80 protein-coding genes and 1 rRNA gene are annotated in these 92,187 nt (G+C 42.1%); 23 read left to right on the top strand and 58 right to left on the bottom strand.

Features of this window, described 5'->3' with window-relative positions; genetic code table 11:
* Window positions 1-22 precede the first annotated feature (22 nt).
* Entirely contained in the window at window positions 23-541 is a 519-nt protein-coding gene (locus tag B9Y89_RS18245; RefSeq protein ID WP_176222287.1) for a metal-dependent hydrolase, read from the bottom strand.
* Between the two features lie 297 nt (window positions 542-838).
* Between B9Y89_RS18245 and B9Y89_RS18250 the strand changes: the two genes are divergently transcribed.
* Window positions 839-2,029: a DUF819 family protein gene (locus B9Y89_RS18250; RefSeq protein ID WP_085524601.1), complete on the top strand. Its 1,191-nt coding sequence runs from the start codon at window positions 839-841 to the stop codon at window positions 2,027-2,029.
* A gap of 66 nt (window positions 2,030-2,095) precedes the next feature.
* Here the strand turns inward: B9Y89_RS18250 and B9Y89_RS18255 are convergent, their stop codons facing one another.
* The 15 genes from B9Y89_RS18255 to B9Y89_RS18320 all read right to left on the bottom strand — a co-directional run bounded on the left by B9Y89_RS18255 (window position 2,096) and on the right by B9Y89_RS18320 (window position 17,386).
* The gene (locus B9Y89_RS18255; protein ID WP_085524602.1) at window positions 2,096-3,304 is read right to left on the bottom strand and encodes a metal-dependent hydrolase family protein; all 1,209 of its coding nucleotides are present in this window, start codon (window positions 3,302-3,304) and stop codon (window positions 2,096-2,098) included.
* Window positions 3,305-3,331: 27 nt separating this feature from the next.
* Window positions 3,332-4,534 (bottom strand): hypothetical protein, encoded by a 1,203-nt coding sequence (locus B9Y89_RS18260; protein ID WP_085524603.1) that lies wholly within the window; start codon window positions 4,532-4,534, stop codon window positions 3,332-3,334.
* Between the two features lie 301 nt (window positions 4,535-4,835).
* Window positions 4,836-5,942, bottom strand: a complete 1,107-nt coding sequence (locus tag B9Y89_RS18265) for a Gfo/Idh/MocA family protein (protein WP_085524604.1) — start codon at window positions 5,940-5,942, stop codon at window positions 4,836-4,838.
* 55 nt (window positions 5,943-5,997) lie between these two features.
* On the bottom strand, window positions 5,998-6,816 hold the full coding sequence (locus B9Y89_RS18270; RefSeq protein ID WP_085524605.1) for a carbohydrate ABC transporter permease: 819 nt from the start codon (window positions 6,814-6,816) through the stop codon (window positions 5,998-6,000).
* Window positions 6,813-7,754, bottom strand: a complete 942-nt coding sequence (locus B9Y89_RS18275) for a carbohydrate ABC transporter permease (protein ID WP_085524606.1) — start codon at window positions 7,752-7,754, stop codon at window positions 6,813-6,815. Before B9Y89_RS18275 ends, B9Y89_RS18270 begins: the two co-directional genes overlap by 4 nt.
* A gap of 48 nt (window positions 7,755-7,802) precedes the next feature.
* Window positions 7,803-9,092 (bottom strand): extracellular solute-binding protein, encoded by a 1,290-nt coding sequence (locus tag B9Y89_RS18280; protein ID WP_085524607.1) that lies wholly within the window; start codon window positions 9,090-9,092, stop codon window positions 7,803-7,805.
* Window positions 9,093-9,106: 14 nt separating this feature from the next.
* Window positions 9,107-9,868, bottom strand: a complete 762-nt coding sequence (locus tag B9Y89_RS18285; protein ID WP_085524608.1) for a sugar phosphate isomerase/epimerase family protein — start codon at window positions 9,866-9,868, stop codon at window positions 9,107-9,109.
* A 66-nt stretch (window positions 9,869-9,934) separates the two neighbouring features.
* Window positions 9,935-10,936: a LacI family DNA-binding transcriptional regulator gene (locus B9Y89_RS18290; protein WP_085524609.1), complete on the bottom strand. Its 1,002-nt coding sequence runs from the start codon at window positions 10,934-10,936 to the stop codon at window positions 9,935-9,937.
* A gap of 164 nt (window positions 10,937-11,100) precedes the next feature.
* Window positions 11,101-11,268: a hypothetical protein gene (locus B9Y89_RS19190; RefSeq protein WP_176222288.1), complete on the bottom strand. Its 168-nt coding sequence runs from the start codon at window positions 11,266-11,268 to the stop codon at window positions 11,101-11,103.
* Between the two features lie 3 nt (window positions 11,269-11,271).
* Window positions 11,272-12,465 carry a Ger(x)C family spore germination protein gene (locus B9Y89_RS18295; protein WP_085524610.1) on the bottom strand — a complete coding sequence of 398 codons (1,194 nt, stop codon included), beginning with the start codon at window positions 12,463-12,465 and terminating at the stop codon, window positions 11,272-11,274.
* 30 nt (window positions 12,466-12,495) lie between these two features.
* Window positions 12,496-14,112, bottom strand: a complete 1,617-nt coding sequence (locus B9Y89_RS18300) for a spore germination protein (protein ID WP_085524611.1) — start codon at window positions 14,110-14,112, stop codon at window positions 12,496-12,498.
* 7 nt (window positions 14,113-14,119) lie between these two features.
* The gene (locus B9Y89_RS18305; RefSeq protein ID WP_085524612.1) at window positions 14,120-15,229 is read right to left on the bottom strand and encodes a GerAB/ArcD/ProY family transporter; all 1,110 of its coding nucleotides are present in this window, start codon (window positions 15,227-15,229) and stop codon (window positions 14,120-14,122) included.
* 166 nt (window positions 15,230-15,395) lie between these two features.
* Window positions 15,396-16,022, bottom strand: coding sequence for a bifunctional 4-hydroxy-2-oxoglutarate aldolase/2-dehydro-3-deoxy-phosphogluconate aldolase (locus B9Y89_RS18310; RefSeq protein WP_085524613.1), 627 nt, complete (start codon window positions 16,020-16,022; stop codon window positions 15,396-15,398).
* 18 nt (window positions 16,023-16,040) lie between these two features.
* Window positions 16,041-16,994 (bottom strand): sugar kinase, encoded by a 954-nt coding sequence (locus B9Y89_RS18315; protein WP_085524614.1) that lies wholly within the window; start codon window positions 16,992-16,994, stop codon window positions 16,041-16,043.
* A gap of 233 nt (window positions 16,995-17,227) precedes the next feature.
* Window positions 17,228-17,386: a YfhE family protein gene (locus B9Y89_RS18320; protein WP_085524615.1), complete on the bottom strand. Its 159-nt coding sequence runs from the start codon at window positions 17,384-17,386 to the stop codon at window positions 17,228-17,230.
* Between the two features lie 344 nt (window positions 17,387-17,730).
* Here B9Y89_RS18320 and B9Y89_RS18325 point away from each other — a divergent pair, with 344 nt between their 5' ends.
* The 3 genes from B9Y89_RS18325 to B9Y89_RS18335 all read left to right on the top strand — a co-directional run bounded on the left by B9Y89_RS18325 (window position 17,731) and on the right by B9Y89_RS18335 (window position 20,481).
* On the top strand, window positions 17,731-18,945 hold the full coding sequence (locus B9Y89_RS18325; RefSeq protein ID WP_085524616.1) for a DUF819 family protein: 1,215 nt from the start codon (window positions 17,731-17,733) through the stop codon (window positions 18,943-18,945).
* A 64-nt stretch (window positions 18,946-19,009) separates the two neighbouring features.
* A complete protein-coding gene (locus tag B9Y89_RS18330) occupies window positions 19,010-19,477 on the top strand; it encodes a divergent PAP2 family protein (protein ID WP_139822836.1) in 468 nt (155 codons plus the stop codon).
* Window positions 19,478-19,569: 92 nt separating this feature from the next.
* A complete protein-coding gene (locus B9Y89_RS18335; protein ID WP_085524618.1) occupies window positions 19,570-20,481 on the top strand; it encodes a 5'-3' exonuclease in 912 nt (303 codons plus the stop codon).
* Window positions 20,482-20,519: 38 nt separating this feature from the next.
* On the opposite strand, the gene B9Y89_RS18340 is transcribed toward B9Y89_RS18335, so the two are convergent.
* Window positions 20,520-21,692 (bottom strand): pyridoxal phosphate-dependent aminotransferase, encoded by a 1,173-nt coding sequence (locus tag B9Y89_RS18340; protein WP_085524619.1) that lies wholly within the window; start codon window positions 21,690-21,692, stop codon window positions 20,520-20,522.
* A gap of 150 nt (window positions 21,693-21,842) precedes the next feature.
* On the opposite strand from B9Y89_RS18340, the gene B9Y89_RS18345 reads away from it, so the two are divergent.
* From B9Y89_RS18345 to B9Y89_RS18365, 5 genes are all read left to right on the top strand, one after another.
* The gene (locus B9Y89_RS18345) at window positions 21,843-22,775 is read left to right on the top strand and encodes a nucleoside hydrolase (protein WP_085524620.1); all 933 of its coding nucleotides are present in this window, start codon (window positions 21,843-21,845) and stop codon (window positions 22,773-22,775) included.
* A gap of 104 nt (window positions 22,776-22,879) precedes the next feature.
* A complete protein-coding gene (locus tag B9Y89_RS18350) occupies window positions 22,880-23,341 on the top strand; it encodes a DUF441 domain-containing protein (RefSeq protein ID WP_085524621.1) in 462 nt (153 codons plus the stop codon).
* A gap of 98 nt (window positions 23,342-23,439) precedes the next feature.
* Window positions 23,440-25,059, top strand: a complete 1,620-nt coding sequence (locus B9Y89_RS18355) for an ABC-F family ATP-binding cassette domain-containing protein (protein ID WP_085524622.1) — start codon at window positions 23,440-23,442, stop codon at window positions 25,057-25,059.
* 168 nt (window positions 25,060-25,227) lie between these two features.
* Window positions 25,228-25,443 (top strand): hypothetical protein, encoded by a 216-nt coding sequence (locus tag B9Y89_RS18360; RefSeq protein WP_085524623.1) that lies wholly within the window; start codon window positions 25,228-25,230, stop codon window positions 25,441-25,443.
* The gene (locus tag B9Y89_RS18365) at window positions 25,424-25,741 is read left to right on the top strand and encodes a YbjQ family protein (protein WP_085524624.1); all 318 of its coding nucleotides are present in this window, start codon (window positions 25,424-25,426) and stop codon (window positions 25,739-25,741) included. The genes B9Y89_RS18360 and B9Y89_RS18365 overlap by 20 nt, the downstream gene beginning before the upstream one ends.
* Before the next feature lie 90 nt (window positions 25,742-25,831).
* Here B9Y89_RS18365 and B9Y89_RS18370 read toward each other — a convergent pair whose 3' ends face one another.
* Window positions 25,832-27,097 carry a cytosine deaminase gene (locus B9Y89_RS18370; RefSeq protein ID WP_085524625.1) on the bottom strand — a complete coding sequence of 422 codons (1,266 nt, stop codon included), beginning with the start codon at window positions 27,095-27,097 and terminating at the stop codon, window positions 25,832-25,834.
* On the bottom strand, window positions 27,094-28,371 hold the full coding sequence (gene codB, locus B9Y89_RS18375) for a cytosine permease (RefSeq protein ID WP_085524626.1): 1,278 nt from the start codon (window positions 28,369-28,371) through the stop codon (window positions 27,094-27,096). The genes B9Y89_RS18370 and codB overlap by 4 nt, the downstream gene beginning before the upstream one ends.
* 330 nt (window positions 28,372-28,701) lie before the next feature.
* Between codB and B9Y89_RS18380 the strand changes: the two genes are divergently transcribed.
* The gene (locus B9Y89_RS18380) at window positions 28,702-29,046 is read left to right on the top strand and encodes a hypothetical protein (protein ID WP_085524627.1); all 345 of its coding nucleotides are present in this window, start codon (window positions 28,702-28,704) and stop codon (window positions 29,044-29,046) included.
* A 47-nt stretch (window positions 29,047-29,093) separates the two neighbouring features.
* Here B9Y89_RS18380 and B9Y89_RS18385 read toward each other — a convergent pair whose 3' ends face one another.
* The 14 genes from B9Y89_RS18385 to B9Y89_RS18450 all read right to left on the bottom strand — a co-directional run bounded on the left by B9Y89_RS18385 (window position 29,094) and on the right by B9Y89_RS18450 (window position 44,766).
* Window positions 29,094-29,765 carry a TerC family protein gene (locus B9Y89_RS18385; RefSeq protein WP_085524628.1) on the bottom strand — a complete coding sequence of 224 codons (672 nt, stop codon included), beginning with the start codon at window positions 29,763-29,765 and terminating at the stop codon, window positions 29,094-29,096.
* A 151-nt stretch (window positions 29,766-29,916) separates the two neighbouring features.
* Complete coding sequence (locus B9Y89_RS18390) at window positions 29,917-32,100, bottom strand: DNA topoisomerase III (protein WP_085524629.1); 2,184 nt, start codon at window positions 32,098-32,100, stop codon at window positions 29,917-29,919.
* 62 nt (window positions 32,101-32,162) lie between these two features.
* Window positions 32,163-33,176: an LLM class flavin-dependent oxidoreductase gene (locus tag B9Y89_RS18395; protein WP_085524630.1), complete on the bottom strand. Its 1,014-nt coding sequence runs from the start codon at window positions 33,174-33,176 to the stop codon at window positions 32,163-32,165.
* Between the two features lie 4 nt (window positions 33,177-33,180).
* A complete protein-coding gene (locus tag B9Y89_RS18400; RefSeq protein ID WP_085524631.1) occupies window positions 33,181-33,744 on the bottom strand; it encodes an NUDIX hydrolase in 564 nt (187 codons plus the stop codon).
* A gap of 131 nt (window positions 33,745-33,875) precedes the next feature.
* Entirely contained in the window at window positions 33,876-34,238 is a 363-nt protein-coding gene (locus tag B9Y89_RS18405) for a DUF2512 family protein (protein ID WP_085524632.1), read from the bottom strand.
* A 77-nt stretch (window positions 34,239-34,315) separates the two neighbouring features.
* Window positions 34,316-34,948, bottom strand: a complete 633-nt coding sequence (gene trhA / locus B9Y89_RS18410) for a PAQR family membrane homeostasis protein TrhA (RefSeq protein ID WP_085524633.1) — start codon at window positions 34,946-34,948, stop codon at window positions 34,316-34,318.
* Between the two features lie 219 nt (window positions 34,949-35,167).
* Window positions 35,168-35,845 carry an amino acid ABC transporter permease gene (locus tag B9Y89_RS18415; protein ID WP_085524634.1) on the bottom strand — a complete coding sequence of 226 codons (678 nt, stop codon included), beginning with the start codon at window positions 35,843-35,845 and terminating at the stop codon, window positions 35,168-35,170.
* 18 nt (window positions 35,846-35,863) lie between these two features.
* Window positions 35,864-36,742, bottom strand: coding sequence for a transporter substrate-binding domain-containing protein (locus B9Y89_RS18420; RefSeq protein ID WP_085524635.1), 879 nt, complete (start codon window positions 36,740-36,742; stop codon window positions 35,864-35,866).
* A gap of 176 nt (window positions 36,743-36,918) precedes the next feature.
* On the bottom strand, window positions 36,919-38,457 hold the full coding sequence (locus B9Y89_RS18425; RefSeq protein WP_085524636.1) for a BCCT family transporter: 1,539 nt from the start codon (window positions 38,455-38,457) through the stop codon (window positions 36,919-36,921).
* 287 nt (window positions 38,458-38,744) lie between these two features.
* Window positions 38,745-40,331 carry a BCCT family transporter gene (locus B9Y89_RS18430; protein ID WP_085524637.1) on the bottom strand — a complete coding sequence of 529 codons (1,587 nt, stop codon included), beginning with the start codon at window positions 40,329-40,331 and terminating at the stop codon, window positions 38,745-38,747.
* A 606-nt stretch (window positions 40,332-40,937) separates the two neighbouring features.
* Window positions 40,938-41,549: an NAD(P)H:quinone oxidoreductase gene (wrbA, locus tag B9Y89_RS18435; RefSeq protein ID WP_085524638.1), complete on the bottom strand. Its 612-nt coding sequence runs from the start codon at window positions 41,547-41,549 to the stop codon at window positions 40,938-40,940.
* Window positions 41,550-41,682: 133 nt separating this feature from the next.
* A complete protein-coding gene (locus tag B9Y89_RS18440) occupies window positions 41,683-42,285 on the bottom strand; it encodes an alpha/beta hydrolase (protein ID WP_085524639.1) in 603 nt (200 codons plus the stop codon).
* Window positions 42,282-43,232, bottom strand: a complete 951-nt coding sequence (locus tag B9Y89_RS18445; RefSeq protein WP_085524640.1) for a ring-cleaving dioxygenase — start codon at window positions 43,230-43,232, stop codon at window positions 42,282-42,284. The genes B9Y89_RS18440 and B9Y89_RS18445 overlap by 4 nt, the downstream gene beginning before the upstream one ends.
* 193 nt (window positions 43,233-43,425) lie before the next feature.
* Window positions 43,426-44,766: a TrkH family potassium uptake protein gene (locus B9Y89_RS18450; RefSeq protein WP_085524641.1), complete on the bottom strand. Its 1,341-nt coding sequence runs from the start codon at window positions 44,764-44,766 to the stop codon at window positions 43,426-43,428.
* Window positions 44,767-45,090: 324 nt separating this feature from the next.
* On the opposite strand from B9Y89_RS18450, the gene B9Y89_RS18455 reads away from it, so the two are divergent.
* Window positions 45,091-45,891: a GNAT family N-acetyltransferase gene (locus B9Y89_RS18455; protein WP_085524642.1), complete on the top strand. Its 801-nt coding sequence runs from the start codon at window positions 45,091-45,093 to the stop codon at window positions 45,889-45,891.
* A gap of 66 nt (window positions 45,892-45,957) precedes the next feature.
* On the opposite strand, the gene B9Y89_RS18460 is transcribed toward B9Y89_RS18455, so the two are convergent.
* From B9Y89_RS18460 to B9Y89_RS18475, 4 genes are all read right to left on the bottom strand, one after another.
* A complete protein-coding gene (locus B9Y89_RS18460; RefSeq protein ID WP_139822837.1) occupies window positions 45,958-47,400 on the bottom strand; it encodes an APC family permease in 1,443 nt (480 codons plus the stop codon).
* A 366-nt stretch (window positions 47,401-47,766) separates the two neighbouring features.
* Complete coding sequence (galT, locus tag B9Y89_RS18465) at window positions 47,767-49,284, bottom strand: UDP-glucose--hexose-1-phosphate uridylyltransferase (protein WP_441351510.1); 1,518 nt, start codon at window positions 49,282-49,284, stop codon at window positions 47,767-47,769.
* Window positions 49,285-49,309: 25 nt separating this feature from the next.
* Entirely contained in the window at window positions 49,310-50,299 is a 990-nt protein-coding gene (gene galE, locus B9Y89_RS18470) for a UDP-glucose 4-epimerase GalE (RefSeq protein ID WP_085524644.1), read from the bottom strand.
* Between the two features lie 12 nt (window positions 50,300-50,311).
* The gene (locus B9Y89_RS18475; protein WP_085524645.1) at window positions 50,312-51,481 is read right to left on the bottom strand and encodes a galactokinase; all 1,170 of its coding nucleotides are present in this window, start codon (window positions 51,479-51,481) and stop codon (window positions 50,312-50,314) included.
* Between the two features lie 186 nt (window positions 51,482-51,667).
* On the opposite strand from B9Y89_RS18475, the gene B9Y89_RS18480 reads away from it, so the two are divergent.
* Window positions 51,668-52,897 carry an ROK family transcriptional regulator gene (locus B9Y89_RS18480; RefSeq protein ID WP_085524646.1) on the top strand — a complete coding sequence of 410 codons (1,230 nt, stop codon included), beginning with the start codon at window positions 51,668-51,670 and terminating at the stop codon, window positions 52,895-52,897.
* A 169-nt stretch (window positions 52,898-53,066) separates the two neighbouring features.
* Here B9Y89_RS18480 and B9Y89_RS18485 read toward each other — a convergent pair whose 3' ends face one another.
* Window positions 53,067-53,246: a hypothetical protein gene (locus B9Y89_RS18485; protein ID WP_085524647.1), complete on the bottom strand. Its 180-nt coding sequence runs from the start codon at window positions 53,244-53,246 to the stop codon at window positions 53,067-53,069.
* A 375-nt stretch (window positions 53,247-53,621) separates the two neighbouring features.
* On the opposite strand from B9Y89_RS18485, the gene B9Y89_RS18490 reads away from it, so the two are divergent.
* Window positions 53,622-55,817 (top strand): choice-of-anchor J domain-containing protein, encoded by a 2,196-nt coding sequence (locus tag B9Y89_RS18490; RefSeq protein WP_176222290.1) that lies wholly within the window; start codon window positions 53,622-53,624, stop codon window positions 55,815-55,817.
* A 64-nt stretch (window positions 55,818-55,881) separates the two neighbouring features.
* On the opposite strand, the gene B9Y89_RS18495 is transcribed toward B9Y89_RS18490, so the two are convergent.
* The gene (locus B9Y89_RS18495) at window positions 55,882-56,316 is read right to left on the bottom strand and encodes a cell wall hydrolase (protein ID WP_085524649.1); all 435 of its coding nucleotides are present in this window, start codon (window positions 56,314-56,316) and stop codon (window positions 55,882-55,884) included.
* Between the two features lie 131 nt (window positions 56,317-56,447).
* On the opposite strand from B9Y89_RS18495, the gene B9Y89_RS18500 reads away from it, so the two are divergent.
* Window positions 56,448-56,648 (top strand): YfhD family protein, encoded by a 201-nt coding sequence (locus B9Y89_RS18500; protein ID WP_085524650.1) that lies wholly within the window; start codon window positions 56,448-56,450, stop codon window positions 56,646-56,648.
* A gap of 70 nt (window positions 56,649-56,718) precedes the next feature.
* Here B9Y89_RS18500 and B9Y89_RS18505 read toward each other — a convergent pair whose 3' ends face one another.
* Both B9Y89_RS18505 and recQ read right to left on the bottom strand, forming a co-directional pair.
* The gene (locus B9Y89_RS18505) at window positions 56,719-57,225 is read right to left on the bottom strand and encodes a hypothetical protein (protein ID WP_085524651.1); all 507 of its coding nucleotides are present in this window, start codon (window positions 57,223-57,225) and stop codon (window positions 56,719-56,721) included.
* Between the two features lie 299 nt (window positions 57,226-57,524).
* Window positions 57,525-59,669 (bottom strand): DNA helicase RecQ, encoded by a 2,145-nt coding sequence (gene recQ, locus B9Y89_RS18510; RefSeq protein WP_085524807.1) that lies wholly within the window; start codon window positions 59,667-59,669, stop codon window positions 57,525-57,527.
* A gap of 151 nt (window positions 59,670-59,820) precedes the next feature.
* Between recQ and B9Y89_RS18515 the strand changes: the two genes are divergently transcribed.
* Genes B9Y89_RS18515 through B9Y89_RS18525 form a run of 3 tightly spaced genes read left to right on the top strand, consistent with a single transcriptional unit; the run spans window position 59,821 to window position 64,703 of the window.
* A complete protein-coding gene (locus B9Y89_RS18515) occupies window positions 59,821-60,723 on the top strand; it encodes an AAA family ATPase (protein WP_085524652.1) in 903 nt (300 codons plus the stop codon).
* A 26-nt stretch (window positions 60,724-60,749) separates the two neighbouring features.
* A complete protein-coding gene (locus B9Y89_RS18520) occupies window positions 60,750-62,639 on the top strand; it encodes a vWA domain-containing protein (protein ID WP_176222291.1) in 1,890 nt (629 codons plus the stop codon).
* Window positions 62,640-62,690: 51 nt separating this feature from the next.
* Entirely contained in the window at window positions 62,691-64,703 is a 2,013-nt protein-coding gene (locus B9Y89_RS18525) for a penicillin-binding transpeptidase domain-containing protein (RefSeq protein ID WP_085524654.1), read from the top strand.
* A 26-nt stretch (window positions 64,704-64,729) separates the two neighbouring features.
* Here the strand turns inward: B9Y89_RS18525 and B9Y89_RS18530 are convergent, their stop codons facing one another.
* Window positions 64,730-65,053, bottom strand: coding sequence for a hypothetical protein (locus B9Y89_RS18530; RefSeq protein ID WP_085524655.1), 324 nt, complete (start codon window positions 65,051-65,053; stop codon window positions 64,730-64,732).
* 177 nt (window positions 65,054-65,230) lie between these two features.
* On the opposite strand from B9Y89_RS18530, the gene B9Y89_RS18535 reads away from it, so the two are divergent.
* Both B9Y89_RS18535 and shc read left to right on the top strand, forming a co-directional pair.
* On the top strand, window positions 65,231-66,175 hold the full coding sequence (locus tag B9Y89_RS18535) for a nucleoside hydrolase (protein WP_369596748.1): 945 nt from the start codon (window positions 65,231-65,233) through the stop codon (window positions 66,173-66,175).
* A 199-nt stretch (window positions 66,176-66,374) separates the two neighbouring features.
* Window positions 66,375-68,297, top strand: coding sequence for a squalene--hopene cyclase (shc, locus tag B9Y89_RS18540; RefSeq protein ID WP_176222292.1), 1,923 nt, complete (start codon window positions 66,375-66,377; stop codon window positions 68,295-68,297).
* Window positions 68,298-68,391: 94 nt separating this feature from the next.
* Here shc and B9Y89_RS18545 read toward each other — a convergent pair whose 3' ends face one another.
* Window positions 68,392-68,895: a hypothetical protein gene (locus B9Y89_RS18545; RefSeq protein WP_085524658.1), complete on the bottom strand. Its 504-nt coding sequence runs from the start codon at window positions 68,893-68,895 to the stop codon at window positions 68,392-68,394.
* 229 nt (window positions 68,896-69,124) lie between these two features.
* On the opposite strand from B9Y89_RS18545, the gene fumC reads away from it, so the two are divergent.
* Window positions 69,125-70,501, top strand: a complete 1,377-nt coding sequence (fumC, locus tag B9Y89_RS18550) for a class II fumarate hydratase (protein WP_085524659.1) — start codon at window positions 69,125-69,127, stop codon at window positions 70,499-70,501.
* A 242-nt stretch (window positions 70,502-70,743) separates the two neighbouring features.
* Here the strand turns inward: fumC and B9Y89_RS18555 are convergent, their stop codons facing one another.
* The 7 genes from B9Y89_RS18555 to B9Y89_RS18585 all read right to left on the bottom strand — a co-directional run bounded on the left by B9Y89_RS18555 (window position 70,744) and on the right by B9Y89_RS18585 (window position 83,806).
* Window positions 70,744-71,325, bottom strand: a complete 582-nt coding sequence (locus B9Y89_RS18555) for a YqaA family protein (protein ID WP_085524660.1) — start codon at window positions 71,323-71,325, stop codon at window positions 70,744-70,746.
* 184 nt (window positions 71,326-71,509) lie between these two features.
* A complete protein-coding gene (locus B9Y89_RS18560) occupies window positions 71,510-72,379 on the bottom strand; it encodes a cation diffusion facilitator family transporter (RefSeq protein ID WP_085524661.1) in 870 nt (289 codons plus the stop codon).
* Between the two features lie 201 nt (window positions 72,380-72,580).
* A complete protein-coding gene (locus B9Y89_RS18565; RefSeq protein WP_085524662.1) occupies window positions 72,581-75,913 on the bottom strand; it encodes an efflux RND transporter permease subunit in 3,333 nt (1,110 codons plus the stop codon).
* 94 nt (window positions 75,914-76,007) lie between these two features.
* A complete protein-coding gene (gene coaA, locus B9Y89_RS18570) occupies window positions 76,008-76,955 on the bottom strand; it encodes a type I pantothenate kinase (protein WP_085524663.1) in 948 nt (315 codons plus the stop codon).
* 279 nt (window positions 76,956-77,234) lie between these two features.
* Window positions 77,235-81,305: a 5'-nucleotidase C-terminal domain-containing protein gene (locus B9Y89_RS18575; RefSeq protein WP_085524664.1), complete on the bottom strand. Its 4,071-nt coding sequence runs from the start codon at window positions 81,303-81,305 to the stop codon at window positions 77,235-77,237.
* A 224-nt stretch (window positions 81,306-81,529) separates the two neighbouring features.
* A complete protein-coding gene (locus B9Y89_RS18580; protein WP_085524665.1) occupies window positions 81,530-82,174 on the bottom strand; it encodes a response regulator in 645 nt (214 codons plus the stop codon).
* A 6-nt stretch (window positions 82,175-82,180) separates the two neighbouring features.
* The gene (locus B9Y89_RS18585; RefSeq protein ID WP_085524666.1) at window positions 82,181-83,806 is read right to left on the bottom strand and encodes a GAF domain-containing sensor histidine kinase; all 1,626 of its coding nucleotides are present in this window, start codon (window positions 83,804-83,806) and stop codon (window positions 82,181-82,183) included.
* A 288-nt stretch (window positions 83,807-84,094) separates the two neighbouring features.
* On the opposite strand from B9Y89_RS18585, the gene B9Y89_RS18590 reads away from it, so the two are divergent.
* On the top strand, window positions 84,095-85,111 hold the full coding sequence (locus tag B9Y89_RS18590; RefSeq protein ID WP_085524667.1) for a S66 family peptidase: 1,017 nt from the start codon (window positions 84,095-84,097) through the stop codon (window positions 85,109-85,111).
* Between the two features lie 26 nt (window positions 85,112-85,137).
* On the opposite strand, the gene B9Y89_RS18595 is transcribed toward B9Y89_RS18590, so the two are convergent.
* The 4 genes from B9Y89_RS18595 to B9Y89_RS18610 form a co-directional block, all read right to left on the bottom strand.
* Entirely contained in the window at window positions 85,138-85,677 is a 540-nt protein-coding gene (locus B9Y89_RS18595; RefSeq protein WP_085524668.1) for a cysteine hydrolase family protein, read from the bottom strand.
* 556 nt (window positions 85,678-86,233) lie between these two features.
* Entirely contained in the window at window positions 86,234-86,434 is a 201-nt protein-coding gene (locus B9Y89_RS18600) for a hypothetical protein (RefSeq protein ID WP_085524669.1), read from the bottom strand.
* Window positions 86,435-86,490: 56 nt separating this feature from the next.
* Window positions 86,491-86,964, bottom strand: a complete 474-nt coding sequence (locus B9Y89_RS18605; protein WP_085524670.1) for a VOC family protein — start codon at window positions 86,962-86,964, stop codon at window positions 86,491-86,493.
* A 213-nt stretch (window positions 86,965-87,177) separates the two neighbouring features.
* A complete protein-coding gene (locus tag B9Y89_RS18610) occupies window positions 87,178-87,555 on the bottom strand; it encodes a VOC family protein (protein ID WP_085524671.1) in 378 nt (125 codons plus the stop codon).
* A gap of 93 nt (window positions 87,556-87,648) precedes the next feature.
* Here B9Y89_RS18610 and B9Y89_RS18615 point away from each other — a divergent pair, with 93 nt between their 5' ends.
* On the top strand, window positions 87,649-87,966 hold the full coding sequence (locus B9Y89_RS18615; protein ID WP_085524672.1) for a YmaF family protein: 318 nt from the start codon (window positions 87,649-87,651) through the stop codon (window positions 87,964-87,966).
* A 269-nt stretch (window positions 87,967-88,235) separates the two neighbouring features.
* Here B9Y89_RS18615 and panF read toward each other — a convergent pair whose 3' ends face one another.
* Genes panF through B9Y89_RS18630 form a run of 3 tightly spaced genes read right to left on the bottom strand, consistent with a single transcriptional unit; the run spans window position 88,236 to window position 90,581 of the window.
* The gene (gene panF, locus B9Y89_RS18620) at window positions 88,236-89,702 is read right to left on the bottom strand and encodes a sodium/pantothenate symporter (protein WP_085524673.1); all 1,467 of its coding nucleotides are present in this window, start codon (window positions 89,700-89,702) and stop codon (window positions 88,236-88,238) included.
* Complete coding sequence (locus B9Y89_RS18625; protein ID WP_085524674.1) at window positions 89,699-89,989, bottom strand: YhdT family protein; 291 nt, start codon at window positions 89,987-89,989, stop codon at window positions 89,699-89,701. Before B9Y89_RS18625 ends, panF begins: the two co-directional genes overlap by 4 nt.
* 16 nt (window positions 89,990-90,005) lie before the next feature.
* Entirely contained in the window at window positions 90,006-90,581 is a 576-nt protein-coding gene (locus B9Y89_RS18630) for a histidine phosphatase family protein (protein WP_085524675.1), read from the bottom strand.
* A gap of 213 nt (window positions 90,582-90,794) precedes the next feature.
* Between B9Y89_RS18630 and B9Y89_RS18635 the strand changes: the two genes are divergently transcribed.
* Entirely contained in the window at window positions 90,795-91,640 is an 846-nt protein-coding gene (locus tag B9Y89_RS18635) for a DUF2785 domain-containing protein (protein ID WP_085524676.1), read from the top strand.
* 427 nt (window positions 91,641-92,067) lie between these two features.
* Here B9Y89_RS18635 and rrf read toward each other — a convergent pair.
* A 5S ribosomal RNA gene (rrf, locus tag B9Y89_RS18640) occupies window positions 92,068-92,183 on the bottom strand.
* Window positions 92,184-92,187 lie beyond the last annotated feature (4 nt).

The following is a 92,187-nucleotide window of genomic DNA, read 5'->3' on the forward strand; positions in this document are numbered from 1 at the left end:
TCCTTTCAACAATATCCTTCATCTAAATCAAATTCACAAACGATAAAATAAAAAAAATATTAATAATGAATATGACCGTCGTTACTTGATGTTCCTTTATCGATCCTGTTTTAAAAGTGACAAGAAATCGAAATCGCTTCTTTGTTAATGGAAATAATAGCGGAACACCGCTTTTTGTCAGGAAGTCACCGGCAATATGTGAGCCCATACCAATAAGAAGACCTTTTATGTAAAAGAATTGAATATCTGTGTGGTCGACGGTCCATCTCCCAATCCAATACATGAGAATCATAAATAAAATCGAATGGGTGAAACGTCTGTGACCAAAAATAGTACTTAATGGAATCGAAATGATTTTAAGTCGTCTTCCAAGATAACTATTAGGTTGATCCAAATCAGGTATCGCTGAACCGATCAGGACCAATAGAAAATACAAGCTGGTTGCTATTAAATGATGAGGCACCCAGTGGGTCAGCTGTAATAGTGTAATAGAAATGAGTCCCCATAGAAGACCGAAGTTTTGATGACTGACTGCACGCACAATGGACGAACTCCTTCTTTTTGAATTGTTTCTTTGAAGATGATATCAAGATTAGACCAGTGCTTAAAACATGTCAATCATCTTCACTGCACAGGCTTGAACCCTTCCCATCAGAATCGATATCCAAGGATTCGAAATCGACATTTCCCGGGGAATGCTGCTGGCAAGAAACGACATGCATTTTTTGCCTCTATCAATATGGAGACAATTGTGTTATATTTGTGACTTGTCGACAATGTTCGATTAATTTTTTCACAATTTCATGAATTTCTACATCAAGAAGGAGTGTCACAAAAGATGAATCAGCCATTAATCACGGAGCCTATGGCAATATTTGCTTACTTAAGTGCCATTGTCGCCATCGTGTTTATGTTATCAACCGTTAAAAAGAAAGGCTTTCAAAAGCTATTTCGTTATGCTCCGCCATTAATTTGGATGTATTTCTTGCCCATGATCTCAACCACTGTTGGCATTTTACCGCAAAGTTCGGACTTGTATAGCTTTATGAGCACTTATATGTTACCAGCGGGTTTATTATTATTAATGCTAAGCGCGAACGTGCCTGCCACTTTAAAACTTGGCAGTAAGGCCCTTTTCGTATTTTTAGCCGGGACGGTCGGCGTCATCATCGGCGGTCCAATTGCGTTCGCCCTTTTCCACTCGCTGTTGCCTGAAGATGCATGGCGAGGTGTCGGTGCACTTGCCGGCAGTTGGATCGGCGGGACAGCCAATATGGGCGCTATGATTGAAGCCTTCAGTACACCTGATGATATTATGAGTCCAATTATCATCACGGACACACTTGTGGGTATCAGTTGGATGGGTGTGATGATTGCACTATCCAATTTCCAAGACAAATTCAATCGTTGGAACAAGGCAGATAACTCGGTGATTAAGCAGGTTAATGAAGATATCGCCTCTGATGTTGAAAAAAATCAGAAGCCACTGCAATTACCACAGTTATTTGGCATCATTGGTGTCGGTTTTGCCGGATCTTATCTCATCCGGTTGCTTGCCCAAATGGACTGGATTCCAAAAAGTGAGGTGATGAATGCCTCTACTTGGACATTCATCATTATTACCCTCGTCGGAATTCTATTATCATTTACTAAAGTCCGTCAGCTTGAATACTATGGCGCAAGCAAAATTGGCTATATGGGGATTTACCTTTTCTTAACCGCCATTGGGGCCCAAGCCAACCTGGCTTCTATTATAGATGCACCCGCATTTATCCTCATGGGGATTGTCTGGCTCGCCATTCACATTATTTGTCTTTTTACAGCGGCCCGTTTGCTTCGTGCACCATTATTCTTTGTTGCCGTCGGATCGCAAGGCAATATCGGCGGGACAAGTTCCGCCCCCATCGTGGCATCCGTTTTTCAATCGTCTCTCGCACCCGTCGGTCTGTTGATGGGTATTGTAGGTAATATCATCGGCACTTACGGGGCCCTACTATGCGGTAAACTTGCACAAATGTTTATTATGTAGTCAATTAGAAAACGACCTGATCTAAGTCAGGTCGTTTTTCATATTTACGTTCTTATTTATTGATCCTCACGTAGTTCTTGAGGGACTACTTTCCTTTTGATTAAATAGACATTGTCCTTCTTTATAAACAGCAACCACATTCCTCAGTGAAGCCATATCTTCAAGCGGATTCCCTTCTACTATTAGGAGATCGCACGCCTTACCTACCTCGAGAGATCCCGTTTGCGCATCAATCTTCATCGCCTGTGCCGCTGTCAATGTTGCTGAACGTAAAACATCACCAGGTGACATACCGTTGTCCACCATTAATTCAAGTTCTTTTACAAACTTACCATGGAAATTGAAAGGTGTCCCGGCATCCGTTCCAGCAGCGATTTTCACACCGGCCTGATAAGCTTTATAAAAACTTTCTTGATGACGCGCCATAACTCTTTTTGACTTCTCAACCGCATACTCAGGTATGCCTGCATCTAACCCATGTTCTACAATGTTGTAAGGGGCGACAAGCGTTGGGACGAGGTAAGTCCCATATTCAAGCATCATCTCAATCGCTTCATCGTCTAGATAAATCCCATGCTCAACCGTTGTAATTCCTGCGCGGATGGTATTCTTGATCCCATCAATCCCTTGGGCATGAGCTGCGGTTATTTTACCTGCATGCGTCGCTTCAACGCTTGCAGCCCGTAATTCATCTTCTCCGAGCTGTGGAGAGTTCGGATCAACGCCCGGCGTCATCACACCTCCGGTTGCCATTAATTTGAGCAAATCTGCCCCTGACTTTAATTGCTTACGAGCTGCTTTACGGACCTCATCGACACCATCGGCCTCAATCGCCATTGAATGAGCGTGGCCACCGGTCATGACAATCGGCTCTCCTGATGCGGCAATTCGAGGCCCATCAACCAGTCCCTTTGCAATCGCGTTACGAAGGGCGATGTCTACATTATATTTTGAACCAACATTCCGTACAGTCACGACACCACTTTCCAATTGTTTTGTCGCGTTTCTCATCGCCTTGTAAGCATCATCCGCTTCAAGGTTTTCAACCCGCTCCCGAAATGGATCAGGATTGCCATCCATTGACAAGTGAACATGCGAGTCTATCAAGCCAGGAACGCCAGTTAACCCCTCACCGCTGATGACATGATCAGTATCTTGATGATTAACGTGTTCACCAACATCAAGAATGCCCGTCTCATCAAATAATAGGGAGGTTTGGGTTAACGATTGATTCATTTGGTCAAATAATGCGATATTTTCGATTTTTGTTTTCATATAAGGACTCCTAATATTCTAATCATTTTATATAAAACTCATAATAATACCAGCAACAAGAACAGACGCTATTGTGACGGTTGTAAAACCACCTATTAACATGGGCGGTAAAATGTCATCAAACACTTGTTTCTGCTCGGTTTCATCATTACTTACCGTCCGACTGACCTCTTCAGAAAGTAGATAATCGGCCGGAAATCCAAATAAAGCGGTTAATGCAACCGGAATGAATTTCAACGCAGGCAATCGGAACAATTTTGCCGCCAACATGCCGCCCAAAATAATCCCTATTGACCCAACTACCAGGATTAAAAGAATCGTAGGTAAATCATTCCATAATTCTTGTGGTGACACATCACCTAATGAAGCGATAATATAAAGGATTAAAATCGACATGCTAATGCCAAATGAATTGGCTTTCTGCATGATGGCTGATTCATACACACCAAACCATGTTCCGATTAATCCTGCAATCAAGGCCCAAATCGAGTAGTGGATACCTGTTAGGTTCCCCAAATACACCGCAATGGCACCACCAATGGACAATAAAAATAAATATGTTGCGGGCGTCGCGTATTTTTTCGGGATAAGACCTTGTCTCTCGTCCTCTTGGTGTGGTGTTTTCTCTGTTTCCGACTCATCATTGCCTAAATTCGACTCACTAGCAGCAGCCACTTCTGGATCCCTTTTACGTATACGTTGGATGAATTGGACCGCATATCTCTGTAAGAATTGGGAAGCTAAAGGTAAGCCTACGATCTTTTGCATGGCAAGCACCATTGCGGGAATGACAATTAATGACTCCATCCCTTGTGCCTTCAGTGTATCTGAAGTAATCACGAATGCGATAATGCCGCCCGTTAACGGACCAATGCCTGATGCTGCGATTGAAAATCCATAGATCGGTGTCACAATGGCTAGAACTAAAATAACAGCAAAAATAATGCCTATCAATGCTGTGACAACAGCTTTCCATTGAGACTTGATTGATTTGATGGGAATGAGTGTCCCCATATGTGTAATTAGTAAAGCAACTAATAATGGCGCAATGGTCGTCATTGTCGAATCTTTAATAATCGTATCGGGAAGAATGCCTGTCCACGTTAATAACAAAAATAATAAAGCCACAACAAACAAACTCGGAATCCGGGCCCGTGAAATATTTGCGAGAAAATCTCCCAATGCAAGTAAACCTAATAGCACCATCGCGCTCACAACAGCTGTCAGCATTTAAATCCTCCTCTTGATGTTAAGAAATCATTGGCTAGACTTTTATAACCATGACACTTCTTGATGGTTAATTGAATCAAAGTCCTTTGAATCTATTAACCTCCTCTACTTTATTAAATTAACGTTGCAACGCTTTTATGATTTTAAAAAGTGAATGATTATCATTGTATGTATTTTTCAGTCAATTGTCAATAGAATGTCCATTAAAAAGAATAGAATGATTTTGACACGCCTTTATACATAAATTCAAGCCCTGCAAACAGCATAACCACACCATTCGCAGGGCTTGCACGTGTTCAAACTAGTCATCTAATGTCCCTTGTCTAAGACCCAAAGGAAGGGGGATAGGCCGGTCACAGATATTCTGAACAAAGTAGTGTTGATCTTGCGTTGATGCTTCGTGAAAACCATGCATAATCTCAAGCACATGCAAAGCTTGTGCACCATTAGCCCGGTGCTTGCGGCCACTCGCCAAGGCATATGCCATATCCGCGACTCCGAGCCCCCTGCTATTCTCACTATAGCTATGGGTGAGCGGTATCTCCCGCCATTCATGATTAGATTGACCATTACGTAAATAGACTGGTCCCCCAAATGTATTCGGATCAGGAACAATCAGACTCCCTTCTGTCCCATGAACTTCAATTTTAGGCGTTTGTGTCGCCATCACATCAAAACTCGTAATGATCGTACCCACCGCACCATTTTGAAAATCTAGTAGACCAGCAACATGGGTCGGCGTATTTACCTTGATTTTAGATCCATATTTTTCTTGACTGGTAATCGTTCTTTCAGGAAATGATATTTGCGTCGAACCCGTGACACGGCGAACAGGTCCTATTAAATTGATAAGAGCAGTTAAGTAATAAGGTCCCATATCAAACATCGGACCGGCACCGGCTTGGTAGAAAAATTCAGGATTCGGATGCCAACCTTCCGGACCCCGATTCATCATAAACGCTGTTGCTGCAACCGGCCGGCCAATCCAGCCATCATCGATAAGCTTACGACACGTTTGAATACCGCCACCTAAGAACGTATCCGGGGCATTGCCGACAAGCAGCCCCTTTTCTTCGGCTTTTTTTACAATTGTTTCTCCATCGGCTATTGTCGTCGCCAAAGGTTTCTCCGTGTACACATGTTTTCCGGCATTCAAGGCCTTTAGAGAGATCTCAGTATGAATTTGCGGCGGGGTTAAATTTAAGATGATATCTACTTCAAGATCTGACAGTAATTCATCAACGGAACAGGACTTCGCGATATTATAAACGTCAGCTTGTGATTCGGCTTTACTTATATCAACATCCGCACAGCCAACGACATTAATAATGTCAAATTTAGGTAACGTTTTGAAGTAAATACCACTAATGTTGCCACAACCTATGATCCCTACATTGACTGTCTTCATAACATATCGCCTTCTTTCTCACTAAAATCTAATGAAAGTTCATCTCAGGAACTAATTATTTAACCGCTCCACTTGAGAGTCCCTTAACTACTTTTTCTTGTGAAAATAGGTAAACGAGAATCATTGGCAGGCTCGCTAAAGTTAAAGCTGCCATAATACCTGGTACATTAATCGAAAACTCACTGTAGAAATTTTGTAACCCCAATGGCAATGTCTTATTCTCCGGACTTGTCGTCAGCACCAAGGCAAAAATAAACTCATTCCACAGATGAACAAAGTTATAAATTAAAACCGTCATCAGGGCTGGTGTTAACATTGGCAAAATAATCCTCCGAAAAATCCCAAAATGAGAACAGCCATCTATTTTAGCGGATTCCTCTAAGGCCTTAGGAATCTCCCGCATAAATTGAGTGAGAATAAAGACTGATATTGGCAAACTGAATGCAATATATGGACCTATCAAGGCCCAAAGTGAATCGTAAATACCGATATCTTGACTAAAATTAAATAGAGGAATTAGCGTTGTATGAATGGGCAGCATCATGCCAGAAATAATCAACAAAAACAAAGGTTGATTGAGACGAAATGACATGCGGCTTAAAGGGTAACTAGCTAGCGACCCCACTAGCATAACGAGTAATACCGCACCGAGGCAGACAATCATGCTATTAAAAAAATACCTAGTGATCCCCATGTCAAAAACAGACAGGTATGAACTATAATCAATTTGTGAAAAAAGAGTAAAAGGCTCTTTAAAGAAATGACTTTGAGTTTTTAATGACGTTGAAATCATATATATAAATGGAAAACCGGTAAACACCAACAATATGAGGGCTAATAAATAGAGCGGCGCCTTTTTTATCTTCCTGATCATGTGGAAAAGACTCCTTTCTGTTTCCGTTTATAATCAATAAACTGAATCAGAACTGTCACGATAAACGCAATGATAAACATCACAAAGGCGATCGTACTGCCATACCCCATATTAAAGTTGATAAAAGCTTGCTTATACATATACGTCCCCATTAACTCGGTTGCATGGTTCGGGCCCCCACCGGTCATAATGTAAATCATGTCAAATTGCTTTAAAGATCCAACAATAGCTAAGATCGATGATGACACAATCGTAGGTAGTAATAATGGGAAAGTAATATGCAAAAACTTCTGGATGACATTGGCTCCATCTATTTTGGCAGCTTCATATAGCTCCTCAGATATGCCAACCAGCCCAGCTTTAAAAAGAATCATATAGAAAGGCGCAAATTGCCAGACAATCACAAGCAAAACTGCGATCAACGCCGTGTTTTGACTGCCTAACCATGAGACATTATCAAACCCTAGCAGGTTAATCAATTTGTTGATTGTCCCATTAATAGGATCATACATATAGACCCATAACAAACCGATCGCTACCGTCGACATTAAAAATGGGAGAAAATAGACACTATTAAATAACCGCAACCCTTTAATAGGGGCAAATAATAGAAGTGCCATAATCAGTCCTAACGGCATTTGAACAAAAACCGAAGCGAAGACAACCCAAAAGTTATTAACAAGAGATTCCCAAAAAATCGTGTCAGAAAAAAGCGTGATATAGTTGTCTAACCCAATAAATATCTTGCCCCCGGCTTTCTTCCATTCAAAAAAACTATAATAAAGGGTTTCAAGGATCGGATAGACTACATAGATAATATAGACAATTAAGGCAGGGGCCATAAATAATGCAATCGTCCCCATATCTTTCAGCTTTCTTTGACGCTTCGGTTTGGTTGAGGTCTGAATATCCGGTTGTGCACCAATCTGCCTTTCCATATATATCACCTCATTATTCGAATAAGAAAGGGGGGATCCCCCCCTATTTTATTCAAGAATGTCTTGTGCTTTTGCTTCCATCTTGTCTGCCGCTTCTTTCGGCGTTATTTCCAAACCAAAAATCGCCTGTGTTGTGTCCTTATGCACTTCAGCTAATTCCGGTGGCAATGTTTGGTCATAAGGCATTTGAATATGATTCGCCTCATTAGCTATTTTATAGAACTTTTTGACAAACGGGTCTTCTGGCTCGACGCCTTTTACCGGAGTTAAGCTTCCTGTCTTTTTGACGTATGCCTGTGCCGTCTGGGAACTTGTTAGTTCCTTAATTAACTTAACCGCAGCATCGGGATATTGCGTATCTGCACTGACTGACCACACAGGAGAAGTCGCTCCGCCCACATTGGATGGATCACCTTTTCCCTTAGCAACTGTCGGGAATTTAAATACGCCTAACTTCTTTTCAAACTGTGGAGCTTCATCTCTTACGTTATTTAAAAATGCAATCGTTATATCTTGCATCGCGGCTTGCCCTGTATACATTAATTGTCGTGAACGTCCAGCATCATAAGGGACACCATTAAATCCTTCATTAAATGCATCCATTTTGACAAGCTCTTGAATATACTTTCCTGCTTGAACATAAGCCTGATTGTCAAACCCTTTACCCTCTCTATTTAAAGCGCTTTCAAATAACTGATAGCCAGCAATACGATCAGCAAAATTCATGAGATAATAGGCTCCGGGCCACTTTGTTTTGTTAGCCAAGGCCATTGGAATAATATCATTTTCTCTAAGTGTTTTAACGATATCAACCCACTCTTCATAGGTCTTTGGCGGCGTCAAATCATATTTATTGAAAATATCCTTGTTATAAAATACAAGGTCAAGACTTAATCCCAACGGCACCCCATACTGTTTTTCATCGAATGCCGCATTTTTTAGAGCAAATTCTAAGTAACGTGTTTTATCAATTTGATCTGTAACATCTAGGACTTGACCCTGTTCGACAAAATGTTTAAGCCAGCCACCGCCCCAGGAGTCAAAAATATCCGGCGGACTGCCCCCTGACATCGCTACAGAAAGTTTTTGTTTATAGGAATCATTCGCCGTATGCACAGCATTAACTTTAAACTCGGGATTGTCTTTCTCAAATCGGTCAATGGCATCTAGGATGACTTGCTCTTCTGCGCCCGTTTCAATATACCAGAAATCCAAAACTTTTTTGTCACCATGACTTGCACCACCGTTGTCACTCGATGATGTCTTATCAGATCCACCACTACACGCCGTGATCAAGAGCAAAGAACAAATAGCGAGAAACGTCGCTAGTTTTTTCATATACATCCCCCATTTTAAATTGAAAGATTAAAGGCTCTTCTGAGGTAGTTAAGGCTGGTCTCAATACTTTTAATAGGTGAACCTTTGCATTGGTCTTGCTCAACAATCCATCCATTGACATTGAGCCTTTCCCCATAGTCAATAATGGACTCCAACTCAATGCCACCCGTTCCTAACTCTGCAAAAAAACGTTCGCCATCTGTTGTCATATCCTTCAAATGGATTAAAATATTCCTGTTTCGGCAGCGCGTCATCCAATCTTGCGGATTCTGCCCAGCATACTTTAACCAATACACATCCAATTCAATCCCCACCCAATCGGGATTGGTTCCATTGAGAATGAGATCTAACCCTGTTTGATCTTCAAAACGGGTCAATTCAAAATCATGATGGTGATAATAAAAGGTTAAACCTTCCTTCTGACATTTGAATCCCACACGATTGAACAAATCTGCCAGTTGCTGATATCCTTCTTTATTTCGTCTTTCAAGCGGGATCACCGGGCATACCACGCCTTGATTTCCAAGTTCCTTTTGATAAGCCATCACTTCATCTAAATGATGCTCAAGTTGTTCTAACGGGATATGACTCGCGATGGGGACCAGATCAAGGCGATCCAGTTCAGTCCGCAACGCTGCCGCTGACAATCCTCCGTATCCGGCAAATTCCACACTCTTATAGCCTAATGATGCCACCTTTTCCAATGTCCCAATAAAATCTTTTGAACTTTCTTCACGTAATGTGTACATTTGTAAAGCTACGGGTTTTTGCATCATGACTGTCCTCCATTATTCAAACAATTTTGCTCAACCTATCCCATTTCACCTCCCTGATGTAATCGATTACATTTTTGTCCCAGAAGATTCGCGTACAACTAACTTTGTGGGTAATATCACCTTTTGATCCATGATGGTTGTGCCGTTCATACGCTCCAATAATAAGGTCATGGCTTTCTTTCCCATATCAAACATCGGTTGGGCAATAGTTGTTAACCCTGGCTCCATCACAGAGGAAAATTTAATATCATCGAAACCGACGATAGATAGATCATTAGGGATGTGCACCCCCCTGTTATGAGCTGCCTTAATTGCACCCATCGCCATCTCATCATTAGCTGCAAAAACAGCTGTCGGCGGATGGTTCAATGTGAGTAATTGATTCATGATTTGATAACCAGAATCAATGGTGAAATCCCCTTCTTGAATCCATTCATCCTTCACAGGGAGAGCATGACTTTCCAAGGCCTGCACGTAGCCCTTCAGTCTGTCCTGACTCATAGGAAGATCCATAGGACCGGAAATGTGACTTATGCTATCATGGCCAAGTTGAATGAGGTGTTGGGTTGCCTTCCCGCCACTCATCTCGTTATCAACCATCACCGTCGGGCATGGCGGTGGGTCCAAATAATCGGAAACAGAAACCACGGCATCACTTTGCGATGTCTTATCAAAATTCACTTCACGTGGCTGTACAGTTAAAAAGATGACGCCATCCACTTGTTGTTGCCTTAAATAATCAATATAATCGTAATTCGCCTTACTGAAACTTTTATTAGGCTGTTTCAAAATAACTTGGTAGCCCTGTTGATTTGCAACCCATTCAATGCCTGACAAAATCTCTGAAAAAACATTGTTTGAAATTCTTGGAATCACAACAAGAAGCGATTTTGTTTCCGTTTTCCGAAAATTCCTCGCCAATATATTGGGTTTGTAATTTAATGCTTCAATGGCTTGTAGGACTTTATATTTGGTATGATCTTTAACAGATTCTGGTGATTGCAAGACTCGTGAGACCGTTGCTGTTGAAACACCTGATTTTTTAGCGACGTCACTCATTGTTGTCATATAAATGAATACCTTTCTCCAAATGTAATCGATTACATTTTGTTTTATTAAAGTATAGATCTTAAAAATAATTCAGTCAAGAGTAAAAATTAAAATAATTTTGTCAGAGTAGCAATGATTGTTTACTTACATTTAAAAAGGGCTGCGTATCAGCCCTTAAATGGTTAAATAGAGATGTGGAGGATCACTAAAATACTTAATGTCCAGCCGATCAACATGACAGCCGAATAAACCACCCATTCCTTTTTTTTCTCCCCTTTAATTGATCTTGCCATATCCCAAGCTGACAATAAGGCTAGGAAAAGCATAACTATAGACATCTGCACCACCATTTTCTATTTACCTCCCGATAATGACTCGCTTGTTAAGCCCGTTCGTTCAAGAACGACATTCGGGACAATCTTAACTTCCAATTTTGGGAAGACTTGATCCCATCTTTCTTTATAGTCATTCCGCCATTTCCCCGGATATTTTCGATAAACCGCCCGTCCAAATCCAAATATGTCGGACTTAAACTGTTGCTGTGCTTTATCCAACGCGAGATCCATCCTATTCTGAATTTGTTTTTCTAACATCATCGTTAATGATCGGATAGCTTTAGGTTGTTTAAGATTGAGTTTTGAATCATTCTCATACAAAGCGGTCTCAGCGTAGACTTGGACAACAATTTTTAGATGATCTTGATTTAATTTAGGCTGAATTTCCGTCTTTGCCCTTACAATGTTTGTACTAACTTTGCCGCCTCCCTTTTTTTGGGGGACTTTCAATGTAATCACACCATCTTTCACCTTATCGTGAAACCAGAGAACCCCTCGGGTTTCGATGTCATCCATCCATCCAACCAGTTGATCTCTATAAAAGACGCCTGACCCAGATATCGACATATACTTTTCACTACTGGATTGAGACCCCCCAGCAGAAAAACTGGACTCATCTTGTACTTCTAAAGGCTTGATCTTAAATTGCGGAGCAACCGGCTCGATGCCTGTTCCAAGCAACATATTCGTGAAGTCTCTTAGGTTGACCTCGACAAGAATCTCACGCTTCGTCAATTCCCGCATTTCTTCAGAAGGAACCCGTTCCAATTTAGTTTGTATCTCTAATAAATCAGCAGCTTTGCCCTTCGCTACCATAATATAATCATTCAATCGCGATTCAGGATATCTCGTGAAGAAATCAAGGACTTTGGAAACGCCCTCTTGTGCCAACTTCTCTCCTATAAGAATAATCCTGCTGTGGGAAAAAAACACTTTCCGCGGGAGTTTTTCTTGCAGTTTTCGATAAGCAGCCATCACAGTCGCCCCTTTTTCCGAAGCCGTGAAAGTCGTGGGGCCTTGGCCTCCTCCTTTTCCAGTGGGAACCAGTTGATTCGGAATAGCAACTTCCAAAGTTAAACGAATGTTACCATTTTCCATTTCATCTAAACCAACAGCCGTCACAATGGCAATATCATTGACTTCCACCCGGCTCCAACAACCCGTGAGTCCCAACATCATGATGCTGATTAGCAAGATTCTAGCAAGCTTCATGCATTATCTTTCCCTTCTGCAAAACAACGTCTAATGCTTACGTTTTGAATGATGATGAGGGCGAAGAAACTTTTTCATTCTTTGGGGGGCTCTTTTGGCTGTTTCCTGAGGACGCTTAATCATGGCCCACCAAGGTACACGAATGAAAACATCCTTAAGATCACTAACATGCAAAGGTGCAATCGGTGCTGAATAAGGGACACCAAAGGAACGTAGTCGGGCCATATGTATAAGAATTAAGAACCCTCCCAGTAAGAGACCATACATACCAAGGATAGAAGTGAGTATCATCATGCCGAAGCGAACAACTCGAATGCCGCCTGAAAGGCTATAACTCGGTATCATAAAAGAAGCAATACCGGTAATCGCCACGACGATGACGAGTGGAGCGGAAACGAGCCCCGCTTGCACAGCAGACTCGCCGATGACCAATGCCCCAGCAATACTGACCGCCTGGCCAACCGGTTTTGGCAACCGCACCCCAGCCTCACGTAAGGCTTCGAATGATATTTCCATCAAAAACACCTCTACGATGGCTGGAAAGGGCACATTTTCCCTTGATGCTGCGACGCTGAACAGTAAATTAGTCGGCATCAACTCTTGATGAAACGTCGTTACAGCAATATAAATAGATGGAAAAAAGATAGCAATGAGCAAGAATAAATAGCGTAACAACCGAATCGCCGAACTGATCATATAACGACCGTAATAATCCTCGGATGCCGTCATCATTTCGTAAAAAGTAATTGGTAGAATGAGCACAAACGGGGTATTATCAATAAGAATGCCCACTTTCCCTTCTAATAAATGACCTACCAAGCGGTCCGGTCGTTCAGTATTTAACATTTGCGGAAAGATGGAGTACGGATTGTCTTCCAGCAGCTCTTCAATATAACCACTTTCCTCGATTGCATCAATATCGATTCGGTTTAAACGTTGCTGCACTTCCTCAATTAAATCTGGATCAACAATACCATCAATATAAGTTATTGCTATGTCCGTTTGCGATAACCGTCCAATCTTAGTCGGTTTCACCTTTAACCGATGGGTCTTGAGTCTGCGACGAACAAGGCTAATATTCGTTTGAATATTTTCGATAAACCCCTCTTTAGGACCGCGAACCACCGCCTCTGTAGTTGGTTCCTCAATGGCACGTTGTTCCCGTGATGTTGCACTAATGAATAGCGCTTGTGGCACACCATCAATTAATATGACAGCGCCGCCAGACAAAATATGATCAGCGACATCTTGTAGCTTCCGCCCGGTGCTTATCTTACCGACTGAAAACACTTGATTCAGAACAAATGCATCCATATCGTGCGTTGAAAACATCGTTCCGCTTTCGGTATTGTCTTGATACGCTAACAGCGGTTTCATGATCGCAGAATCTAGGGTCTTTTGATCAACAAATCCGCTAAAATAGATCAATTGCCCGTCTTGCTGATTGCCAATTTGAAAGCTTCGATACACAAGATCAGATGATTGCTGGAACATCGTTTTTAAATAGTGGATGTCGTGATCAAGTGTTCCACTCACCATCCCTGTTTCCGTCTGTTCTAATGGTTGCTCGGTGGGTTCTTGCTTTTCATTCTTTTCTCGGTTTTCCAGGAGGTCCTTTAATTTCCTTGTTCTTCTGATATTAACCACCCTCTTTTCATTGTGACTCGGTGCTTGATTGTTTTTTCTTACGAATGAATGAGATGACTAATAATAATATCGGAATCCCGGCCTGTAAGAAAACATGGGTATAGAATGGTATCACTTTTAATCCAATATTGAGATGCTCGGTAATATTGGAGGCAATCACCACAGATAAAGGGGCAATAATGACAGCAAGCGGGAGCAAAATTGCTTTATATGTTTTTAGTTGGAAACATTGAGCCATTCCAATAGCTGCCCCATATGTCCATGCCCCAACTTTGAAAAATACGCCTGCTACCATAATTAAGATCACAATTGTATCAACACGCTCAAGAAAGTCTGCGATTGAAATCATCCGTGCTGCCGCAAAGAAAGGGAAAATTTCTCTTCCGTATATTTTTGGTCCAAGAACAGAAATCGTGATAAGCGTATTAAGTGCTAGCAATCCCCCTCCAAAGAAGACAATAGCCAAGCCAACCTTATTGATTTTCCTTTTATCAGCAAGGGCCGGGAAAAACATCAAAATTAAGACCAATTCTCCAAACGGAAAGGCCACAATTTGTGGAAATGCGGCTTGCCAAATCGGTTGAAGACCTTCCCCTAACACAGGGGTTATTCTCTGAAAATCCATTAATTGTGAACCAAATAGTAAAACCCACGTGATCACTAATGAGAATATAAAGACAGGTAATATCATTTCCCCCATACGTCCAAAGACTTCAATCCCGCCGCGAAGGCAATAAATAATGATAATCATAAAACCAGCAATGACAACGATCAATGGCGTTCCATTCAAAATTGTTGTCACAATTAGTTCACCTAAATCTCTGCAATTTCTGGCAGCAGAATAGATGAAGTACAAAATATAAATCACAATGAGCGGATAACCGAGGACCCTACCACAAATTTTTCGTATGATCTGAACAAGAGTATCACCAGGATGATACTCAGCTAATTTTGTATAAACCTTCATTAGAACTAAGCCATATACCATCGCGACTAAAATGGCTAACCAGGCATCCTGACCCGCTTTAGTTCCTACCCCAAACACAACGGTCGTTCCAATTTCAAAAGAAATCATCACGACAAAAAGTTGACGGGCACTCAGTTTTGTCTGTTTCATTGAGCCAAACGTCCTTTTACATTCACTTGAACATCCAAATAGATTTCTTATAGCTTTTTTCGTTATCTCACTTTTATTCATCCTATTATAAAGAAACTGGACGATTTTAAATTCAAAAAAAAGATAGTCCTTTTACAGACTATCTCGTGAAAACTTTATTTGATTTTTAATTAATAGCCTTAACAAATTGCTTGGCTTTGTCTGTTAACTGAGCAAGCGTTGATTCATTGATGGGTTGTTTCGTATTGACAAGGGCGCTGCCCAATCCAGCAGCAACCGCACCGTTATCAAAGTAGGTTTTGATATTGTCTAAATGAACCCCGCCGGTTGGCATCAATGGAATCTGTGGCAGCGGACCTTGGATATCCTTAATATAGCCCGGTCCCATAATGTTGGCTGGAAAGACTTTAATTAAATCTGCTCCGTGTTCATAAGCCGTCAAAATTTCCGTTGGTGTCATCGCACCAGGGATACTAACAACGCCATACCGCTTCGTCACCCGAATCGTCTCTGTATTAACGGTGGGTGCAAATACAAATTGAGCTCCTGCCATAATCGTTGCTCGAGCTGTTTCCGGGTCAAGCACCGTTCCGGCACCCACAACCACCTCATTACCTAATTCAGAAGATACCCGTTCAATAAGTGACAATACATTAGGTGTTTCCGCTGTAATCTCAAGCACCTTCACACCACCTGCACTTAAGGCCTTGGCGATCGATAGAACGTCTTCTTCTTTGGCTCCGCGAATCACAGCAACTAATTGATGTTGCTTAATAAGTTCTAATGTATTCATAATACCTGCCACCATCCTTTATCGTTTAACATCATCTTGAGTCGAACCGTTAATAAACGTTAACAGCCTATCCTTTTCAGGCAGTCCTTCAACATCACCGCTCACCATTGTGACAATAGCGCCGACGGCATTCGCTCGTTGAACTGCTTTTTCTAAGTCCAATCCGTCAAGCAACCCAGATATAAATCCGGCTGCGAAACCATCGCCCGCACCTACTGGATCAACGACTTGATCAACAGGAAAGCCTTGTACAAACCCTTGTTTTTCTTCTGCAGCATAGTAAGCACCTTGTTTTCCTAGTTTAATAACGGTCGTTTTAGCACCATGGTCATTAAAGCGCTGAGCCATGGTCTCTGGATCACTGACATCAAATAAAAACTTGCCTTCATCAATCCCAGGTAAAACAATATCAGCCTTGGCAGCTAGTTCAAGCAATACACGTTTGGCCTCGCTCTCTGACCATAGTTTCCGCCGTAAATTGGGATCAAAAACAATCGGAACGTCATTTTGTTTGGCAAGGTCCATCGCTTTAATAACGGTTTCATAACAATTTTTACTAAGTGCAGGCGTAATACCTGTGATATGTAAGTATTTGGATTGAGCAATATAAGATTCATTAAGATGAATTTGCTCCATCCGGCTGGCTGCTGAATCTTTTCGATAATATTTCACATTAAATTCATTAGCTGTCAACCGTTCTTTAAAATAAAGACCTGTTGAGGCCTCCGTGTCGAACGTAACTTGGCTCGTGTCAACGCCTTCACCGCGGATGAAAGCGAGCACTTTTTTTCCTAATTCATCGTCACCGAGCCGGCTCATCCACCCGGCATTATGACCAAGTCTCGCAAGACCAATAGCAACATTAGACTCAGCGCCGCCAACCTTTGCTGAAAACTGGTTGGCATAACGCATCATTCCGCCAGTATTCGGCGTGAATAAAACCATCGTTTCCCCTAAAGTTATAACGTCCATGTTCGGTTGTCCCTCCTTAATTTTATTGTACCAAAAACCGTCTATGAGCATAAGAGAGCATTATTATTTAATTATAGATACCCCTTACTGGGACAAGTGCGTTCCTAAATTCTTTGTTTGCGGGACAGAATCTTTACAATACGGGACAGCCGCGGGACAAAGCGCCCCCAATGGAACAATACTCTCTTGAGATAAATAAAAGGCTGTCCATCACTGGACAGCCTCATCCTTCTTTAGTTATCTTCCCTTTTCGCGGCTTTGACTTCAGCCCGGCGGTACCCACCGGCAATGTCAGCGGCTTTAAAATCTTGATTGTAATGAACTTCTTTGGCATCTGATACCTGTTGATTTTTGCGACTTATAGGTTGGTATTGTGTTTGTTTACCTGGCATTTGAATCACCCTTTAAATGACTTTTTGCTTCTAATAAGGCTTTTCCCGCGCACAGATTCCCTTAAACATGACTCATAGAAGAATATTTACTAAATTGAATTAATAGCTGATAATAGTAAACATCACTGCTATAAAAAAAAGAATCCTTACCTGCGTCGCGACGTAGTCAAAATGATTATTAAGGGAGCCCTTCCCCGCTTCGCTAAGGACTACCTTATCATTTTAGCAGGGAAGGAAACGTCGGCTAAAAACCGTAACGTCCTGTTACGAACGCCGACGCTAGCACATCCTGTGCGTCGCGACGTAGTCAAAATGATTATTAAGGGAGAGGGAGTGTAGAAAAATTGGATGGAACGTTAATTAATTCCGATGACACCTGGTTACTTTGGGCTTTTTTGGCTGGATGGGCAGCGGCAAGTATCTATCTTGAACAAAAGTACAAGTGGGCCGCTAAAATGACAGGCGCCATCATTGCTTTGCTTGGAGCCTTGATTCTCGCTAATTTGAAGGTAATTCCGACATCAGCACCGGCCTATGATGCTGTGTGGACTTACGTCATCCCACTTGCCATTCCCCTGTTGTTATTCCAAGCGAATTTGAAAAAGATATGGAATGACAGTGGTAAATTATTGATCACCTTCCTGATTAGTGCTTGCGGAACTGTTATTGGTGCTTACATCGCTTTCTTTGCTTTACAAGATGCTATTCCTCATTTAGATAAAATAGGTTCCATGGAAACAGGCTCCTACATAGGCGGTGGCGTCAATTTTGCTGCTTTAGCCGGAAAGCTCCAAGCGCCAGGAGAATTAGCGTCTTCAGCCATCGTTGCTGATAATTTATTAATGGCACTCTATTTCTTTGTACTGATTATCATGCCAACCCTAACCTTCTTTCGTAAAAAATATCGGACACCTTATATTGATGAACAGAGCAGTAATGATAAAGGTGATAAGGAAGCGGCCTCCTATTGGAGACGTAACGATATTAGTTTAAAAGATATCGCAATGGCTAGTGGAAGCGCCTTTTTCCTTGTTGCTGTGTCATTCAAAATCGCTGAACTGTTTGATCATTGGATCCCTTCCGGAAACGATGTCGGGTTTTTCTTTAACGTGTTGAATGGGTTATTTGGCGATAACTATCTTATGCTGACGACTATCACCGTTCTTGCCGTCACCTTCTTCAACTCATTTTTCGAACGCATTCATGGTGCGCAAGAAATTGGCACTTATTTAATCTACATTTTCTTTGTCGTGATTGGCGTCCCTGCCTCGCTGCCCTTGCTTATTAACAATGCACCGCTATTACTTGTTTTTGTAGCCATTATTGTTTGTTTTAATATGCTGGTGACCTTTGGCGTCGGGCGTTTCTTCCATTTTAGCCTTGAAGAAATGATTCTTGCGAGCAATGCCAGCGTTGGTGGACCGACAACTGCAGCAGCTTTCGCTATTGCGAAGGGTTGGACTCAACTCATTGTGCCTATCATGCTTGTAGGGACACTTGGTTATATTATTGGTAATTATATCGGCAGTATCATGTATTACGTCTTCCAGTCTATGTAACGGACCCATGTCGAGTGGGTTGCCTAGTATAGCCGTCCTAATTATATGAATCATAACTTATGAGGTGAATGATATGAATCGTGGCATCATAACAGCGCTTTCTGCCATTGGCATTGCTCAGGGACTGAAAGTTTTCACAGAAAAGCAAAAGACAGGGAATTGGGATTGGCGGTCCGTTCAACAATCGGGTGGCATGCCGAGTTCCCATTCGGCTGGGGTGTCTTCTCTGGCAGCCTACGTGGCATCCCGACGCGGCCCAGCATCCATTGAAACCGCAATATCCGTGATCTTTGGGGTCATTGTCATGTACGACGCTCAAGGGATTCGCCGTCATACCGGCGAAATTGCCAAGCTCGTCAATGACCTTGATGCTGATATTGAACGATTATCGGGGTATGCAGGCTCATCGTTAAATCATGTGAAACGAGAACAGGAATTAAATGAACTATTGGGACATCAACCGATTGAAGTGACGGTGGGGGCTATGCTAGGCACAGGTATCGGCTGGTTGAGCAGTAAATGGAATGAATGACTAAGAATGATTGGTAATCTTCCTTCCTCTTGTGATCATGCTCCGCAGGCCTTATACTATTTACAGTGCTAACAGAAAGCGGAGAGGATCACATGGCCCAACAAACTTTACTATTAGTCGACGGTTTTAACCTATTAAGCCGCGGCTATTTTGCCACATCCTATGGCAAAACCGAAGATCAATTATATCGCAACAGCCAAGGTTTATATACCGGTGGTTTACGCGTCTTTTTACAAAAATTGTTCGCGCTCATCAATCAATATGAAACCACCCATGTGGCCATCGCTTGGGATGTGAAACGAGAAGAAACCGATCGAAGACAGAATTATGCATTCTACAAAGCCACCCGGGGTGAACTGCCTGAACCGTTGATCGAGCAGTATCATAGTTGTAAAACAACGCTCGAACGAATGGGAATTAAACAAATCTTTGTCCCGCAATTTGAAGCTGATGACGTGATCGGGGCTTTGGCAAAAAAATGGTCTCTTGAAACGAATGGACCGTGCTACATCTATAGTAATGACCGTGATTTATTTCAATTACTCGATGAACGGACATCGCAAATTATTGTCAGTCAGAAAAAAGAACGCTGCTACACCCTTCAGCATTTTCACAATGATTATGCGATTGAACCGTATCAGTGGGTAGATGTGAAGGCTCTGTTAGGTGACAAGAGTGATAACTTACCGGGTTGCCCTGGCGTTGGGGAGAAGTCTGCGTTACCTTTAATCCAGCAATACGGTTCTTTGGAATCGATCTATGAATCCATTGGTGAATTAGATCCCAAGTTTAATCGTTATAAAAATAAATTAATCGACGGGCGTGAATCCGCAACGATAAGTAAAGATCTTGCACAAATCATTTGTGACATTCCTGACCTTGACAGGTTATCTATCAACCAATTGCAATGGATGATGGCTGAGAACGTGGTTGCCGCGGAACTCGATTCACTTGAAATAAGAATCAATTATCGCATTCCCCATTTCCACTCAACGCTCACATGACAATGGATGTCTCAATCAACATGAGACATCCATTATTTTTAGAAAATATCCAACTGTTTAATTCGCTGAACGGCTTCGAGAAGCCGTTCTTCACTATCCAAGAGTCCGACCCTAACATAACCTTCACCCTGTTCTCCGAAACCCACACCAGGTGCAACGACAACATGGGCTTGTTCAAGTAACACATCAGCAAATGCTTCAGAGGAATAACCATTAGGCACAGGGAGCCAGGCAAAAAATGAGCCTTGAGGAGCCCGGACCTCCCATCCGATATCTCTTAAGCCATTGATAAACGCATCCCGTCGGTCTTGGTAAATTGCAATCAGATCTTGGACACACTGCTGCGGACCTAACAGCGCTTCCTGAGCGGCCTCCTGAACAGCCCCAAACAAACTGACATTAAAATGATCTTGAATCAATTCTAGAGACTCTATCACACTAGCATTGCCAACGGCAAATCCGACACGCCATCCGGCCATGTTATACGTCTTTGACAGGGTATACATCTCGACTCCAATATTTTTGGCCCCGTCTGTTTGCAAAAAACTTACAGGCTTTTCGCCATCATAAGCCAGTGCACCGTAAGCAAAATCATGAACCACACAAATATCATGTTTCTCGGCAATATCGACAGTCTTACGGAAAAAATCCGCTGTAGCGGTTGCGGCGGTTGGATTATTCGGATAGTTTAAAAACATTAACTGACTATTATTCAGCACCTCGGTTGGAAGCTCTGTATAATCAGGTAAAAATCCGTTCGCTTCTTTAAGTGGCATCATCGCCATCTCTGCCCCCGCCAATGCAAGGCCTGACCAATAATCCGGATAGCCTGGATCAGGCACGAGTGCGGTATCCCCTTCATTCAATAAACACTGACTGATTTCCACAAGACCTGCTTTGGCCCCGAATAGAATCGCAACCTCTGTTTCCGGATCAATGTCAACGTCATATTCTCGTTTATAAAATTGGGCGACCGCCTCTTTAAAAAAACGATAACCTTGAAACGGGGAATATCTATGATATTTCGGTTTGGCTACCGCTTGTTGCATCGCATCAACAATATGCGGCGGTGTCGGTAAATCCGGACTCCCCTGTCCTAGGTTAATTACATTATGTCCCTCAGCGCTGAGAGCGGCTGCCTTTTTAGTCAATTTAGCAAAAAACTGTTCTGGCAGACGATTTAACGCATCCGATCTGGCAAATGATTTCACGACTAACACACCCATTTCAGTATTTTCAGAATAACAATCTTTAACTATTAATCTTAGAGGGGATCTTTTACATTGTAAAGACCCTAGCACAAGAACAAAACTTGAAACGTAACATAAGTAAATAGTAAACGCCTAAAGGATGGATGAGGCATGAGCAAAAAAGTTCTGTTTTTTGGTGATCCCGGCATTGATGACGCAATAGCCCTTATTTACGCTCATTTTAACGATGACATTGATATTGTCGGCATTGTTGCTGAATATGGCAATGTATCAAAGGAAAAAGCTACGGAGAACATCCGCTATCTTTTACAACGTGTCGGACGCACAGATATTAAAATATTCGGTGGTGCTGAGCGACCGCTAACTGGAGAGACACCCTATTTTTATCCTGAAGTTCACGGTGTCGAAGGCTTAGGATATGTATCACCACCGGGACCTCCAGAAGCATTTGAAAATTTCTTCAATGTTGTTGATCTCATTAAACAATACCAAGATGAGATCATCATTGTCAGTACCGGCCGGCCAACCTCACTCGCTACACTATTTATCCTTTATAAAAACTTGATGACCCATATCAAATCTTTTTATATTATGGGCGGGGCGTTCTTCTTCCCAGGTAATGTCACCCCTGTCTCCGAAGCCAATTTTCATGGGGATCCAGTTGCCGCTGATATCGTCTTAAGATATGCCCAAAATGTATATCTCTATCCACTTAATGTTACCCACTATGCTGTTGTCACCCCAGAAATGGTCAATATCATTAACGATGCGGGCAAATCAGATCTCATAAAACCGATGATGGATTACTATTATTACAACTTTTATCAGGAAAAGTATCCAGCATTACAAGGCGCCCCTGTCCACGACTTACTGACCTTAATGGCCGTTCTCGGTAAAGATATGTTTCAATATAGTGAGTCGAAAGTCGTTGTTGATCAGTCAGAAGGGGCGACACGCGGTCAAAGTATCGGCAATTTTCGGCCTGAGGATCTATTAAAAGAATATGATTATCCTGTGCACCGCATTGCTTTTCGTTTTGACTATACTCAGTTTTATCGTGAATTGATGACAACACTGACTTAATCTACGAGGAGGCCTCAACCATTATGATTGATTTTTTGCGTCAACTTGGTCAAAATAACCATTATGGTCAAATGTATCTCGCTCTAATGGAAGGATGAATACCCTTGTTTAACGGACCTATACTTTTTTTACTCCTGCTATTAATCATTGGTTTTATCGCGAAAAATCAATCTCTGATGATTGCGGTCGGTTTTTTGTTAGTGATAAAAATCATTGGATTGGACGATAAAATTTTCCCCTACTTTCAGTCGAAGGGCATCAAATGGGGCGTGACTATTATCACCATTGCTGTTCTGGTCCCTATAGCCACGGGGGAAATTGGTTTTAAACAGATGGGAGACGCCTTAAGGTCCTATTCAGCATGGATTGCGCTTGGTTCAGGTGTCATTGTTTCGCTCATTGCCCGTAACGGGTTGACGCTGCTGGCTGATGACCCGCACATAACAACGGCACTTGTTATGGGAACAGTCTTAGCGGTTGCCTTGCTTAACGGTGTCCCCGTCGGCCCCTTGATTGGCGCCGGCATCGCTTATTTGGCAATACGACTCGTTCAGTTGATGGCCTAAAACAATTGAAGTGTTCCATTGACTTCATATCCTAAATCTCTTAAGCTTGCTATGGTACTTATATTCGTCCGAAAAATCAACTGGAGGATTTTCAATATATGCTTAATGTTAGTAACGTCAGTTTACAATACGGTGATCGCAAACTCTTTGAAGATGTCAATATCAAATTTACGCCCGGTAATTGTTACGGTCTCATCGGTGCCAATGGCTCAGGAAAATCAACATTCCTGAAAATTCTCTCTGGAGAGATCGAGCCGCAAACGGGTGAGGTCCATCTTGATCCAAGCGAACGCCTCGCTGTTTTAAAACAAAACCACTTTGAATATGACGAATATAATGTGATACAAACCGTGATTATGGGACATGATCGGCTCTATCAGATTATGCAGGAAAAAGACGCGCTTTATATGAAAGGTGATTTCACTGAAGAAGACGGCATGAAAGTCGCTGAACTTGAAGGTGAATTCGCTGAATTAAATGGTTGGGAAGCGGAATCCGATGCTGCCGTGCTGCTCAAAGGCCTCGGCATTGATGAAGATCTGCAAAACAGGCAAATGGCGGAATTGACCGGTGATCAGAAAGTAAAAGTGCTTTTAGCACAAGCTTTATTCGGTAATCCTGATATCTTATTGCTTGATGAACCGACGAACCACTTGGATATTAATGCGATTCAATGGTTAGAAGAATTCCTGATTAATTTTGAGAATACCGTGATTGTTGTTTCGCACGACCGCCATTTCCTTAACAAAGTGTGTACGCAGATCGCTGATTTGGATTACGGAAAAATTGAAATTTATGTAGGTAACTATGACTTCTGGTATGAGTCAAGCCAATTAGCTAATAAAATGGCGAAGGAAAGAAACGATAAAAAAGAACAGAAAGTCAAAGAACTGAAAGAGTTTATCGCCCGATTCAGCGCGAATGCATCAAAATCCAAACAAGCAACATCGCGGAAAAAACAACTTGAGAAAATCACGTTAGATGACATTAAACCATCATCTCGTCGCTTCCCTTATGTCGCGTTCAAACCGGATCGCGAAATCGGAAACGATGTCTTACAGGTTGAGGGGCTAACAAAAACTATAGATGGTGAAAAAGTCCTTAATAATATCAGTTTTACGATGAACAAGGATGATAAAATTGCGCTCGTTGGCCAAAATGAAATTGCCAAAACGACACTTCTCCAAATTTTAATGGGAGAAATCGAACCCGATGCCGGAACGTTTAAATGGGGCGTGACGACATCACAGTCCTATTTTCCAAAAGATAACTCAGCTTACTTTGATCATAGCGACTTAAATTTAGTCGATTGGCTGCGGCAATATTCACCCGAGGATCAAACTGAAACCTTTATTAGAGGCTTCCTCGGTCGGATGTTATTCTCCGGTGAGGAAGCACTCAAAAAAGCCAATGTCCTCTCCGGTGGTGAAAAAGTGCGTTGCATGTTATCAAAAATGATGCTAACAAACGCGAATGTTCTTTTGCTTGATGAACCGACCAACCACCTGGATCTAGAGTCCATTACAGCGCTGAACAACGGCTTAATTAGTTTCAAGGGATCGATTATTTTCGCTTCCCATGACCATCAATTCGTGCAAACCTTAGCCAATCGAATCATCGAGATCACTCCTAACGGGATCATTGATAAAGAAATGAGCTACGATGAATACTTGGAAGATGAAACCGTTCAAAAGCAGGTTGCCGAATTGAATCAATAATATGAATCATACCGGGTCCCTTTCATACATGGGGGGCTCGCTTTTTATATTGTGCTAAATACATGAAATAAACCTGATTCAACACGAATGACCAAAAAGAGCTGAAACTTTTTGATAACGTCGTCGTATAAAGAATAGAATGATGAAAAGACATCAGGAGGGCAATATATGATCACAACCGGCATCATCATGATTGCCATGAGCTCAGTGTTAGGATTTTTAGTGATTCCAGCGTTGACATTGTCGGTAATCATGACCGTTATCATGTTTATATTTTCTATTTCAGCCGGCATCATTGGATCTATATTGGTCTTTGCCGGTGTCTTACGCGATCGTCTAAAAGAAAAGGAGGAGGATGATCAAAATGATTATAGTCAATACTGAAACCGTCCCTGGAGAGAACATTGAAGAAGCTTTAGGTGTTGTGAGAGGGAATGTAGTGCAAGCCAAGAACGTTGGCAAGGATATCGTGGCTGGTTTCCGTCAATTAGTGGGCGGTGAGATTAGAGAGTATAGTGACCTTATGTCAGATGCACGAAAAAAAGCGACTCATATTATGGTGCAAGAAGCGGAAAAAATGAATGCTGATGCCGTTGTGAACGTTCGATTTGTTACGTCTCAGGTGATGTCAGGTGCATCGGAATTAATGGTCTACGGCACCGCCGTAACACTGTCAAAATAAGTTATCAAAGCTAATAAAATGATGACATTGTTTTTATCATTTTCCCTTTATAAAAAGACCGTTGGCACTGGGCCAGCGGTCTTTTTATGCTTATCTTTGAAACGATACGGATTCTTTGCTATGACCAATAGATATGGCTGTGTGCTGCGGTTGCGTTTGCGCCATCACGGCTCCATTTCGAATCGAATAAAGCACCGATGCCTGACGGCGAACGGCCTCATACTCATCATTAGCGTTTAGAATGATAACGTTGGCTGGTTTGCCTTCTTGGATGCCATACTCATCCTCAATATGCATCGTCTTTGCACTATTGATTGTGATAAGATCAACGGCATCTTTGATTTGTTCATACCCCATCAGCTGACAGACGTGAATACCCATATGAAGCACTTGTAGCATATTTCCGGTTCCCAGCGGATACCAAGGGTCAAAGATATCATCATGACCAAAGCAGACGTTCAGCCCTTCATCAAGCATCTCTTTTACGCGCGTGATGCCGCGTCGTTTTGGATAGTCATCAAAGCGGCCTTGCAAGTGAATGTTGACCAATGGATTAGCAACTAAATTGATCCCCGAGAGCTTCAATAACCGGAAAAGCTTCGACGTGTAAGCCCCATTATAAGAATGCATCGCTGTTGTATGGCTGGCTGTCACCCGATCACCCATACCTAGACGATAGGCTTCAGCAGCGACAACCTCAATAAATCGGGATTGTTCGTCATCAATCTCATCACAATGAATATCGATCAGACGATCATATTTTGCAGCCAGTTCAAATACTTTTTTCATCGATTCAACCCCGTACTCCCGCGTGAATTCAAAGTGGGGAATGCCGCCAACAGCGTCTGCACCTAGGCGCAGGGCCTCTTCCAATAATTCAGCACCCTTGGGATAAGAGAGAATCCCTTCTTGTGGAAATGCAACGATCTGCACATTAATATAAGGTGCCATATCCCGTTTTACTTCCAACAACGCTTTTAATGCCGTTAACTCGGGATCCGTAACATCAACATGTGTGCGAACGTGTTGGATGCCTTGGGCTATTTGCCATTTCAAGGCTTGAATGGCCCGTTTTTTCACATCTTCATTTGTTAATGACTGTTTTCTTTCTGACCAACGCTGAATGCCTTCAAATAACGTACCACTCTGATTCCACTCCGGTTCACCTGCCGTTAACGTCGTATCAAGATGAATGTGCGGCTCAACAAATGGTGGCAAAACAAGGTTCCCTCCAGCTTCTAAAATCTCATCATGGGAGGTGGTTAGATTTTGCCCAATTGTTTCAATAATACCGTTATTAATAACAAGATCCCAAAGACCCTTTCGGCCCCGTAGTGTAGCGTTCTTAATGATCATAAGTCCGTTGCCTCTCCTTTTTCTGTTACCTGCGTCGTTGCGCGAGTCAGCGTATGACTCAATAGCGTAATAATAGTATGTGGAACCGCCGCGCCAAGAATCGCATTGATCGGCGGCAGGCCTGGAGCCCACTGTGCCAATCCAAATCCACTTATCCAAGCGACCATCGCCGGCCAATGAAACGTTCTAAATGTCATCTTATGAAGCATAGGGTAATGGCCCCGCCTGACAATAAAATAGTCTGCAAGAATAATAGCGCCAATCGGTGGTAAAGCTGATCCAAGAAACGTTAACCAGTCAACAAAATGATTGTATAACCACATCGCGAGTAGCGTGCCAATAACGCCATTAAAAATAACCATTTTCTTCTTCGTGATTTTCGTGATGTTGGAAAACCCGAGACTTGAGGCATATAACGCATTATCATTGGTCGTCCATATATTCAAGCCTAGCACAAGAACAGCTGGAATAATCAACCCTTGTGTGAACATCACTTCAGAAATATCTGACTGACCCGTCGCCATTGCCCCAACGGCTCCAAAAATGAACATTAATGAATTGCCGATAAAAAAAGCAATGAGTGTGGTGATAACCCCTGTCCACTTGGATTTCGCAAACCGGGCAAAGTCTGGTGTTAACGTGCCGCCGCTTGCAAATGAGCCGATACAGATCGTTAAGGCAACCGCGATTGATAGGGTTTCATCTGGTTGATAAGCCATAAGCCCATCCATACCACCGACACGATCCCCTGCCTTCAAGACGGAATAACTCCCAAGAATCGTGATGGCCGGAACAGCTATGAAGCTAACAATGGTAAGAGCTTTCATGCCATAATAGGCGGTTGCCGTCATAAGCAATCCTACTAATAGTATCAAAAATGTGGTATTCATGCCCGTCGCTTGATGCACCGGAAAAGCAAACATGGCGCAACCGACACCAAACCAACCAACTTGGGTCGCCCCCAGCATAAATGAGGCAAGATAGGACCCTTTTTCTCCAAACGCATAACGTGCCAATAAATGCGTTGATAGGCCGGTGGCTGCGGCAATATAACTTAAAAATCCTGTATACGCGCCAAGAATAAGATTACCTGCCAAAACAATCCATATAAATTGTATGAATGTTAATCCAGCACCCAGGTCACCTCCGGACCACATACTCGCAGAAAAAAACGTAAATCCAAGCATAACAACGAACATCTTCCAAAAGCCATGACGATTTTGCGTCGGAACCGCCTGAAACGTATAGTCTTGATCAACATATGATTGCTTCATATAGTCAATCCCTCCAGTTTACAAATAGTTTATTTGAAACTGGCACCCAAAAAAAACTTCTTGTCACACTTACTGACAAGAAGTTTGAGCAAGAACGTCTGTGCGAAAAACCAATATCGCATTAAGCATTCTTTCCGTCCGACCTTGTCAGCCTCACTGGACTGCATTTAAAGGTGCCATGTATTCAACTGTTATTATAGTGCATTATATCAAGGCAAATGTCAATGCTGCTTTTCTATTTGTAAAAATTTTACTTTATTCCATTCATCCTTCCGCTACATATTTCTATGGGTTATAATAAAGTTATAAAAGTCGAAAGGAGGTCTAACCATGGTGAATCATGACGATGTTACACTAGGCGACGTTCTCCACGCAGTCCAACAAACCCATGCTCAAGTAACAGCGTTAGACAAAACAGTCAAAAGTCTGGATCAAAAAGTTGAAAGTTTGGACCAAAGAGTTGAGCACTTGGACCAAAGGGTTGGGCACTTGGAAAACAAATTTGAGAACCTAGACAACAAATTTGAATCATTCAAGACGGAAACTAAAGAACGTTTTGACAAAATCGAACCCATGATTGATGACACCCACACTAATATCGAAGTCCTCGTTAAAGAAAATTGGCAGAATAAAACATCCATCCTTAAAATTAAAAAGAAGATTGGCATGGAATAACGAATGCATCGAACCAATCTTCTTAATCCTCTTTTTTATTCAATTCATTAACCGCGATCCTGCACCCGATTGGAGCGGTTCAAGATTTTTCCGAGAACAACTACCAAAATAGCAAAGACAATCGGTAAGATCACATGAAGATGCAGATGTAGACCTTCAATAAAGCCTCCGACAGCTTTATCCTTCAACATCATTTCTCCGGCAGTATAGCCTAATAATGCCGCCCCTATAATAACAATAATCGGAAATTTGTCCATTAACGTCATTAAGAGCTGACTACACCAAATAATTAAAGGAATGCTAACTGCCAGTCCAATGATAATCAACACAATATTGCCGTTAGCTGCACCGGCGACAGCGACAACATTATCCAAGCTCATAATCAAATCAGCCACAATGATCGTTCGAATCGCTCCAAACAAATTCGAGCTGCCCTCAATATCTTCATTATCATCACCTTTAAGTAAATCAACGGCGATATAAAGGAGCAGCAAACCTCCAACAAAATTTAAAAGCGGAATTTGCAGCAAATAAACAGCCACAAAAGTTAAAACAATCCGCAAAGCAATGGCACCAAAACTACCATAGAATACGGCTTTTTTCTGATACTTTTCATCAAGATTGCGGCATGCTAAAGCAATAACCACAGCGTTATCACCGCTTAAAATAATATTGATCAGAATAATTTCCAATAACCCTATAATGATACCACTGTCCATATCTGTCGTTCCCCTCTTTTTCCTGTAAAACACAAAATCCGATTTATATTGTAATCGTTTTCTAGGATTAAGTAAAACAATTAAAAGTCTTAATTGTGATTCATTCTGGAACCATAAAGGAAGCTAGGGTAACCCCCAGCTTCCTCATCCATCACTCTTTATTGTCTAAATTTAGCTTTGCTAGTTGGTCAGCTAGTGCCGTATTCACCGGCTCGTCATCTTGTTTTTTAAGATAATTTTTCACATCATGCTTGGAGGCTTTTGTCTTCTCTTTCTTCTTCCGCTCATTAAACGTTGATAATTTTTCGCGGTGACCGCATTGGCACACGAACATTTGCCCTTCTCCATGCCCATGAAGTTCGAGTTTCTTTTTACAATTAGGGCAGCGCGCATTCGTGATTTTCATTTTATTTTGCCGGTAGCCGCATTCACGGTCTTGGCAGACGAGCATTTTTCCTTTTTTATTGTTGACTTCAAGCATGAATTTTCCGCATTCCGGACAGCGTGTGCCTGTTTTATTTTGATGCTTAAAGGTCTTGTCACTGTCTTTGATTTCATTAACCGCATCTTTTGTATAACCTTTAATTTCATCCATAAATGTGTTCTGATTAAGCGATCCGTTGGCAATCGATTCTAACTTCTGCTCCCATTCGGCGGTTAATACGGGTGATTTTAAGTCCTCCGGAACAAGCTCCAGCAGTTGCTTTCCTTTCGATGTGATCGAAATCCCAGTGCCTTTTTCCTCGATCAAAAAACTATTATACAGTTTATCGATGATATCCGCTCTAGTTGCCACTGTACCAAGTCCACCGGTTTGTCCTATCGTTTTCTTAAGATCTTTGTTGTCACTTTCCATATACTTAATGGGATTTTCCATGGCTTGGAGGAGCGTCCCTTCATTAAAGGGCTTCGGTGGCTTGGTTTCACCAGCTGTCTTCGTAACCGCTTGAACATTCAAGCTTTCACCCTTTTTGATGTCAGGTAAATGTTGATCCTCTGAGGATTCACCGGACTCATCATCAAGGTTTTGATCATAGACTTCTTTCCAACCGGAAGTGATCACCCGTTTACCTTTAGCCGTAAAGGTTTCGTCACCAATTTTGGCGACAATCGTTGTCTGCTCGTATTCATGCGGCGGATACAAAATAGCCAAGAAGCGCTTCACGATCAGATCATAGATTTTTTGTTCTTTGTCACTCAAGTCACTCAATAATGCCGGTTGTTCCGTCGGTATAATCGCATGGTGATCCGACACTTTTTTGTCATCCACAAACGCTTTTGTTGGTTTGATCGGACGCTTCAAGGCCTTGGCAGCCGCTTTCCGGTACGGCCCGATATTACAGGCCCCAATTCGATCCTTAAGGGTTCCGACCATATCCGATGAAAGATGCCGTGAATCCGTACGTGGGTATGTGACGAGTTTGTGCTGCTCATACAACCGCTGCATGGTTGATAACGTGTCTTTCGCGGACATGCCGAAAAACTTGTGCGCATCACGCTGCAAATTGGTTAAGTCATAGAGCTGCGGGGCGTAGCTTTTTTTGGCATTTTTATTGACGTCGGTCACGGTGGCCTGTTGATTTTGAACAGCTTTTATGATCCTATCACATTTGCTCTCATCAAAAATCCGGGTATTATTTTTGGCATCTTGCCAAGTGAGTTGGATTCGATCCGTCTTAGCCGTGATACCGTAATAAGGTTTCGGCGTAAACTGTTTAATTTCCTCTTCACGTTTAGCAATCATCCGTAAAGTCGGCGTTTGCACCCGTCCACAAGATAATGATGCATTATATTTTGTTGTTAATGCCCGGGACGCATTTAGGCCGACATACCAGTCCGCTTCAGCCCGGGCGACCGCAGCCCGGTAAAGGTTGTCATACGCTTTCCCGCTTTTAATATGTTTGAACCCGTCTTTAATCGCCTTATCCGTGACCGATGAGATCCACAGTCGTTTGATCGGCTTCTTAACACGCGCTTTTTCAATGATCCACCTGGCAACGAGCTCACCTTCACGCCCCGCATCAGTGGCAATCACAATGTCACTCACATCTTTCCGATGCATTTGTGCTTTGACCGTACTGAATTGTTTGCCGCTTTTCTTAATGACGACGAGTTTGAGCTGGGAAGGCAGCATCGGCAAATCATCAAGCCGCCATGTTTTATACTGATCATCGTATACCTCAGGATCAGCCAAGGTGACTAAATGGCCTAAAGCCCAAGTGACGATATAGTTATCCCCTTCTAAAAAACCGTTGCCTTTTTTCTTGCAGTTTAAGACACGTGCAATATCGCGGCCAACGGAAGGCTTTTCTGCTAATACTAACGATTTTCCCATAAAAAAATCCTTTCAAGTTCACTATACTATCATTCATTATAACATCCTTTGGTTCATGGATACTATAATGAAGGCTGTTCTAGCTGAAATGCTTGGGCAAGACATTGATAGGAATACCTTTTCGATGCAGGATCATGGATATTAGTGATGATCATGAATTCATCGGTTTGGTATGTTTCTTGCAATGTGAGAATGTTCGCTTTAACTTGGTCAGGCGTTCCAACAATCATCCGTCTCCGATTCTTTTCAATACGAATGCGATCTTGCTCTGTGTAGGGATAGCTTTGAGCTTGTTCAACTGTGGGAATCCCCTTCTTCTCACCTTTTTCAATTTGCAGTAACCACAGATCCTGACTGGTCGCCAAACGCTCAGCTTCTGCCTCTGTATCCGCACAGACGACGAATACGCATACACAGGTTTGTGGTTCTTTTAAAAAATCAGAAGCCTGAAATGACGCACGATAATTGGCCAACGCTTCTTCCCCCTGATCGGGATTGATGAAATGACCGAACGTTAATCCTAACCCGAGGTCTGCAGCTGTTTGGGCACTGCCAAGCCCGACACCAAGCAGCCATGGATACGGCCCGTTTTCACTGACCGGCGTTGCCGTCACGCCATAATAAGGATGATCATCAGGCAGGTTATCTTTTAAAAAATAAGTGACATCTTGAACTTGTCCGGGAAAATCATTGAGACTTTTTCGAACACCGTCGGTTAGCGCCCTCCGTGTTTTCAAGTTACCGCCTGGAGAGCGCCCCATCCCCAAATCAATGCGGCCAGGATGAAGGTTGCTTAACACTCGAAAATTTTCAACCACTTTATAAGGACTATACTGCGGCAAAAGCACACCACCTGACCCCACTAACATTGAATGGGTATGAGCGGCAATTTGTCCGATTAAAATTTCCGGTGAAGAACCCGCAAGACCTTCAATATTGTGGTGTTCAGCCACCCAGTATCGGGTATACCCCAATCGCTCAGTGAGTTGAGCTAAGTCTACGGTCTGTTGTAAAGCATCTTGTGGCGAGGAACCCTCGGGTACAGCTGATTGATCGAGGACACTTAATTTGATCATGATGCTATCTCCTTAAATTGAGTTTGTTTGTCTCCAAATAATATGTGGCCATAAAAAAGGCTTTCACTGTAAAAAGTTGTGTGATTGCTCCAGCATGGATCATGTTCTCGACTTCATCGAAATTAAAAAGGTTAATGTCTATTTCCTCAGTATCATCCAAGAATTGCTCAGACGTTGTCATTGCTCCTGTAATGAGATAAGTGGTCACAGTATTATCTTGGATCGCCGGATTGACCTTGGATTCACTGAGTAGAATAGGTTCTGAAGACGAAGTCATTCCCGTTTCCTCTTTAACTTCTCTGACAATCGCTTGTTGTTGCGATTCACCTCGCTCAGCTTTTCCGGCTGGAATCTCAAGAAAAAAATCTCTTGCCGCATGACGGTACTGATTGACCAATACGATTTGACCTTTAGTCGTTATAACAATGGCATTCACCCAGTTCGGATATTCATGAACATAATAATCCTCTATCACCTTCCCATTGGGTAGCTCGCATGTTTCTTTTCTTAAGTTACCGAAGGGCGTTTGGTAAATGTAATTAGACGCGATGGTCTTCCATTTTTGCATCAAATATCCCCCATTTTTTTTAGACTCATTCATAAACTAAGACTATCACTTCGCCCCATTTTTTGGAACTCTTTTTTGCAACCATGTAAAAAGGAGTTTTCCCCATTTGAGAAAACCCCTTAAAACCTTATTTATTGCGGTGCTGGTGACTTTTCTGTTCGACCGCTATTCGTTAACCAACGGTGCTGAATGTGTTCCCCTATGCCCAGTACAACAGCAGTCAAGACTGCGCCGAAAAACGTCACTTCGATGACGTCAAATAGCCATGCACCAAAGTAAACGATGACCGTTGCCGCCACAAAGTCGGCTATCGTACTGGTCCATACTGTATCTTCCGTAAGCATCATCACTTCCATCAGATGTCCGACAACCGCCACAATCAATCCAAGAACAATGGGCTGAAGCAAGTTGGCAAAATCAACATTTGGGAAGATCCATCCTGATAAGATCACAGCTATAGGACAAACAATGACCTTTGTGATCAATCCAGTCATTTTTAATACCTCCTTTTAGGAAGTATTGTTTGTCCAATACTATAAAATATGGGTGGGAAAAACAGGATTAAACGGTATTACACATATAGCACAATCGCAAAAAAGTGTAACGCGGAACCCGCTAAAACAAACACATGCCAAACCGCATGATGATAAGGAAAACCTCGCCAGACATAAAAAATCGTTCCAACGGTATAACTTAATCCTCCAATCAATAAAAGAAGCAAACCGATGCTGTGGAGATTGGAGACTAATGGATCCCATGCAAAAACGATCATCCACCCCATAGCTAAATAAATGAAGGTCGACATATATAAAAACTTTTTAACAAAAAGGATTTTGAAAATAATCCCGAAAGCCGTGACCCCCCAGAGAATCCATAACAAACTCCAGCCGAGTTGACCTTCAATAATATTTAATAGCAACGGCGTATACGTGCCAGCGATAAATAAGTAAATCATTGAATGATCAACAATTTGAAAAATATTTTTAACTTTCCCATCCTGAAGTCCGTGAACCAAGGTTGATGATAGGTAAAGCATAAGCATGGTAACACCATAAATGATAAAGCTCACAGTACTTTCCAATGACTGTTCATTGGCCGCAATGATTAAAGCAATGAGCGCTGGAATGCTAAAGACAACACCGATACCATGGGTAATCGTATTGGCGAGTTCTTCTTTCTTACTATATTGGTGCGTGTTGGCCATGAGATACTCCCTTTCACTATAGGCCATTGCCTATCCTAGTATTCATCATATACCATACGGAGTGAATTGTGATATGATTTGCTGAAATTCACATATTTCATGAGCGCCCTTGACTTTTTTATTTTACCTTTTAGGTTGAATATTATTATTACAATTCTTGTTAAAATACGCTGTATCCGCAACTCCATAAAAAAATCCGGGTTTACCGGATTTTTAAAATTAATGCTCTATATAATAACGTTTTTCTAGATATTCTTGCAAAGCTGACACACACATACAAATTCCCCAGTAGATCAGCGCTACCAATATAATCATCGTCATCCAATCCATCGTCCGACCAGCGACGATCTGTGCTTTTTGGAAGAGTTCAGGGACGCTGATCGTCGCGGCCAGAGACGATGATTTGACAAGATCAAGGAACACATTGCCAAGTGATGGTATTGCAATCCGGAACGCCTGCGGCAAAATAATGGAGACAAACGTCCTCAGAGACGTCAGTCCAAGCGCCCTTGATGCTTCCCACTGCCCTTTAGGAATCGATGTAATCGCTGCACGATTAATTTCAGCCATATAGGCAGCGCTGTTAAGAGAAAAGCCAATAATCGCTGCCGGAAGGGCTTGAATATTGACACCCATCACAGGTATACCAAAGTACAGGAGAAATAAAAACACAAGAATCGGTGTGCCACGCATGAATGAAATATAAACACGAGCCGGCCATCTCAATAATTTGACATTAGAACTTCGTGCCAGTGCTAGAAAGATACTTAGTATTAATCCCAGTATCATACTTAAAAATGACACGAGAATCGTATACCCAATCCCCTTAATGACAAAGGGAAACGACTCCAACGCCAACTTAACATCAAATAAACTCTGCCAGTCGATCGCCTTCACCCCCGCTGTCTGTTAGCTTTATTGTTCTAACTCAACCTCTCTAACGTCGACATCCGGCTTTTTGGACACGTCATGATCCAAATAAAACTGCTTAGACAGTTTCGTCAATGTTCCATCTTGTTTCATTGCCTTTATTGTCTCGTTGATTTTCTTTTGCAGCTCATCAGCATTTTTCTTCATCGCAATCGCTGATGATGATTGATTAAATTTAATATCAGGATGCATGACAAGATCATATTTTGGAAATGCCTTTAATGCTTGTAATTGCAGATAATAATCGTTCAATATCACATCGGTACGACCAAGATCAACGTCCCTGAGGTAGACATCATTAGTGGCGTTGCCATAAGTTTTAATTTCAGCACCGAACTGTCGCGCAATTTGACTGTAAATACTACTGGCTGCACCGGCCGCTTTCTTGCCTTTCAAGTCCTCAAGACTTTCAATTCCGGAATGATCTTCGGCACGAACAATCGCGGTACAATAAGAGTATTTGTAAGGCATGGAAAATTGGATTTTTTGCTTTCGTTGATCTGTAACACCAATATCATTAGCAGCTATATCAATTTTGCCGCTATTAAGACTTGACAGCATTTGATCAAAGCCCATTTCTTCAAACTTAATATCAAGATTCAACCGCTGAGCGATTTCCCTCACAATTTCAACATCATAGCCCGTAAGTTTATCGGAACCTTTCTTATGGTATGAACTCGCGTATAACGTGCCTGCGGTTCCGACCACAAGTGTCCCCTCATTTTTAATCTGTTCCCATGCTGTTGATTGAGATTTTTTCTCACTGTTGTTATTTTCAGAATCACCTTTACTACCACAGGCTGTTAACGTCAATAACATAATCGTCATACATATGATAATAGTTGGTTTATATAGCCATTTCATACTGTAGTACCTCCATTAGAAATTTTATTATAACAGACATATCATAGCAGTTGCTTAAGGGGTGAAGCAAGCATAAACAGGCTCATTCATTAACAGTTGCTCAAATTCTACTTATATTAAAAAATCCGGTATACCCTTAGAAGGCATACCGGATAGTCATAAGCCACTTACACCAATTATTTTTTATTAACAATACCTTGTTCAACAGCCATGTTTCGGGCGAGTTTCGGCGCCAGCCACAAGGGCGGAAGCAATAACAGTGAGACAGGAACAGCGGTCACAACAATAAAGTTTTGTAATGCCGTAATACTGCCTTCTCCAATTGATAATAAGACAACGGCAACGGCACCAAACATAAGGGCCCAGAACACCCTAATCAACTTATTTGGCCTGTCATCACCGGTAATCGCAACAGCTACTGTATAAGCCATGGAGTCCGTTGTTGTCGCCACGAAAATAACGGTCACAATTAAGAAACCAATAGCCATTATGAAGCCTAATGGGAGCTGATCCATGATCGCCATTACAGCGGCTGGCATTCCTGATTCTTGTAAGGCCGTTGAGACTGAACCAGTATTCTTAATTTCATAAAAAATACCCGTTCCGCCAACAACGGTAAACCAAAAATTACTGACAATTGGAGCGATGATGGAAACCGCTACAATCAATTGACGAATCGTTCTTCCCCGGGAGATCCGACTGATAAAGATCGCCATCATCGGACCATAGCCTAAAAACCAACCCCAGAAGAAAACCGTCCACAGTCCGAGCCAAGCATTGTCACCACGATACAAACTAATTCTCAGGAAGTTATGCAAGTAAAAACTTTCACCGGCAATAAAGTTGTTGATGATAAACATGGTTGGCCCAAGAATGAGCATGAAAATAATTAAAATAATGGTTAGACCCACATTCATCTTACTTAACCACTGGATCCCTCGATCGATACCGGTTGCTGCCGATATAGAGGCAATCACCACAAGCGCTACAATAATCAACATATTGGTTACTAACGTGTTGGGGATGCCAAACAACGAATGCAGCCCATAACCCACTTGCAAGCCAAGAAATCCAATCGGACCAATGGTACCTGCCGCCACAGAAACGATGGAGACAATATCAGCAATCGATCCGATCACACTTTTATGAAAGATTTTTTCACCGACAATTGGATACAAAATCGCTCTTGGTTTCAGCGGATAGCCTTTATGATAATGAGCATACATCAAAACAATTGTTGTGAGCGATCCTAAAATGGCCCAAGCCAAGAAACCCCAGTCCAAATAACTTTGTGATAGCGCCGGAAGAACGGATTCTTGCGACGTCAATCCTTCATCAGCGAATAAAGGCGGGGTTGTAATAAAATGGTACAAAGGTTCAGCGGCAGCCCAAAACACGCCACCCCCGGCCAATAATGTACACATAATCATGGAAATCCAACGATAGTTACCATTTTCAGGTTTTTCCATGTTCCCTAGACGAACGTTTCCGTATTTAGTAAAAGCGATGATCAGTCCGATAATAAACGTCGCCAGCAGCAATAACTGCCAATAGGCACCGAAATATTTTACTGAAAACGCGAACCCACCATTGATCCAGTTCCCCATCATGCCATCATTAATGAGTGACATAATAACGAACAGAGCCAATAAACCACCGCTCACAACAAATGTTGTCCAATCCATTTGCTGCTTTTTGCCTTGATCTTTTCTCATTATGTGCCTCCTAGAAATTCAGACAATCGTCTTCTTAACTTACGTCATGTGACGCTAAATTATAAATGCACCACGTCAAAGTTTGTCAGAGGCCACACAACTTGCTCTTTCCCAGCACGTTTTATAATAAATGTCGATGAACACCTCAGAAATGTTTTGTTTTTAAACAACTAGTGCCCCATTATAGGTAAATCGGATCAGTGATGTCAACAAATCACGTCTATATCACATCCAATAATAAACAAGATCTTGGTATACAATCACGTATACCAAGATCTTGTGAAATTTTAATCTGGATCAGTAGCCTCTGTAATCCCTTTTTCAGGTTCAGGGCTATGCAATAATCCTTGTTCTGCCGCCATCTTATGAGCAATTTTAGGAGCTAGCCATAATGGCGGTAATAGCAGTATCGATACTGGCACAGCAGTAACAACAATAAAGTTCTGTAAGGTTGTAATACTACTTTCCCCAATGGACAGTAGTACGGCAGCTATTGCTCCGAACAACAACGCCCAAAAAACTCTAATAAATCGATGCGGTGAATCATCACCCGTTATGGCTGCAGCCACCGTATAGGACATTGAGTCAGCCGTTGTTGCAACAAATACCATTGTCACGATTAGAAAGCCGATTGATAACACAAATCCAAAAGGCACTTGGTTAAGAATTGCCATAACCGCAGCCGGCATTCCCGCATTGTTAAGCGCCGTTGAAACAGAACCTGGATTTTGTATTTCATAAGATATACCTGATCCGCCGATCGCTGTGAACCAAAAATTACTTACAAGCGGAGCAATCACCGACACCGCTACAATCAATTCTCGAATTGTCCGTCCCCGAGAAATTCGGCTGATGAAAATCATCATCATCGGCCCAAATCCTAGGAACCAGCCCCAGAAGAAAATGGTCCAAGAACCTAACCAAGCTTCATCGCCCCTGTACAGGCTCATCATTAAGAAATTTTGGATTTGAAATCCTTCGCCGGCGACAAACGAATTAAGGATAAACATGGTTGGACCAAGAATGAGCATCGCAATCATTAAGATAATCGCTAGTCCGACATTCATACGGCTAAGCCACTGAATGCCGCGATCGATACCCGTTGCAGCAGAGATTGAAGCAATGGCTATTAGAAAAATAATGACACCCATATAAGTCACCATGGTCTCTGGGATATTAAATAAATAATTAAGGCCATAACCCACTTGCAGACCAAGAAATCCGATTGGACCAATAGTACCTGCTGCAACAGCTATAATTGACACAACATCGGCCGTTGTGCCAACCACACTTCTTTTAAAAATTTTCTCACCAAAGATAGGATATAAGATCGATCTTGGCTTCAACGGATAACCCTTATGATAGTGAACATACATCAATACAATAGAGGCTAAAGTACCAAGACAAGCCCAAGCTGTGAAGCCCCAATGGAAAAAAGCCTGCGCTAAAGCAGGACTCACCGCTTCTGATTGAGTTAACCCATCATTGGCAAATAAGGGGGGTGTCGTCAAAAAGTGAAACATCGGTTCACCTGCTGCCCAGAATACTCCGCCGCTGGCCAGCAGCGTACACAGGATCATCGCAACCCAACGGAAATTACTGTTTTCAGGCTTCTCTTTTTTACCTAAGCGAACCTTCCCATATTTCATAAATGCTAAAATTAATCCAATCACAAAGTTACCAAGTAATAACAATTGCCAAAAAGCACCAAAAAATTTGGCCGACCAATCAAAAGATTGTGTAATCCACTCATCAATAAGAGGTTTATTAACTAAGGATAGAATAAGAAATAGGATGAGGCATCCTCCGCTAATCACGAACGTCATCCAGTCAATCTTACTCCCCCTATTTACGTCATCCGTCTGGTCATTCATGTTTTTCCTCCCCAGTTTATCATTTGGTTTTTATCCTTTTCCTTTAATTTTCAATTTCACAACATTAAAAAGAAGAAATCGGTTCTCTCTCCCTTGTTTTTTCGACTTTGGCGTTGACTAAGCATATATTATAGAGGTCCGTTGACAAGAAGTCAAAAGCAGACAGCTGTCCGGTTTTAAAGGTACAAACACGATGTCGCTCATTTTGTCCATTCACGTAATCATTTGCATTAATTTAAGGAAAAATCATTGATTTTACAATGGAGTCAATTTCATCATTCAAGACTAAAGCAGAAAACCCAAACATTTGTAAGTGTGCTTGGCCTGTTGATTTCCACTCTAGGCGGACGCTTTCCGCGGGCATGGCTTGAGCCTCCTCATGCTTCGCATTGCGGGGTCTCAAGACTCATGCTATTCCCGCAGGAGTCGCCGCCTGCCGTTCCAATCAACGATGTTAACGCGCTGAATTGACAAACGTTAATACATTAGACCGTTCGAGTGTTCGAATCAATGATGAATATAAGCATTTATGAAATTGACTCAATACCCTAAGTATAAAAAAAAGCATGAAGGTCGGAGCCTTCATGCTTCGTTAAGATCACGGATTTATTGATTGCCGTTTTTAACCCATGCAGCCACTGTTGCTGTACGTTTCGCTTGGTGTTTCACAGCCGCTTCAACATCTTCTTGCATGTTACCATCTTGGTCCACTGTAACACTTGTTCCATAAGGGTTGCCGCCGCCTGCAAATGTAACCGGGTCTGTGTACCCTGGGGCAGCAATAATGGCGCCCCAGTGCATCATTGTAGTGTATAGATTTTGTACAGTTGCTTCTTGTCCGCCATGTGGGTTTTGAGCTGAAGACATCGCGCTAACAACTTTGTTGACCAATTTACCTTGCGCCCAAAGTCCGCCGGCAGTATCAAAGAATTGCTTGACTTGGGCAGGCACATTGCCAAAACGAGTCGGTGTACTGAAGATATAAGCATCGGCCCATTCCAAGTCATCTGTCGTTGCTGTTGGCACATCTTTCGTCGCATTCAAATGCTCACGCCAGGCCGGATTCGAATCAATCGCTGCATCAGGAGCAATTTCTTCGATTTTCAATAGCTTAACATCAGCGCCAGCTTCCTTCGCCGCTGCTTCCGCCCATTGCGCTAATTGATAATTTGTACCTGTTGAACTGTAATAAAAGACTGCTAATTTAACATTTGCCATTTTGTTATAAACTCCTTTGTTAATATAAGTATCTCTCTAGAAACATAATGCCTTCACTCCAACGGTTATATACATGGCTTTCATCGAAACATTTAACACCCCCTTTCAAGGCTTTAATCTTGTTGTATCAAGACTATGACAAGCCTTGATACCAGAGTGCGGCTTGCTGGACTTCTTCGCGAGTCAATTGATGACCCTGGTCCTCCCAATGGAGCTCAACCACTGCACCAGCCTGTTCAAGTAATCCGACCAAATTCTTGGTCTCGTCAGGATGACAAATGGGATCGTTCGTCCCCGCAGCAATAAATACCGGCATACCTGTCAAATCAGGCAATGCGATGCCACGTCGGGGGACCATCGGATGGAAAAGCATGGCCCCTTTAAGCGTTTGGCCATAGTGAAACAGCAAGCTCCCGGCGATATTGGCTCCATTCGAATAGCCAACAGCTATGACTTCATCTCGATTAAATGTATGATCAACGGCTGCTTTATCTAGAAACTCGTGCAACTCTTTTGTCCGATATATAAGGTCTTCTTCATCAAAAACCCCTTCGGCCAACCTGCGGAAAAATCGCGGCATCCCCTGTTCACTCACATTGCCGCGTACGCTTAACACTGAAGCATCCTTGTTAATCATATCGGCAATTGGAAGTAAATCACGTTCCGTTCCACCGGTTCCATGCAATAACAAAAATGTAGGTTGAAGCTCTTCTCCTTCATTGAAGATGTGTTTCATGACCGGTCCCCTTTCATAGGTTGAACGTCAACTGGGCTCAAAATCTCTTCAATCTTTCCACGGTGTTGTTCAAGCCATTGTGGAAGCTTTAAAGCTTGACCTAAATTCTCATAGGATTCATCTGTATCGAATCCGGGCGTATCTGTTGCTATTTCAAATAGAATACCGCCATGTTCACGAAAGTAAACAGAATTAAAGTATTGGCGATCCTTAACATCCGTGGGTTGTAATTGATTTTTACTGAGATGACTGCGCCATTCGAGTTGATCCTCATCATCCTGCGCGCGCCAGGCAATATGATGAACGGTGCCTGCTCCCATCAATCCTTGGGCTTGGGGTGATATCTTAAGGTCAATCACTTGACCCCGCTCCCCCTCTGCATAAAAACGAAGATACTGATCATCTTGACTAACTTGTTTTAAACCAAGGACATCGGTGAGAACCTCAGCTGTTCCGTCAAAAGATCCCGATGACAAAACGGCACCGCCAAACCCTTTAATGGCAACATCCGGTGTAATATCAGCCACGAGCCATTGACTGTTCTCTCCCGCTTTGCGGGCGACGAGTTCTAGTTGCAAGCCATGCGGGTCGGTAAATTGTAAATACGTCTCATCGAAACGGGTCACCTTTTGAAATGAGACATCAAATGCCATCAATCGCTTCTCCCAAAACGGTAATGCCTGCTCAGGTACAACAAAACTCGTAACACTAACTTGGCCAGCGCCAGAACGTCCCTGCCGGACACCTGCCCACGGGAAAAAGGTCATAATCGTGCCGGGATGACCGAGTTCGTTACCAAAATAGAGATGATAGGTTCCTGGATCATCAAAGTTGACGGTCTTTTTTACTAACCGCAGTCCTAATACACCAGCGTAAAAATCGATATTTTCTTGAGGATCACCGGCAATAGCTGTTATATGATGGATCCCCTTTGTTGTTTTCGACACTGTTTTCCCTCCTTTATATAAGCAACTTTATCGTCAATCAAATGATAATATTTATCCTTAATTCAAGATAAATTATATCAAGATATATGTTATTGTCAACAATGACGCATTTGCTTCAATAGCAATTCGGGCTCTAAAAATAAAAACGGACGGACCCTCCCACGATGATCCGTCCGTTTTTCGATATTGAATTTTATCCAGTAAGTACGTCTGACTCGGGGTAACGGATATTTGCTGTTCGACTTTTTGCAAAAGAGAAGGCTAGCGTCAACGGCCCGATTTTCCCACAGAACATGATGATGACAACAACAAGTTTACCAATCACCGATAGTTCCGGCGTTAGTCCCATCGATAATCCCACTGTTCCGAAAGCTGAAATAACTTCAAACATGATTTCTAAGAAAGGAGCAGAATGTTCTGTAATCGTTAATATAAAAGCCGAAAGTGAGACAAACAACATACTCAACATCGTTAAAGCTAGTGATTTTTGCACAATACGAAATTTAATGGTGCGCTGAAAGACTGTGATGTCCTTTCTTCCCTGAAGGAAAGCAAGCGTCGATAATAACAAGACGATAAAAGTGGTTAATTTGATGCCTCCACCCGTTGACGCACTTCCGGCACCAATAAACATTAAAATCATAATAAAGAACTGTGTCGCATGTGAGAGCCCCCCTGTATCCAAAGTGTTAAAACCAGCTGTCCTTGGTGTAACAGCTTGAAAATACGACGCCCACATTTTCTCCGGTGTTGACATAGGACCAATGGTATTAGGATTGTTATATTCTAAAATGAAAACGACGATCATACTCAGGATCGTTAAGATCACGGTTCCTGTGACCATGAGTTTCGTATGCAGGCTTAACCGGTGAAAATCATGCCCACCCCATAATTCCGCTAAAACAGTAAAGCCTACACCTCCCATAATGAATAGAATCGTTATCACAATATTGACAACAGGATCATTAACAAATGACATCAAACTATTAGACCAAATCGAGAATCCTGCATTATTAAACGCCGATACTGAATGAAACAAACTATAATAAATGCCTTTTCCCCAGCCGAACTGCGGTCCCCAATCCAATGCTAAGAAGCAAGCTGCAACTCCTTCAATCACAAGTGAATAATAAACAACCTTTTTCACAAGCCGGATCACACCGCCTACTGAAGGTTGGTTCAATGCCTGCTGAATGATAAGACGTTGCCGCATCCCGATTTTCTTACCCAACATGATATAAATCAGCACAGCAATCGTCATCACACCAAGTCCTCCGAGCTGAATTAAAACAAGAATCACAATTTCCCCAAATAAAGTATAAGCGGAACCGGTATCAACAGTGATGAGTCCCGTAACTGTAATGGCAGAGGTTGCCGTAAATAAGGCGTCGACCCAGGATATCGCTTGAGATGTCGCAATGGGTAACTTTAATAAAATCGTCCCTAATACCATGCTTAAAATAAAAGCAATGGCCAATAGCTGAGGTGGATTGAAATTGAATTTAGTCAACCGTTTAAATCCTATAGGCAGCATGTAACTCCTTCTTTCATAACAGCGACATTATCGTGATATTTCTATTTAACTATTAGTGTAGAACACTTGCAACCTTCTATTGAATTTTTAATAGATTCATCACACTGGAGCAGGTTTGACAATACATTAGAATGACTGAATAGAATGTCGTGCAGATTGTTTTTCCAAGGCTCTTTTCTAAAAGATTGTTTTTGAAATAGGACTGATGAAAGCTAAAGGTCGAAATCGTTGATTGGAGCGGAAAGTGCGAGACTCACCCCCTCCTCTGAAATAGCAACAAAGTATACGAAACAGCCTTTTCCAAAATGCTATGAGGTGATCATTTTGTCTGAACTTCAGTCTTCCAATGAAATCATTAAGCGTTCCCAGCAGAACAGCCATGTCATCTATGATGTGTTTTTGATGGGATCAAATAAAGTCCATCCATATCATAAAGGCGACATTCACGGATTAATTTCCGATATTCCGGTTGCGTTAGTGAATTGTATTGAAAAAGCGAACACCTTGTCATCAGATATTGATACGGTCATCGCGGAAGTAACGCAAGACTTCATTGATCGTCACGTACCTGTTCTTTGGAAAATTTGGCCTCTGGGTGAACCCCATCATCTTAGCAAATGCCTTGAGCATTATGGTTATATAAACGCCGGTATCGAGCTAGCCATGAGCTGCGATTTAACAGCCATTGAAGACATGGACGAAGCTCAAGCACCGCTAGCTATTGAAAAGATGTCAAACGACATCCACCAGCAACATTTTAAAGATATTTTTCAAAAGGCTAATGGTACGGATCCTTTATTAGCTCAATTTTTCGTTGATTTGCTCGCCACTAATACATCGTCAACATTAGAAACCTATATCGGCTACGCCGGCAGTCAACATGTCACAACACTCTCCGTCCTCTATGCTCACGGGGTGGCAGGGATTTATAATATTGGAACTCCAGCCAGTCAAGCAAGAAAAGGCTATGCCACGGCCATCACCCGGTTTGCAATGCAGCAAGCGAAAGCCAAGGGCTACCGTTATGCAACTTTACAATCAACTCCGATTGGCTATAACCTTTACCAACGTCTTGGATTCCAAAGCCATGGCGAAGTGCAACAATATATATATGAACCGGAATAATAGGATGATTCACACGTCAAAACGGTCTGCCCCGTTAACTAAGGGACAGACCGTTCTGTGTCATCATCACTTTCTATTTTCCTGATCACCTAATATCAAATAATCAAGTTCAGATTCAGGGATTTTATGAAAGGTACGTGCTTTAGCAATATAAAACACAATGCCTAAGACCATCCATACGAGCAGTGCGACCCATGATGGTGTACTTAGAAAGCCTGGGGCACCCGGGATAATCAGCAAGCCAAGGAATGCAGCCCCAGATAACATCCCTATGAAAGCAATTGTTTTTCTCAGCGGTGAGACTTCTCCTTCAGCTGTTGTTGATTGCGAGCTCCAAGCAATTTTCTTGAAGGCGACGGCACAGCAGTAGAAATAAGCAATCGTTACACCGACCGAAGTCATATCCACGATCCATAGTAAAACTTCGCGTCCGAAAAACGGGGCCATTAAAGTGATGCCACATGTGAACAGAATGCCGACATACGGTGTATTATACTTTGGATGCAATTTTGCGAAAGACCGGGGCAAAATTTGCGCACGTCCCATAGCAAACAATAACCGGCTGGAAGAAACATAAAAACCATTGAGGCCGGTGAATACACCCATAAGTAAAGCCAAGGATAAGATGAGTACACCAACTTGTCCAAGCACTGACGATACGGCATCACCCGTCCCCCAAATCGATTCCTGCTGAACGAGCTCAGTCCAAGGAGCAGCTACAGCCGTTGAGAATATCATGACGGAATAGGTAATAGCCGCTGCCAATAGTGCGAAAATAATTAACCATACCGCTTTCTTTGGAGAAAAATTAAATTCCTCAGCTGCCTGGGGAATATTGTCAAACCCAACATAAGCCCACGGGGCAATCGCGACGATAGATAAAATCGCGGAAATAGCCGGGACACCAGGCTTAAATAACGGCTCAAGGTTTGTTGTCACCGTATCAGGATGACTGAACATACTGATCGATAAAATAATAATTCCTAAAATCAATAAAAGGCAAAAAATAAATTGCGTCCGTCCAGTAATACTCGCCCCACGAATGTTTAAGATAGCAAAGACGATTAGAGCCAAACAGGCAATAATGACTTCTCCTGCGTAGACATTCCATCCAGCGATTTGGTACATTAAACCAACTTTAGCGATCTCCGGAAGCGTGAATTTGACAAGCAATGCCAATGCACTAGCATTCAGTGCCACGATACTCATATACCCAAGTACAAGAAACCAGCCCGCAAAGAAGGCATGATTACGCCCGAAACCAAGATAAGCGTAAGCAAATTCACCACCTGATACAGGGTGGTTTTTAATTAAATACCCGTAGCTGATCCCAATGATTATCATTAAAATGGCACCGATAAAAAAGCCGATCGCGGCAGCCAAAGGCCCGGCCTTCGCCAACCAATCCGTCGGAAGGACAAATGCTCCCCAACCAACCGCAGAACCAAAGGCAATTGCCCATACCCAACGCGGCTTTAACGTTCGATCTAATTTCTCACGTTCTTCCATTCCTTTAGTCACTCCTAAAAAATCCAGTGATTTACCCCATACTCTATTGGGCAATCCCATTCTAGTGTACGTATTTTACGTTATTGTCGTCTCTACGTCAAAAGTTTGGGGATTTTTCTTGAATAGAGAATGAAGCCTTCCACACATACTAATTAATAGATGTTTGTTTAAGGAGCGAGTCACTTGCAAAAAGTCACGAACCTATTAAAAAAAATGTCTCCATTTATGATTGCAGTTACCATTTTCATCATTAGCGTCCTTCTAATGATCGCTATGTTCATCTTTTTAGGACAGCAATAATTCAATTAACATGCTTTAAGCTGCCCCATGGGAATCAGGACAGCTTTTCATATCATCATTGGTATATCACTTGACGGTACTGATAAAACGGCGAAACGCTTGTTGACCTTCCTCATCTCTTTTAAAGACACCAGCATGTTCCAATATCGTTGCAAACACTTGCCCGATTTCCTGTTCCAAAATTGCGTTAACATTGCTCGATTTAACTTCTGAATACTTGGTCTTGATCTGCCTGCCCCAATCAAGGTGTTTATGAATCCGTTCATCATCGGGGCTAGGAGCATCATTAACATCATCCGCTAAAAATCGGCCCAATTGTTCCAACTCTTCTTTTAATCGTCCTGGTAATACCGCAAGGCCCATGACCTCGATTAAACCGATGTTTTCCTTTTTGATATGATGGACATTAGCATGGGGATGAAAAATGCCTAACGGATGTGCTTCTGATGTACGATTGTTACGTAAAACAAGGTCAAGTTCGAACCAGTCCCCGCGGCGTCTTGCAATCGGAGTGATCGTATTATGACGCTCACCATTTGTTGATGCATAAATACTAACAGACGGATCACTATAACGAACCCAAGCATCAAAAATCATACCGGCAAGATCAGATAAGGTATCCGGATCTTCCGATTGTAAGCGGATAACCGACATCGGCCACTTGACAATCCCGGCTTTGACATTCGGGAAGTTTGGAAATTCAATCGGCTCATCCATACCTGCTTTGGCCATCGGAAATTCGTGATGACCACCTTGGAAATGATCATGACTCAGTACCGAACCTCCGACGATGGGAAGATCTGCATTGGAACCAAGAAAATAGTGTGGGTATGTCTCCACAAATGCCAGCAGCCGGTCAAATGTGGCTTTGTTAATGTCCATCGGTACATGATCTTCTTTTAAAACAATACAGTGTTCGTTGTAATAGACATACGGTGAATATTGCAAGTACCATTGTTCACCTTGCAATGTGACTGGTATGATGCGGTGGTTCTGCCGGGCCGGGTGATCAAGGCGACCCGTGTATCCAACATTTTCCTTACACAATACACACTGCGGATATTGAATATCCAATTGCGAGCCTTTTGCGGCCGCAATCGCCTTAGGATCCTTCTCAGGTTTTGATAAATTAATGGTGATTTCTATCTCACCGTAATCCGTCGGCGTGAGCCACTGTTCGTTCTTTGCAATCCGATCCGTCCGTATATAATTAACGTCTTTAGAAAATCGATAAAAATCAGCTGTTGCTTGTTTGGGGCCGTCTTTTTTCATTATTTCTTGAAACTGGCGGATCACTTCCGTTTGCGATGGGACGAGACACCCCATAAGTTTCGTATCTAACAAATCCCGTTCGGTCACGGTGTTATCAGGTAGTCTGTCATGTTCAGCGGCCCAATTTAGAATGTTACTCAGAATGTCAACCGGTGATGCCTGCCATTCCTTTTCAACCTCGACTGGTTCAATTCCTTTCAAATCTAATACATCTAATATTTTATTCCTGGTCAGCGACCAATCCCAGGAAGTGATCAGTTGTTTTTCAAGACCGTATTGAATGAGGCGTTCAATATCTCGAGCAATTTGAATGGACATTCCCTCTCATCCTTTCAGATTAAGATCCATAACCATGCGGATGCTGCTTGAACCATTGCCAAGCGGTACCGATCATCGTTTCCATGTCCGTATATTGCGGCTTCCAGCCCAACACACATTTCGCCTTGTCAGATGCTGCGACTAATTTGGCTGGATCACCGGATCGACGCGGGCTGACATAAGCGGGAATCTCATGACCCGTAACACGTCTTGCCGCTTCAATCACCTCTTTAACGGAAAATCCTGTCCCGCTTCCGAGATTGTAAACACCACTTTGTTGGCTCTCTCTTAAATGATCGATCGCTAAAATATGGGCAGCAACCAAATCGGTTACGTGAATATAATCACGGATACACGTCCCATCAGGTGTTGGATAATCATCGCCAAAAATCGCAACTTGATTCCGCTTCCCAAGGGCTACTTGAAGAACAATCGGAATCAGATGGGTTTCAGGCTCATGGTCTTCACCTAGACCACCTTTAAGGTGGGCACCAGCAACATTAAAATAACGGAGCACCACGTATTTTATCCCATAAGCTATATCCGCCCATTTTAACATGTTTTCGATTGCGAGTTTGGTCTCCCCATAAGGGTTGGTCGGTTCAGTCCGATCCGTTTCTTGAATCGGGACTTGATCAGGTTCTCCGTAAACCGCCGCTGTTGATGAAAACACGATACTCTTGACGCCGTGCCGATGCATGGCTTTTAGCAGACAAATCGCACCACCCACGTTATTGTCATAATACTTTAATGGATCTTCTACACTTTCACCAACGAGTGAATCAGCAGCGAAGTGCATGACCGCCTCAATGTTATTGTCAGTAAACACCCGGTCAAGAAACGATTCGTCGCGCAAATCACCATTATAGAACGTCGCTTCATTAAAAATTGAATGGGCATGCCCTTTCTGTAAATTGTCAATCACAACAACCTCTTGCCCGCGCTCCAAAACATGAGCAGCGGCGTGACTGCCAATATAACCAGCACCGCCACATACTAAAACCGCCATATATTAACCCCCCTATATGATTTCTCGGGCACCATCACCGACATTTAAAACGTAAAATTCCGCTTCCCGGCCCATCTGTTCCCTATATTGCTGCCCGACATAGTCCTTAAATGAATCCAGCGCACCATCTTTGACAATGCTCACGGTACAGCCACCAAAACCGGCACCGGTCATACGTGACCCCATCACACCAGCTATTTCCCATGCAGCCTGGGCAAGTGTGTCTAATTCATCACCTGTTACTTCATAATCATCACGCAAGGAAACGTGTGATGCGTTCATCAGTTTTCCGAATGACTGGACATCACCAGCTTGTAAATGGTGAACCGCTGAAATCGTTCGTTGATTTTCATAGATAACATGCTTCGCCCGCTTGCGATCTATGTCATTTTTGATGAGGTGTTGATAGGTCTCAAAATGTTCAGGACTTAAATCAGCCAATGTAGCGATATTGAGTGCTCTTTGCAAATCCTTAAGGGCCCGCTCACATTCACGCCGGCGCTCGTTATACTTGGAATCAGCCAATGACCGCGGCTTTTGGCTATTCGTAATCACTAAGGAAGCATCCTCTAATTTCAACGGACTATATTGATATTCAAGAGTATGACAGTTTAAAAGAATCGCGCTGTCTTGCTTGCTCATTCCGATTGCAAACATATCCATAATCCCACAGCTGACACCGACGAAATCATTTTCAGCCTGTTGAGCCAATTGGACAAGATCAAGCATGGTGGTCTCCACATTGAACAACGCTTTTAACATGACGGCTGTCACCAGTTCAATTGAGGCTGAGGATGACAACCCTGTGCCATGAGGTAAATTGCCATAATAAAGTACATCAAAGCCACATTCTAAAGGCCATCCTTTGTCAGACATGACTTTGATCACACCTTTGGGATAATTAGCCCAATCATGCGCATCATCATACGTTACATCATTCAAATCATATTCAATCACACCCCTATCATTAAAATTGTGTGACATCATTCTGATCCTCTGATCACCACGTATACGAACCACCGCATAAGTCCCAATATCAAGCCCACAAGGAAACACATAGCCCCCATTATAATCGGTATGCTCGCCAATCAGATTCACTCGCCCCGGAGCAAAGAACGTTCTTGGCTTGGCACCATCATCTCCGAATATTTGATTAAACTGTCGCACCAGTTCTTTTATCATAAATTGATACCTCTTTTACTCATTTTCTCATTGATGTTTACAGGTGTCATAAACTTTATTAATTAATTTTATTAACTTGATATGAGCATATCACATATGTATCGAAATATGAAGCGCTATCATCATTCCACTTGCATTTTCTTTTGTTATTTCTTAAATTAAAGGAAGTTATAGGAGGCGGTAGCCATGCATTCAAAGTATCAGACAGGCAGCTTCGAATTAATGAAGACGATGAACCGTTCGTTAATTTTAAATACAATTAGGGAAAAAGGTCCTGTTTCCAGAGCCGAAATTGCGAAATTGACTGAGTTAACCCCGCCCACCGTGAGCAATGTCGTCAAGCAATTGCTCGCGTCCGGTATCGTCATAGAAACCACTCAGGGTGAATCCAACGGCGGCCGTAAACCGACCATGCTCATTATTAATGCTCAAAATTTTTATGTGGTGGGTTTGGACGTAGGGCCGAAAGTCATTCGTTTTGCCTTAACGGATCTGAATGGATCGATCATGCATCATCTTGAACTATCTATTGATGTCGGCGTTCATAATCATGGCTTACTGGAACTGATGAAGCGAGGCATTCAAACCCTTATCACGAAAATCAGCCCTGAACGGGAGAAAATGATTGGTATTGGTATTGGAATGCATGGCATTGTCGATGTTGACCAAGGTATGTCTAAGTTTGCACCAAACTTAAATTTAAGAGATATACCGATCAAGGCTACGCTTGAGGAAACCTTCGGCGTGGTTGTTAAAGTCGAGAATGATGCGCGCGTTATGGCCTTAGGTGAAGTTTGGTTTGGTCAAGGTCAAAACTATCGTCACGTCATGACCGTCAATGTCGGTCATGGTATCGGAGCCGGATTAACAATCAACGGCGAATTATATCACGGCCACAGTTTTCTGGCTGGCGAAATTGGACATATGAGTATCGATTTGTCAGGCCCCAAATGCCCATGCGGCAGTTATGGTTGTCTGCAAACATTCGCATCAGGTCCAGCGATTGCTGAACGCGTCAAAAAGGAACTGGCCTCAGGACAAGCCAGTTCGATCAATGAACATATCGATCATCTTGATCAAATCAATGGAAAAATGGTTTACGATGCTGCACAAGAAGGTGATGAACTATGCCTAAATATTTTACAACAAACAGGACGTTATCTTGGCATTGGTTTAACCAATTTGATCCATGTCATCAACCCCGAATACATCATCCTTACCGGCGGTGTCGCAAAAGCCGGCGATATTCTCTTAGATCCGATCAAAGCAACGATAGCCGAACGCGGAATAACATCGGCCGCGAAACAAACGAAAGTGGCTGTATCCAAACTTGGGGATCATTCCGCCGCCGTCGGTGCCGTCACTTTAATATTAACTGAACTGTTTTCTTCCGACTCATCTCATATTTCAGCTTAAAGAAAGCTGGGACAAAAGTATATTCATCACAAAATCATCCGAACTTTTCTATTACTCCGTTCGGATGATTTGTTTTAAAATCGTCATTCCTGCCATCGCTTCGTCAAAATCCTTCGCTTGCCGAGGCGTCTACATATTTTGGACGACGCTTAGACCTTGACCTCTTTCTCTACGAATCTGTTGTTTTTGGCTTTTCTTCTTTTGGTATTTCCCTAGCTTGGTCAACATGTGGATACTTATAACGTTCATAGACATTGCCGGCGGCTAGACCCTCATCCACCATGCGGTCTTCACCATTTTCATATTTTTGCTTAGGATCTTCGTCTCTTTTATGATCCCTGCGGCTCATAAATCCATCCTCCTTTGTCAGAGACTAAGTGATGACTTGGCTCCTGCTTTCCTGTAAATGAAATACCCCGATGCCTCGCTATCTTAAACTCGGCGTTTGTCTAATGACCGTTTCGGATCACAATTAACCCATCAACATCATTGTTCCTAATGCTTTTATACTAATTTTACCTTTATGTTATAAGCCTTAAGACCTAATTTCTATTTTCTACGAATCTTTTTTAAAAATAATTGAAAAGCAAATGATCCTAGCACGACATTATCAGGACTTTTTTACTACTATTATACGATTTGACACAAAACAACATTCCATGTGAATATTTTGATAGTTTCCTATTTTATTAATTATTAAGTTTAAGGAGAGGTGATGACAACAATGAGGAAACACAAATGGCTATCCATAGCACTAGCCGTCGGACTGACCACAAGTTCGCTATTGGCCTTCGGAACTGTTAATCAGGCTTCAGCTCAGCCAAAAGAACCTGACTGGAACGTTCAGCGTTACGGTAACATCAAGGATATTGGGCCGAAGTTAAGGAAACAGGCAGAAAACGAAACATTCGTTAATAACTTAACTGATCAACTCAAGAAGAAAGCCGAAAAATTGAACCTTGAAGAACAAACAACTGAGGAAAAGTCATCCAAATCTAATGACAACTCTAATGGTGAAAATCAGGTTGAGAAATACTTCGTCAGTTATGACCTTCAAGCGGCGGGCGGTTATGCCCTCGAAAAGTATACTAAGCTTGCCGTTGGGGAGAATGTCGAAGTATGGGTCGCTGATGATCTATCTTACCCAGATGATCGGGAAAGTGCGAAAGTTAACCAAGAACAAATTGATCATTTAATCGATGAATTTGATAACAACATTTATCCTAAAGAAACAGAATTTTTTGGGTCTCCTGATAAACTAACGGGTGACAAAGCGAATCTAGATGACCAATTAGGATTACCTGAAGATTATTATACCTCTCAGGACGGATCGCATCGTGTGATGTTACTCGTAGATAACTTCAAAGACGAAGCTTATTATGATTCGACCTACCCATTCTATGTAGCCGGATTCTATTCAAGTCTATATGAACAATATTTTAACAGGAATATCATTAATGTCGACACAAATAGTTTGACAAAAAATACGAATGGCCATTTCGGAACAACGGCACATGAGTTCCAACACTTAATCCATGATGATAACGATAGCGATGAAGCGACATTCATCAATGAAGGGATGTCCGATTTTGCTGAATATCTCGTTTATAACGAACACCCAATGGGTCACGTGAACTTTTTCTTAGATCATCCAGAAAATTCACTTGTTAAATGGGACGAATATTATAATGCTGAAACCGGCCCAGAAACATTAGGTGATTATGGACAGGCTTACCTTCTTCAGCTCTACTTATATGATCAATTTGGCCAGGCATTTATTCGTGATCTAGCAACTAATCAAGCAAACGGTATTGCTGGTATCGAAGCGACATTAGAACAATATGGTTCCGATCTAAGTTTCGAAGAACTATATAGGAATTTCAACATTGCCTTGCATCTGGATAGCTCAGAACCAGGTGATGGTGCTTACAATTTCAAAAGTATTGATTTGAACGTGAACTACGATGCAGCACAATCAACGGATAAAGCAGGCGTTCCCGCTTGGGGTGTTGATTTTATTGATCTTGATGACAGTGGTAAAAAACATGATGTCAATTTTGAAGGGATTCAATATCTCCCCGTTCCATGGGAAACCACTAAGAACCCGCTCAATGGTGATGATTCTGTTTACTACAGCACGAAAGGCGATTTAGCTGATAATCAGCTGATTTTTCCCGTTGATTTAAGCGGATTAGATCAAGCAACCCTTAAATTCGATACGCTCTATAATATTGAGAAAAATTGGGATTATGGTGCTGTACAAGTGTCAACGGACGACGGCCAAACTTGGGAAAGCCTAAGCAATGCCGATACGACAAGTTCTCTGACCTCTGACGGCCACCCCAATATTAAAGCGAACTTACCTGGATTCACGGGAAGCACAGACGGCTGGACGAACGAACAATTTGACTTGTCAAAATACGCCGGACAAAAGGTGCTCGTGTCTTTCCGTTACATGACAGACTGGGCAACCAATTATGATGGTTGGTACATTGACGATATCAGCATTCCAGAAGCTAATGTTTCCTATGAAGGGAACAATTTGGATCCATTCCAAAGCATTCAAGAAATAAAGAACAGAAAAGTCAATTATGCTGTGACCTTTATTAATGAAAATAAACACGGTAAAAAGACGAAATATAAGGTTCGCAACATTGATCCGTTCTCTGTTAACGAAGAAGTGAAACGTCTCAAAGGCCTTCATCCAAATGGCGACAATTACATGCTCGTCTCATACGTACCAGAAAACGGTGATTATGGTGTGGTTGATTACAGCTATGACTTGGACAAACCCGGCAAAGGTCCAAAAGCTGGACACGGCAACCCTGGAAAAGGCTATAAAGGCCCTAAGCCACCGAAAAATCATCCAGGACATGTCAAAACGGATAACCCTAACGGCCCTGATACCATCGTTCACTAAAGTTCAAGCCAGCTCGCTCTTGTTACAGAGCGAGCTTTTTTTCTTTATATTGCGTGCGAATGGTTCAATAAACACTGGCACACGTTCCAGCTGCAGGTTCATAATAACAATGATTTTTATATTGACCAGAAAAAGGTTGATCATACCATGTTGAAGGACATGGACCTGATGGATTGAAATACCATAGAGAATATTTCGCTGGATGTTGCCTCCAATATTTCAAATTCCTTCTGGCTAATCTCCTTTCAACTTCTCTCGCTCTTCGATAAAATAAACTGCCTTTTTGGACAGCTTCAAACGTATAATTTCCTCCTTGTACTTGATAAATGACATCTGATATTGTTCTTAGATCTGTAAAGTCTAAACAATCCGCTACACCACGATTAACGATGACATTGCCTACAAACAACATCCCTGTCTTTCCTTCACCCACAGCTTCCGCTCTCATCAACCTTGCCATTAAGTCAACGTCTGAACTTCTGTATTTCATTCTTGGCATTTTTTCACCCCAAAAATATTGTATGAAAACGAAACCCATTTTGATTTCAATATTTTATGATCATGAATCAGGAATAACATCACTTATACGTGACATCATAAGGAGGAAAACCATGAAGGAGGCTATTTCCCATGGGAAGAGGTCACAAACATCGTGTCAACCGTGACAAAAATTCAAAACACTTACCACAGACGCCTGATCAGCTAAAAAGGCCTGACGGCGAAGACGAAACATTAGAGTTATCCCGGGAGCTTGATGACCGCTATGAACTGAAGGCCAAACCAGGCCTTGATGAAAAGACGGAATTAAGAAGGAAAGATGAGGAAGAATAACTGAGCAAAAGCGGGTGACCCAAAGTATCAAGCATACTTAAGGGTCACCCTAGTTTTTGAGCTCGATTTGTTAATAAGTTTTTACACTTTTTTCTTTGCGCGTCTGTCTAGCATGTGATTTTTTCATTGCAAACCGTGCTATCGGTTGAGCAATTAAGGATTCAACCCAAAATGCTATGAAAAAATTACGCGGCCAATTATAAAAGAAGGTTTGAATCGGCTGTAAACTCATTTCTCCCATGCCAATCCAAGTTCCTATAACTGTTAGTAAGATGGACAGGATTGTAACATTAAACAATATATTAAATAATGTTTTCGCATTGAACCCATCTGTCGGTTTAGTGAACTTTTCGACCAACTTATTAGCAATCGGTCCAGCAACCATCGTTACCAACAAAATAACAAAAACCCATACGAATGGGATCATCTGCAAGGTATTAAAATAAACTTCTTTATGAAATCCAAATTTAAATCCCATAATAAGAGGCGCGATAATATTCACTGAAATGACTGAAATAATACCTACAAACAGCGCAAACTCTTTTCCATTTCTAGGTAACCTTGTTTCTTCCTGCATAGACGTTGTCATCTCCATAATTAATATTTCAGATGGCAGACGTATCTATCACAAGACATATATTTTTGGTCATAATGCAAGACCAATATCTCTACACACTGATTTAATTATTATAACACTTTCTTTGAACTCAAATAAATATTACAAATCTTATTTCACAATAATGGCCCGTTCAATCCACTCTTTTAAGTGAGTTTCTTCATATGTCACCCAATAACCCCTGATACATACACTTGAAAATTCCTTCAACGTACTGTACACCTGCATTGGTCATCTCCATGCTCTATAATCCCCAACTTTCACGTCACCTGTTTGTGTTTTCGCATATAAGCCTGAATCTCGAAATACTCAACATGCTCCGGTAGTAGGTCTTTAATCGGACGTAGTCGTTCTGTATCGGCCTCTTTAACAGCAGCGGCAATGAGGACTTCATTGTCAGGATTGATAAAGTTACTCCAATCAATATTCAGTCCTTCCTCATCACAGGTCAACAGATGTTTCTCAATCGTTTTCGCAGATAAACCGCGTTTATCAGCAATGTCCTGTACCGACAAACCATTTTGATACAATTGATACGTCTCATGGTGACTAGGATTGTCGTTCGATTTCCCTTGTTTGCGTTGGGTGGGTGCTTCTTTATAATGAGAAGTCTGATCTTGTTGTTGGCTGATGGCATGTTCCTCACAATAAGCAGCGATCGTCTTCATAAACGTCGATCCATAATAATCCAACTTTTGCCGACCGACACCCTTAATTTGTAAAAATTGTTCATTCGTTGCTGGCAACTGAGCACTCATTTCCCGTAACGATTGGTCGGAAAAGATCACATACGGCGGGACTTTTTCCGATTCAGCAATATCTTTTCTTAATTGTCTCAGCCGCTCAAATAGCGCATCATCAGCGACCAACTGTTTGGCCTGGACACTTTCTTTCTTCCACACATGAGCGTCACCTTTTAATACGGGAACAGCCTTCGATGTTAAGACTAAGACGGGATAGGACCCCCCCGTCGGCTGTAAGTACTCTTCAGCGGTTAAAAAGTCGATGAATTCACTCACTTGGCTTTGCGTTTCGTCACGCAAAATCCCGTAGGTTGATAATTGATTGAATCCAAATGACTGGATCTTTTTATCGGAAGAGCCTGTGAGAACCTTTGCGATAAACAATTTACCAAATTTTTGCCGCATACGTGTGACACAAGAAAACACCATTTGCGCTTCGCGGGTAACATCAACCGCTTCACGATCATCACGACAATTGCCGCAATGCCCACAAGGGACAGCATCACTTTCACCGAAATAAGTCAAAATATATTGCTCGAGACACATTTCTGTATGTCCATAGCCAATCATTTTTTGCAGTTTATCATATTCTTGTTGTTTGCGTTCATCATCCATGTCGGACTGATCAATCAAGAACTTTTGGATATGGATATCTTGAGGTGAAAACAATAGGATGCATTCGCTATCTTCACCATCACGGCCTGCCCGCCCGGCTTCTTGATAATAAGATTCAATGTTACGGGGGATGTTATTGTGGATGATATATCGCACATTGGATTTATCGATGCCCATGCCAAACGCCGATGTCGCTACCATAACCGTAATATCATCATAGAGAAACCGCTCCTGGTTGTCATTTCGTTCCGCTTCTGACAATCCAGCATGATACTTCCCTGCGTTAAAACCGTTCGTCATTAAAAACTGATGAAGACGCTCCACCTCTTTCCGGGTGGCAGCATAAATAATCCCGGATTGAGCTTTATTTTTATTAATGTAATCAGCAATAAACGGATCCTTAGCTTGGCCTTTAATCACTTGGAAGTATAAATTCTCTCGTCCAAATCCTGTTAATACGACACCTTGATCATCGATCGTCAATAATTCGCAGATATCTTCCGTAACCTTGGGTGTTGCGGTCGCCGTTAAGGCAACAACCACTGGTTTCCCTGGAATATAGTTGATCATATCATGAATCAGGCGATAACTTGGCCGAAAATCATGCCCCCATTGCGAAATACAATGGGCTTCATCAACAGCTACGAGCGCTACATCCATCTGATCAAGAACGCGCTGAAACATTGGAGAAGACAATCGTTCCGGAGCCACATAGAGAAGCCTGTACACTCCTTGGACAGCGCCATCTAGCCTTGCCCGGACCGTCTCATCCGGAATAGAGCTATTAATAAACGTTGCCGGAATCCCTTGTTTTTCAAGTTCATCGACTTGATCCTTCATCAATGATATGAGTGGCGAAATGACCAAAGTGACTCCTGAAAACATCATGGCCGGAATCTGATAGCAAATCGATTTTCCCCCGCCAGTCGGCATAATACCTACAGTATCTTGTCCTTGCAAAAGCCGTTTAATAATCTGTTCCTGTCCAGGTCGAAACTCGTTATAACCAAAATAAGTATTTAATAGTTTTTGTGCTTCACTCATCATGTTTTTGACATCCTTATCTCCCTTTAACATGCTTCACTCATCATAACATGCCACCTGATCAACATGTGGGAGCATTTTATTGGACATTCCAATTAATTTCCATTATATTAAAAGTTTAGTTACAGCATATATATTGGAGGCGAGACGCGTCATGGATCAAATCCTTAAACCATACCCGCTGCCTGATACAATAAAAACACGCATTCAATCAATCAATAACAACAATCAAATCCGGATTCAAGACGACCTCGATAAACTCGGCCGAACCGGCTATACAGCACCCGATACCCATATTGTCAGCGATGCGATCATTGCCTTGGCACTTGGCAAAAATGTCCTGCTCAAGGGGCCAACAGGTTCTGGGAAAACTATGCTTGCCGAATTACTGTCGACGATTTTTTATCAACCGCTCCATTCCATTAATTGCTCCGTCGACTTGGATGCCGAGGCATTGCTTGGTTATAAAACGTTAGAATATGACGACAATCAGCACGCACATATTAAGTTCGTCTCCGGCCCGGTTGAACAGGCAATGAAAAAAGGGCATGTGCTCTATATTGACGAAATCAATACAGCCAAAGCAGAAACATTGCCGATTTTAAATGGCGTCCTCGACTATCGTCGCATGGTACTGAATCCATTCACCGGTGAAACGGTGCGCGCCAACGAAAACTTTGGCGTGATTGCTGCGATTAACGAGGGCTACGTCGGCACCACCCCTTTAAATGAAGCTTTGAAAAACCGGTTTGTCGTGATTGACGTCCCTTACCTGCAAGGAGACCAATTAAAAGCAATGCTTCGCGAACAATCGTTGCTTAAAGATGACGAGACGCTGTCACAATACGTTACACTGAGTCATGACCTCATCGAAAAAGTCAAAGATGGACAAATCTCTGAAGACGGCGCTTCCACCCGGTCATTGTTAGACGCCTGCGATTTGTCAGCTTATATGAAACCCAAGCGCGCTATCCAGAGGGCCATCACTGACAAACTTGACGATGACCGCGAAAAAGCCGCTGTCTTAAATATTGCCGAAACGATCTTCGGACGCTAAGCAGAAGGACTTGAAAGGGTGTCATGATGAAGTTCTTAGATTTTATGGAAAAACGGATTGATCCGTTTTTAAAAATCGAATTATCCGACTTAGCCAAAACATTGGCAGACAACGCCGACTTGAATGTCGAATTCGCATTTCATTCGTATTATAAAAAAGGCGCTGATCTCGTCACCGTTAGCCATTATTGGAACCGTCTGCTCGACGATCGGAACATTGATGGCATGAAAAGCGACATATATTTGCGTGCTTACGGTAACATCCACTTTACAGATTATCAGGTCGTCAACCATTATCTTTCGGGGATTGAAAAGCAGCGTTTCCCTTCGTTTCGTAAACAACTGTTTGCTTTACTGGAAGACGAACGATTGGAACAAACCATCATTAAAGATCGGCCGGGAATGAGCCCCGCCTTTTCCAGTCGTCGCGCCCTTTTCTACAATCGATTCCGCGAACGATTCACCGTTCACAAGAAACAAGCACAGTGGCTTGACCTGCTCTTATGTGCAGCTTATTTGGAAAAGGTAGATCGGCCAGCGGTTCTACCTGCATTCTTACAAACAATCAAACCACAAATCAAAAGCGCCGTAAGAGCAGCGCAAACCGCTGAGTCAACCCGTGATATCGTCCATGTGGCTGAAACATTAATTTCCAATCTGCCAAATGGCATAGACGACATGACGGCTGCCTATTTTACCATGCATGAAGCGGCGCAAGTGGAAGAAACTGAGAAAACCACTGACACTATGGAAGACACTCACGAACTAGTGAGTGATTCTGAAGAAACCTTTGATGATGACCAAGAACCCCATAATGAATCCATGCCATCGTGGCATCAAGAGCAGGAACAAGAAGGTGACAACTTCCTGCAATTTGACTTGAACGAAGGTTCGACGACCGATTTGCTCGGTGAAGGCGAACGTCAAGCGGAACAAGGTGATCAAGCCTACGCCAGTGTCGAAGGCGGCGCTCAAGATACGAATGGTCAGAATTATGATAACTTGGACGATTTGGAGCAAACCGCGACAACCGAACCCGGACACCAGCAAGGACCCATGGGTGAAGCCAACCGTCAAGCTGTCGCTTACTATCTATCACCTGAGCGCCCAACCATAGATGACATCCAAGCTTACAGCCAGCTGAAAGCCCAAGTCAAACCCGTTCAAAAACCATTACAACAGTCGTTGAAGAAGACGATCGAACAGAAACGAATCGCGCCAAGATCCGACCTTCACTTTGGCCGGCTTGGCAGAAAACTATTAAAAATTGTCACTGACGACAATCCACGACTCTTTTATAAAAAAGATGAAGATAACCAAGAATTGGATGTGACTTTTTCTCTTCTGGTCGATTGCTCTGCATCCATGCACGACAAAATGGCGGAAACCAAAGCGGGCATTGTTTTATTTCACGATACGTTGACATCACTTAACATTCCACATGCTATCACTGGCTTTTGGGAAGACGCTTTATCTGCAGATGACCAAGGACAGCCTAACTATTTATCAGAAGTCATCACCTTTGAACGCTCACTGCTGCCCAATCAAGGAGCCAAAATTATGCAGCTAGAGCCTGAGGAAGATAACCGGGACGGTTACGCAATTCGTTTAGCGGCTCAATCGCTTGAGCGTCGACCGGAAAAGCACAAAATTTTATTTGTATTCACTGATGGCGAACCATCCGCTTATAACTACAGTGATAATGGGGTTGTTGACACCAAAGAAGCTGTGATTGCTGCGCGTAGAAAAGGCTTAGAAGTTATTGGCGTTTTTCTTGCGTCAAACAACGCTCAGGAAAGCGAACAAGCGACGATGAAACATATTTATGGGCGCCAGAACCTTATCATTCCTACAGTTGAAGATATCCCCTATTATGTGACACCCCTATTAAAACGTGTGCTTTTGAAGTATATTTAACATAGGATGAGAAATGAAACATTATGCTTGAACTAAAGGAGGTAAGAAAGTTTGAAACGGCTATCATTGATTTTTATGGGGCTATTATTTGCAGCTGCGCTTGCCGGTTGCTCAGAATCGCCGAAACCGCAAGATGCTCTGGAGAAGTATGTAAAGGCTTGGAACAATCAACAATATGAAGATATGTATGCAATGCTTTCAAAGGATGCCAAACAATCGATTGACAAAAAAACATTCGTCAACCGCTACAAGGATATCTATCAAGGGATAGAAACGTCCAACCTCGAAGTGTCATACAAGAAACCGGAGAAAGAAGAAGATATTGACTATGATGACATTCAGGAAAAAAACTTCACCTATCACGTCAAGATGAACACATTAGCTGGCAAAGTATCGTTTGACGATCAAGTTAAACTCATGAAAGAAAAGACTGATGATGACGTATCATGGCGTATCAATTGGGACACATCCATGATCTTTCCACAGCTGAAGAAAGGCCAAACCGTCCATGCAAAAACCCTTTCAGCGGAACGCGGCGAGATTTATGATCGTAATGGGAAAGGACTCGCGATTAACGGTGAGGCATATGAAATCAGTCTTGTTCCCGGTGACGTTAAGGAACATCCGAAGTCAATTGATAAGCTTGCAAACATCCTAGACATTGATGTTCAATATATTAAAGATCAACTTGATCAAAGTTGGGTTAAAGCTAACACCCGCGTTCCTATTAAAACCGTCTCAAAATCAGATAAAAAAACGATTAATCAAGTTAAAAAGCTTAAACCTGTCATTACGCCCACGGTACCAGCTAGACAATACCCATGTGGCGCTGCCTGTGCCCACTTAACTGGCTACACAGGAGGGATTACGGGTGAGGAATATCAAAAATTGAAAGATAAGGGGTATACAAAGCAATCTTCTGTTGGCAAACGAGGGCTTGAAAGCCTGTTAGAAGATCAACTGCATGGAAAAAGCGGCGGTGTCATTTACATTAATAACAGTGACGGGGATCGCGTTGCGACCATCGCTCAAAAGGACCCCGTTAATGGTCAAGACACCAAACTAACCATTGACCGTTCATTACAACAAACCATCTACCAACAAATGAAAGGTGATGCTGGAACCGCGACAGCGATTCATCCGAAAAAAGGTGGCGTGTTAGCACTGGTTAGCACACCAGCTTTTGATCCCAATCAATTTGTTCTGGGGATATCATCAGACGAATACAAATCATTACAAAACGACTCAGGACAACCATTAATTACGCGCTTTAGCAAAACGTACGCACCAGGATCAACCATGAAACCCTTGACAACAGCCGTTGCCTTAAAAAACAAGGCGATTCAACCTGATACAACCATGACGATAAACTCCACAAAATGGCAAAAAGACAGTTCCTGGGGAGACTATTACGTCACCCGGTTGAACCACGACACTCGTATCGACTTGCACACGGCACTTGTTAAGTCTGACAACATTTATTTTGCTAGAACAGCTTTAAAAACAGGTCAAGAGAATTTTGTTAACGGATTACAATCATTCGGTTTTGGTGAAAAACTGGGACTCCCTTTTCCAATGGAACCCTCATCCGTTTCAAAAAATGGATCGATTGACTCTGAAGTCGCGTTAGCCAATTCAGGTTATGGCCAAGGGCAAGTCAACGTTAATCCGTTACATATGTCTTATATGTACAGTGCCTTTATTAACGATGGAAATATTGTTCAACCCCATTTGCTTAAGGGGCAACAAAACGGAAAATGGAAACAAAACCTCATATCATCCGGAGCAGCGAACACCATTCATGATGCGCTCGTCGATGTCGTCCAAAAAGGAACTGCCTCAGAACCCAATGTTACCGGCATCCATATTGCTGGCAAAACGGGAACGGCTGAATATAAAAAAGAGCAAGGCAAAACCGGACGTGAAAATGGCTGGTTTGTCGCCTATGATACTCAAAAAAACGATCTCTTAATGACCATGATGATTGCGGATGTTCAAGACCGCGGCGGCAGTCATTACGTCGTTAAGCAAGTTAAAAACGTTTTTAAAAAAGTCACTGACTAACCTTTTACAAGAACCACCCCTTTGGCTTAACCATCAGCCTTTTGGGTGGTTTTTTTCTGTTCATCTGGGTCATGGTTATTTGTTGCGATCAAGGTCGCAATTTTGCGAATCACCCCTGCCACCAGCATCCACACCGTACAAGAAAGAATAAACGGAAACAACAACGTCTCAACAAGGTTAATCGGTAACCATTGTCTGAAACTAAAAAGTGCAGCCCCAAAGGTAAAATACAAAATTCCAATGTCGCCTAAAATTAAATACCACGGCCGTCTTTGTTTAAAGAAATAGACAATCAAATAGCCGCCAATGGCGATTAAGGTCATCCCTAAAACCAATTGTATAAAAGGCATCCCAGCCTCCCTCCTCGATCTGTTTCCAGTCTTTCCATACAAACAAATTTATACACACATGTTTTGCCAAAATCACAAACGCCACATCAGCCTTAAATGACTTGTTTATAGTTGATCGCCGAGACAAGCCATTGATTATAACATATACAGATTAGAGGAGGGATTCAATTGAAAAATGTGATTTTGTTTGCTGATACCGGGATCGATGATACGCTCGCGATCATTTATGCTTTGAAACATCCAAACATCAATTTAGTTGGGATTGTGAGTGGTTATGGAAATGTCGAACGTAATAAAACATTACGGAATGCAGAATATCTCTTAGATCTGGGAGATCGCAGTGATATTCCAGTCATCGCAGGTGCGACACGGCCATTAAGCGGTGAAGAACCTCCATTTTACCCGGATGTTCACGGTACTGAAGGTCTGGGGCCTATTGATCCGCCTATTAATGAAGAACGCTATTCGGATCGAAGTAACTTTAGTAAACTGTTCGAGCTTATCAAAGCCTATGAGGATGACATAACAATTGTTAATGTTGGCCGGATGACATCACTGGCTATGGCTTGGAATTTGAGTCCAGAGACGATGCAGCTAGTTTCAAACTATTATGTTATGGGTGGTGCCTTCTTGGTACCTGGTAATGTCACCTCTGTCGCTGAGGCCAACTTTTATGGTGACCCTATGGCAGCCGACTTTGTCATACAGACAGCTCAGAATGTGACGGTCATTCCGCTAAACGTCACGGAAAAGGCATTGATCACTCCTGGCCTTGTGGATTACATTGATCAGCAAACGCGATCGGAATTGGGACAAGTGATCGAACCAGTACTTGAATACTACTATGACTATTATAGGGAAGTTCAGCCAGGTATAGAGGGCAGTCCCGCCCATGACTTATTAGCAATGATGGCTGTTGTTGATGACGCTAACATGCTCGAATATCATCAACGTAGGGTTAGAGTCGCTCACATGGATGGCGTCGCAAAAGGATTAAGTATTGCCGATTTCCGGGCATCGGCAGAGGACTGTCATGAACCCGAATGTGATCGTATTGCGTTGTCCATTGACTATAATCAATTTGTGACTAACTTTTTAGATATTATGACGCGACATGTCTAAATGTTGATTTTTACCTTTCATTGAAAAAAGATGCCCAATGGGCGTCTTTTTTTACTGCCTCCCTCTTCATGGAATCTTACGCTACATCCCCATCACCTTTCTAAAATGACGCTATCATTAAATATTGTCAGATTGTCCGTTCATATCCATCAATATAGATTAATACATTAAATTGAACTCAGGTTAAAGGAATGATTTGGTGAATCAATCCAAGCGCGTTAGACAAGAGATCGAAAAACGATGTCATCAATTGTTTGAACATCAAAGTGATGACGGGGCATGGCATTATTGTTTTGAAGGGGCCCTTATGACCGATGCCTACATGATTATTTTGCTTCGAACACTTAATTTAGATGAAGGTACCATCATCCGGAAGTTAGCGGATCGTCTGCGGAGACAGCAGCAAACCAATGGGACATGGCAAGCTCATCCGGATGAACCCAGCGGGAATTTATCTGCCACAACCGAAGCTTATATGGCCCTTTTATATTCAGGATATGTCGATCAAACAGAGCCGGCTATGAAAAAAGCAGCCGCCTATATCAGAGCGCAGGGTGGTCTAAAAAAGACTGGGGTGTTAACCCGACTATTTTTGGCAATGAACGGCCATTATCCTTGGCCTATACTCCCTGTAAACCCAGCTATTGTTGTTTTACTACCGGCGATTTCTCCCGTAGACTTTTATTCTTTGTCCAGTTATGCCCGGGCCCACTTTGCTCCCGCCTTACTTGCAATCGAACATCAATTTTCCAAAACAAGTCAATGGACACCTGACTTAAACCATCTCAATAAAAAAGGATTAAGATCGGATCAACAAAATGACTATTGGCCGGAAATTCAAACGTTGTCCCACGGCACCAGAGATCGCCGATCATTCTTTTCTAACTTAAAAGATGAATGGTACAAACTTAACCAACTTCCAAACAACCTTAAAACGAAACCAGATCGATGGATTGAGGACTATATCTTATCACGGATTGAACCTAATGGTACCTTGCTGAATTATGCCAGCTCCACCTTTTTTATGATATACGGGTTAATGGCTATGGGGTATGCTGCTTCTTCACCTATCATTCAAAAAGCCGTGGATGGCTTAAAAGGCCTGATTTGGGATGCCAATGATGCGTATCATGTACAAAATTCACCTTCAACCGTTTGGGATACAGGACTTATTAGCTATACGCTTCTGGAAAGTGGCATTAAACAAGATCATCCCGGCCTCCTTAAGGCAGCTGATTACTTACTTAACCACCAACAGCAGAAATATAGTGACTGGGCGATTCACGCCCCCAAAGCAGAACCTGGAGGATGGGGTTTTTCACCGTCCAATACCCTTCATCCAGACATGGACGACACGCAAACTGTGCTAAGAACCATTGAGCACTACGCCAAACAACATCAAGCTTATCACACAGCTTATCAGGAAGGCGTACACTGGCTGTTATCAATGCAAAATTCAGATGGCGGTTGGGCGGCGTTTGAGCGCAATACAGATCAATATTTTCTAGCTTTACTTCCTATCAAACATATGAGAAGCGCTGCCATTGATCCAGCGACACCTGACCTCACAGGAAGGACCTTACAGTACCTTGGAAAGCATTTGCAGCTTGATGACAATCATCCCAAGGTTAAAGCAGCCATCAAATGGTTGAAACAGCGCCAAGAGGGTAATGGATCCTGGTATGGACGTTGGGGAGTCTGTTATATCTACGGGACATGGGCGGCTGTTTCCGGATTGGCTTCTGTGTCCACAGGTCAATCAAACGCTGAAGCCATACAAAGAGCTGTCAAATGGCTGACAACCATCCAAAATGAAGATGGCGGTTGGGGTGAATCATGCCGCAGTGATGTTAGTAAATCTTACGTCCCTTTATCCCAGAGTACACCTGTACAAACAGCCTGGGCTGTTGACACGCTTATCGCAGCATCTGAAAAATCTCATCGCGTCATCGAAAATGGCATCCATTATTTATTAAATGCGACGAACGTAACTGAAGAAGCCACAAACGATCCCACCGGTGTCGGTTTACCTGGACAATTTTATATACGCTATCATAGTTATCAGTATATTTGGCCTCTGCTTGCTCTTGCTCACTACTATAATAAATTTGGGAAAAATTGATCTGAAGAAGATGTAAACTAAAAGATGCCTAATAAGGGTGTCTTTTTTATTGGATTGATCGCTTAGAAGGATGAATCGTAGAAGTTGTAAGACATTATTGATTAATAATATTTTTTAAATCTCTAACATCTGCTTCTTGCTTAATAGAACGAAAGGATATGATTTCCATTGCTCTCTGATGTTGTTCAAATTCACTACTTATCGAGTTTTCTAATCGCTCAAATTGGATAGGAATATCCGACACTTTTCGTTCTAATTTCGTTTGACCATCTTCCAGCGTTTCCAACCGATGCTCAACTTTCGTTTGACCTTCCTCTAAGCTTTCTAATCGCAGTTCTACTTTCGCTTGACCTTCCTCTAACAGTTCTAGCCGCATTTCTACATTGCTGAGACGTCCTTCTACTTTGTCTAAGTGTCCTTCTACATTGTCTAAACGCCCCTCGACATTGTTTAAACGCTTTTCAACTTGTTCTAAGCGCCCTTCGACTTGTTCTAAACGACCGTCAATTTTATCAAATCTTTCATTCATTTCTGTACGAAATTGAATAAATTTCTCATCAATAACGGTTCTTAACATTTCTTTTAAATCATCACTCATTTTATCACCTCCAAACTATCTATTATTATAGCATTTCATTTCATTCAGAACACACCAAACATTTGTTCTTGTTAACTATTATACATCATTTCTATAAAGAATCAATCACTTTTTTCGCGAAAAACATCAAAATGCTTCGTAAATATTTATTTAAAGACGGGGCTTTCGCCATTAAATGCTTGGCGACAAGCCAAGTTTTCTTTACAATAATAATGAGGAGGTCATACATATGAGTAATCGTATTGAAAAGGATACCATCGGAGAAATCGAGGTTCCAGAAGACAAACACTGGCGCGCCCAGACTCAGCGAAGCTTTCAAAACTTCAAAATCGGCGATGAAAAAATGCCAGAGGGCGTTATCAGAGGATTCGCTTATCTAAAAAAAGCGTGCGCCATCGTCAACAACGAGAAAGACAAGCTTGACCATGACAAAAAAGATGCCATTGTTGCCGCTTGTGACGAAATACTTGAAGGCAAGTTAAATGACCACTTTCCGCTTGTCGTTTGGCAAACAGGGAGCGGAACGCAAAGTAACATGAACGTTAATGAGGTCGTATCCTTCCGGGGCACAGAAATGCTTAAGGAAAAAGGCAGCGACAAAACGATTCATCCGAACGATGATGTGAACATGGGACAGAGTTCAAATGACACTTTCCCAACCGCTATGCATATTGCCGCCGTTTTATCGGTCAAAAGGCAACTGATCCCTGCCATTGAAAAACTCGCTGGTACTTTTAAGAACAAATCTGAAGCATTTAATGATGTGGTTAAAATTGGTCGGACGCATCTACAGGACGCCACACCATTAACGCTCGGTCAAGAAATCAGCGGCTGGTATACCATGCTGGAAACATCGCTTGAAAGTGTCCGACAGACTGTGGATCATCTACGTGAATTGGCAATCGGCGGGACAGCAGTTGGTACCGGCCTTAATACTCCGAAAGATTTTGGTGAAAAAGTGGCAGCGACGCTGACTGAGCTGATCGGTGAAGAATTCCGGAGCGCCCCCAACAAATTTCATGCGTTGACAAGCCATGATTCGATCACAAATACACATGGGGTTTTAAATTCTCTAGCCGGCGATCTTATGAAAATAGCCAATGACGTTCGCTGGTTAGCCAGCGGTCCGCGCTCAGGCATCGGCGAAATTACAATTCCGGCCAACGAACCGGGCAGCTCCATCATGCCAGGCAAAGTCAATCCAACCCAAGCCGAAGCCTTAACCATGGTTGCTACTCAAATTATGGGTAACCAAACAACAATCAGTGTGGCCAACAGCCAAGGTAACTTTGAACTTAATGTCTTCAAGCCCGTGATTGTTTATAATTTCTTGCAATCGGTACGCTTGCTAACCGATGGGATGCACTCTTTTAATGACAATTGTGCTGTCGGTATTGAGCCCGATCATGATCGCATCAAGCAACATTTAACGAATTCCTTAATGCTTGTTACAGCATTAAATCCACATATTGGCTATGAGAACGCAGCAAAAATCGCCAAACAAGCCCACGCTGAAGGATTAACACTTAAAGAAGCTGCAGTAAAAAGTGGCATCTTAACCGAAGAACAATTTGAGGAATACGTCAATCCTCAAGATATGGTTTAATCCATATGAAAGAGGCTGGACAAATCTAAACAGGATACACAATAGCCGAACAATAAGATATGAAAGCAAGTTCTAAGCGTCGTCAAAATACGTAGACGCCTCGGCAAGCGAAGGACTTTGACGAAGCAATGACGATTTTCAACAAATAATCCGAACTGATCAATAATCAGTTCGGATTATTCTCTGTAACTAATATACTTTTGTCTTAGCCCCATTCTCTCTATATATACAATATGAAAAAACTAAGGATTAAAGCGATTTCGCTTAATTAGTCGGTAAATCGTATAGCCGATCACTCCTACAATCACAACAGCAAGAGATACGGTTCCGAGATAGTCGTTAATCAATCGTTTCGCTTCCTCACCATAAAATGTAATTAATAGACCTTCTGCAAAAAAGCGAACCCCGCGACCGATCAGTGACCATATAATCACTTGCGGTATCGCGACTCTAAATATGCCCGATATAATCGTGAAGATCTTATATGGGACAGGTGTAAATCCGGCAATCGCGAGTGAAGCACCGCCATACTTTTTAAAGTAACCTTCCGTTAAATCAATTTTATCATCCGATACAAATTTGGCTAAAATCTTCCTTCCAAACAGCCGGCCGATCCACCAACCCAACAGTGCCCCTGCAACTGAAGATACGGTCGTTACGAGCGCATACAACAGTGCTGAGGATGGGTTCGCTAACGCTAGCGGAATCAGTAACACATCTGGAGGCACGAGGAAAAATGATGACTCAGTGAAAGCAACAATCATAAGTCCCCAAATATCAAATTTCAAGAAAAAATCAGCCATGGCTTCAATCCATTGATGCATATGTCGAGATCACCTGCTACCCTATTATTTAGAACGCATTTTATCTTATTAAATCATAGGCATTCTTATAACACTTAATCTATCAGACTTTAATTTATAAAAAAATAGTTGTCACACTTTTTTAACGTAATTATTTTGGTCCATTAACGCCGTACAGAAAACCTAAGGAACACTGAGTTCTGAGTTATTCCTTAGGTTCAACATGGACTTGAGCATCCATGATATCATATTGATTGATCAAAGCCTTTTCGACTTCTTGAGTAATATCGTGACTCCTTTTGACATCAAGTTCAGGATTAACGTGAATGACAACATCAACAATCACGTTGCTGCCGTACGTCCTCGCCTTAATATTCCCGATCTCTTTGACACCAGGAACCCTAAAAATGGTTTGTTTATAGGCTGTTAATTGGTTTTCATCAAAACCATCCGTGAGTCGATGAGACGATTCCTTAAATATATCCCAGGCTGTTTTACATATAAGCAGCCCGACAATAATCGCCGTCACGGGATCTAACCATGGCAAACCAAATTGCGAACCGATAATCCCGACAGCCGCACCGATACTCACCCATGCATCTGATCGGTTATCTTTAGCTGCTGCCATTAAGGATTGACTGTTGACTTGCTCTGCTAGCCTGCGATTATACCAATAAACACCATACATAACCACTGCTGCTCCCAGAGCCGTCCAAGCGGAGAGCCAATCCGGCGACTGATGCCTATCACCAATGACCGATAGAAATGCTTGATATAATACTTGTAAGCCAACCGTCATCATAATAAATGATGCAATCAGTGATGCCACTTGTTCAGAACGCCAGTGACCATAAGGATGATCCTCATCAGGTGGCTTCCGCGAAATTTTCAATCCAACTAAAACGGCCACTGATGCAATAATGTCTGTCGTATTATTTAATCCATCAGCTCTAAGGGCTTCAGAACCTGAAAATGTACCAATAACTAATTTAATGACAGACAAAAATATGTAGGCGATGATACTGATAACCGCCCCTTTTTCCCCTGTCTTTATATCCCGATAATCTTGACTCACAAGGTCAACCTCCAAAAAATAATTGAAGCATGATAAATCATAACAAACGGTTTCTAGGTAAGTCTACAGAAATTTTTTGTAGTCATTACATCTATTTGAACATGATTAAAAAAAGTTGGACGTAATCAACTCTTATCTCCTTAAAAGATAAACTTTTTTATAGAAGCTTAGCCCCACCAGAATACTCTGATGGGGCTTTCCTTACTGCTGTGAGTCATCATCATCTTTCTTATGATGTTGATTGTCTTTAGCCATTTTCAATAAATTTTCCAGCATGTGAATCATATCATCATCACTGCGCCCGCGTTGGGTTAATTGTTGATCATGTCTCTCCTGGTCATCTTCATCTGCTTCAGATGTTGACGTATCACTTTCGGATATTTCCCCTTCAATCGAAGATTTCGGTCCATCTGGCAGCTGATCTTGTTTACGACGTTCATCCACCAAATAAGCGGGAATCGGCATGCCATCAGGCGTCACATAATATTTGTGCATACGTCGTGTCTCTTTATCAAAATAACTGTAGACGACTGGAACGACAAGCAAAGTAAGGAAAGTCGCACTAATCATACCGCCAATCACGGTTATTCCCATTGGCTGTTGGATTTCCGTGCCTTGCCCAATACCTATAGCGATTGGAACCAACCCTAGAATTGTTGTAATAGCGGTCATTAAAATCGGACGGGTTCTGACTTTAACGGCTTCAATAATGGCGTCGTAGGATCGTTCACCGCTTGCTTTCAATTGATTGATATAATCAACCAACACAATTGCGTTATTGACGACGATACCCGCCAGAACAACTAAGCCTATGAGCGCAGTAGCACTAATCGGTGTCTGAGTCATCGTTAACCCCAAAGCAACACCAATAAAGACTAATGGAACCGTCAGCATAATCACAAAGGGATATTTGAACGATTCAAATTGAGCTGCCATAACGAAATAGACTAAAATCACGGCTAAACCGAATGCCAACCCGAGCTTTTGAATCGCGTTCTGAAGCATTTCAAAATCTCCCGTGTATGAAACATCCACCTCATCATCGAGATCTAAATCTTTAATATCTTTTTGAATGGCTGATTTCACTTCACCCAACGTTGTATCATTTGAAAACTCGACGGTAAATTCAACAGCTCTCTGTTGACCTTTCCGGTTAATAGCAACGGGCGAATCACCTGTTTTCATTGATGTCACTTCATTTAAAGCAACGTATTGTCCTGTTGGCGCTTTGATCATTAAATCTTTTAAAGCTTGTTTTGATTCTGTCGTTTCATTGTTGTAACTCACATTAACATCCAACACTTGACTATCTTTTGTCGTTAGTTGGGTCGCATCTGTACCTCGCGTCACACTATTAACGACTTGAGCGATCTGCCCTGGAGTAAAACCATGATCACGAGCAGCCTCGTTATCCACTTGGATTTGTAACTCTTGGACCGTTTCAGACTCATTATTCGTCACTTCAACCACATCATCAATGTCTTTCACTGTTTTACTAATATCTTGGACTGCTTTATCTAAACGCTGGATATTATCATCACGAACATTAAACGTTAAAACATTGGCTTCAGAGCCCATACCGTTCTGTTGATTAAGCTCAACTTTCTTTGCTTTCACGGCGGCATCTTCAACATCATTTCTGATTTCTTCAATAAATCCGGACGTTGCCATATCCCGATTGTCTTGATCAGCCATACTGATGTAAATTTGGGCTTGACTCGGTGTTCCTTCACCACCAGGTCCTTGGCTCTGTGATGAACCTACAAGACTGAAGTAATCTTTAACTGCCGGCTGGTCATCAAGAACATCTTCAACATTTTGAACGACCTTATCCGTAGTATCTAAAGCCGTTCCATTTTCCATTTCTAAATTGATCGTAAAAAAACCTTGATCCTGCTGAGGTAGGAATTGTGTCCCGGTTCTTGTTAATCCAAAAATACCGCCTGCCAGTAACAAAATCGTAATGAGTAACACAGTGATCCGGTGGTTAAGTGCCCACGCCGCTGCATTCCCTATGGATTTAACAAGACCGCTGTTTCGACGTTTTTCCTCAATGTTTTTCTCAGAAGGTTTTAAAATCCGGCTTGCGATCATCGGAACAACTGTTAAAGCTACAAACAAAGACGCCAATAGACTGAAAGCGATCGTTAAAGAAAATTCTTTAAACAAATCCCCAATGATGCCCGTGATAAAGAATACCGGTACAAAGACTGCTACTGTGGTCAAGGTCGAGGCTATAATCGCAACACCGACTTCTTTTGTTCCCTCAAAGGCCGCCACCTTACCATCTTTGCCCATATTAATATGCCGGTAGATATTCTCGATGACAACGATGGAATTATCCACAAGCATTCCTATCCCTAAAGCCAAACCACCAAGCGTCATAATATTTAACGTAAAACCGGAAAAGTAGACTAATACAAACGTGACGATGACCGAGAAAGGAATCGATACACCGATAATCAATGGTGTTTTGAAGTTTCTTAGAAAGAAAAACAAGACAATCATTGCGAACACAGCACCAAGAATAAGCGAACGAATCATACTACTAACCGCTTGTTGTACAAACGTCCCTTGGTCAAATAAAACGGCCGATTCCATATCATCATATTGATCTTGACCCATTAAATCATCAAGTTTTTTATTAAAAGCTTTTGAGACACTTGCAGTATTCGCATCAGATTGCTGCATGACATTCATTAATAAGGCTGATTCTTGGTTGCTTCTTGTAATGGTATTATCATTGGTAGGCGCCACTTTGATTTGGCTAATGTCCTTAATGGTGACATCGTTTCCATTCGGTGCTTGTGTGACGACAACGTCTTTGACATCAGCCACTGAATGCAGTTGACTGATAATACGCGTCGTTAATTGTTTGTCACCAGACTTTACCGTCGAACCCGGTACCGATACGTTGTTGGCTTGAAGACTTTGAACAACATCGGATTGGGTCAACTGATAACTTTTTAGTTGGCTCTGATCTAACTGAACTTTGATCTCATCGACGGTTAATCCCTTGTAATTAACACTAGCGACACCATCTACTTGAGACAACTTTTGTTTCAAATCTTGGGCTTTCGTTTCGAGATTAATGTCGTCATTAGGTGAGCTTATAGCGATTTGCATAATCGGAAACTGTGATGGATCAAATTTCATAAACCGCGCATTTGAAACGCTATCGGGTAGATCGGTCGAATCAATCGCATTTTGAATATCGGACTGAACATCGTCAATGTCCGTGTCATTCGTGAATTGCAGAATGGTGACACTTGATCCTTCCTGCGATGTTGACGAAATCGATTTTAACCCTGATATCGTTGATAGGTTATCTTCGAGCGGCTTCGACACTTCTTCAACAACTTCAGTTGGCCCGGCGCTGGGATACGAGGCAACGACAGCACCGACAGGCGGATTAATGCTTGGAATTAATTTCAGCGGTGTACCGATCACTGAAACAATACCGAGAATAATAAAGATAAACATCGTTACTAAGGTGAATACCGGACGTTTAATTGAAAATTGACTGATTTTCAAATGCTGGATCCTCCTCTGTATGTACTTTTCACATTGTCTAAACGGTTGTCATTCCCGTCAAGTTTCAAACAATGCCCTATTGAACCCCGTTATGTTAAGTTTTCCTTAAGTGGATGTCAGACACATTATGGTTAACCGATTTTCTCAATATTAAATCCGCGCGTTCCCTTGAGGGTAAAATATTCAATCTGAGATTTTTCTTATTGATCTCATTCCATATTTGTGTCGCCTGACTAAGAGCTTCAGATTCAGTAAGGGCAGCATAAGCATGAAAATAAGCGTCAGGATCTTGAAACGCTGAGGCTCTTAAAAGCGAGAATCGATGAAGATACCATTCTTTTATATCTTCTTCTGCCGCATCAATATAAATAGAGAAATCGAAAAAGTCTGATACAAAGGTGTACGGCAGATTACCTCCCTTATTCTGAGGCAATTGTAGGACATTAATGCCTTCTAGAATAATAATATCAGGCTTATGAATGACATTGGCATCATTCTGCAGCACATCATACTGATGATGGGAATAAATAGGGACGGAAACATCGTCGGCCCCTGATTTCAGTTGATCAAGCACTTCAATCAGTTTTTTGACATTAAAACTTTCAGGAAAGCCCTTTCGATTCATGATGCCTTTTCTCTCTAGAACAGCATTAGGATACAAAAATCCGTCTGTTGTGATGATGTCAACTTTGGGACGTTCATCCATTCGCTCTAAAAGCGCTTTAATAAGCCTCGAAGTCGTGCTTTTTCCCACCGCAACACTGCCAGCAATACCGATAATAAAAGGAACCTTCTCGGTGCTTTTCTTTAAAAAGTCGTTTGTATGCTGGTGTAAAGTTTTAGATGCCGTAACATAAATATTTAAGAGCTGCGCAAGCGGCATATAAATGTTCTGAACCTCGTCAGGTGTGATTTCGACGTTAAGGCCTTCCAAAGCCTTGATCTCTTTCTTTTGCAACGGAATCGCATGATTTTTAGCTAGTTGAGACCACTCATCTCGTGTAAACGACATATACGGTGATACATCTTGTGTTTGATTCAATTTGACCCAACTTCCTTTTACCTAATGTCTATTGTTAAATACAAGTTACACTGATATTAATAATGATAACGTTATCCAATTAACACTATTGTTAAAGATAACGCCTATAGTAACATTCGTAAAGTGATATTATCTCATATCTTTGTCTTTTGGTGAATGATTGTTTTAGGAGGTTTTACAAAAGGAGGTTCTGATTCGTATCCTGCGAGCCCCCAAATAAAAAAACGTCCTTCCCATCAAAATGAGAAGGAGCGTTTCGTTTAAGGAATTTTATTTTTCCTAAAAAAGGAACCTCTTGAAAATCCAACTGAACCAATCTTGCAAGGTATCTTTTATGTCGTCAATAACCGGGTGATCATCGCGTCCAGGCTTTTGATGATGATGATGACCCACAATGTCTTCAGACGAACGGAGCTTCAGTTGAACAGTTCCGTTATTTTCCCCAGAGATACCGGTTAGGTTGACTTTATCTCCTTTTTTAAACGAAAAGTCAGCATAACTGAGTCCTGTACGGTGGTCGACATGCACCCATACACTTTGATGACTTTTGGTGACTTTCAATTCAAACGTCCCTTGATTATTGACTTGCTTGATTTCTGAAATTCGAACATTTTTTAGGCTGACGAGTTGTCCCTCGTTATCTTCACCCAAGTCATTAGGTTTCAGTTTCAGCGGTTTCGGCAGCTTGGATGTGCCCGATTTTTCTAAGGAAGTGATGCCAGCCAATTGAAGTTCACCATGAAATTCTCTAGTTTGCGCTGTAACTTTAACAACATCACCTTGTTTGACATCATATTCACTCTGATTAACATAAACTCCTGCTGTGTCATCCTGAATATAGAAACCTTTGTTACCCCAGGACCCTGGTGTTGACGTCACCACGCCTTCAACTGTAACGGTTGAACCTAGTTTAGCTTCGCGAGCCTTTTGAAGTGAAACCTCTCCTAAATGATTAGAGTCATCATTAACTTTTTTAATACGACCTTCCTTTTTGTAAGTGATCGGTTCGCCGTTGAAAGATTTAACAAAATTGATCGTGGCTTGTAAATCAACCGGACCGTCAACAGCATTCTTACCAAGTTCACTGATTGGACGATAACTGCTGCCTGTCGAGGTCGCCATATAATTATTGACCGTTAGCGTATATGTCTTGTCAGGATCAATTTTATCTCCATTAGGTAAGAAGATATCGACGACTTCATCCGTTGACTCCGACCAAGTATAGTTTAATCCTCCAACACTGAAATCGGGTCCATAGGTTTCGCTCAGTTGCGCATTTAAAATCTTGTACATATCCGCACCCGTGACATCCAGTTTGACGAGCCAGTTACCAAAGGGTTGGATGTTGTACAGATCGCCCCAAGTAATCGGCCCGGCCGGCAAATTGGCACGAATACCTCCCCCATTCATTAATGCGAAATCCGAATTCATTTCCGCTGTCATGGCATCAGCTAGTAAGTTGCCTAATGCATTGTCCCCTTTTGTTTCATCATTGGCATAGCCACCGTTGATATCAATAGCAGCTTGACCGACGACTTCTTCAGTAATAGGGGCAACTTTTTCTTTGTAAGTTTCGATAATATTTTTAACTTCAGGATTAGGTTCAATTTTATTCGTATAATTGTAGACAACTTCAGCTTTCTTGTTAACAATATCACCGGTTTCAGGGTCAATTTGAAGATCAATATCACCGAATGCTTTGCCGTATTCAGATGCCTGAACAATTAATTTATTATCGACGACACCATTATTGACTTTATGGTTATGTCCTGAGACAATCACGTCCACTTCATCATCGATATTCTTAGCCAGACCGGCCGCATCACCGGTTACCGTATCACCATTCTGCGTCCCTGGAATATGGGATAGAACGACAATTGATTCAACACCTTTTGCTTTGAGTTCTTTAGCATATTTGTTAACAGCCGTCGCTTCATCGGTGAAGGTGACATTCTCAATGGACGACGGAATAATGTCACCGCGGGCTGCCTGAGTGATTACACCGATAAATCCGATCTTTTCTCCGCCCACTTCTTGAATAGAATAAGGATTGAGCACAGGTTGACCGGTATCTTTATATTCAACGTTAGCCTCAATCATTGGAAAATTCATACCGTCATAGCCTTCAATACTCTTACCATCCTCATGTTCTCCGCCATTAATGAGTCGGTTCATTTCTTCTACGCCGTCATCAAACTCATGATTACCGACAGTGCCAACATCAAAGCCGATCGCTTCCATCACTTCTACTGTTGGCTCATCGTGTAGTAACGCAGAAACTGGTGGACTACCACCCACCATATCTCCAGAATGAACCATTAATGTGTTGGGATGGGTTGCTGCACGCTTTTTAAGGTAAGCGGCTTCGGTCGCCATACCACCGACGGTTTCCTCGGTACCATCGCCATCGACATCTGTTTGGACGACTTCGTTAATTTTACCGTGTAGATCATTCATCGTTAGTAACTGAACAGAAACAAGATCTTCTTTCGGCTGATCCGTAAATGCCGGGGTATACCCTTCTGCCTTAGCTGTCGCTTCATCCCAGAAGAAGATCCGTTTATCTACTGGGACTTGCTCCCAGTCCTTAGGTTTGACGTAGCTTTTGGTCTCCGAGTTACCAACATATTTGGTCAATCCTTTGCCCTGTTCCCGGGCCCGAAAAACAAACGGTAATTCCGCTAAAGGATCATCCGGATTCCATATCCCTAGTCCTTGGTCTTTCGCTGACCTGACAGCCGATTGATACTTTTGATATACAGTCTTATCACCGATCGGCCAAATGAAATAGGTAACAGCATAGCCTTGTCTCACCATTTCAAGGTTAATATTTTTCTCGTCCGATTTCCGGATGACTTGAGCGAGCAGTCGACCATAATCATCCTTCGGCTCTTGTCCAAGCTTGATCGTCACCTTATCACCGGACTGCAGCAATTTTTTCATGTAAGCTTTAGCAGCCTCACCGTGTTCCTTTTGACTTTTATCTGCATCCGTTGGTCCGTCATAATAGGTTTCCGATGTATCAATATTTAAGAACCGAACTTTGTCAGAACCAAGCACCGGATTTTTAAGATGAATCGTATCTCCGTCGGTCACATAGTCAACAGTTGCTGTATACTCACCAGCTGCTGTTGGAGCCTCAGGCTGCTCCGAGGATAAAGCGATGTCCGCAGATGAACGCGGTATCAGCTGATAGGCATCATTATATTGACCTAGAATCGCTGTCACATCATACCAGTGTCCAGCTTCAACGTTTGATAAATCAAGCGATCCTTCCATTACTCGAAGGGTCGTAGCTTGATAGTCTTGATTAATAAAAGTGATATTATAACCACCGCCTGCTGGCGAATCTGGAATGTTGCTAATATAGCCGTTCACATTGACCAGTGATCCTTCTAAAGGTTCAGAAACCGCTGATTGTTGAAGGTCAGCAATTGTGACATCTTTTGGCTGTGGTAATGAAGCATCTTCTTCGATAACTTTAATCCCATCTTGATTTGGCTTAATTTCCGTTAGCTGATTATAAGAAGTGATTTGACCTGTGACGCGGATTTTGTCTCCTTTCTCAAGCGAAGGAAACTGAGATGGATCAACAGCAAACACGTTGATACCTGCTGTGTCATCTTGAATGTAGGTTGACAGCTGCCCACCGCCAATCGCCGCATTATCAGCCGTAACGACCCCTTCAACAGTGACGATTTTCCCTGACATGCCTTTCGCCTGCTGAATGGTAGCCTCTTGGGGGGCCCCATCGTCAGGTGAAGTTCCTCCACCATCCATCTCATGTTGACCCAAATTCGAAAAAGTGTCATTTGAGAGAGATGTCCATTCTGTTTCATCATATGTCGTGTTCCCGCTTGTAACAGACGACTTTCGTACTAACGTTGTGTCTTTGGCAAAGGCTTGTCCGCTACCAATCGTACCGACAATGTCGACAGGCGACCCATCCTTATTTAGAACAATGGCGTCATTCCCATTAAAATTAACCACACCGGATGTTGTATCGGCGGCGTTAAGTATCTTGTCAGCAGCACTCGAATGAGCGATAACAAGTGTTTGACCACTGTCCAAATTTCCAGACAATTGTTGTGATCGGTTCGCGGTTTCACTTTCATTAGAGTATAATTCGATTTGATAGTTTGATAGATCAACCGCATGTCCAGTCCCATTAAAAATCTCAATGGCCTTGTTGTATGAACTTCCTTCAACATACTCCGAGATTATAAGATTTTCGGGACCCGATGTTTCTTCTGCACTCGCTGGTTGTGCCAAAACACTTGAAAAATTCGACAGTACCAAGGCTAATACAAGCAAATGGGCTAACAACTTACTCTTAAGGAAATGTCTCAATGGTCGTACCTCCTTTAAATCATGTACACATAGAATGATAACGAATAAGTATTAAGTCGAGATTAATAGATTGTAAAAACTGTTGTCATTTCGACATACTTCGTTAATCATCACACTTCTGCCTTTCATCGCTGCAATCCTTTCTTGTACCGGAAAACGGGTAAAAGGGGCTAAAATATAAGAAAGGCATAGGTCCATTGAACCACCTTAGTGAACATGACATATTAGGTGAACAACTCTTGTTTCATGGCATAAATCGCCGCTTGGGTGCGGTCATGTAGACCAAGCTTACCAAGTAAGTGACTTACGTGAGTCTTCACTGTTTTTTCTGTAATGAACAATGCATTGGCAATTTCCTTATTGCTTTTTCCTAGAGCAATTTGCTGGAGAACATCTTTTTCCCGTGACGTTAATTGCTCAATGAGTTGATTGTCTTCTTGAGGTGCTTGATCGGAGAAATAGTTCAGCAAAAGGTGTGCGGCTTCAGAATGCAGTTTGGATTTTCCTTGATAAGCATCGCGAATAACGTTTACTAATTCGTCTGGATCAACATCTTTTAATTGATAGCCAAAAGCGCCTGCTTTGATCGCCGGAAGTACATGGTCATAATCCGAAAAGCTGGTCAACACAATCACTTTAACATTTGGGTATTGGTTCTTAAGTGCCTTTGTCGCTTCAATACCATCCATCTTCGGCATCTGCAAATCCATTAGAACAATATCTGGCTGGACATCAGCAACGATTTGAATAGCTGTTTCCCCGTCTTCCGCTTCACCAACGATGTTAATATCATTTTGTGATTCCAGAAAAAATCGTAATCCTTTCAAAACAATTAAATGATCATCAACAAGTACAATTTTAATCGCCATCGTAAATCACCTCTCACTGTTATCTGTGCCTATCGGAATCCAAACATCGATAACTGTACCATCATCGGGAGTTGACATGATATCCAATTGTCCGTTAACCAAGTTCACCCGTTCTTGCATGCTGGATAATCCGATGGTCTGTTTTTGTCTAACCGTTTCTGCTGCAAAGCCGGTTCCATAGTCAGTTAATGTCATGCGTACCTTGTACTGATCTTGTGTGAGTTCAATATCAGCAACATTCGTTTTTGCATGCTTACTCATATTATTAATAGCTTCCCGACCAATCCACGACAACGCTTCCTCAATTTTTCGCGGCAATGATTGAATTCCTGAAACCTGTTTTTGTCGAAGCTGGATCCCTAGATTCTGGGCGTAAGTTTTTAGTGACGTCACAATACCTTGCTCAACACCTGCAGGTCGCAGTTGCCAAATTAACGCCTTCATTTCCGATAATGCTTCCTGTGAATAGGATTGGATATCACCTAATGTCTCTGCTAACAATGACTGATCATCTTGGACCGACTGACGCATGCCCTTTGCAAGTAACGACATGGAAAAAAGCTTTTGATTGACGGAATCATGAAGATCACGCGCTAAGCGGTTCCGTTCTTCGTATAACATCATGGCCTCACGCTCTTGTCGTAACCGTGACCGCTCAATCGCTAACGCCAGATGCTCAGCAACGGCATGCATCACATCAATGTCAACATCGTCGACGGATTGACCTTTATCAACTCCAAAGGCAAGAACGCCCAATGGCCGATCATTGATACTAATTGGGATCGCGACACCATTATAATCGTCTAAGCCTGTTTCGCTGCGATATGAACGAGTCATTTGCTGCTGCACTTCGTTTGTCAAAAACGCACGCTGGATCCAATGATCATGATCCTGAGGAATACGCTCACATCCAATGGCGCGATAGTGTTTATTTAAAGACTTAATTTGTAACTCTTGCCCAGATGGAACAACAATGGCACATAACGGGAACTGAAAAGTCTTAGCAACCCTATCATTGAGCACCGCTAGCAAATGCTCTGTGTCGTCAGTCTCCCAAATACAACGTGTCAACTGATCGAGTTTTTCATAATGCTTAGCCCGCTTTTGCTCTGCATGATACAATGTCGTCCGTTTAATCGCTGTTCCAATCTGATAGGCCACCGACTGCAACAGTGCCAATTCCTCATCAGTAAAATGCGTTTTGTCTGGCGCTGCCACATTAAGGATACCAAAGCGTTCTTCACCGGCTACTAACGGAACCGTCGCATGATGTCGAATATTTTTCGTATCACCCCAATGATATTTCACCGCATTTTCCAAACGCTTGCATTGAATGATATTAACAGGCTCCTCAAGCTTGCCATTCCAATAATCGTTCAAACACCAACAAGATCCATGACACATCGGCTTTTTATCATCCCATGTTAAGGCTGGCGGTAAGTGTCTATCGGCAATGAACGTATAATGCGGTTTCTCACCGACAAGAAACATCCATCCTGTTGATAAATCCAAAATGTCCAATAATTTTTCTAACACCGATTGCAACATTTCCTCTAAATCATTAGCACCATTCAACGTTTCAGCGATGATTTTCAGTGTATTTAATTCGTTGACTCGACCTGATTCGTTCATTCCAATCCCTCTTTAAAAATGTTTTCATTTATCATAAAATTGATATTATTATTTTAACAAAGATCTCTTTACCTATGGATTTTAGTTTTAGGCCGCATTTGAAATATACGTCGCTTTCCTCGGGCGACCAGTGAGCCTCCTCGAATTCCGCTACCGCTTCGTTCTGCGGGGTCTCACTTTGATCGCGGTTCCCGCAGGAGTCTACGTGTATTTCAAATACTCATGCCTACAGCAACAATCTTTCATAAAATAGCCTAGCAAAAACTTGACCATGGAGGTGGCTTAAAAATGAATCGACTGACATTGGGCTCAAAGATCGGTATTTTCTCATCCTCGAGCCCTATTACCTACACCTCGCCAACGCGCTTTGAACGATCTAAGGATTTCCTCACTAACAAAGGATTTTCAATTGAAGAAGGTCATCTGACGAAAAAATATGACGGCTACCGCTCAGGATCGATTCAAGCGCGGGCAGACGAAGTGAATCATCTACTTAGGGATCCTGATGTTCATTGTTTAATGGCGACCGTCGGCGGTACAAATACGAATGCTATTCTTCCGTATATCGATTATGAGGCATTTAGGCGCAATCCCAAAGTCATTGTAGGTTATTCGGATACAACGGCTCTGTTATTCGCCTTGTATGCCCAAACCGGTATCCCGACATTTTACGGACCGGCACTCATCCCGTCGTTTGGGGAATTTCCTCCTTTCGTCAACGATACCTATCAATATTTTAAGGATCTATTCGTGTCCGAACTATCGTATCCTTATCATTTACCGATGCTTTCTGTTTGGACCGATGAACCCATTAATTGGGATACGCCAACTAAAACTAAAGAGAAGGAACAGCACACCAATAAATGGATTAGTTTAAAAGACGGCGTTTCCGAAGGTCGATTGATTGCCGGCAACCTAAATACGATGTACGGCATATGGGGAAGTCCTTATATGCCTGATATTCGAAACGGTGACATCCTAATGATTGAGGATAGTTTAAAAGATGCAGCCACTGTTGAGAAAAACTTCTCCCTATTAAAAGTCAATGGGGTCTTCGATCGCATTGGCGGTTTAATTCTTGGCAAACATGAGTTATTTGATGACCAAGGCACGGGCAAGAAACCCTACGACATTTTGCTTGAAGTGATCGGGGAACCGACATTTCCTATTCTTGCTGACTTCGATAGCTGCCACACTCATCCGATGATTCCGCTACCCATTGGCACCCATGTCAAGTTAGATACTTACAAAAAAGAGGTCACACTAACAGAAGATCCTTTTAATTTGAACGTATCCAAGCAGTAGACTAAAATAGTTGCTTGGATTATTTTTCATATATGAATTTCGCAAAAATCAACCTCATTAGCCTCTTGTGTCCTAGCAAACCACACGAGCAAGTCATTATGATGTTGAATGATTTGTTCGGCCTTTAGATGATCGGTGTCAAACGTGGAATGACCATCACTGATTAAGGTAACATCAAAACCGAGACTGAATGCCCGTCTTGTCGTCGTATCCACACACAGCTCCGTCTGCATACCTGTGATACAGAGATGATTGATGCTTCTTTCTGTTAAAATTGATTCAAGATGGGTCTGATGAAACGCATCAGGTGTCTGTTTTTCCACAACTAAATCTTCATTTAATGGCTTAATATCCCTATGAATATGCCAACCATCAGTCCCACGTTCCAGGGGTGTTCCTTTTCCATTGTCATGCTGGATATATATCACTGGAACACCCTCGGTTCTTGCTTGCCTAATCAGCTTTTGAAGATTGTCTATGACTGTTTCACCTTTATATACCCCATCCCCTACAGGAAACATGGCTTTCTGTACATCAATAATAAGTAGTGCTGAATGATCAGACATGGCCTCTCGCTCCTTTTATATACTCTCAATTGTTAAGTGATAAGGATACGCTAATGGCCTCATCTGGATGCTACTCATTCACATATCATCATCATGCGAATAATTGTTCCCCACCAAACCTATTTCGTCATTTGTCGTCAAATTCCTCTCTAATAAATAAAAATTTTTATAGTAAAACTGAGTCAATTTTATAAATGCTTATATTCATCATTGATCCGAACACTCGAATGGTCTAATGTATTAATGTTTGTTAATTCAGCGCGTTAACATCGTTGATTGGAACGGCAGGCGGCGACTCCTGCGGGAATAGCATGAGTCTTGAGACCCCGCAATGCGATCAAGGATGATCAGCTAAATGCGTCACGTCCTGTGACAACGCTGATCCTACCCACATCCTGTGGGCATGAGGCTCAAGCCATGCCCGCGGAAAGCGTCCGCCTAAAGTGGAAATCAACTGGCCAAGCACACTTACAAATGTTTGGTTTTTCTGCTTTAGTCTTGAATTGAAATTAACTCTAAAACTAACATGACATTAATGGAAAACGAGTTAGATACCTCACAGTTTTGCATTGAGATTTTGGTTAGGGAAGACACGCCATGAATCTTCGACGACAAGTTGTTCTCCGGTGAGTTCAGTAACATCCCATTTAGGTGTTGCAGACATTTTTAATCTCGGGAAATGCCAATGTTTTTGATATTTTGAAGAGGTTTCCGCCTGGTCTTCTTTTACATCGCATGCAATGCTCTTAATGATCATTGCCTCACCTCTGAACCTTTTAAAATAAGTTAGCAGATCTTAAAAAATGTAAGAAATCACTTTACCTCACCTTGGGCAGTTGCCTGTTCCCACTCACTTAAATACATCATTTCTGATTCATTATAAGTATCAATTTCAACTGGACAAATAAATTCTAAAGAATTTCTATCTGGATCATGAAAATAAATTGCTGCATGGGCTTGCGGTGGATTATCTAGAACAATAGGCTCCTTAGGTGCAAATCCAAAGTTTTCACGCATCACAATGCCGCGGCTTGACAGCCAATCTTTTGCTTTCTTAATGTCATTCAGTTCGACCCGAAACGCAATATGTCTCAATGAAGGATGATAAGGTGTTTGAAACTCCTCACCCTCCCATAAACCAATCCAACTTTTCCCTTTTTCAATCCAAAAGAATGCAATCCCCGACTTATTCCTATAGGCCAATTCCAATCCGATATTTTGATAAAATTCAATAGATTGGTTAAGATCACTCACCGGTAAATGGGCTTCATACAGTCCCTGAATCATCAAATGCCTCCCTGATTTCGTTTACTCTAGTTTATCAGCCAAACAAGCATCGTTCTTCAGACGAAATCGTGAGGTTTTCTACAACTTTGTACCGAGATGTACGGAAGTCTTTACATTAAAAAAGCTTGGACCGTTATGATCCAAGCATTCCTTTATATTTTTCGCACTCTGTTTTTAACATCAAAAGTAATAACCTACATATTCAGGTTCAGGTTACCTCGGTTGATTAAATTCAATCAAATTACCGTCAGGGTCAGCGACATACACTTGATGCCACGGTGTCTTATTATTTGGCTTATCCAAGTAGGGGATAGAGAAGTTGTCTAGCTTTTGTATCAAGGCATCAATGTCATTGACTCGAATCGCAAAATGCCCGTCCCGGCTGTCCAATTCATCCGTGCCCCGGAAAGCTTTCCCTTGCTCATATTTAATTAGATGAAGTTGTGTGGTGCCAATTTGATACCATGCCCCCGGAAAATCAAAATCCGGTCTATTTGGACTTTCTTCAAAGCCAAGGACATTACTGTAAAAGTGCTTAGATTGGTCAATGTCAGTCACCAACAACGAAACATGGTGAATACCTTCGTACATCCTCATCACATCCTTATCTAAAATAATATGTAGGCGTTCCACTTACATGACAAAAGCATATAATAAACTGATCTTTGATGAGGAGGAATACCAATGCCAAACCACCCTCAACAACAACAGCAATACGCTCATGTCCATGGCCATAAGGGCGCGACCACTTGCCAAGATGGCCACGTCCATATGCATCCCGGTGTTACAAGCACACCCATCCAAACACCACAAGGTCATGTCCATATGCTTCAAAATGTAACGACATTTGATGACAGCCACACCCATCGTTATCAAACCTATACAAGTTCGCCTATCCCCTTACCAAATGGCTATCACACGCATTACGTTGAAGTCACAACCACTGAAGATGACGGCCATACACATACCATTAAAGGTTTTGTCGACCCGTCAAAATCGTAGAGTGTTTTCTAAAAGATTGTTACTTTTGCATGGTGCAAAAAAAGATTATATACGCTCTGCGCCGCCCGAATACACGTAGACTTCTGCGGGAAGTGCGAGTTAGGCAAGACCCCACAGGGCCACGCCCGAGGAGGCTTGCCACTCGTCCGCGGAAAGCGGAGTGTATTCGGGATGCGGTCTAAATCACAACGGTCTATACGAAAACCGTCAAATCCTAAAATAAACCCCCATTCTGTTAAAGGCGACTGCCCATCAGCAGTCATTTATTACTAAACTTCCCAAAACTTCCGGATGATCTCCCGTTGCTCGGCAGCATTTCGATGTTGTGTCAGCAAACTAACGCCGACAAAACCGATTAAAGCAAAGATTACAGGCAAAACAACACTGTGCATACCCATGGGTTCAGGAAAATACGTTGAAATAAGAATATAGGAGACAATACCAGTCGCCATCGATGTGACGGCACCATAGGCATTCCCCTTTTTCCAATAAAGTCCGAGGACAATCGGCCAAATGAAGGCCGCTTCAAGCCCGCCAAAAGCGAACAAATTTAACCAAATTAAAAGGTCAGGCGGATGGATCGCCATGATAATGACTAAGATGCCGACCATCGTCGTCACTGATACACTCAACCTTTTTACTGTTTTTTCTTCGGCGTTCGGCTTAATGTAATTAATATACACATCTTTAACTATAGACGAACTCACAACCAGCAACAACGAATCAACCGTGGAAATAATCGCGGCTAACGGCGCCGCCAGTACAATGCCCGCTAGCCAATTCGGTAAAACCTCCATCGCAATCATCGGCATAACTTTATCAGCCACTTCAATACCTGGAATGACTGCTCGAGCAAATACACCGGTCAAATGCATGCCTAGCATAATGATACCAACGACAAGGGTTCCGATGATTAAGGCTTTGTGCATTGCCTTTGAATCACGATAAGCCATTGCGCGTACAGACACTTGCGGTAAACCCACAACCCCAACGCCGACGAGAATCCAAAAAGAAAATAAATATAAAGGCGATAATGAATGTTCGGCTCCAAAGGGTGAAATCAAACCTGGATTTTCAGCAGCAAGATCGGACATGATGTTAGATACACCGCCGCCAGCGACAATCGTGGCTATAAGGATAACGAGAGTACCAACCACCATTATAATCCCTTGAATCGTATCCGTAATTACATCAGCACGAAACCCACCGATCGCGACATAAATAATCAACGTTACCGCAAAAATAAATAATGCCGTCGTATAAGACAGACCCGTGATTGACTCGATCAATCGCGCACCACCAACCCATTGAGCCGCCATAGAGGAAAATAGAAAAATGACAATGCTGACCGCACAAAGAATAACAACCCATTTACTAGCATAACGTTCTTTTAGAAAATCGACTAAAGTGATGGCCTTGATTTTTCTCGCCACGATCGCAAATTTCTTTCCGAGAATGGACAGGGTGAAATAACCGGTCACGAGTTGTGACATCGCAAGTAGCACCCAGCCTAACCCAATAGAATAAGCTGCCCCAGGGCCACCGATAAAACTACTTCCACTACCGTAAGTCGATACCATTGTCATCGCAAGAATAAATCCGCCTAATTCGCGACTGCCGACGAAGTATTCTTTGAGAAATGAGTTGGCCTTTTTTAATTTTGTCGAAGCATAAAATCCAATTAAACATATACCCACTAGAAAAATCATTAAAGGAATCACAATTGATCCATTCACGAATTGTCCCCCCTATTATCTATGTCATCTAGGGGAATCTCTTTAAATACCTTTTTAACAACGATCGCAACAACTAATGTAAAAACGACAAGACCTAAAATACAACTGTAAAAGAACCACGCTGGAAATCCCCAAATATAATCATAATCTTTGACTGGCTTAGACCCCATGCCATAGGAAAATCCCAACCACCATATCAGGTTGGCCGCCGCAATGACACAACCGATAATCGCCTCCCGATTCGCAATTTTAAACCGGGGATCATCTTTGCCTTTCTTACTTGGCATTCTTTTCCCTCCGTTCCTAAATCGTTATTCTATAATAACCCGTTTCCTTGGGGAAATCTTGGCGAGTGAGTCGATTCCCATTAAGATATTGACGATATGAAGTGATCGTCCCATCATGGGAAACGATATAAATGCGTTCTTTACCAAATGTTCGACACCACGCGATCAATTCCTCTGCCCACCTATTGAATTTACCTTCTGGAAAGGTATTAATGCCTTGCATCCATAATTGTTCAGACAAGCCTTCCGCCAATTTGATACTAGGAAAATCACGAGCGATAAGTTGGACAGGTAAGATTCGATCACATGGCAATGTTTGTCCGTTTGGTATTAGTGGGAACATTCGCGGTGATACCAGCGGATGAGCGATCTTTATGCATGGAATCGTTTCGCCTAATAACAGTGCTGTCTCAAGCGTACGCCTCACCGGACTAATAATAAGGACATCATCCGGCGACAAATCAATCGTATCTTTTAAGACTCTAGCCTGTTTCACCCCGGTTTCAGTTAGCGCTGGATCACTTTCTTGCAGACTATCAGGAACATTTAATGTATGTTCTGCTTGACCGTGCCGAATAAATACAATCTCCATTGTTTGTTCCCCTCCATCGTCATATTATATATGTCATGAACTAGAATAGGCAATGGAATGATTTTAGCAAGATGATAGGCAGCTTTTTTTAATCTCCACTAATGCCACATATGATAAGATTAGTTTACAATGAAAAAATTCTTATATTATTTGATGTGGACAAGTATTAAAGGCCTGTATTTTATGTAGTTTAGGCAAAAAGGAGATTAATATATGAACATGCTTGAATTAAAGGAATTTCTACACACAATAAAAAGTAACAACTTCCATATTGACGCATCTTTTAATAAGTCAGAACTGACATCTGCATTGTTAAACCATCTGGGGGTTAGTGATCCCGTTTTAAGAGACGATCTAATCTATACTTGCTTTTCCCACATGATCACGAACAACTTTTATACCACAGAAGAGCTATCACATATATTAGATACTTGTTTAGACAATAACCACCTATTTTATGGAATAGGAAAAACAGATCATGATTCTGCTTTTACAAGATCATTTTCTTCTTTAATTATTGCAGCAGTATTAAATGTTAATGTCCAAGAGAATTTTTTAACATATAATCATGTCAAAAGGGTATCTGAATTGTTACTAAAATACCTTTATATGGAACAAGATGTCAGAGGACTTGTTAATGAACAAGGGTGGGCACATAGTATAGCTCATGTCGCAGATGCCTTAGATGAATTAATTAAACAACCTAGTCTATCGATATCAGATTATAAAAATATTTTTTCGGCTATTACGAGTAAAATGTGCTTTAACCAAGATTATTTCCATTTCGAAGAAGACGAACGTATGGTCATACCCATTGTAGAAATGCTGCGGCGAGGACTTGATGAACATATTGTCAACAGCAGAATCAATGAAATAACAACTGATTTAAATAGGAATCTGTTTGTCGATGATCCACAGTTGTTCATTTGTCGTTCCAATTTTAAACAGTTTTTAAGAAGTTTGTTTTTTCATCTTCAATTTAAAAATCAAAACTTGGAACTTAAAAGGGAAATGGAACAGGCTCTTAATCAAATGAGTCAACTCTACTATGATGTGTAATGTGTTGTTCATAATCAATACTAATGTAATGAAACTGTGAGTCTGATACCTCAAAATGAGCGACCTCCACAATCAGGATATAGAATCCGATCGTGGGAGTTACATTGCCTACATGAAGTACGATTGACATATCAAAAAGTCACTGAAAGAAGCATCATTCATATTTACAAGGAGGCACTCAACATGAAAGTGTGTTGCCTTATAATAAAGGCACCTTCTTGATTTCTAAGGAATAAAACTTTAATAAAAGAACAAAAATCAGAGATAAGAACCATTAAATTTGAGTTAGGGAACATTTCAGTAAAAATAAGGAACAAAACGTGGAGGAAAAGGCGGCTTTCTTTAAAACTAAGTAACAAAAGTCGATGATCATCGATCATATAAAAAAGGGTTATCCCAAAATGGAACAACCCCTTAACTTTATTTTGCCTGGCGGCGTCCTACTCTCACAGGGGCAAAGCCCCAATTACCATCGGCGCTGAAGAGCTTAACGACCGTGTTCGGGATGGGAACGGGTGTGACCTCTTCGCCATCACCACCGGGCTCA

The organism is Tuberibacillus sp. Marseille-P3662 (assembly GCF_900178005.1).
GTDB lineage: Bacteria > Bacillota > Bacilli > Bacillales > Sporolactobacillaceae > Marseille-P3662.

Coding starts and splice junctions, on each gene's coding strand:
- B9Y89_RS18250 (WP_085524601.1), top strand. CDS start 839: ATGAATCAGCCATTAATCACGGAGCCTATGGCAATATTTGCTTACTTA.
- B9Y89_RS18255 (WP_085524602.1), bottom strand. CDS start 3,304: ATGAAAACAAAAATCGAAAATATCGCATTATTTGACCAAATGAATCAA.
- B9Y89_RS18260 (WP_085524603.1), bottom strand. CDS start 4,534: ATGCTGACAGCTGTTGTGAGCGCGATGGTGCTATTAGGTTTACTTGCA.
- B9Y89_RS18265 (WP_085524604.1), bottom strand. CDS start 5,942: ATGAAGACAGTCAATGTAGGGATCATAGGTTGTGGCAACATTAGTGGT.
- B9Y89_RS18270 (WP_085524605.1), bottom strand. CDS start 6,816: ATGATCAGGAAGATAAAAAAGGCGCCGCTCTATTTATTAGCCCTCATA.
- B9Y89_RS18275 (WP_085524606.1), bottom strand. CDS start 7,754: ATGGAAAGGCAGATTGGTGCACAACCGGATATTCAGACCTCAACCAAA.
- B9Y89_RS18280 (WP_085524607.1), bottom strand. CDS start 9,092: ATGAAAAAACTAGCGACGTTTCTCGCTATTTGTTCTTTGCTCTTGATC.
- B9Y89_RS18285 (WP_085524608.1), bottom strand. CDS start 9,868: ATGATGCAAAAACCCGTAGCTTTACAAATGTACACATTACGTGAAGAA.
- B9Y89_RS18290 (WP_085524609.1), bottom strand. CDS start 10,936: ATGACAACAATGAGTGACGTCGCTAAAAAATCAGGTGTTTCAACAGCA.
- B9Y89_RS19190 (WP_176222288.1), bottom strand. CDS start 11,268: ATGGTGGTGCAGATGTCTATAGTTATGCTTTTCCTAGCCTTATTGTCA.
- B9Y89_RS18295 (WP_085524610.1), bottom strand. CDS start 12,465: ATGAAGCTTGCTAGAATCTTGCTAATCAGCATCATGATGTTGGGACTC.
- B9Y89_RS18305 (WP_085524612.1), bottom strand. CDS start 15,229: ATGAAACAGACAAAACTGAGTGCCCGTCAACTTTTTGTCGTGATGATT.
- B9Y89_RS18310 (WP_085524613.1), bottom strand. CDS start 16,022: ATGAATACATTAGAACTTATTAAGCAACATCAATTAGTTGCTGTGATT.
- B9Y89_RS18315 (WP_085524614.1), bottom strand. CDS start 16,994: ATGGACGTTATAACTTTAGGGGAAACGATGGTTTTATTCACGCCGAAT.
- B9Y89_RS18320 (WP_085524615.1), bottom strand. CDS start 17,386: ATGCCAGGTAAACAAACACAATACCAACCTATAAGTCGCAAAAATCAA.
- B9Y89_RS18335 (WP_085524618.1), top strand. CDS start 19,570: ATGGCCCAACAAACTTTACTATTAGTCGACGGTTTTAACCTATTAAGC.
- B9Y89_RS18345 (WP_085524620.1), top strand. CDS start 21,843: ATGAGCAAAAAAGTTCTGTTTTTTGGTGATCCCGGCATTGATGACGCA.
- B9Y89_RS18355 (WP_085524622.1), top strand. CDS start 23,440: ATGCTTAATGTTAGTAACGTCAGTTTACAATACGGTGATCGCAAACTC.
- B9Y89_RS18360 (WP_085524623.1), top strand. CDS start 25,228: ATGATCACAACCGGCATCATCATGATTGCCATGAGCTCAGTGTTAGGA.
- B9Y89_RS18365 (WP_085524624.1), top strand. CDS start 25,424: ATGATTATAGTCAATACTGAAACCGTCCCTGGAGAGAACATTGAAGAA.
- B9Y89_RS18370 (WP_085524625.1), bottom strand. CDS start 27,097: ATGATCATTAAGAACGCTACACTACGGGGCCGAAAGGGTCTTTGGGAT.
- codB (WP_085524626.1), bottom strand. CDS start 28,371: ATGAAGCAATCATATGTTGATCAAGACTATACGTTTCAGGCGGTTCCG.
- B9Y89_RS18380 (WP_085524627.1), top strand. CDS start 28,702: ATGGTGAATCATGACGATGTTACACTAGGCGACGTTCTCCACGCAGTC.
- B9Y89_RS18385 (WP_085524628.1), bottom strand. CDS start 29,765: ATGGACAGTGGTATCATTATAGGGTTATTGGAAATTATTCTGATCAAT.
- B9Y89_RS18390 (WP_085524629.1), bottom strand. CDS start 32,100: ATGGGAAAATCGTTAGTATTAGCAGAAAAGCCTTCCGTTGGCCGCGAT.
- B9Y89_RS18395 (WP_085524630.1), bottom strand. CDS start 33,176: ATGATCAAATTAAGTGTCCTCGATCAATCAGCTGTACCCGAGGGTTCC.
- B9Y89_RS18400 (WP_085524631.1), bottom strand. CDS start 33,744: ATGCAAAAATGGAAGACCATCGCGTCTAATTACATTTACCAAACGCCC.
- B9Y89_RS18405 (WP_085524632.1), bottom strand. CDS start 34,238: ATGACTGGATTGATCACAAAGGTCATTGTTTGTCCTATAGCTGTGATC.
- trhA (WP_085524633.1), bottom strand. CDS start 34,948: ATGGCCAACACGCACCAATATAGTAAGAAAGAAGAACTCGCCAATACG.
- B9Y89_RS18420 (WP_085524635.1), bottom strand. CDS start 36,742: ATGAAATGGCTATATAAACCAACTATTATCATATGTATGACGATTATG.
- B9Y89_RS18425 (WP_085524636.1), bottom strand. CDS start 38,457: ATGAGAAAAGATCAAGGCAAAAAGCAGCAAATGGATTGGACAACATTT.
- B9Y89_RS18430 (WP_085524637.1), bottom strand. CDS start 40,331: ATGAATGACCAGACGGATGACGTAAATAGGGGGAGTAAGATTGACTGG.
- wrbA (WP_085524638.1), bottom strand. CDS start 41,549: ATGGCAAATGTTAAATTAGCAGTCTTTTATTACAGTTCAACAGGTACA.
- B9Y89_RS18440 (WP_085524639.1), bottom strand. CDS start 42,285: ATGAAACACATCTTCAATGAAGGAGAAGAGCTTCAACCTACATTTTTG.
- B9Y89_RS18450 (WP_085524641.1), bottom strand. CDS start 44,766: ATGCTGCCTATAGGATTTAAACGGTTGACTAAATTCAATTTCAATCCA.
- B9Y89_RS18460 (WP_139822837.1), bottom strand. CDS start 47,400: ATGGAAGAACGTGAGAAATTAGATCGAACGTTAAAGCCGCGTTGGGTA.
- galE (WP_085524644.1), bottom strand. CDS start 50,299: ATGGCGGTTTTAGTATGTGGCGGTGCTGGTTATATTGGCAGTCACGCC.
- B9Y89_RS18475 (WP_085524645.1), bottom strand. CDS start 51,481: ATGATAAAAGAACTGGTGCGACAGTTTAATCAAATATTCGGAGATGAT.
- B9Y89_RS18480 (WP_085524646.1), top strand. CDS start 51,668: ATGCATTCAAAGTATCAGACAGGCAGCTTCGAATTAATGAAGACGATG.
- B9Y89_RS18485 (WP_085524647.1), bottom strand. CDS start 53,246: ATGAGCCGCAGGGATCATAAAAGAGACGAAGATCCTAAGCAAAAATAT.
- B9Y89_RS18490 (WP_176222290.1), top strand. CDS start 53,622: ATGAGGAAACACAAATGGCTATCCATAGCACTAGCCGTCGGACTGACC.
- B9Y89_RS18495 (WP_085524649.1), bottom strand. CDS start 56,316: ATGCCAAGAATGAAATACAGAAGTTCAGACGTTGACTTAATGGCAAGG.
- B9Y89_RS18500 (WP_085524650.1), top strand. CDS start 56,448: ATGGGAAGAGGTCACAAACATCGTGTCAACCGTGACAAAAATTCAAAA.
- B9Y89_RS18505 (WP_085524651.1), bottom strand. CDS start 57,225: ATGCAGGAAGAAACAAGGTTACCTAGAAATGGAAAAGAGTTTGCGCTG.
- recQ (WP_085524807.1), bottom strand. CDS start 59,669: ATGATGAGTGAAGCACAAAAACTATTAAATACTTATTTTGGTTATAAC.
- B9Y89_RS18515 (WP_085524652.1), top strand. CDS start 59,821: ATGGATCAAATCCTTAAACCATACCCGCTGCCTGATACAATAAAAACA.
- B9Y89_RS18520 (WP_176222291.1), top strand. CDS start 60,750: ATGAAGTTCTTAGATTTTATGGAAAAACGGATTGATCCGTTTTTAAAA.
- B9Y89_RS18530 (WP_085524655.1), bottom strand. CDS start 65,053: ATGCCTTTTATACAATTGGTTTTAGGGATGACCTTAATCGCCATTGGC.
- B9Y89_RS18545 (WP_085524658.1), bottom strand. CDS start 68,895: ATGAGTGATGATTTAAAAGAAATGTTAAGAACCGTTATTGATGAGAAA.
- fumC (WP_085524659.1), top strand. CDS start 69,125: ATGAGTAATCGTATTGAAAAGGATACCATCGGAGAAATCGAGGTTCCA.
- B9Y89_RS18555 (WP_085524660.1), bottom strand. CDS start 71,325: ATGCATCAATGGATTGAAGCCATGGCTGATTTTTTCTTGAAATTTGAT.
- B9Y89_RS18580 (WP_085524665.1), bottom strand. CDS start 82,174: ATGGCGATTAAAATTGTACTTGTTGATGATCATTTAATTGTTTTGAAA.
- B9Y89_RS18585 (WP_085524666.1), bottom strand. CDS start 83,806: ATGAACGAATCAGGTCGAGTCAACGAATTAAATACACTGAAAATCATC.
- B9Y89_RS18590 (WP_085524667.1), top strand. CDS start 84,095: ATGAATCGACTGACATTGGGCTCAAAGATCGGTATTTTCTCATCCTCG.
- B9Y89_RS18595 (WP_085524668.1), bottom strand. CDS start 85,677: ATGTCTGATCATTCAGCACTACTTATTATTGATGTACAGAAAGCCATG.
- B9Y89_RS18600 (WP_085524669.1), bottom strand. CDS start 86,434: ATGATCATTAAGAGCATTGCATGCGATGTAAAAGAAGACCAGGCGGAA.
- B9Y89_RS18605 (WP_085524670.1), bottom strand. CDS start 86,964: ATGATTCAGGGACTGTATGAAGCCCATTTACCGGTGAGTGATCTTAAC.
- B9Y89_RS18610 (WP_085524671.1), bottom strand. CDS start 87,555: ATGTACGAAGGTATTCACCATGTTTCGTTGTTGGTGACTGACATTGAC.
- B9Y89_RS18615 (WP_085524672.1), top strand. CDS start 87,649: ATGCCAAACCACCCTCAACAACAACAGCAATACGCTCATGTCCATGGC.
- B9Y89_RS18625 (WP_085524674.1), bottom strand. CDS start 89,989: ATGCCAAGTAAGAAAGGCAAAGATGATCCCCGGTTTAAAATTGCGAAT.
- B9Y89_RS18630 (WP_085524675.1), bottom strand. CDS start 90,581: ATGGAGATTGTATTTATTCGGCACGGTCAAGCAGAACATACATTAAAT.
- B9Y89_RS18635 (WP_085524676.1), top strand. CDS start 90,795: ATGAACATGCTTGAATTAAAGGAATTTCTACACACAATAAAAAGTAAC.